The organism is Winogradskyella sp. A3E31 (genome assembly GCF_046720935.1).
GTDB lineage: Bacteria > Bacteroidota > Bacteroidia > Flavobacteriales > Flavobacteriaceae > Winogradskyella.
The window spans coordinates 1-115,343 of record NZ_JBHNWH010000004.1 but is presented as its reverse complement, the minus strand read 5'-3'; the positions used below and the strand labels follow the sequence as shown (position 1 = coordinate 115,343).

The 115,343-nt window shown below is 35.4% G+C and carries 114 protein-coding genes and 1 tRNA gene; 66 read left to right on the top strand and 49 right to left on the bottom strand.

Going from position 1 to position 115,343, the window contains the following annotated elements; all coding sequences use genetic code 11:
- Positions 1 to 226: 226 nt before the first annotated feature.
- Both ACFEMA_RS06515 and ACFEMA_RS06510 read left to right on the top strand, forming a co-directional pair.
- Complete coding sequence (locus ACFEMA_RS06515; RefSeq protein WP_411767260.1) at positions 227 to 949, top strand: hypothetical protein; 723 nt, start codon at positions 227 to 229, stop codon at positions 947 to 949.
- 278 nt (positions 950 to 1,227) lie between these two features.
- A complete protein-coding gene (locus tag ACFEMA_RS06510) occupies positions 1,228 to 1,461 on the top strand; it encodes a DUF2892 domain-containing protein (protein WP_411767259.1) in 234 nt (77 codons plus the stop codon).
- 207 nt (positions 1,462 to 1,668) lie between these two features.
- On the opposite strand, the gene ACFEMA_RS06505 is transcribed toward ACFEMA_RS06510, so the two are convergent.
- From ACFEMA_RS06505 to ACFEMA_RS06480, 6 genes are all read right to left on the bottom strand, one after another.
- A tRNA-Asp gene (locus tag ACFEMA_RS06505) sits at positions 1,669 to 1,742 on the bottom strand.
- A gap of 73 nt (positions 1,743 to 1,815) precedes the next feature.
- A complete protein-coding gene (locus ACFEMA_RS06500; protein ID WP_411767258.1) occupies positions 1,816 to 2,745 on the bottom strand; it encodes a DUF58 domain-containing protein in 930 nt (309 codons plus the stop codon).
- A 258-nt stretch (positions 2,746 to 3,003) separates the two neighbouring features.
- On the bottom strand, positions 3,004 to 3,321 hold the full coding sequence (gene trxA, locus ACFEMA_RS06495) for a thioredoxin (protein ID WP_411767257.1): 318 nt from the start codon (positions 3,319 to 3,321) through the stop codon (positions 3,004 to 3,006).
- Positions 3,322 to 3,449: 128 nt separating this feature from the next.
- Complete coding sequence (gene dnaE / locus ACFEMA_RS06490; protein ID WP_411767256.1) at positions 3,450 to 7,829, bottom strand: DNA polymerase III subunit alpha; 4,380 nt, start codon at positions 7,827 to 7,829, stop codon at positions 3,450 to 3,452.
- Positions 7,830 to 7,963: 134 nt separating this feature from the next.
- Entirely contained in the window at positions 7,964 to 8,419 is a 456-nt protein-coding gene (locus tag ACFEMA_RS06485; RefSeq protein ID WP_411767255.1) for a ferritin-like domain-containing protein, read from the bottom strand.
- Positions 8,420 to 8,642: 223 nt separating this feature from the next.
- A complete protein-coding gene (locus tag ACFEMA_RS06480) occupies positions 8,643 to 9,140 on the bottom strand; it encodes a DUF6252 family protein (protein WP_411767254.1) in 498 nt (165 codons plus the stop codon).
- Positions 9,141 to 9,347: 207 nt separating this feature from the next.
- Here ACFEMA_RS06480 and ACFEMA_RS06475 point away from each other — a divergent pair, with 207 nt between their 5' ends.
- The 6 genes from ACFEMA_RS06475 to ACFEMA_RS06450 all read left to right on the top strand — a co-directional run bounded on the left by ACFEMA_RS06475 (position 9,348) and on the right by ACFEMA_RS06450 (position 14,846).
- A complete protein-coding gene (locus tag ACFEMA_RS06475; RefSeq protein ID WP_411767253.1) occupies positions 9,348 to 9,872 on the top strand; it encodes a 30S ribosomal protein S16 in 525 nt (174 codons plus the stop codon).
- Positions 9,873 to 9,976: 104 nt separating this feature from the next.
- The gene (rimM, locus tag ACFEMA_RS06470) at positions 9,977 to 10,507 is read left to right on the top strand and encodes a ribosome maturation factor RimM (RefSeq protein WP_411767252.1); all 531 of its coding nucleotides are present in this window, start codon (positions 9,977 to 9,979) and stop codon (positions 10,505 to 10,507) included.
- 86 nt (positions 10,508 to 10,593) lie between these two features.
- Entirely contained in the window at positions 10,594 to 11,307 is a 714-nt protein-coding gene (locus ACFEMA_RS06465) for a tRNA1(Val) (adenine(37)-N6)-methyltransferase (protein ID WP_411767251.1), read from the top strand.
- Positions 11,308 to 11,406: 99 nt separating this feature from the next.
- Positions 11,407 to 12,495, top strand: a complete 1,089-nt coding sequence (locus ACFEMA_RS06460) for an aromatic ring-hydroxylating oxygenase subunit alpha (protein ID WP_411767250.1) — start codon at positions 11,407 to 11,409, stop codon at positions 12,493 to 12,495.
- 73 nt (positions 12,496 to 12,568) lie between these two features.
- Positions 12,569 to 13,747 carry an acyl-CoA dehydrogenase family protein gene (locus ACFEMA_RS06455; RefSeq protein WP_411767249.1) on the top strand — a complete coding sequence of 393 codons (1,179 nt, stop codon included), beginning with the start codon at positions 12,569 to 12,571 and terminating at the stop codon, positions 13,745 to 13,747.
- Positions 13,748 to 13,949: 202 nt separating this feature from the next.
- Positions 13,950 to 14,846, top strand: coding sequence for a serine/threonine protein phosphatase (locus tag ACFEMA_RS06450; protein ID WP_411767248.1), 897 nt, complete (start codon positions 13,950 to 13,952; stop codon positions 14,844 to 14,846).
- A 1-nt stretch (position 14,847) separates the two neighbouring features.
- Here ACFEMA_RS06450 and ACFEMA_RS06445 read toward each other — a convergent pair whose 3' ends face one another.
- The 8 genes from ACFEMA_RS06445 to trmB all read right to left on the bottom strand — a co-directional run bounded on the left by ACFEMA_RS06445 (position 14,848) and on the right by trmB (position 20,015).
- Positions 14,848 to 15,186 (bottom strand): hypothetical protein, encoded by a 339-nt coding sequence (locus ACFEMA_RS06445; protein WP_411767247.1) that lies wholly within the window; start codon positions 15,184 to 15,186, stop codon positions 14,848 to 14,850.
- 75 nt (positions 15,187 to 15,261) lie between these two features.
- Positions 15,262 to 15,594: a 2Fe-2S iron-sulfur cluster-binding protein gene (locus ACFEMA_RS06440; RefSeq protein WP_411767246.1), complete on the bottom strand. Its 333-nt coding sequence runs from the start codon at positions 15,592 to 15,594 to the stop codon at positions 15,262 to 15,264.
- A 6-nt stretch (positions 15,595 to 15,600) separates the two neighbouring features.
- Positions 15,601 to 16,662, bottom strand: a complete 1,062-nt coding sequence (locus ACFEMA_RS06435) for an NAD(P)/FAD-dependent oxidoreductase (RefSeq protein WP_411767245.1) — start codon at positions 16,660 to 16,662, stop codon at positions 15,601 to 15,603.
- A 180-nt stretch (positions 16,663 to 16,842) separates the two neighbouring features.
- Entirely contained in the window at positions 16,843 to 17,082 is a 240-nt protein-coding gene (locus tag ACFEMA_RS06430) for a NifU family protein (RefSeq protein WP_411767244.1), read from the bottom strand.
- Between the two features lie 3 nt (positions 17,083 to 17,085).
- Positions 17,086 to 18,222, bottom strand: a complete 1,137-nt coding sequence (locus ACFEMA_RS06425; protein WP_411767243.1) for a P-loop NTPase — start codon at positions 18,220 to 18,222, stop codon at positions 17,086 to 17,088.
- A gap of 152 nt (positions 18,223 to 18,374) precedes the next feature.
- Positions 18,375 to 18,707: an MGMT family protein gene (locus tag ACFEMA_RS06420; protein WP_411767242.1), complete on the bottom strand. Its 333-nt coding sequence runs from the start codon at positions 18,705 to 18,707 to the stop codon at positions 18,375 to 18,377.
- Between the two features lies 1 nt (position 18,708).
- A complete protein-coding gene (locus ACFEMA_RS06415) occupies positions 18,709 to 19,338 on the bottom strand; it encodes a LysE family transporter (RefSeq protein ID WP_411767241.1) in 630 nt (209 codons plus the stop codon).
- Positions 19,339 to 19,340: 2 nt separating this feature from the next.
- Positions 19,341 to 20,015: a tRNA (guanosine(46)-N7)-methyltransferase TrmB gene (trmB, locus tag ACFEMA_RS06410; RefSeq protein WP_411767239.1), complete on the bottom strand. Its 675-nt coding sequence runs from the start codon at positions 20,013 to 20,015 to the stop codon at positions 19,341 to 19,343.
- Between the two features lie 57 nt (positions 20,016 to 20,072).
- Here trmB and ACFEMA_RS06405 point away from each other — a divergent pair, with 57 nt between their 5' ends.
- Positions 20,073 to 21,116 carry a glycosyltransferase gene (locus tag ACFEMA_RS06405; RefSeq protein WP_411767238.1) on the top strand — a complete coding sequence of 348 codons (1,044 nt, stop codon included), beginning with the start codon at positions 20,073 to 20,075 and terminating at the stop codon, positions 21,114 to 21,116.
- Here ACFEMA_RS06405 and ACFEMA_RS06400 read toward each other — a convergent pair.
- Both ACFEMA_RS06400 and ACFEMA_RS06395 read right to left on the bottom strand, forming a co-directional pair.
- Positions 21,099 to 22,139, bottom strand: coding sequence for a sensor histidine kinase (locus ACFEMA_RS06400; protein WP_411767237.1), 1,041 nt, complete (start codon positions 22,137 to 22,139; stop codon positions 21,099 to 21,101). The genes ACFEMA_RS06405 and ACFEMA_RS06400 overlap by 18 nt on opposite strands.
- A complete protein-coding gene (locus tag ACFEMA_RS06395; protein ID WP_411767236.1) occupies positions 22,139 to 22,825 on the bottom strand; it encodes a response regulator transcription factor in 687 nt (228 codons plus the stop codon). Before ACFEMA_RS06395 ends, ACFEMA_RS06400 begins: the two co-directional genes overlap by 1 nt.
- A 228-nt stretch (positions 22,826 to 23,053) precedes the next feature.
- On the opposite strand from ACFEMA_RS06395, the gene ACFEMA_RS06390 reads away from it, so the two are divergent.
- From ACFEMA_RS06390 to ACFEMA_RS06380, 3 genes are all read left to right on the top strand, one after another.
- Positions 23,054 to 24,820, top strand: a complete 1,767-nt coding sequence (locus ACFEMA_RS06390) for a T9SS type A sorting domain-containing protein (protein ID WP_411767234.1) — start codon at positions 23,054 to 23,056, stop codon at positions 24,818 to 24,820.
- Positions 24,821 to 24,897: 77 nt separating this feature from the next.
- The gene (locus ACFEMA_RS06385; protein ID WP_411767233.1) at positions 24,898 to 25,878 is read left to right on the top strand and encodes an acyl transferase; all 981 of its coding nucleotides are present in this window, start codon (positions 24,898 to 24,900) and stop codon (positions 25,876 to 25,878) included.
- Positions 25,879 to 25,921: 43 nt separating this feature from the next.
- Positions 25,922 to 26,365, top strand: coding sequence for a YHS domain-containing (seleno)protein (locus ACFEMA_RS06380; RefSeq protein ID WP_411767232.1), 444 nt, complete (start codon positions 25,922 to 25,924; stop codon positions 26,363 to 26,365).
- 85 nt (positions 26,366 to 26,450) lie between these two features.
- On the opposite strand, the gene tyrS is transcribed toward ACFEMA_RS06380, so the two are convergent.
- Positions 26,451 to 27,746 carry a tyrosine--tRNA ligase gene (gene tyrS / locus ACFEMA_RS06375; protein ID WP_411767231.1) on the bottom strand — a complete coding sequence of 432 codons (1,296 nt, stop codon included), beginning with the start codon at positions 27,744 to 27,746 and terminating at the stop codon, positions 26,451 to 26,453.
- A 131-nt stretch (positions 27,747 to 27,877) separates the two neighbouring features.
- Between tyrS and ACFEMA_RS06370 the strand changes: the two genes are divergently transcribed.
- Positions 27,878 to 28,900, top strand: a complete 1,023-nt coding sequence (locus tag ACFEMA_RS06370; protein ID WP_411767230.1) for an NAD-dependent epimerase/dehydratase family protein — start codon at positions 27,878 to 27,880, stop codon at positions 28,898 to 28,900.
- Here ACFEMA_RS06370 and ACFEMA_RS06365 read toward each other — a convergent pair.
- The 3 genes from ACFEMA_RS06365 to ACFEMA_RS06355 are packed head-to-tail and all read right to left on the bottom strand — an operon-like array spanning position 28,897 to position 31,445.
- Complete coding sequence (locus ACFEMA_RS06365) at positions 28,897 to 29,364, bottom strand: DUF4296 domain-containing protein (RefSeq protein WP_411767229.1); 468 nt, start codon at positions 29,362 to 29,364, stop codon at positions 28,897 to 28,899. The genes ACFEMA_RS06370 and ACFEMA_RS06365 overlap by 4 nt on opposite strands.
- Before the next feature lie 6 nt (positions 29,365 to 29,370).
- Positions 29,371 to 30,714: a dihydroorotase gene (locus ACFEMA_RS06360; protein WP_411767228.1), complete on the bottom strand. Its 1,344-nt coding sequence runs from the start codon at positions 30,712 to 30,714 to the stop codon at positions 29,371 to 29,373.
- A 5-nt stretch (positions 30,715 to 30,719) separates the two neighbouring features.
- Positions 30,720 to 31,445, bottom strand: coding sequence for a polyprenol monophosphomannose synthase (locus tag ACFEMA_RS06355; protein ID WP_411767404.1), 726 nt, complete (start codon positions 31,443 to 31,445; stop codon positions 30,720 to 30,722).
- Between the two features lie 115 nt (positions 31,446 to 31,560).
- Between ACFEMA_RS06355 and ACFEMA_RS06350 the strand changes: the two genes are divergently transcribed.
- Positions 31,561 to 32,211 carry a DUF4271 domain-containing protein gene (locus tag ACFEMA_RS06350; RefSeq protein WP_411767227.1) on the top strand — a complete coding sequence of 217 codons (651 nt, stop codon included), beginning with the start codon at positions 31,561 to 31,563 and terminating at the stop codon, positions 32,209 to 32,211.
- A gap of 15 nt (positions 32,212 to 32,226) precedes the next feature.
- Entirely contained in the window at positions 32,227 to 32,976 is a 750-nt protein-coding gene (locus ACFEMA_RS06345; protein ID WP_411767226.1) for a uroporphyrinogen-III synthase, read from the top strand.
- Between the two features lie 70 nt (positions 32,977 to 33,046).
- Here ACFEMA_RS06345 and pckA read toward each other — a convergent pair whose 3' ends face one another.
- Positions 33,047 to 34,663, bottom strand: coding sequence for a phosphoenolpyruvate carboxykinase (ATP) (gene pckA / locus ACFEMA_RS06340; protein WP_411767225.1), 1,617 nt, complete (start codon positions 34,661 to 34,663; stop codon positions 33,047 to 33,049).
- A gap of 65 nt (positions 34,664 to 34,728) precedes the next feature.
- On the bottom strand, positions 34,729 to 35,118 hold the full coding sequence (locus ACFEMA_RS06335) for a DUF423 domain-containing protein (protein WP_411767224.1): 390 nt from the start codon (positions 35,116 to 35,118) through the stop codon (positions 34,729 to 34,731).
- 79 nt (positions 35,119 to 35,197) lie between these two features.
- Here ACFEMA_RS06335 and ACFEMA_RS06330 point away from each other — a divergent pair, with 79 nt between their 5' ends.
- The gene (locus ACFEMA_RS06330; RefSeq protein ID WP_411767223.1) at positions 35,198 to 36,562 is read left to right on the top strand and encodes a saccharopine dehydrogenase family protein; all 1,365 of its coding nucleotides are present in this window, start codon (positions 35,198 to 35,200) and stop codon (positions 36,560 to 36,562) included.
- Between the two features lie 58 nt (positions 36,563 to 36,620).
- Complete coding sequence (locus ACFEMA_RS06325) at positions 36,621 to 37,091, top strand: Lrp/AsnC ligand binding domain-containing protein (protein WP_411767222.1); 471 nt, start codon at positions 36,621 to 36,623, stop codon at positions 37,089 to 37,091.
- A 3-nt stretch (positions 37,092 to 37,094) separates the two neighbouring features.
- On the opposite strand, the gene ACFEMA_RS06320 is transcribed toward ACFEMA_RS06325, so the two are convergent.
- From ACFEMA_RS06320 to ACFEMA_RS06310, 3 genes are all read right to left on the bottom strand, one after another.
- Positions 37,095 to 37,925, bottom strand: coding sequence for a DMT family transporter (locus tag ACFEMA_RS06320; protein WP_411767221.1), 831 nt, complete (start codon positions 37,923 to 37,925; stop codon positions 37,095 to 37,097).
- A gap of 80 nt (positions 37,926 to 38,005) precedes the next feature.
- Complete coding sequence (locus ACFEMA_RS06315; protein ID WP_411767220.1) at positions 38,006 to 38,704, bottom strand: zinc metallopeptidase; 699 nt, start codon at positions 38,702 to 38,704, stop codon at positions 38,006 to 38,008.
- Between the two features lie 148 nt (positions 38,705 to 38,852).
- Entirely contained in the window at positions 38,853 to 41,831 is a 2,979-nt protein-coding gene (locus ACFEMA_RS06310; protein ID WP_411767219.1) for a leucine--tRNA ligase, read from the bottom strand.
- A 419-nt stretch (positions 41,832 to 42,250) separates the two neighbouring features.
- On the opposite strand from ACFEMA_RS06310, the gene ACFEMA_RS06305 reads away from it, so the two are divergent.
- From ACFEMA_RS06305 to ACFEMA_RS06280, 6 genes are all read left to right on the top strand, one after another.
- Positions 42,251 to 43,129 carry a cell division protein FtsX gene (locus ACFEMA_RS06305; protein WP_411767218.1) on the top strand — a complete coding sequence of 293 codons (879 nt, stop codon included), beginning with the start codon at positions 42,251 to 42,253 and terminating at the stop codon, positions 43,127 to 43,129.
- A 156-nt stretch (positions 43,130 to 43,285) separates the two neighbouring features.
- Complete coding sequence (locus ACFEMA_RS06300) at positions 43,286 to 43,420, top strand: hypothetical protein (protein ID WP_411767217.1); 135 nt, start codon at positions 43,286 to 43,288, stop codon at positions 43,418 to 43,420.
- Between the two features lie 143 nt (positions 43,421 to 43,563).
- The gene (locus ACFEMA_RS06295; protein ID WP_411767216.1) at positions 43,564 to 43,830 is read left to right on the top strand and encodes a DUF3098 domain-containing protein; all 267 of its coding nucleotides are present in this window, start codon (positions 43,564 to 43,566) and stop codon (positions 43,828 to 43,830) included.
- A 46-nt stretch (positions 43,831 to 43,876) separates the two neighbouring features.
- The gene (locus tag ACFEMA_RS06290) at positions 43,877 to 44,668 is read left to right on the top strand and encodes an undecaprenyl-diphosphate phosphatase (protein ID WP_411767215.1); all 792 of its coding nucleotides are present in this window, start codon (positions 43,877 to 43,879) and stop codon (positions 44,666 to 44,668) included.
- Positions 44,668 to 45,363 (top strand): tRNA pseudouridine(55) synthase TruB, encoded by a 696-nt coding sequence (gene truB, locus ACFEMA_RS06285; RefSeq protein ID WP_411767213.1) that lies wholly within the window; start codon positions 44,668 to 44,670, stop codon positions 45,361 to 45,363. Before ACFEMA_RS06290 ends, truB begins: the two co-directional genes overlap by 1 nt.
- 92 nt (positions 45,364 to 45,455) lie before the next feature.
- Positions 45,456 to 46,193, top strand: a complete 738-nt coding sequence (locus tag ACFEMA_RS06280) for an energy transducer TonB (protein WP_411767211.1) — start codon at positions 45,456 to 45,458, stop codon at positions 46,191 to 46,193.
- A gap of 54 nt (positions 46,194 to 46,247) precedes the next feature.
- On the opposite strand, the gene ACFEMA_RS06275 is transcribed toward ACFEMA_RS06280, so the two are convergent.
- On the bottom strand, positions 46,248 to 46,874 hold the full coding sequence (locus tag ACFEMA_RS06275; protein ID WP_411767210.1) for a thioredoxin family protein: 627 nt from the start codon (positions 46,872 to 46,874) through the stop codon (positions 46,248 to 46,250).
- Positions 46,875 to 46,953: 79 nt separating this feature from the next.
- Here ACFEMA_RS06275 and ACFEMA_RS06270 point away from each other — a divergent pair, with 79 nt between their 5' ends.
- Positions 46,954 to 47,202, top strand: coding sequence for a hypothetical protein (locus tag ACFEMA_RS06270; protein ID WP_411767209.1), 249 nt, complete (start codon positions 46,954 to 46,956; stop codon positions 47,200 to 47,202).
- Entirely contained in the window at positions 47,195 to 47,767 is a 573-nt protein-coding gene (locus ACFEMA_RS06265; protein WP_411767208.1) for a DNA-3-methyladenine glycosylase I, read from the top strand. Before ACFEMA_RS06270 ends, ACFEMA_RS06265 begins: the two co-directional genes overlap by 8 nt.
- Here ACFEMA_RS06265 and aat read toward each other — a convergent pair.
- The 3 genes from aat to ACFEMA_RS06250 form a co-directional block, all read right to left on the bottom strand.
- Complete coding sequence (gene aat / locus ACFEMA_RS06260) at positions 47,764 to 48,387, bottom strand: leucyl/phenylalanyl-tRNA--protein transferase (RefSeq protein WP_411767207.1); 624 nt, start codon at positions 48,385 to 48,387, stop codon at positions 47,764 to 47,766. The genes ACFEMA_RS06265 and aat overlap by 4 nt on opposite strands.
- Before the next feature lie 85 nt (positions 48,388 to 48,472).
- Positions 48,473 to 48,850, bottom strand: a complete 378-nt coding sequence (locus tag ACFEMA_RS06255; RefSeq protein WP_411767206.1) for a DUF3127 domain-containing protein — start codon at positions 48,848 to 48,850, stop codon at positions 48,473 to 48,475.
- A gap of 43 nt (positions 48,851 to 48,893) precedes the next feature.
- Positions 48,894 to 49,763: a flavin reductase family protein gene (locus ACFEMA_RS06250; RefSeq protein WP_411767205.1), complete on the bottom strand. Its 870-nt coding sequence runs from the start codon at positions 49,761 to 49,763 to the stop codon at positions 48,894 to 48,896.
- A 124-nt stretch (positions 49,764 to 49,887) separates the two neighbouring features.
- On the opposite strand from ACFEMA_RS06250, the gene ACFEMA_RS06245 reads away from it, so the two are divergent.
- Both ACFEMA_RS06245 and ACFEMA_RS06240 read left to right on the top strand, forming a co-directional pair.
- Positions 49,888 to 51,042, top strand: a complete 1,155-nt coding sequence (locus tag ACFEMA_RS06245) for a sensor histidine kinase (protein WP_411767204.1) — start codon at positions 49,888 to 49,890, stop codon at positions 51,040 to 51,042.
- 9 nt (positions 51,043 to 51,051) lie between these two features.
- Positions 51,052 to 51,402 (top strand): hypothetical protein, encoded by a 351-nt coding sequence (locus ACFEMA_RS06240; protein ID WP_411767203.1) that lies wholly within the window; start codon positions 51,052 to 51,054, stop codon positions 51,400 to 51,402.
- On the opposite strand, the gene ACFEMA_RS06235 is transcribed toward ACFEMA_RS06240, so the two are convergent.
- Together ACFEMA_RS06235 and greA are read right to left on the bottom strand one after the other, a co-directional pair.
- A complete protein-coding gene (locus tag ACFEMA_RS06235) occupies positions 51,403 to 51,792 on the bottom strand; it encodes an HIT family protein (protein WP_411767202.1) in 390 nt (129 codons plus the stop codon).
- 245 nt (positions 51,793 to 52,037) lie between these two features.
- Positions 52,038 to 52,511 (bottom strand): transcription elongation factor GreA, encoded by a 474-nt coding sequence (gene greA / locus ACFEMA_RS06230; protein WP_411767201.1) that lies wholly within the window; start codon positions 52,509 to 52,511, stop codon positions 52,038 to 52,040.
- Between the two features lie 167 nt (positions 52,512 to 52,678).
- On the opposite strand from greA, the gene ACFEMA_RS06225 reads away from it, so the two are divergent.
- Positions 52,679 to 53,110: a hypothetical protein gene (locus ACFEMA_RS06225; protein WP_411767200.1), complete on the top strand. Its 432-nt coding sequence runs from the start codon at positions 52,679 to 52,681 to the stop codon at positions 53,108 to 53,110.
- Here the strand turns inward: ACFEMA_RS06225 and ACFEMA_RS06220 are convergent.
- From ACFEMA_RS06220 to ACFEMA_RS06175, 10 genes are all read right to left on the bottom strand, one after another.
- Complete coding sequence (locus ACFEMA_RS06220; RefSeq protein ID WP_411767199.1) at positions 53,103 to 53,876, bottom strand: hypothetical protein; 774 nt, start codon at positions 53,874 to 53,876, stop codon at positions 53,103 to 53,105. The genes ACFEMA_RS06225 and ACFEMA_RS06220 overlap by 8 nt on opposite strands.
- Complete coding sequence (locus ACFEMA_RS06215; RefSeq protein ID WP_411767198.1) at positions 53,873 to 54,640, bottom strand: hypothetical protein; 768 nt, start codon at positions 54,638 to 54,640, stop codon at positions 53,873 to 53,875. Before ACFEMA_RS06215 ends, ACFEMA_RS06220 begins: the two co-directional genes overlap by 4 nt.
- 320 nt (positions 54,641 to 54,960) lie before the next feature.
- Positions 54,961 to 57,204 (bottom strand): TonB-dependent receptor, encoded by a 2,244-nt coding sequence (locus ACFEMA_RS06210; RefSeq protein ID WP_411767197.1) that lies wholly within the window; start codon positions 57,202 to 57,204, stop codon positions 54,961 to 54,963.
- A gap of 450 nt (positions 57,205 to 57,654) precedes the next feature.
- Positions 57,655 to 58,059, bottom strand: coding sequence for an alternative ribosome rescue aminoacyl-tRNA hydrolase ArfB (gene arfB / locus ACFEMA_RS06205; RefSeq protein WP_411767196.1), 405 nt, complete (start codon positions 58,057 to 58,059; stop codon positions 57,655 to 57,657).
- Between the two features lies 1 nt (position 58,060).
- Entirely contained in the window at positions 58,061 to 59,614 is a 1,554-nt protein-coding gene (locus ACFEMA_RS06200) for a DUF4301 family protein (RefSeq protein ID WP_411767195.1), read from the bottom strand.
- Positions 59,614 to 60,180 carry an AAA family ATPase gene (locus tag ACFEMA_RS06195; protein ID WP_411767194.1) on the bottom strand — a complete coding sequence of 189 codons (567 nt, stop codon included), beginning with the start codon at positions 60,178 to 60,180 and terminating at the stop codon, positions 59,614 to 59,616. Before ACFEMA_RS06195 ends, ACFEMA_RS06200 begins: the two co-directional genes overlap by 1 nt.
- A complete protein-coding gene (gene pnuC / locus ACFEMA_RS06190) occupies positions 60,141 to 60,773 on the bottom strand; it encodes a nicotinamide riboside transporter PnuC (protein WP_411767193.1) in 633 nt (210 codons plus the stop codon). Before pnuC ends, ACFEMA_RS06195 begins: the two co-directional genes overlap by 40 nt.
- Entirely contained in the window at positions 60,757 to 61,017 is a 261-nt protein-coding gene (locus ACFEMA_RS06185) for a thiamine-binding protein (RefSeq protein WP_411767192.1), read from the bottom strand. The genes pnuC and ACFEMA_RS06185 overlap by 17 nt, the downstream gene beginning before the upstream one ends.
- Before the next feature lie 3 nt (positions 61,018 to 61,020).
- On the bottom strand, positions 61,021 to 61,743 hold the full coding sequence (locus ACFEMA_RS06180; RefSeq protein WP_411767191.1) for a geranylgeranylglyceryl/heptaprenylglyceryl phosphate synthase: 723 nt from the start codon (positions 61,741 to 61,743) through the stop codon (positions 61,021 to 61,023).
- Entirely contained in the window at positions 61,740 to 62,369 is a 630-nt protein-coding gene (locus ACFEMA_RS06175; protein ID WP_411767189.1) for a 4'-phosphopantetheinyl transferase family protein, read from the bottom strand. Before ACFEMA_RS06175 ends, ACFEMA_RS06180 begins: the two co-directional genes overlap by 4 nt.
- Positions 62,370 to 62,504: 135 nt before the next feature.
- On the opposite strand from ACFEMA_RS06175, the gene ahcY reads away from it, so the two are divergent.
- The 4 genes from ahcY to ACFEMA_RS06155 all read left to right on the top strand — a co-directional run bounded on the left by ahcY (position 62,505) and on the right by ACFEMA_RS06155 (position 66,189).
- On the top strand, positions 62,505 to 63,821 hold the full coding sequence (ahcY, locus tag ACFEMA_RS06170; protein ID WP_411767403.1) for an adenosylhomocysteinase: 1,317 nt from the start codon (positions 62,505 to 62,507) through the stop codon (positions 63,819 to 63,821).
- Positions 63,822 to 63,966: 145 nt separating this feature from the next.
- Complete coding sequence (locus ACFEMA_RS06165) at positions 63,967 to 64,431, top strand: DUF1569 domain-containing protein (RefSeq protein ID WP_411767188.1); 465 nt, start codon at positions 63,967 to 63,969, stop codon at positions 64,429 to 64,431.
- Positions 64,432 to 64,469: 38 nt separating this feature from the next.
- A complete protein-coding gene (locus ACFEMA_RS06160) occupies positions 64,470 to 65,615 on the top strand; it encodes a methionine aminotransferase (protein WP_411767187.1) in 1,146 nt (381 codons plus the stop codon).
- Positions 65,616 to 65,676: 61 nt separating this feature from the next.
- Entirely contained in the window at positions 65,677 to 66,189 is a 513-nt protein-coding gene (locus tag ACFEMA_RS06155; RefSeq protein WP_411767186.1) for a hypothetical protein, read from the top strand.
- A gap of 41 nt (positions 66,190 to 66,230) precedes the next feature.
- Here ACFEMA_RS06155 and ACFEMA_RS06150 read toward each other — a convergent pair whose 3' ends face one another.
- Positions 66,231 to 67,379: a serine hydrolase domain-containing protein gene (locus ACFEMA_RS06150; RefSeq protein ID WP_411767185.1), complete on the bottom strand. Its 1,149-nt coding sequence runs from the start codon at positions 67,377 to 67,379 to the stop codon at positions 66,231 to 66,233.
- Positions 67,380 to 67,454: 75 nt separating this feature from the next.
- Between ACFEMA_RS06150 and ACFEMA_RS06145 the strand changes: the two genes are divergently transcribed.
- Positions 67,455 to 68,237 (top strand): amidohydrolase, encoded by a 783-nt coding sequence (locus tag ACFEMA_RS06145; RefSeq protein WP_411767184.1) that lies wholly within the window; start codon positions 67,455 to 67,457, stop codon positions 68,235 to 68,237.
- On the opposite strand, the gene ACFEMA_RS06140 is transcribed toward ACFEMA_RS06145, so the two are convergent.
- Positions 68,221 to 69,825, bottom strand: coding sequence for an Ig-like domain-containing protein (locus ACFEMA_RS06140; RefSeq protein WP_411767183.1), 1,605 nt, complete (start codon positions 69,823 to 69,825; stop codon positions 68,221 to 68,223). The genes ACFEMA_RS06145 and ACFEMA_RS06140 overlap by 17 nt on opposite strands.
- A 56-nt stretch (positions 69,826 to 69,881) precedes the next feature.
- Positions 69,882 to 70,547: a ComF family protein gene (locus ACFEMA_RS06135; protein WP_411767182.1), complete on the bottom strand. Its 666-nt coding sequence runs from the start codon at positions 70,545 to 70,547 to the stop codon at positions 69,882 to 69,884.
- Positions 70,548 to 70,625: 78 nt separating this feature from the next.
- Between ACFEMA_RS06135 and ACFEMA_RS06130 the strand changes: the two genes are divergently transcribed.
- From ACFEMA_RS06130 to ACFEMA_RS06120, 3 genes are all read left to right on the top strand, one after another.
- Complete coding sequence (locus tag ACFEMA_RS06130; RefSeq protein WP_411767181.1) at positions 70,626 to 71,513, top strand: hypothetical protein; 888 nt, start codon at positions 70,626 to 70,628, stop codon at positions 71,511 to 71,513.
- Positions 71,514 to 71,575: 62 nt separating this feature from the next.
- Positions 71,576 to 73,117: a glycine--tRNA ligase gene (locus tag ACFEMA_RS06125; RefSeq protein WP_411767180.1), complete on the top strand. Its 1,542-nt coding sequence runs from the start codon at positions 71,576 to 71,578 to the stop codon at positions 73,115 to 73,117.
- Positions 73,118 to 73,183: 66 nt separating this feature from the next.
- Positions 73,184 to 74,923, top strand: a complete 1,740-nt coding sequence (locus tag ACFEMA_RS06120) for an FG-GAP-like repeat-containing protein (RefSeq protein WP_411767179.1) — start codon at positions 73,184 to 73,186, stop codon at positions 74,921 to 74,923.
- A 31-nt stretch (positions 74,924 to 74,954) separates the two neighbouring features.
- Here ACFEMA_RS06120 and ACFEMA_RS06115 read toward each other — a convergent pair whose 3' ends face one another.
- Complete coding sequence (locus ACFEMA_RS06115; protein ID WP_411767178.1) at positions 74,955 to 78,374, bottom strand: hypothetical protein; 3,420 nt, start codon at positions 78,372 to 78,374, stop codon at positions 74,955 to 74,957.
- Positions 78,375 to 78,508: 134 nt separating this feature from the next.
- Here ACFEMA_RS06115 and ACFEMA_RS06110 point away from each other — a divergent pair, with 134 nt between their 5' ends.
- From ACFEMA_RS06110 to ACFEMA_RS06100, 3 genes are all read left to right on the top strand, one after another.
- The gene (locus ACFEMA_RS06110) at positions 78,509 to 79,291 is read left to right on the top strand and encodes an exodeoxyribonuclease III (RefSeq protein ID WP_411767177.1); all 783 of its coding nucleotides are present in this window, start codon (positions 78,509 to 78,511) and stop codon (positions 79,289 to 79,291) included.
- A gap of 13 nt (positions 79,292 to 79,304) precedes the next feature.
- Positions 79,305 to 80,264: an OmpA family protein gene (locus ACFEMA_RS06105; RefSeq protein WP_411767176.1), complete on the top strand. Its 960-nt coding sequence runs from the start codon at positions 79,305 to 79,307 to the stop codon at positions 80,262 to 80,264.
- A 161-nt stretch (positions 80,265 to 80,425) separates the two neighbouring features.
- Positions 80,426 to 81,463, top strand: coding sequence for an aldo/keto reductase (locus ACFEMA_RS06100; RefSeq protein WP_411767175.1), 1,038 nt, complete (start codon positions 80,426 to 80,428; stop codon positions 81,461 to 81,463).
- 22 nt (positions 81,464 to 81,485) lie between these two features.
- Here ACFEMA_RS06100 and cphA read toward each other — a convergent pair whose 3' ends face one another.
- On the bottom strand, positions 81,486 to 84,128 hold the full coding sequence (gene cphA, locus ACFEMA_RS06095) for a cyanophycin synthetase (protein WP_411767174.1): 2,643 nt from the start codon (positions 84,126 to 84,128) through the stop codon (positions 81,486 to 81,488).
- A gap of 98 nt (positions 84,129 to 84,226) precedes the next feature.
- On the opposite strand from cphA, the gene ACFEMA_RS06090 reads away from it, so the two are divergent.
- Positions 84,227 to 85,090: a cyanophycinase gene (locus ACFEMA_RS06090; protein WP_411767173.1), complete on the top strand. Its 864-nt coding sequence runs from the start codon at positions 84,227 to 84,229 to the stop codon at positions 85,088 to 85,090.
- 17 nt (positions 85,091 to 85,107) lie between these two features.
- On the opposite strand, the gene ACFEMA_RS06085 is transcribed toward ACFEMA_RS06090, so the two are convergent.
- Positions 85,108 to 86,040 carry an isoaspartyl peptidase/L-asparaginase family protein gene (locus ACFEMA_RS06085; protein ID WP_411767172.1) on the bottom strand — a complete coding sequence of 311 codons (933 nt, stop codon included), beginning with the start codon at positions 86,038 to 86,040 and terminating at the stop codon, positions 85,108 to 85,110.
- 89 nt (positions 86,041 to 86,129) lie between these two features.
- Between ACFEMA_RS06085 and polA the strand changes: the two genes are divergently transcribed.
- The 7 genes from polA to ACFEMA_RS06050 all read left to right on the top strand — a co-directional run bounded on the left by polA (position 86,130) and on the right by ACFEMA_RS06050 (position 96,278).
- On the top strand, positions 86,130 to 89,036 hold the full coding sequence (gene polA / locus ACFEMA_RS06080; protein ID WP_411767171.1) for a DNA polymerase I: 2,907 nt from the start codon (positions 86,130 to 86,132) through the stop codon (positions 89,034 to 89,036).
- 78 nt (positions 89,037 to 89,114) lie between these two features.
- Positions 89,115 to 90,020 carry a nucleotidyltransferase domain-containing protein gene (locus ACFEMA_RS06075; protein ID WP_411767170.1) on the top strand — a complete coding sequence of 302 codons (906 nt, stop codon included), beginning with the start codon at positions 89,115 to 89,117 and terminating at the stop codon, positions 90,018 to 90,020.
- Entirely contained in the window at positions 90,013 to 91,455 is a 1,443-nt protein-coding gene (locus ACFEMA_RS06070; RefSeq protein WP_411767169.1) for a B12-binding domain-containing radical SAM protein, read from the top strand. Before ACFEMA_RS06075 ends, ACFEMA_RS06070 begins: the two co-directional genes overlap by 8 nt.
- The gene (locus ACFEMA_RS06065; RefSeq protein ID WP_411767168.1) at positions 91,448 to 92,227 is read left to right on the top strand and encodes a class I SAM-dependent DNA methyltransferase; all 780 of its coding nucleotides are present in this window, start codon (positions 91,448 to 91,450) and stop codon (positions 92,225 to 92,227) included. Before ACFEMA_RS06070 ends, ACFEMA_RS06065 begins: the two co-directional genes overlap by 8 nt.
- A complete protein-coding gene (locus ACFEMA_RS06060; RefSeq protein WP_411767167.1) occupies positions 92,227 to 93,612 on the top strand; it encodes a B12-binding domain-containing radical SAM protein in 1,386 nt (461 codons plus the stop codon). Before ACFEMA_RS06065 ends, ACFEMA_RS06060 begins: the two co-directional genes overlap by 1 nt.
- Before the next feature lies 1 nt (position 93,613).
- Complete coding sequence (locus tag ACFEMA_RS06055; RefSeq protein ID WP_411767166.1) at positions 93,614 to 95,152, top strand: hypothetical protein; 1,539 nt, start codon at positions 93,614 to 93,616, stop codon at positions 95,150 to 95,152.
- Positions 95,133 to 96,278: a hypothetical protein gene (locus ACFEMA_RS06050; RefSeq protein WP_411767165.1), complete on the top strand. Its 1,146-nt coding sequence runs from the start codon at positions 95,133 to 95,135 to the stop codon at positions 96,276 to 96,278. Before ACFEMA_RS06055 ends, ACFEMA_RS06050 begins: the two co-directional genes overlap by 20 nt.
- Positions 96,279 to 96,302: 24 nt before the next feature.
- On the opposite strand, the gene ACFEMA_RS06045 is transcribed toward ACFEMA_RS06050, so the two are convergent.
- Positions 96,303 to 97,127 (bottom strand): putative capsular polysaccharide synthesis family protein, encoded by an 825-nt coding sequence (locus ACFEMA_RS06045; protein ID WP_411767164.1) that lies wholly within the window; start codon positions 97,125 to 97,127, stop codon positions 96,303 to 96,305.
- A 1-nt stretch (position 97,128) separates the two neighbouring features.
- Positions 97,129 to 98,730 (bottom strand): glycosyltransferase family 87 protein, encoded by a 1,602-nt coding sequence (locus tag ACFEMA_RS06040; protein WP_411767162.1) that lies wholly within the window; start codon positions 98,728 to 98,730, stop codon positions 97,129 to 97,131.
- Positions 98,731 to 98,851: 121 nt separating this feature from the next.
- Between ACFEMA_RS06040 and ACFEMA_RS06035 the strand changes: the two genes are divergently transcribed.
- From ACFEMA_RS06035 to ACFEMA_RS05945, 19 genes are all read left to right on the top strand, one after another.
- The gene (locus ACFEMA_RS06035; protein ID WP_411767161.1) at positions 98,852 to 99,601 is read left to right on the top strand and encodes a glycosyltransferase family 2 protein; all 750 of its coding nucleotides are present in this window, start codon (positions 98,852 to 98,854) and stop codon (positions 99,599 to 99,601) included.
- On the top strand, positions 99,601 to 100,797 hold the full coding sequence (locus tag ACFEMA_RS06030) for a lipopolysaccharide biosynthesis protein (RefSeq protein WP_411767160.1): 1,197 nt from the start codon (positions 99,601 to 99,603) through the stop codon (positions 100,795 to 100,797). The genes ACFEMA_RS06035 and ACFEMA_RS06030 overlap by 1 nt, the downstream gene beginning before the upstream one ends.
- A gap of 142 nt (positions 100,798 to 100,939) precedes the next feature.
- Positions 100,940 to 101,362 (top strand): hypothetical protein, encoded by a 423-nt coding sequence (locus tag ACFEMA_RS06025; RefSeq protein WP_411767159.1) that lies wholly within the window; start codon positions 100,940 to 100,942, stop codon positions 101,360 to 101,362.
- Between the two features lie 199 nt (positions 101,363 to 101,561).
- Entirely contained in the window at positions 101,562 to 103,085 is a 1,524-nt protein-coding gene (locus ACFEMA_RS06020; RefSeq protein ID WP_411767158.1) for a B12-binding domain-containing radical SAM protein, read from the top strand.
- Positions 103,082 to 103,747, top strand: coding sequence for a methyltransferase (locus tag ACFEMA_RS06015; RefSeq protein WP_411767157.1), 666 nt, complete (start codon positions 103,082 to 103,084; stop codon positions 103,745 to 103,747). The genes ACFEMA_RS06020 and ACFEMA_RS06015 overlap by 4 nt, the downstream gene beginning before the upstream one ends.
- A gap of 49 nt (positions 103,748 to 103,796) precedes the next feature.
- Complete coding sequence (gene xerA, locus ACFEMA_RS06010) at positions 103,797 to 104,981, top strand: site-specific tyrosine recombinase/integron integrase (protein WP_411767156.1); 1,185 nt, start codon at positions 103,797 to 103,799, stop codon at positions 104,979 to 104,981.
- 67 nt (positions 104,982 to 105,048) lie between these two features.
- Entirely contained in the window at positions 105,049 to 105,408 is a 360-nt protein-coding gene (locus tag ACFEMA_RS06005; RefSeq protein WP_411767155.1) for a hypothetical protein, read from the top strand.
- A gap of 37 nt (positions 105,409 to 105,445) precedes the next feature.
- Positions 105,446 to 106,297, top strand: coding sequence for a hypothetical protein (locus ACFEMA_RS06000; protein WP_411767154.1), 852 nt, complete (start codon positions 105,446 to 105,448; stop codon positions 106,295 to 106,297).
- 160 nt (positions 106,298 to 106,457) lie between these two features.
- Complete coding sequence (locus ACFEMA_RS05995) at positions 106,458 to 107,906, top strand: serine hydrolase domain-containing protein (protein WP_411767153.1); 1,449 nt, start codon at positions 106,458 to 106,460, stop codon at positions 107,904 to 107,906.
- Between the two features lie 161 nt (positions 107,907 to 108,067).
- On the top strand, positions 108,068 to 108,700 hold the full coding sequence (locus tag ACFEMA_RS05990; protein WP_411767152.1) for a hypothetical protein: 633 nt from the start codon (positions 108,068 to 108,070) through the stop codon (positions 108,698 to 108,700).
- A 162-nt stretch (positions 108,701 to 108,862) separates the two neighbouring features.
- The gene (locus ACFEMA_RS05985) at positions 108,863 to 109,873 is read left to right on the top strand and encodes a TlpA family protein disulfide reductase (protein WP_411767151.1); all 1,011 of its coding nucleotides are present in this window, start codon (positions 108,863 to 108,865) and stop codon (positions 109,871 to 109,873) included.
- Positions 109,874 to 110,026: 153 nt separating this feature from the next.
- Entirely contained in the window at positions 110,027 to 110,689 is a 663-nt protein-coding gene (locus ACFEMA_RS05980; RefSeq protein ID WP_411767150.1) for a hypothetical protein, read from the top strand.
- A 159-nt stretch (positions 110,690 to 110,848) separates the two neighbouring features.
- A complete protein-coding gene (locus tag ACFEMA_RS05975) occupies positions 110,849 to 111,355 on the top strand; it encodes a hypothetical protein (RefSeq protein ID WP_411767149.1) in 507 nt (168 codons plus the stop codon).
- Positions 111,356 to 111,512: 157 nt separating this feature from the next.
- Positions 111,513 to 112,052, top strand: coding sequence for a hypothetical protein (locus ACFEMA_RS05970; protein ID WP_411767148.1), 540 nt, complete (start codon positions 111,513 to 111,515; stop codon positions 112,050 to 112,052).
- A gap of 304 nt (positions 112,053 to 112,356) precedes the next feature.
- The gene (locus ACFEMA_RS05965) at positions 112,357 to 112,731 is read left to right on the top strand and encodes an ArsR/SmtB family transcription factor (RefSeq protein WP_267149558.1); all 375 of its coding nucleotides are present in this window, start codon (positions 112,357 to 112,359) and stop codon (positions 112,729 to 112,731) included.
- A complete protein-coding gene (gene merTP, locus ACFEMA_RS05960) occupies positions 112,728 to 113,327 on the top strand; it encodes a mercuric transport protein MerTP (RefSeq protein ID WP_085766192.1) in 600 nt (199 codons plus the stop codon). The genes ACFEMA_RS05965 and merTP overlap by 4 nt, the downstream gene beginning before the upstream one ends.
- On the top strand, positions 113,327 to 113,533 hold the full coding sequence (locus tag ACFEMA_RS05955) for a GDCCVxC domain-containing (seleno)protein (protein WP_085766191.1): 207 nt from the start codon (positions 113,327 to 113,329) through the stop codon (positions 113,531 to 113,533). The genes merTP and ACFEMA_RS05955 overlap by 1 nt, the downstream gene beginning before the upstream one ends.
- Positions 113,534 to 113,791: 258 nt before the next feature.
- Entirely contained in the window at positions 113,792 to 114,463 is a 672-nt protein-coding gene (locus ACFEMA_RS05950) for a hypothetical protein (RefSeq protein ID WP_411767147.1), read from the top strand.
- 145 nt (positions 114,464 to 114,608) lie between these two features.
- Positions 114,609 to 115,112: a hypothetical protein gene (locus ACFEMA_RS05945; RefSeq protein ID WP_411767146.1), complete on the top strand. Its 504-nt coding sequence runs from the start codon at positions 114,609 to 114,611 to the stop codon at positions 115,110 to 115,112.
- Positions 115,113 to 115,343 lie beyond the last annotated feature (231 nt).

Genomic DNA, 115,343 nt, shown 5'->3' with positions numbered 1-115,343 from the left:
ACGTTTGTGTAAGAGGAATAATATGAAAATATGGCGGAAAACTAGGGCTTTTTAGCTTAATTTAGTTATAAAATTGTATTAATCAGTGGCTTTGATTTTTTTTAGAACAATTTAATAGGTAGTTTTTTTTAATAGACTCCCAGAAGTATCTGCTTTTTTTTTGTATTTTACTAAATCTTTATCTTTTCTGCTTGCACTAGAACTAGACCTACTGAAATTTATAAATATGAAATCAGGTTTAGTTTATCCAAAAGCACATCTATGGCTTATTATACCGTTTATTCTAACTATAGCTGGGTTCTATATGTCTTATTGGAGTATTTTTACCGAAGCGCCTTGGCGTCAGCATATGCACGGGTTAACAGCTACTGTCTGGTATTTACTTCTTATCTTACAGCCTTGGTTAATCCACAATAAACCCCCTTTATATCATAAAAAATTTGGTGTTGTAGCCCTATTCATTGCTGGTGGTGTCGTGTTTTCTGCTTTTCAGGTAATGCCTCATCAAGTAGTAAACACCTTCCTCCCAGATATTTTAAAGTATGGGTTTTCTTTTGCTGATATTTGTGCTTTAACGGGGTTTAGTATTGCAGTTATTTTAGGCGTTTTAAATGCTCGTGATTATGATAAGCATCCTAGGTGGATGATTTCAACTGTATTTTGGGTTTTATTACCAGCTACAGCAAGACTACTTTATTTCCCACTATTAGCAGCATATGATGGTAATCCTCCTATTACATACATTCAGGCTGTATATATATGCTTTACAGCAGGACATATCCCGCTACTGTACTTAATGTATTTAGATTATAAAAAACAGAAAAAGATTTATACATCCTATGCATTCACCTTTATTGGTGTAGCATTTTACACTTTTGCTATTGCTCCAATGGGAAAATGGCAATGGTGGATAGATTTTTGCCACGCTGTTATTGGTAAAGGCATGTGACGCGTATTATGTTACAATGGTTATCCCTCGAAGAAAAGCACATCAATTTGAAAATTACAAATTAACCTAAAACAAAAAAACATCCCGATTTTTTTAAGTAGGACCCCTAACTTCCTTAAATAATAAGTCTTGTGTAGATTATTTAGATAAAATAAGGCTTCCCATTTTATACCTCGTACAACTATTTTAATGTATTAGCTTAGATATTATATATAGGACTCATTTAGCGTATATTATAAATTATTATCTTTATATGTAACTATTTTAATTCGTATATCATGGAATCAAATCGCACACACAAAAAAATTAGAATGCATGATGGCATTGTTGGAACACTCTATCTCATTAGTGTAGTACTTGGGTTTATGGTTAATATTCAATGGCTATATTTAGCTGGAGCAGTTGCATTTCTTCAAATTGTAAGTCCATTAACTAAGTTCTGCCCTGTCTATTTTATTCTAAACAAATTTATGCCAGATACAGAGCCTATTCAAGATGGTAAAAGATCTTAAATTGTTTATGCGTTTAATGAGTAGCGGTTTTTTTTAAAAAGGTGCTAGTTCTTTTTTGCTTTTAAATCAAATTATGTTCTAAAACAAAAAAGCATCCCGATTTTTACTACGTAAAAAAAGGAAAGCTTCTCATTGGATTGCCTATTTTACTAGGCTTTCACTACATCCCGAAGTTTTATTCGGGACAACACAACTTCTTTAAAGAAGCGGTCTGGACGGGACTCGAACCCGCGACCTTCGCCGTGACAGGGCGACATTCTAACCAACTGAACTACCAGACCGTTGCTTAATTGCGAGGGCAAATATACATTGCATTTTTAATATGGCAAATAAAAAAATGAAAAAATAAAACGTCTAAATAAATTTTTGACGCTCAATCATGTAGGTCGTTAAAATCTTATCAAACCCAGCGTTAATGTCAGCTTCTACGTATTTAATTCGGTATTGACCACATTTAAGGCGTAGGTTGTCGAAATACGATTTAACTGCAAATTCGTAATTGTCCTTAATATTTTCTGGATACAAATCAATACTAGATCCTGTTTCTACATCGACAAAACGCTTGGGTCGATTGTCAAAATCAAAAGTCAATTCTTTTTCCTTATCAAAAACATGAAATAATACCACTTCATGCTTATTGTGCTTTAAGTGACGTAGCGCTTCAAATAGTTTTTCATCATCCTCGGATGTTTGAAACATGTCCGTAAACAAAAAGATGAGCGAACGTCTATGGATTTTCTCTGCAATTTGGTGTAAATAGGTATAGGTTTCTGTTGTTTTTCCTTTTGGTTTAGAAACTACGGTTTCACTTAAGGTGTTCAACAATAAATGATGATGGCGATCACTTCCCTTTTCTGGCGCATAAAAATCGTAATTATCACTGTAAACACTTAGGCCAATAGCATCTCTTTGTTTTTTTAGAATATGCATCACAGATGCAGACGCCAATGCAGAAAAGGCAATCTTATTCAAATGTCCAATTGAAAAAGCTTTCATATCCGGATAATGCATGGAACTGCTATTATCGACTATAAGGTGACAACGGAGATTGGTTTCCTCATCATAGCGCTTGGTATATAAGCGATCTGTCTTGGCATAGAGTTTCCAATCGATGTGCTTTGTGCTTTCACCTTGGTTATAGATTTTGTGCTCAGCAAATTCTGCAGAAAACCCATGAAATGGACTTTTGTGCATCCCAGAGATAAATCCCTCAACCACCTGCTGTGCTAGCAATTCTAGGTTTTTAAATCCACCCGCTTTATTAAGTTCTTGTTGTAAATTCATAAAGGCCCATCCTAACCTTCCCATCCGTGTGCCGCTGAAGCTTTAGCGGAGGCGCAAGGGAAGGAATACATTCACGTAAAAAAAATTGCTTTTAACCTCATCTGTCAAACTGAGCGTAGCCGAAATGCTACGTTACGAAAAGGTAAGATTTCTCGACTACGCTCGAAATGACAGAAATCCTTAATTAAAATAATAGATGAAACTAAAAAAGGTTTACCATAGTGGCAAACCTTTTATCATATCTTTTAGATAATTCTTTTACAATAAAGCGTCTATAGCTTCTGCATATGCGTTCTTTGGCGCAACACCAACCTGACGGCCTACAACTTCACCATTCTGAAACACCAACACTGTCGGTATGTTTCTAACTCCGTATTTTGCTGCAAATTCTTGGTTAGCATCAACATCTACCTTACCAACAACGGCCTTACCATCATACTCTTTGCTTATTTCATCAATGATTGGTCCAACCATTCTACAAGGTCCACACCAAGCTGCCCAAAAGTCAACCATCACTGGTTTATCACTCTTTAATACTGTTTCTTCAAACGTTGCATCTGTTATTTCTAATGCCATAATATTTAGTTTTAATATATTCTTAATTGTTATTGTACAAAATTAGTCAAAAATCACTCCAAACCTTACAATGGCAGTATTTGATTTGGCTATCTATGCATTAGCTTAAATTATAATCACATAAACGACTAGTTCAGCTTATATTTAACATCAATCTCTTCTAGCTCGGCCAACAATTCTTGCGAAATTTTCACTTTCTGCTTTCGGCTCGGCATATTCAGTTTTATTTTATCGGCATGGTCGTACACCAAAAAGCTCAATGCATTATTACCACTATGTAATTTAAACATATCTTGTAGTCCTGAAATTGTATCTTTTTCTAAATCTTCAATATTCAACTGAATGGACAATTTTTTAGCATAGGTGTCCATAACATCGTGTAATAGTTGAAAATTATTAAACTGTATTCTCGGGTCACCTCGTTGACCAGTATCCCTGTTAATCCATCCTTCACGGATAAATGCACGAACATAAACAAATGAATTTTGAACCAAGAAATGCCTGAATTTTAAATATTCCTCTCCGAAAATTCTAAATTCAAAACTATCTGTATAATCTTCAATAGTAAACGTTGCCCAACCTTTACCTTGTTTGCTAACACGATGTTGTATATCGGTCACTACGCCGCCAAAAGTAATTTCACGGTTCACAATCTTTTCCAAATGATTAAAAGCCGATAACGTGCCATTACAGAAGGTCTTCATCTCTACCTTAAAGTCATCTAATGGGTGACCTGAAATATAGATTCCGACCACTTCTTTTTCCCGAGCCAATTTTTCCATTGTTCCCCACTCTTCGCATGGAGGCACTTGCGGCTCTGCAATTTGTACGTCACTGGCTTCACCGAACAAGCTGACTTGGGCAGAGTTTTCATTTTCTTGATGCTTGGCGCCATACTTCATGGCTTTTTCTAAGAATGTAATGCCGTCACCATCATCTGCGAAATACTGAGCGCGATGCGTGTCTTCAAAACAGTCAAATCCACCAGCGTTGGCCAGACCTTCAAATGATTTCTTGTTTGCAGCTCTAAGGTCCACGCGTTTTGCCAAGTCGAAAATCGATTTATAATTGCCATCTTCCTTACGATTACTCACTATGGTTTTAACCGCTCCATGACCAACACCTTTAATAGCACCCATCCCAAAACGCACGGCATTATCCTTATTTACTGAAAATTTATAGTAACTTTCATTAACGCTTGGTCCTAATACCGGCAAACGCATGCGCTTACATTCTTCCATAAAGAAGGTTACCGATTTAATGTCGTTCATGTTGTTGGACAGTACAGCCGCCATATATTCGGCAGGATAATGCGCTTTGAGATAGGCGGTTTGGTAGGCAATCCATGCATAACAGGTAGAATGCGATTTATTAAATGCGTAACTAGCGAAAGCCTCCCAATCCTTCCAGATTTTTTCGAGTTTTTCAGGATCCATACCTTTTGCCGCTGCCTGCTCAATGAATTTTGGTTTCATTTTATCCAAAACAGCTTTTTGCTTTTTACCCATGGCCTTTCGCAGTACATCGGCTTCACCTTTTGTGAAATCAGCCAATTTTTGGGACAACAACATCACCTGCTCTTGATAAACTGTAATCCCATAGGTTTCTTTGAGATATTCCTCCATTTCAGGGAGATCATAATTAATCTCTTCCTCACCGTGTTTACGGCGGATAAAACTCGGAATGTATTCCATCGGCCCAGGACGATAAAGCGCATTCATGGCAATAAGGTCATCAAAAACCGTAGGCTTTAAATGCTTCATGTGTTTCTGCATGCCAGGGGATTCATACTGAAATATCCCTACCGTTTCCCCACGTTGAAACAACTCATAGGTTTTTTCATCATCAAGCGGAAAACTATCTGGATCTAGATCAATATTGTGCTTTGCTTTTACAATTTTGACCGTATCCTTTATAAGTGTCAAGGTTTTTAAACCCAAGAAATCCATCTTCAACAAGCCAGCACTTTCAACAACAGAGTTATCAAATTGTGTGACATATAAATCGGAATCCTTTGCCACCGAAACTGGCACATAATTGGTAATATCCCCAGGTGTGATAATGACACCACAAGCATGAATACCCGTATTCCTCACTGAGCCTTCCAAGACTCTTGCTTGGTTTACTGTTTCTGCTTCAAGATCTGAACCTTCTGAAATATTAAGTAATTGGTTGACTTTTTCTAAATCTTCTGCCCTAAACTTTTTAGCTAAATCTTTCTCTGACAAGCCAAAAATCTTTCCGAGTTTAGACATCGTCGGAATCAACTTAGAAATACGATCTGCATCTCCTAAAGGTAAATCCAAGACCCTTGCAGTATCTCTAATTGAAGATTTCGCTGCCATTGTACCATAAGTGATAATTTGAGCGACTTGATTGGCTCCATACTTTTCAATAACATAATCCATAACACGACCACGACCTTCATCATCAAAGTCAATATCGATATCTGGCATACTCACACGATCTGGATTTAGGAACCGCTCAAAAAGTAAATCGTACTTAATCGGGTCTATATTTGTAATCCATAGACAATAGGCCACTACCGAACCTGCCGCCGAACCCCGTCCTGGCCCTACGGAAACATCCATGTTTCGTGCTTCGCGAATAAAGTCTTCAACTATTAAGAAATAACCAGGATAACCCGTGTTTTCAATAACGCTTAATTCAAAATCTAATCGTTGTTTTATGTCGGGAGTGATTTCCCCATAGCGCTTTTCTGCACCTTTGTAGGTTAAATGTTTTAGATAGGCATTTTCACCTCGCTTGCCCCCGTCCTGTTTATCTTCTTCATGCTTAAATTCATCTGGAATATCAAAAGCGGGCAAGAGCACGTCTCTAGCCAATTCAAAAGGTTCAACTTTATCAACAACCTCTTGAATATTGATAATTGCTTCAGGAATATCCCTAAACAAAGCTTTCATCTCTTCCGAAGACTTAAAGTAGTATTCTTGATTTGGCAAGCCATAACGATAACCACGACCACGACCTATTGGAGTCGCTTGTTTTTCTCCGTCCTTAACACATAATAAAATATCGTGCGCGTTGGCATTTTCTTGCTCAACATAATAGGTGTTATTTGTTGCTACTAATTTTACATCGTGCTTTTTGGCCAAAGGAATCAATACCTGGTTGACCCTATTCTCATCCTCTTGATTGTGGCGCATTAGCTCCATATACAAGTCGTCTCCAAAAGTGGCTTTCCACCATAATAAAGCCTCTTCCGCCTGGTTTTCACCTATATTCAAAACCTTACTAGGCACTTCTCCATAAAGGTTTCCTGTAAGACAAATTAAATCCTCTTTGTAGGTTTCAATAAGTTGTTTGTCGATTCGCGGCACATAATAAAAACCATCTGTAAAAGCTGCTGAGGACAATTTTGCTAAATTATGATAGCCCTTCTTGTTTTTTGCTAGTAATACAATTTGATAACCGTTGTCTTTACGGGTTTTGTCTTTATGATCCTCACAGACAAAAAACTCACAGCCTATGATTGGCTTCATTATACTTCCCTTCTGTTCTTCACCTTTCTCTATTGCTTCAGCATGTTGAGCCTTAACACCTTTATTATGGTTAGAGACTGCTTGCACAAAATGAAACGCTCCCATCATATTACCATGATCCGTAAGTGCAACGGCAGGCATGTTCTCTTTTGCTGCGGCATTCACTAAGTCGTTTATGCTAATAGTGGATTGCAAAATTGAAAACTGGGAATGGTTATGAAGATGGACAAAATCAACTTCAGCAAGCTGAGCTACTTCAGCTTTAGACACTGTTGTTGTATCGTCTAATTCCTTTTGAAGACGTTTATTTATTTTAGCACTTTCCTTTTTAAGGTTGACATGCTTTAAACCTATAAACTGAATTACTTCTGGGTTTTCCTCACCAAACTTTTGAAAATAATCTGGCTGAACATTTAACTGTTCTTTGGTGTATTCTCCTCTTCGGATGAGTTCTAAAAAACAACGTGTCGTAGCCTCAACATCGGCTGTAGCATTATGGGCTTCTGCAAAAGGTTGGTTAAACAAATATTGATGCAATTCTGTTAAGGTTGGTAATTTAAACTTACCGTAGCGTCCTCCCGGAATTTTACATAATTCTGCTGTATGTTCTGTACAGGTGTCTAAAACTGGCAGTTCTTGAAGTGGGTTTGCAACATCCTCTCGCACAAATTCAGCACCCATAATATTGAGGTCGAACTTTACATTTTGACCAACTACAAATTTTGTTTTGGATAATGCTATATTGAATTTCTCTAGTACTTCGGATAATGACGCACCTTGCTCCTGAGCTAACTCAGTTGAAATACCGTGAATTTTTTCAGCATCATAAGGAATATTGAAACCTTCGGGCTTAATAAGGTAATCCTGATGCTCAATACAGTTCCCCATAGCATCATGTAATTGCCAAGCAATTTGTATAGCCCTAGGCCAATTATCAGTATCTGTAATTGGCGCATCCCATCGTTTAGGTAGCCCTGTAGTTTCAGTATCAAAAATTAAGTACATAAAGGTGTTTCTTGACTTTAAAAAAGAACTTTAAATTTAAGAAAATACTACACTTTACAGGTTAAAAGTTATGAACAGTTGTAAACAAAAAAAGCCAGTCCAATGGACTGGCTTTTCTTAGTAACCAATTGGTATTATGAAGCTGCTAACTCTTCTTTTACCTTCACCATATTAATAGATGCTTGAATTGCATTTTTCTGCTTTTTCAACATTGTATCAATTGATGGTGGAAATACATTGTCTGAAGAGATAACATCATTGTAATCTTCTAAACTAGCTTCTTCACCTCTAAGTGCTTCTTCTAGTACAGCCTCTTCATTATTATTAGATAGGTTGGATTTTAAGGTCATCCAATTTCTGTGTAGAGTTCCTTTAAAACTTCCACTTTCTTTTGGTTCTTCCCCATATCTTTCAATTTCGGTTTTTATTTCATTGGCGAATTCTTTTCGCTCATTCGCTCTATTGGTGAAATAAATCTTCAAATTGTTATTATCTACGTTATCTATTGCTTTACGATACCCTTTTTCGGCATCATAATTTTTAGTCAATAATTCGTTTAGTTGGTTTGAAATTTTTTCTGAATACTTCATAATCTTACTAACATTTTAAATTTCAATAATTTCTTTATAGATGTGTATTGTTTCACATCTGCACTTATAGTATAACGAAAAGTATACGGTTACACAAATAAATTAACATATTTTGTAAGTTTTAGACTACAATTAACAAAACTTAACACATATACCTCAACATACTGTTATTATTGATAATAATGCAATGTACGAAAAACAAAAAAGGGAATTAACTGACTAATTAGTCTTCTATGGCAAGTAAACCACCAACCAAGGAGATTTTATAAAAAACACCGCTAATAAAATTAACAGATTGCAGTCCATCTTCCGAATAAGCTGTAAATCTAAAAGTGCCTTCTATACGCTTTGGATCTGCATTATCAATATCTTCTACTTCGATAATGCCTTCTGGTGGGTAAATTGTGATACTTGGATCTGGAAGATTAGTTGTAGAGTATACCGTTCCATCTGCGGCTTTAAAAATGGCTATAGATCCGCTTTCTGGGCCCAATTCATAAGTTCCTCTAGTGTCATCTGTGGTAATTAATTGCAACACTTCTCCACCTCTTCCACCTTCGACCAAGAATCCACCAAAGTCAATATCTGCTGCAAAATAATCCGCTTTCCATGTGCTACCTTCAAAATTTGCTTGCATTGCCGGATTATTAAATTCTACATTATCTGAGCAGCCTAAAAAAATAAGGGCCAACATTATTACAGAAAGTACAGATCTTTTCATTGCATTTTAACATTTAAAACTTAAACTAGTCCTTTAACGGAAAAGGAGACTCAAAAGTATGCTTTTTTTCAAACTATTTAAAGCCATTTAATATACTGAAAATTAAAAAAATATATTATCTTTGCGCCCGCCTGAATGACATATAGGCAATATGTCGGACTGGCTATTATTAATAACAGAGGTCGGGAACCTCACTAATTAATTACTATGCCTGTAAAAATCAGATTACAAAGACACGGTAAAAAGGGGAAACCTTATTACTGGATCGTAGCAGCAGATGCACGATCAAAAAGAGACGGTAAATACCTTGATAAAATAGGGTTTTACAATCCAAACACTAACCCTGCAACAATCGACTTAAATGTGGACGATGCAGTGCAATGGTTACAAAATGGTGCACAACCTACAGATACGGCGAAAGCCATTTTATCTTACAAAGGTGCATTATTAAAGCATCACTTAGCTGGAGGTGTTAGAAAAGGGGCACTTACTGAAGAGCAAGCACAAGCGAAGTTCGATGCTTGGTTAGAAGAAAAAGCTGCTAAAATTGAAGCTAAAACTGAAGGTTTATCAAAAGCTGAGGCTAAAGCTAAAGCAGATGCATTGGCCGCTGAAAAAGCAGTTAATGAAGCACGTATTGCTGCAGCAACCCCAGAAGTTGAAGAAGAGGAAGTTGCTGAAGAAACTGAAGCCACTGCAGAAGAAGCTAAAGCTACTAACGAAGAAGAGTAAAAAATTTATTTTTATACTTTTGAACCCAGGCAAATTGTCTGGGTTTTTTATTTATCAAAATTATAAGATCCTGAAACTAGTTCAGGATGACAAATAAATTTGTCATGAAAAAAGAAGATTGTTTTTATCTCGGTAAAATTGTAAAAAAATACAGCTTTAAAGGTGAGTTACTCGCAAAGCTCGATACTGACGAACCTGAACTTTACGATAATATCGACGCTGTTTTTATAGACTTAAGAGGGAATATGGTGCCTTTTTTTATAGAATCTTCACAGCTTCACAAGTCAGATTTACTTCGAATAAAATTTGAAGACGTCAACTCAGAACCCGATGCCGATGCGCTCATAAAATCTGAGTTGTATTTGCCGTTAGAGTTACTTCCAAAACTAGAAGGAGATAAATTTTATTTTCACGAAGTGATTGGTTTTACAATTAAAGACAAAAACTTTGGTGACATAGGTATTATAAAAGCTATAAATGATTCTACAGCACAAGCGTTATTTGAAATTGACAAGGACGGGACTGAAATTCTTATTCCCATGAACGATGAATTTATTACAAAAGTTGATAAAAAAAATAAGATTATTGAGGTTGAAACTCCCGAAGGCTTAATTGATCTATACTTAAATAATTAGTTGTCATTCCTGCGAAGGCAGGAATCCATTTTAAATGATTTTTTTAAATTAAAAGATTCCTGCCTTCGCAGGAATGACAATAACCTATGAATAAGCCCTTTAAGTTTAAACAATTTACAGTTAACCAAGACCTATGTACCATGAAAATTGGCACCGACTCTGTTTTGTTAGGCGCTTGGACATCCGTTAACCATCAACCAAATACCATTTTAGATATAGGTGCCGGAACAGGTGTCTTATCACTTATCTTAGCTCAAAGAAGTGATGCACAACTTATAGAAGCTATCGAAATTGATGATAATGCATTTGAACAATGTACAGAAAATTTTGAAAATTCTCCATGGAATGATCGTCTGTTCTGCTATCATGCATCTTTACTTGAATTTGTTGAAGAAGTAGATGATGCTTTCGATTTAATAATCTGTAATCCTCCATTCTATTCAGAAGACTATAAAACTAACAATGAAGCGAGAGATTTGGCACGTTTCAACGACGCTATGCCCTTTGAGCATTTAATTTACGCTGCAGCTAACTTACTCTCAGAAAATGGCATCTTTTCTGTTGTTCTTCCGTTTAAGGAAGAAAGTAGGCTTATAGATTTAGCTTCAAAAGTTGACTTGTACCCAAAACGAATTCTTCATGTAAAAGGAGATACCAATTCAGACATAAAGCGAAGTCTTATTGAGTTTCAATTCAAAAAATCAGAAACTCATATTGCTAAACTCACCATAGAAAATGGACGTCATAATTATACGCAGGACTATATTAATTTGACCAAAGCATTTTACTTAAAAATGTAATTAAGCAGGCAAGTCCTCCTTTTAGCCATTACGCTTTTAAAAAAATTATTATTAAATGAGTACATTAGGAGCAGTGATAAATGCAATTGAGCAACTCTTATGTCAAAAAAGTTTTATGTTGATCCAGATATAACTAAATCTGAAACTCTGCCGGCTTCATTTTACAAAGACCCTGATGTTTTTGAAGCTACAAAAGATTCCATTTTTTTAAAATCTTGGCAATGGATTGGAGATGAAGACTTGGTTAAACAACCGCAATCTGTATATCCTTTTGTCCTTTTGGATGGATTCTTAAATGAACCATTGATACTGACAAAAAATAAGGAAGAAGATATAAGCTGTTTGTTAAATGTGTGCACTCATAGAGGAAACCTTGTAGTGTCGCATCCAGGAAAACCTAAACAACTGATTTGTTCTTATCACGGGAGAAAGTTTAAACTAAATGGGAAGTTTGAGTTTATGCCTGAATTTGAGGAAACCAAAAAATTTCCCAGACCGTGTGATGATTTACATAGATTTCCACTAAAAGAATGGGGGCCTTTTTTATTTGTTGGATTAAGTCCAGCTTTTGATTTTCAAATAGTTATTGATAAGATGAATGAAAGAGTTGGCTTTTTACCTCTAAAGGACTTTCATTATAACGCCTCAATGTCTCAAGATTATTTAGTACATGCGAATTGGGCGTTGTACTGTGATAACTATTTAGAAGGATTTCACGTCCCATTTGTCCATCCAGAATTAAATTCAGTCTTGGATTACGGTAGTTACAAAACCGAAGTTTATGACTACTGCAACTTACAAATTGGGTATACCGATGAAGCCACAGAAGTGTTCGATTTGCCAAAAGATCATATTGATTATGGTAAAAATGTTGGGGCATATTATTACTGGGTCTTTCCTAATATGATGTTTAATTTCTATCCATGGGGCTTATCCGTAAATATTGTTAAACCTATTGGTATTAATAGAACCAAAGTCTCCTTTTTATCCTATGTGTTAGATCCAGCAAAACTAAACCAAGGAGCAAGCCAAGATATAGACAAAGTGCAACGAGAAGATGAACTTGTCGTAGAAAATGTACAAAAAGGAGTGACATCTTCCTTTTACAAGGCTGGCCGATTTTCACCCACAAGAGAACAAGGGGTTCATCATTTCCATACACTATTATCTAAATTTTTAAACGCATAAATTTTACTCCGAAGGCTCAATAGTTTCTTTTGCTTTCTTTAAATTTGAGACATAAAAATTTTAATCTAACGAGATGAAGCCAGATTTATTTGAAGCGCCTGACTATTATAATATAGACGATTTATTAACTGAAGAACACAAGCTTATAAGAGATTCTGCAAGGGATTGGGTAAAACGAGATGTTTCACCAATAATTGAAGAATATGCTCAAAAAGCAGAATTCCCCAAGCAAATTATCAATGGGTTAGCAGAAATTGGTGCTTTTGGGCCATACATTCCAGAAGAATATGGTGGAGCGGGCTTAGATCAAATTTCCTACGGCCTCATTATGCAAGAAATTGAACGTGGCGATTCTGGTGTAAGAAGTACGGCTTCTGTACAGTCCTCTCTGGTGATGTATCCTATATGGAAATACGGAACAGAAGAGCAGCGTAAAAAATACTTGCCAAAATTAGCAACAGGCGAATGGATGGGTTCTTTTGGGCTAACGGAACCTGATCACGGTTCTAATCCAGCAGGCATGGTTACAAACTTTAAAGATATGGGTGACCATTATTTGTTGAATGGCGCTAAACTATGGATCAGTAATTCACCCTTTTGTGATGTAGCTGTGGTTTGGGCCAAAAATGAAGAGGGTCGTATTCACGGACTTGTTGTTGAACGTGGCATGGAAGGTTTTTCTACTCCTGAAACACATAACAAATGGTCATTGAGAGCAAGTGCTACAGGGGAACTTATTTTTCAAGACGTAAAAGTGCCAAAAGAAAATCTATTACCTAATAAATCTGGCTTGGGCGCACCACTCGGTTGCTTGGATTCCGCTCGTTATGGCATTGCGTGGGGAGCTATTGGTGCTGCCATGGACTGTTATGATACGGCCTTAAGATACTCCAAAGAGCGCATTCAGTTTGGAAAACCTATCGCAGGCTTTCAGTTACAGCAAAAGAAGTTAGCCGAAATGATTACTGAAATCACAAAGGCGCAACTATTGGCTTTACGACTAGGACAGCTTAAAAATGAAGACAGAGCAACCTCAGCTCAAATTTCTATGGCGAAACGAAACAATGTTGACATGGCCATTAAAATTGCACGTGAAGCTCGCCAAATGCTAGGAGGTATGGGAATTACTGGAGAATACAGCATTATGAGACACATGATGAACCTTGAAAGTGTGATTACTTATGAAGGTACGCATGACATTCACCTACTCATTACAGGCTTGGATATCACAGGAATAAATGCTTTTAAGTAGCATAGTACAATCAACATCACTAAAAGCTGTCTGAGAATTATCTAGTATTGTCATTCAGAGCGAAGCTAAGAATCTACCCTTAAGGAATTAAAATGTTTTCTTATTGGGATTCCCTGCCTGCGGCAGGCAGGTTCATTTCATTCAGAATGACACTTTTCAGACAGCATTTTTTTTATTTACCTTAGTGCTGTAAATCAATTGTATGTCTTCAAAGTCCCGCTTAAATAATGCTTATAAAAACGCTAAGCGTATTGCCTTCAACGACAATTCAAAATTCATTTTGTTTAGTGATTGCCACCGTGGAGATAATAGTTTTGCCGATGATTTTGCTAATAACCGTAATATTTACTTTCATGCCTTAAAGTATTATTATAACGAAGGCTTTCAGTATTGTGAGTTGGGCGATGGGGATGAGCTATGGGAAAACCTAACCTTTGAATCTATCTTCCATGCACACAAGAATGTGTATATGCTCATGAAACAATTTCATGATGAAGGGCGCTTGCATATGGTTTGGGGTAACCATGATATGGTATATCGAAATCCAGACTATGTTAAAAAGCACCTTTATAGCTTTTTCGATCCAAAAACTGGGGAACAAGAAGATTTGTTTTGCGATATCACTTACAATGAAGCTCTTGTTTTAAAACATACAGAAACTGACCAAGAACTATTTTTAACCCATGGTCATCAAGCCGATTGGTGGAATTTTTTATTTTGGCGTTGGAGTCGCTTTTTAGTCCGTATTCTTTGGAAACCTTTAAATGTTATGGGGATTGCTGACCCTACAAGCCCTGCTAAAAACTACAAAGAGCTTATTAAAATTGAACGACGCACAAAAAAATGGATCATCAGTAAAAACAACTTAATAACCATTGTCGGTCATACACATAGGCCACGTTTCCCTGAACCCGGCGATATTGCCTACTTTAATGACGGTAGCTGTGTACATCCACGAAGTATTACTGGACTCGAAATAGAAGATGGTAAAATTTCTCTAATAAAATGGAATATTGAAACCTCTGAGAATGGGACATTACAAATTGTTAGGACATTATTGGAAGGGCCACAAAAATTACTGAATTATAAAACGGAGTGACCTAAATAGAATATTCTTCAAGATCAATTTTAGCCTTAATAACAAACTTTTGCATTGTCGCTATTTTATCTTTTAAAATCTCATTATTGACATACGAAATACTATCACCTAAAAATACTTCTTTTTTAATGTCCTTTAAGGAAAAATAAACACTCCCACAGTCTGAACTATTTTGAATGTAGGCCTTTTCAAACTTAGAGGCATTCTTAATTCTTTTAATCAATTCTAAACAAGCATGTCTAGATGTTCTTGATATGCTTATGAATTCTATACGATTGTTAAGCTTTATAAAGACCCTGAATTGACCAGACTTGTCCTTGAATATTTTGAATAGTGCCATTGTAATGGTTTGGGCACATATATACGTTTAAAGTGGGAGTTTAGACTACGGAATGGCGGCTACAGAGATATCTAATCAAGACTCCGGTGCAATCTCTACCTCAAGACCTTCTAAAACATGTGTTATTGGAATTTGACAACTTAAGCGGCTACTATCCTTAACATCAAATGCCTCCGACAACATAGCATCTTCATCATCTTGTTTTTCAGGCAGCTCCGTATTGCTCAAAACATAACATTGGCACGAGGCGCACATTGCCATACCGCCGCATATCCCAATAGTCCCTTCTGGAGCCAATTCATAGGACCTGATAACTTCCATTAAATTCATGGCCATATCTGTAGGTGCCTCAACCTGATGCTTAATGCCTTCTCGATCTATGATTGTTATGTTTATGTCTTTGTCCATTATTACTTAATCAATTCTTTTAACGACTGCTTTTGGAGCTTCTTTTCTAGATCCATCAAAACCATCAATCCCACTTACGGTAGTATATTTCATTATATATCGTTTCCCTGGATTAATTATTTTATATGCCGATTGGCACATTAAGGTAGCTTCATGAAAACCGCACAATATCAATTTTAGTTTACCAGGATAGGTGTTGACATCACCAATTGCAAAAATACCAGGGATATTAGTCTGGTAATCGAGTGTGTTATCTACTTTAATTGCATTCTTCTCTATCTCAAGACCCCAATTAGCAATAGGTCCAAGTTTTGGAGATAGGCCAAACAAGGGAATAAAGTGATCACACTCAATTTCAAATTCTTTTTGAATATGTTTTGCTTGTTCTACTACTACTCCAACAACTTTATCGTCACCCAAGATACCAATAACTTCGGCAGGAGTGATTAAGTTAACTTTGCCATTATCCTTTAATTCTTGTACTTTTTCTACAGAATCGAGATGCCCTCTAAATTCATTCCGTCTATGTATTAAAGTAACTTCATCTGCTACGTTGCTTAAGAAGATTGTCCAATCTAATGCTGAATCCCCTCCGCCGGCAATCACCACTTTCTTACCCTTATATTTTTCAGGGTCTTTAATAATGTATTCCACACCCGTATCTTCAAAATATGTGATGTTATGAATTTTAGGCTTTCGAGGCTCAAAGCTTCCCAAACCACCAGCAATAGCAACCACGGGTGCTTGATGCTTTGTGCCTTTGTTTGTGGTTACGATAAAACTGCCGTCATCTTGTTTTTCAATAGTCTCTGCACGTTCCCCCAAGGTAAATCCTGGTTGAAATTGTTTACACTGTTCTAATAATTTATTCGTTAGGTCCCCAGCTAAAATCTCAGGATACGCAGGAATGTCATAGATGGGCTTTTTAGGATATATTTCTGAACATTGGCCTCCTGGCTGAGGTAAAGCGTCTATGAGATGGCATTTTAATTTTAGTAAACCAGCTTCAAACACTGTGAAAAGTCCTGTTGGGCCGGCACCTATGATGAGAATATCTGTTTTAATCATACTTCTTGTTCACATTTAAGTGAAAAAATTCTTTGTCAATACTGGGAAGTTGCGTGAAGGATTGAGTGGCATTTTTTTATTTGTAGGTTGAGATTCTCGAAACCACTAAAACAAAAATAGTATCCTTCGACTAAACTTAGGACAAACTACAAGCCTGACCCTTTTGGACACGCCCAAATACTATTCTACATTTATGACTTGTTCAATTTGTGGCGCATGCTTTTTTATCGTCATTTCCACGCCAGATTTTAAGGTCATTTGATTTACACTACAAGATGTGCAAGCTCCCTCTAACTGTACCCGAACTAGTTTATCATCCTCAATGGACAACAAAGAGATATCACCTCCATCACTCTGAAGAAACGGACGGATTTCATCCAAGGCTTTCTCTACATTTAATTTAATTTCCTCTGAACTCATGTTCTATTTTTTAACAGCAGAACAGCCTGCCATTGTTGTAATTTTTATTGCTTCGGTAGCGGGTAAATCTTTATTTCTCCTTACCACCTGCTGAACCACTTCTTTTGTTATGGCTTCAAAAGCCTCTTCTATTGGTGTTGCAGTTTGTAATGCCGCAGGTCTACCTACATCACCAGCTTCTCTAATGCTTTGTACTATTGGCACTTCACCTAAAAAAGGAACTTCTAAATCCTCAGAAAGATGTTTAGCACCTTCTTTACCAAAAATATAATATTTGTTATATGGCAATTCTTCTGGTGTGAAGTATGCCATGTTTTCAATAATACCTAATACTGGAACATTGATACTGTCTTGCTGAAACATAGCTACTCCTTTTTTAGCATCAGCAAGTGCTACATTTTGTGGTGTACTCACTACAACAGCACCTGTAATTGGTAAAGCTTGCATGATACTTAAATGAATGTCGCCTGTTCCTGGAGGTAAGTCTAATAATAAGAAATCCAATTCACCCCAAGCGGCATCAAAAATCATTTGATTAAGTGCTTTTGAAGCCATTGGTCCTCTCCAAATCACAGCTTGATCTGGTTTGGTAAAAAACCCAATAGACAATACCTTAACTCCATAGTTTTCTATGGGTTTCATTTTAGATTTACCATCAATATTTACAGATAGTGGGCGTTCTGATGCTACATCGAACATCATCGGTATTGAGGGTCCATAAATGTCTGCATCTAATATACCAACATTAAAGCCCATTTTGGCAAGTGTTACTGCTAAATTAGCAGTCACTGTAGACTTACCGACTCCTCCTTTACCTGAGGCAACAGCAATTATATTATTAATCCCTGGGATAGGCTTTCCTTTTATTTCATTCTTTGGAGCAGCCTTGGGAGCATCAACCTTCATGTTCACCTTAATCTTTGCCTTTTCATAAACCTCTCTGTGAATGGTCTGTAAAATATCAACCTCTGTTTTCTTGCGAGCTTGAAGACTTGGGTTTTTAATCGTTATATCAACTATCACCTCATCTGCAAAGGTCACCACATTAGTTACTGATCCACTATCCACCATGTTTTCACCTTCACCCGGAACAGTAATTGATTTTAATGCATTGAGTATGTCTTTTTTGTTCAATTTCATAAGCTATGCCTTTTGAGCACGTGTTTTATTAAGACTAATTCTAAACTACAAATATACTGTGAAATGTTTAGATTTTGAAGCGCAAAGATTGAATTGATTTATCTTAGGATTACTTAGCTAAATAGCCTGTTGATTTGGAAGATGGGGAGGCTTCACAAAAGTTCTTTTGATGGGTCCCAAAACAACTCATTAAAGTTTTGAACTTGGTTTTCTTTAACAAGAATACCTTCACTTTCTAATAGTTGCTGCATTAGGTTTGTACCTTCGAAGTGATGCTTGCCAGACAGCAGCCCATTACGGTTAACCACTCTGTGTGCAGGCACATCTTTTCCAAAAGATCCGTTCATAGCATAGCCCACAATACGAGCACTTTTTGCAGCCCCAAGATATTTGGCAATTGCTCCATAACTGGTTACCCTGCCATAAGGAATTAACCTTGCTACTTCATAAACTTTATCAAAAAAACCAAGAGTTTCTGGTTTCATTTTACATCTCCATTAAAATGTTTATAAACGTGACCAATGCGACGATGCCTGTTATAGAACCAATAATGTAGTTCATGTTTTTTTGTGATGTAAATCCCTTATCCTTGATTTTATCAAAAAAGAAAATATAAAAATAGAGCATCACAAAAGTTCCCATAGATGCACCTGTAACATAGGTAATAATACTCAAGCGTTCAAAGTCCATAATACCAAAAGAGGCCAGAGTTATGGTCATATAAGCTTGGTACGGAATAGGAAAAACGTTTAACACGGATAATAACATGCCATGAAAAAAGCGTCCGTGCTTACTTTTAATTTCCGCTTCGATTTTTGGTTCTTTTTCTTTTGAAGCCAAGAGCAAAAAATATATGGTTATCAGTACAAATAAGACAAAAGCAACACGTTGCAGGATTTCTACAATGTCTGGTCTATTTGATAAATATCTTGCAAAGATGGCAGCAATATACGTTTGAATAAAAACGACCAAACTCACCCCCGAAGAAAACATAATGCCACGACCAGCACCTTCTTTTAGGCTAATTTTTGCAGCTGTCATATTTAATAATCCAGGTGGAATGACGCCAATTAAAGCCACAATTAACCCTAGGAAGAAGATTATAGTGATGCTCAAGTTTAGTTGATTTTAAATCGAATATACGTAATTGGTTTGTTTTCTTCTAAATATTGGCTTTCGTAAAACGTTTGGATCTCGGTGACCTCGGCTGGGCTCCCTTCTAATTTGTAGATATTATGATTAGCATACAATACCTCGTAACCCGTACCATGAAGCAACCCTAGTGTATAACCGTGCATAAATTCACTATCTGTTTTTAAGTGCATAATTCCATCGGGTTTCAGAATCTTTTTGTAGCGCTCCAAGAACTCAAGGTTGGTCATTCGATGTTTGGTCCGTTTGTATTTTATTTGAGGATCAGGGAACGTAATCCAAATCTCATCTACCTCATTTTCCGCAAAAACCTTATCGACCAATTCTATCTGTGTACGCAAAAAGAAGGCATTAGGTATCTCTTCTTCTATTGCCGTTTTGGCTCCTCTCCAAAAACGAGCTCCTTTTATATCAATGCCAATAAAATTTTTATTCGGGTATCGTTTGGCCAATTCAACGGTATATTCCCCTTTACCACAACCCAACTCTAATATAATCGGGTGATTATTTTTAAATACCTCTGAATTCCATTTACCCTTAAGGTGATATTCACTAGTTACCAGTTCGTCTCTTGATGGCTGAATGACGTTAGGAAAGGTTTCGTTTTCCTTAAAGCGTTTAAGTTTATTCTTACTACCCACAATAATTTAATATTTCGGCAAAATTAAGGAAACATTTTAGGATTATCTTTGTTTCCTATGAAGCGAATTTTAGTTGCACCATTACATTGGGGTTTAGGGCACGCCACACGTTGCATTCCAATTATAAACGCTTTGATGCAACATCAGTTTGAAGTTGTTTTAGCTTCAGACGGTGCAGCTTTGTCTTTATTACGGAAAGAGTTTCCAAAATTAGAAGCTTTTGAATTGCCATCATATAATATTAGCTATTCCAAAAAAGGAACTCAGTTTAAGTCTAAACTGATTCGATCGGCTCCTCATATTTTAAAAACCATTAAAAAAGAGAAGAAAGTTATTTCAGATTATCTTGAAAAAAATAGACTTGATGGCATTATTTCGGATAACAGGTTTGGTATAAGGCATTCCTCAATTCCATCGGTTTTTATAACCCATCAATTAAAGGTTTTAAGCGGTAGTACCACTTGGTTAAGCACTAAACTCAATCAAAAAATGATATCAAAATTTGACGAATGTTGGGTGCCTGATCATCCTAACGAACCTTCATTAAGTGGAATACTCGGACACTCTAAGAATGTTGATATTCCTATTAAATATGTTGGGCCATTAAGTCGCTTTCAAAAAAAAGCTTCTAAATCCAAATATAAGCTCATGGTTGTATTGTCGGGCCCAGAACCGCAACGGTCGATGCTCGAAAATATTCTAACCAAACAATTAATGGATTACAAGGATAAAATAGTGTTTATTAAAGGGGTTGTCGATGATAAACAAGACATTAAGACTTTGGAAAACATCACTTTTTACAATTACATGACAAGTGATGAGTTAGAATACACCATGAATGCTAGTGAACTCATCCTGTCAAGGTCTGGTTATACTACAGTAATGGATTTGGATAAACTACAAAAGAAAGCCTTCTTTATACCAACGCCTGGACAATTTGAGCAGGAGTATTTGGCTAAGCGACTATCGGAACAAAAGATAGCCCCGTTTTGTAAACAAGATGAATTTACATTGAAAAAGCTTAAGGAGATCGGAAGTTATACTGGCTTTAAGGCCTCAAATACTGAGATAAATTATAGGAAATTATTCAGCCTTTTCTAAGGTAAAGGAAAACTCACTACCAACCCCAAGTTCACTTTCAACGTAGAGTTTTTCTTCATGAGCTTCTATAATATGCTTAACAATAGACAACCCTAAACCTGAGCCTCCTTCTTTTCGGGATCCGCTTTTGTCAACACGGTAAAAACGCTCAAATAATCTTGGAATATTTTCCTTAGAAATACCTTCTCCATTATCGGTAATCCTGATAATAACTTTATCTTTAATGAGGTTTTCAATACTGACCTCAGTTGTTCCATTACTACGACCGTATTTAATAGAGTTTACTATTAAATTGGTGAGCACTTGTTGAATACGTTCCTTATCAGCATTCACGTAAATAGCGTCTTCATAATCCCTGTCGAAATCGAGAGTTATCTGTTTTTTACCAGCCCTCACTTCATAAAGATCAAAAACACTTTTTATCAGCTCTACAATATTAAATCTTTCTCTATGTAGGCTTAAATCCCCAACCTCTAATTTGGTAATCATATCTAAATCCTTAACGATATAAATCAACCGCTCTACACCTTTACCTGCACGATTTAGATATTTTTTTCGGAGTTTTTTATCCTTAATTGCACCATCTAATAGGGTTAAAATATACCCTTGCACGGTAAATAATGGTGTCTTTAACTCATGAGAAACATTGCCGATAAATTCTTTTCTATATTCCTCTCTAACTTTTAGGGTTTCTATTTCTAATTTTTTATCGCGGGCATACTTGTCTATCTGTCGCGTAAGTGTCCCCATATCTGTAGTTATTGGTTGTTGTCTAAGGTTTGCTGACTCCAATAAGGTTAATTCGTCATAAATAGTCTTAACACGTCGGTAGATAAATCGTTCCACTCTATATTGAATGGTGATGAAAGATAAAAGATAGCAAATCGGTGGAAAAAAAATGACTTGCCATTTTAAATTATGGAAATAGTAAAGAAATAACAAAACCACTATCGTCACAAATACTGTGAGATACAATGAAGTCATTGTGGCAAACTTATAGGCTTTTTTAAAGTTTTTTTGCATTAGTTTACAAACTTGTAACCAACACCTTTCACAGTTTTAAAAGATTTGTTTCCTATTTTTTCTCTGAGCTTTCTAATGTGTACGTCGATAGTTCTACCACCAACTACTACCTCATTACCCCAGACTTTATCTAGAATTTCCTCTCGCTTAAACACTTTACCAGGCTTGGTTGCCAACAAAGATAGCAATTCAAACTCCTTTCGTGGTAAAATGATTTCTTTCCCTTTTAGCGCTATTTTATATTCTTCACGATTAATAACAAGGTCGCCAATTTTTATAATGGCATCTGTCGAAGATTCTTCATCCTTAAGACGTCTCAATAAGGCTTTTACCTTACTGACCAATACTTTTGGCTTTATAGGTTTTGTGATATAATCGTCCGCACCTGCCTCAAACCCTGCAACCTGAGAGTAGTCCTCACCCCTTGCAGTTAAAAATGTGATTATGGCATTGTTTAAATCTGGAATTTCTCGAATTTTTTCACAGGCTTCAATACCATCCATTTCTGGCATCATCACATCTAAAATAATAAGGTGTGGCTTTGCTTTTTTAGCTTTAGCTATAGCTTCTATACCATTTTGAGCTGTGAATACCTGATAACCTTCTGAGGATAAATTATAGCTGACAATTTCTAAAATATCTTGTTCATCATCAACCAATAAAATCTTAATGTCTTTTTTTTTCACGACTTAAAACCGTTTTAATGATGTAAATATAAAACATATCTCTAGTTGAACATCAATTTAAAAAATTGATAACAATTCCCTAACATAAGAATGGTTTTGTAAGATATTTCAACAAGTACTTGTTTTTTTATGTTATGATATTGTAAAATGGTATTTTATACTTCTTCTTTCTTCTATAAAATTGGTTTTCTTGCTATATTTATGACTTAATTATTTTAATTCTTTATTATGAAAAAACTTTACTTTTTACTTTTTACAATTTTATTATCTGCTACTTCTTTCGGGCAGACAACTGTTTTCTCAGAGTCATTTGAAAGTGGAAATAGCGGAGTCCCTTCGATTACTTGTAATGACGGTTCAGGTGACTTTTTTACTAGGACAGATGGTAGTGACATAAGTTCTGCTTATGAAGTTAGTGGGCAAGACGGTAGTTTCTTTTTTGCTGCTCAAGATATTGATGCAACTGAATGCGGAAATGGTACAGACGTACAAACATTACTTTTTGATGATATTGATATTTCAACCTTTTCAAACTTAACATTAGCTTTGCTTCTTGCTGAAGATGCACCTTCTGATGGAAATTTCGACTGGGATGGTGGGGATTTATTTTATGTAGAAGTTGATTATGATAATTCAGGTTCTTTTACTAAAATATTACAATTTGCAACAACAGCAAGTAGTGGTTTTAATGTCTCTATACCTTCTCAAGATACTAATCTAGATGGCATAGGAGATGGTGTTGAGTTAAGTCCAGTATTTGGTGAGTTTACAGTTTCTCTAGGAACAGGGAGTGTAGTGGATATTAGACTAGTGTTTGATGGTCTAGGTGCTGGGGATGAAGATATTTCTGTTGATAACATCAGAGTTGTTGATGGATTCGTTGCATCACCAACAGTAACAGTTACTGCCCCGAGTGACTCAGAAGTCTTTGCCCCGGGCACAACAAATGTTAATCTTGAATTTAATACAGCAAATACTGGTCCAGGCGATAGTGTTACCGTAACTGTAAATGGAGATGTCACTAATAATGCGACGAGTCCTTTTTCAATTCCCACAACAGACGGATCAACCTATAACGTCACTGTAGATTTAGTTAATGGAGGTGTATTAGATTCTGACATGATTAGTTTTAGCGTAGGTTCCTTAATTAGTGTTGTAGATATTTCTGCTTTAAGAGCTGATGTTACAACAAATGGTCTTGGTAGGTTTTATGAAATTACTGGTGGGTCTCTTGTAACTCATACTGATAGTTTTAGAAATAGGCATTGGATTGAAGATTCAAACATAAGTGGCATTTTGATTTATGATGATTCCGATGTCATTAATCCAGCTTACTCTGTTGGTGATTTAGTGTCTGGATTAAGAGGGACTACAGTAGAGAGTAATGGGGTCTTACAATTTATTCCAACCTCAAATGCTGGAACAATTGATTCTTCTGGTAATACAGTTACACCACAAGTTGTAACAATCGCTAATATGAATGCTGCCCCAGACGATTATGAGTCTGAATTTGTACAGTTGCAAAATGTAACTTTCGTTGACGGAGATGGTATGGCTACATTCACTACTGGTCAAAATTATAATGTTACAGATGGTGTTAATACAATTGTAAAACGTACCGATTTTTTTAGTGCAGACTATATTGGAGAATTAATTCCTTCATCTGAATTGGCCACACTAAATGCCGTTGCAGGAGAATTCAATGGAACAGCTCAAATTTATGTGAGGTCATTAGCGGACTTTACCTTGTCAAATGGAGAATTTAACACCTCAAAATTTTCACTTTACCCAAACCCAACCTCAACAGGTCAAGTAAAAATCAATTCTGTGAATTCAGGAGCGATGGATGTTGAAGTTTATGACATCTTAGGAAAGCAAGTGAAGCGAGAAACTATTACTAATACTTTAGATGTGTCTAACTTAAGATCTGGAGTCTATATCTTAAAGATTACTCAAAATGAAGCTACTACTACTAAAAAATTAGTAATTAGATAATTCATTAAGAACATAAATTATAAAAGCGTTATTCTAGTTTAGGATAACGCTTTTTTTATTTTACATACTTTTGCATCATGTCACTAAAAGAACGGATTTTTAATATTTCTGATGCTACCGAATTTAAAGAACTCGCACTTGAAGTCTTTAAATTTCAGTTCGAAAATAATTCCGTTTATCGTTCATTTTGCGATTTGTTATACAAGCATCCTAGTGACATAAAAAAAGTCGAAGACATTCCTTTTTTACCCATTCAGTTTTTTAAAAGCCATAAGATTTTAAGCTCTAAAGCACCTATAGAATCAACATTTACGAGCTCCGGAACTACCGGGGGTGAGACAAGCAAACACTTTGTTACTGACCTTAATCTTTATGAAAAAAGCTTTAATTATGGGTTTCAACATTTCTACGGTGACATTGAAGATTATACCGTCTTAGCACTTTTACCGAGCTATCTTGAACGGCAAGGCTCTTCCTTAATCTATATGGTTGATGATCTGATAAAAAAATCGAAAAAAAAGGAAAGTGGTTTTTACCTCAACAACTTAAGTGCCCTGTATAAAAAACTACTCAAGCTTGAAGCAAAACAAGAAAAAATACTGCTCATAGGAGTGTCATTTGCACTCTTGGATTTAATTGAAAACTATTCTTTTAACCTAAAACATACCATAGTGATGGAAACTGGCGGGATGAAAGGGAGGCGCAAAGAGTTAACTCGAGAAGAATTGCATCTTAAATTACGTGAAGGATTCGGAATAAATAACATTCATAGCGAATACGGAATGACAGAATTGTTGAGTCAAGGCTATTCTAAAGGTGAAGGCATTTTTAAATGCCCTCCATGGATGAAAATATTAACACGCGAAACTGAGGATCCCTTGGCCATACAGATCGGATCTAAAACTGGAGGCATAAATGTGGTTGATTTGGCAAATATAAATTCTTGTTCTTTTATTGCCACACAAGATTTAGGCCGAGTACACCCTAATGGGACTTTTGAGGTTATTGGGCGTTTTGACCATTCCGACATTCGCGGTTGTAATCTTATGGCGCTGTAAGTTTCTGGCTTACTTAAAGACAAACGTATCAAAGCATTATTATATGAAATACCTATTCCTATTCGTTGTCGCCATTTTTAGTTCTAACACCTATGCACAAAGCATTGATTACAATCTAAAAAGAGGCTATGTTGCTGAAGGGTATGACGTGGTGGCTTATTTTAATGATAAAGCTGTCGAAGGCCACAAAGACTACTCGACAACGCATGATGGTGTGAATTATAAATTCAGCTCACAAGCTAATTTAGATACCTTTTTAAAGTCGCCTGAAGCATTTATCCCGCAATACGGAGGCTATTGCGCCTATGCTGTTGCAGAAAAATCTAAAAAAGTCGGCATTGATCCTGAAACCTTTGAAATTAGAGATGGAAAATTGTATTTGTTTTATAATTCGTGGGGTACAAACACCCTAGAATTATGGAAAAAAGAAGATGTGAAAGGTTTGCAGAAAAAAGCCGACAAAAATTGGGAAGCTATAAAGCATTAATATTGCTATGAAGAAGGAATATTAATTATAGTTTTAAGTTGATTGGTTGGTTAGAGTGCCTGGAAGTCTTTTCCAGGCACTTTTTTTATACCGCTTTTATGATATAGGTGTTTTTCTTACCTTTATTTAGGATGATGTAACGGTCATTTATAAGATCCTCAACAGTTAACATATAATCTTCCTTGACCTTTTCCTTATTAACAGATACAGAATTCTCTTTTAAGGCTCTGCGAGCTTCACCATTTGAATTTAAAAAGTTGGTCTTAGCCGCTAAAGCAGCAATCATATCAAGACCAGAAACTATATCTGCCATTGGCAATTCCGCTTGTGGCACTCCTTCAAAAACATCTAAAAACGTTTTCTCATTTAAGGTTTTAATGTCTTGCTTAAACGACCTACTGAACAGAATCGTTGAGGCACGCTCTGCATTTTCAAAATCCTCTTGAGAATGTACCATCGCCGTAATTTCTTCTGCCAATCGGCGTTGAAGTACTCTTAAATGTGGTGCCTCCTCATGCTCAGAGATTACAGCATCAATTTCTGATTCGGATAAAAATGTAAAGATTTTTATGTATTTCTCAGCATCTTCATCGCTACTGTTTAACCAGTATTGATAAAACTTGTAAGGCGAGGTTCTCTCTGGGTCTAACCATACATTTCCCCCTTCAGATTTACCAAATTTAGAGCCGTCACTTTTAGTAATCAAAGGACAGGTAATGGCAAACCCTTTTCCGTTTCCGATACGACGGATTAATTCCGTCCCAGTTGTTATATTTCCCCATTGATCGCTGCCACCCATTTGAATTGTACACTCATTCGATTTGTATAAGTGAAGAAAATCATAACCCTGTACAAGTTGGTAGGTAAACTCTGTAAAACTCATACCATCAGTAGATTCTGAAGATATTCTGTTTTTTACAGAATCTTTTGCCATCATATAATTGACCGTAATATGCTTACCGACATCTCTTATGAAATCCAAAAAGCTGAAGGATTTCATCCAGTCATAATTGTTTACCAGAACCGCTGCATTATCAGCATCGCTTTCAAAATCCAAAAAATGGGACAGTTGTTTTTTTATAGACTCTTGGTTATGCCTTAAGGTTTTTTCATCCAATAAATTCCGTTCATTGGATTTGCCCGAAGGATCACCAATCATTCCTGTAGCGCCACCAACCAAGGCAAAAGGTTTGTGCCCACAACGTTGATAATGCGCCAATAGCATAATTGGCACTAAATTACCAATATGTAAAGAATCTGCAGTTGGGTCAAAACCTATATAGGCACTTCGCATTGCTGCATTGAGATGTTCTTCAACTCCTGGCATACTATCGTGCAACATGCCTCTCCACTTTAACTCTTCAACAAAGTTCTTTTTCATTGGTATTGATCTATAATTGATTCAGCAAAGATATGTTTCCCCCTTTAAAGACAAAAGACAATTACAAAAAAGACTAACTTTACTTCACAAGAATAGTTTACAGCTATTTTTTGTTTTGAAAATTCAATTCAATGATATTAGTTACTGGTGGTACAGGTTTAGTAGGGTCGCATTTGTTGTTTCGTTTAGTTAGCGAAAATAAAACAGTAAGAGCCATCTATAGACGTGAACATAAGCTTGAAAAGGTAAGGCATGTCTTTTCCTATTTCTCCGATAAGGCCGAAGAATTATATCAAAAAATTGAATGGGTCGAAGCTGACTTAACTGATATTCCTAAACTTGAAGATGCTTTTAGAGACATCACCCATGTGTATCATTGTGCAGCTTTCGTCTCTTTTGAGCCCGATAAATACAGAACATTACGAAGAATAAATATCGGAGGAACTGCCAATATCGTTAATCTTTGTGTCCATCATAAAGTGGAAAAATTAGTGTATGTCAGTTCTGTTGCTGCAATAGGGCACACAGCTAACCCTGAAGATCTCATAAAAGAAACTACACCTTGGAACCCCGAAGAAGATAATAGTGTCTATGCCATTACAAAATACGGTGCAGAGCTCGAAGTTTGGCGAGGCTCTCAAGAAGGTTTATCCGTTATTATAGTTAATCCCGGAGTAGTTATCGGAGGAGGCTATTGGCGTGGTGGTAGTAGCGGAAGTTTGTTTACGCGTGTATTTCGTGGTAATAAATACTATACTTCAGGCTCAACTGGTTACGTTGATGTGTTTGATGTAGCAAACCCTATGATTCAATTGATGGAAAGTCCAATTGAGAACGAACGATTTATCTTGGTTTCAGAAAATTTATCATTTAGAGCTTTTAATGATAGTATTGCCGAACATTTAAACGTCCCAAAAACTACAAAAAGAGTAAAGCCATGGCAGCTTAGTATTGGTTGGAGATTGGATTGGCTCAATCATAAGCTATTTGGAAAACGAAGAAAACTGACCAAACAATTGGCTAAAACCCTAAATACCACAACAAAATACGATAACCACAAGGTGAAAGCTGCTCTTAACTATGAGTTTAAACCAGTCGAAGATGCGATTAGGGATACCTGTCAGCTATTTCTTGAAGACCTAAACGACGGTTAACTTTCTATCTCTTTTAATTTATCGAGTTTCCTTATTATTGAATCCTTATTTATTGTTGGGTTGGGTGTTTTCTTTTTTAATAAAGAGTCCCTCCGTTTTTTAGCAGCTTCTTTTTCTTTTTCCTCAAGATTTTGTAGGCTATCTCGTTGTTTTATAAGTTGGGATTTTACGTCTTCAATAATGGATTGGTAGGTTTCAATATCATGGGCATAGTAGTCGTTACTTTGCGCAAATTGTACGCTATCGATATTGAATTTATTAAGAATATACTCTTCTGGAACGATACCTTTATTTTCCATCAACTTTCTATTGACTCCTTTGGCTGAATTAACAATAAATAGTTCTTGGAGAATCGAGACCATTTTTTCCCTTGGGATAAGGTTATCTGGTTTCGGTGGCTTAATAGATTCGCCACATGCAAACAAACACAATAGCATTAAGCAAAAAATATATCCTCTATTCATGTCTTTCTATCTATCAAATGTTAGTCTTCGCCCAGCTTTTTCATCCATTATTTTAAAATTATGATGTGCTAATTGACCGTTTACGAAAGTATGGGTTATCCTGCTTTTAAATGTTCTGCCTTCAAAGGGAGACCAACCGCATTTGTATAAAATATTAGACGTATTCACTGTCCATGGGCTTTGTAAGTTTGCAATAATTAAATCCGCATAATAGCCCTTACGAATATACCCTCGCTTTTCAACATCAAATAATATAGCAGGGTTGTGACACATTTTTTCGACAATTTTTTCCAAGCTGATTTTCCCTTGATGATACATTTCGAGCATCGCTACCACAGCATGTTGTGCTAAGGGTCCACCCGATGGCGCTTTAGTATAAACGTTATTTTTTTCTTCTAAAGTATGTGGAGCGTGATCTGTAGCGATGACATCTATTCGGCCATCTAATAATGCTTTTAATAATTGATCTCTGTCTTTTGCGGTTTTTACCGCCGGATTCCATTTAATATGAGTGCCTTTAGTTGCGTAGTCTTCATCAGAAAACCACAGATGATGAATGCAAACCTCGGCCGTGATTTTTTTATCCTTTAATGGAATCTTATTAGTAAAAAGTTCTGTTTCCTTCCCTGTCGATAAGTGAAACACATGTAACCGTGCTCCTGTCTTCTTGGCCAATTCAATAGCTTTCGAAGATGACAAATAACAGGCTTCTTCACTACGAATTACTGGATGCAGTTCAATTGGAATGTCATCTCCGTATTCCGCTTTGTATTTTTCTAAATTCTTTCTAATAGTATCCTCATCTTCACAATGTACAGAAATGACCATATCCGTACTTTTAAAAATGGTTTCCAAAACGTCGGGGTCATCCACAAGCATATTACCAGTTGACGATCCCAAGAATAATTTTAAACCTGCAACTGCTTTTTTGTCCACCTTTAAAATTTCATCCAAATTATCGTTGGTTCCACCAAACATAAAAGAGTAATTGGCGTAAGACGTGTTCGCCGCGATTTCAAACTTTTCCTCTAATTTTTCGACAGTCGTTGTTTGTGGATTGGTATTTGGCATTTCAATAAAAGAGGTGATTCCACCTGCAATAGCGGCCTTAGATTCCGTTTCTATAGTTGCCTTGTGAGTTAGGCCTGGCTCTCTAAAATGCACTTGGTCATCAATAGCACCAGGTAAGATATAATTACCTTCGACATCGATAACTTTTACATCAGCAGATTTTACACTTATAGAACTATCGATATCTTTAATGATGTCATCCTCAATGAGGATATCTCCTTCAAAAATAGATCCCTCATTAACAATTTTAGCGTTCTTTAATAATATTTGGGTCTTCATTTAACTTAATACTTTTTGAATAAACTGTTTAATTTAAGGCTGATAACTCCAAAAATAGCTTCAGAGATAATACCTCCGCTCATTTTGGATTTTCCTCTGGTACGATCCGTAAAAACAACAGGAACCTCAACAATTTTAAAATTGCGTTTATAGGCATTGAATTTCATTTCTATTTGAAAAGCATAACCTAAAAATTTTATGGACTTAATATCTATAGCCTCCAATACCTTTCGCTTATAACACACAAACCCAGCAGTGGTGTCGTGTATTTTCATTCTGGTAATTAACCGTACATATTTTGAAGCTCCGTAAGACAATATGATCCTAGACATTGGCCAATTGACCACATTGACCCCCTTTACATAGCGAGAACCAATAGCCATATCGGCACCATTTTCTTTACAAGCTTTATATAACTTAATTAAATCCTTTGGATTATGCGAAAAATCCGCATCCATTTCAAAAATATAGTCATAGTCTTTCTCTAGGCACCATTCAAAACCAGCGATATAAGCACGTCCTAGGCCACTTTTTTTTATCCTTGAAAGAAGAAATAGTTGATCTTTATATTCCTGCTGAAGCTCTCTTACTGTATCCCCCGTACCATCGGGAGAATTATCATCAACGATTAAAATATGAAACTTTTGTGGTTGTCCAAACACCGCTCTTATAATAAGCTCTATGTTTTCAATTTCATTATACGTAGGTATAATTACAATGGCATCCGACATATATTTCATTTTAAGCAAAAGTAAAGTTTTTAATGGATATTTGAATTTAAAAGTCCATCTTCATCATTATAAAATGAGGCATTTTTAGTTAAATATTTCTTTATAAATTTACCCAATGCGAGAATTTATAACTTACGAATGGTTTACACTATGTTTTGTAGTGAGTATTATCATAATCACTCTGACTAAATATATTTACGCTACTCGTTTTAATGACTTTTTATTTGTTGTTGGCAATTCTAAATATTTAAAGATATACTCCAAGGATTTAAAGTTTATTGATCTATTTGATGGGCTTCTCTTTATTAATCTTGTTTTTGGACTCGCTATTTTTAGTCATATAGCAAGTAATGTTCTATTTCAGCCTGTTGAATTTATATTGGGAGATTTTTTAAAATTGTGCTTAGCAATTAGTGTTATTCTTTTGGTCAAAACCCTTTTAGAGCGATTGATAGGAAGCATTTTTGATATAGACGCCATAATGGATACTTATCTTTTTCAGAAAACGACCTATAAGAATTTTACTGGTGTACTTCTTCTTATTTTTAATCTCGTTCTACTTTACGGGATTACCCCTTCAAACTTTATCATTTATGCATTGATTGGTGTCATTATTATCATAAATGGTATTGGTTTTATGACTTCATTTAAAAACCATCAAAACTTACTTTATCGGAACTTTTTCTATTTTTTATTGTATCTTTGCGCTCTCGAAATTGGACCTTATGTCATTTTGTATAAGGTCATTACAGAGTATAACTCTTAAAACCTGCTTTTGTGTATGAAAGTAAAAACGATCTTAGTATCGCAGCCAGAGCCTAAAATAGAGAATTCGCCTTATTTTGATTTGCAAGAAAAACAAAAGGTGAAAGTCGATTTTAGACCTTTCATTCATGTTGAAGGCGTTCCTGCCAAAGACATTAGACATCAAAAAATAGATCTTACAAAATTCACTGCAATTATTTTAACAAGTAGAAATTCTGTAGATCACTTTTTTAGAGTTGCTGATGAAATGCGATTTAAAGTGCCAGATTCGATGAAGTATTTTTGTCAGTCTGAAGCTGTTGCCTATTACCTTCAAAAATATGTTGTTTACAGAAAACGTAAAATTTATGTAGGTAAGCGTAATTTTGAAGATCTGACTCCTTTGATTAAAAAGTATAAGGATGAGACCTTTTTATTACCGACTACAGATAAAGTAAAACCAATTATCCCTCAGACTTTAGATGGTCTTAATGTTAATTGGACACAAGCTACATTTTACAAAACTGTTATCAGTGACTTGTCAGATTTGGCTAATGTGTATTACGATATTTTAGTCTTCTTTAGTCCTTCGGGCATTGAATCTTTATTCCATAATTTTCCGGATTTTGAGCAAAAGGATACAAGAATTGCTGTCTTTGGAAACACAACAGTAAAAGCTGTTGAGTCTAAAGGACTGCGTGTAGATATCTCTGCACCAACACCAGAAACACCGTCCATGACGATGGCGTTAAAGAAATATATTGACAAAGTGAATAAGGGCAAATAAACCTTAACTTAAAACATAAAAAAAGCGATTCAAAAATTGAATCGCTTTTTTTATGTCATTATTTCTACTTTTAAAAGGCATAACGCTGAGGACCTCCTCTACGAATCTCTTCATTAGCATATTTTTCAAACTGCTTAAAGTTCTCTCTAAATGCATTGGTTAACTTAAAGGCCATTTTATAGTATGCCTCGTCGTCATTCCAAGTGGCTCTTGGACTCAACACTTCTGTTGGCACTCCAGGACATGTTCTTGGTTGTGCTACCCCAAAAACCGAATGGATGTGGTAATCATCGTAATTATACAATCCTAAATCACCATTTAAAACAGCATTTATCATCGCTCTTGTGTACTTTAGTTTTATACGCGATCCAACTCCATAAGGGCCACCAGTCCAGCCGGTGTTCACCAACCATACATTTACACCAGCATCTTTCATTTTCTTACTTAGCATTTCAGCGTATTTAGTAGGGTGTAACGGCATAAATGGTGCTCCAAAACATGCAGAGAATGATGGTACAGGCTCTTCAATACCCGCTTCTGTCCCAGCAACTTTAGCTGTGTAGCCAGAAATAAAATGGTATGCTGCCTGACTAGGAGTCAATTTGGAAATCGGAGGCAGAACACCAAAAGCATCTGCTGTTAAAAAGAATATGTTCTTTGGGTTTTCACCTCTTGATGGCTTTTGAATATTATCTATATGGTAAATCGGGTAACTTACCCTTGTATTTTGAGTAATTGATGTGTCCCCAAAATCTACGTGACCTTCCTTATCCATAATCACGTTTTCAAGAATAGCTCCTTTCTTTATCGCGTCAAAGATTTCTGGTTCATTCTCTCGGGAAAGATTAATCACTTTGGCATAGCAACCTCCTTCAAAATTAAATACGGTGTTTTCATTAGTCCAGCCATGCTCATCATCACCGATTAAACTACGCTTTGCATCTGTGGACAAAGTCGTTTTACCTGTTCCGGATAAACCGAAAAATATTGCCGTGTCACCATCCTTACCAACATTGGCACTACAATGCATTGGTAATGTGTTTTTAAATACTGGCAGAATAAAATTTAAGGCAGAAAAAATTCCTTTTTTAATTTCACCTGTATAACCAGTACCACCAATCAACGCAATCTTTCTCGTAAAGTCTAAAATTGCAAAATTATGCTGACGCGTACCATCCACTTCAGGATCTGCCATAAAGCCAGGAGCATTAACTACTGTCCATTCTGGTTTAAATCCTTCAAGCTCATCTTCAGCAGGGCGTAAAAACATGTTATGGGCAAACATATTGCTCCATGGATATTCATTAATCACCCTTATATTTAATCGGTAGTCATCATCCGCACAGGCATAACTGTCTCTGACATAGATTTCTTTACCAGAAAGATAATCTGTAACCTTATCATATAGTTTTTGAAATTTATCCGAATCAAAAGGAATATTAATGTTACCCCACCACACTTTATCCTCGGTAATGGCGTCCTTAACGATAAAACGATCCTTAGGGGATCGTCCAGTAAATTCTCCAGTATTTATAGCAAGTGCTCCCGAAGAAGCTTCTTTACCTTGCCCTTTTTTTAGAGTCTCTTCATGCAGTTCGTCAGAAGATAATTGGTAATTAATTTTAGCTTTTTTAATGCCATAGGCATCTAACGAAATCGATTTCGTAGCTTGTGTATGGTCTACCATAATTTTTGAGTTGTTTTAGACTGCAAAATTAAAACTTTATTTTAAACTGAAGGGTACAATTTTTATTAATACTTCTTCAATTTAAATGCAGAAATAAGGACCAGTAACCACGCAGATAATAATAAAAGCCCACCTATTGGTGTCACAAAGCCAATCATGCCAAAATCAAATGACGTCAATGCATTTGTGGCTAACCCATAAATAGAGCCCGAAAAAAACACCACTCCTATTAAGGTGAGGTAAACCACTCTAGAAAGCTGCTTTTTACTTAAAAAGTTTGTAACAGAAATACACAATAAAAATAAAGCATGGTACATCTGATAGCGCACACCTGTTTCAAAAGTCTGAAGAGATTCCACCCCAATTAACGGTTTTAAACCATGGGCAGCAAAAGCTCCTATTGCTATACCAGTGAGCCCCAAAAGTGTAGCTACTATTGATCCGAATTTGTTCATAGTAATGTGCGTATTTGGTTTTTAATGCCTATAGTATTTAGTACATTCGTGCTAACAAAATTAGTGATATACAACCATTATGCGAAAGATTTTAATCATTGGTGCCGGAAAATCCTCATCTTATCTAATAAAGTATCTTTTAGAAAAATCAGATACAGAGAATCTACATATTACCGTCGGGGATCTTAATGTTGAAAATGCTAGCTCACTAACAAAACAACACCCTAACTCTAATGTTATTCCGCTCGATATTTTTGATGCTGAAGCAAGGACCACTGCTGTTAAAACTGCTGATATCGTTGTTTCCATGCTCCCAGCGCGGTTTCATATTGAGGTAGCCAAGGACTGTATTGCACACAATAAGAATATGGTTACTGCCTCTTATGTCAGTACCGAAATGCAAGAGTTAAATGAACAAGTGACCTCTAAAAGTCTTGTTTTTATGAATGAAATTGGTGTGGATCCTGGGATTGACCACATGAGCGCCATGAAGGTCATCGACAGTATAAGAGACAAAGGTGGAAAAATGATTTTGTTCGAATCTTTTACTGGCGGACTTGTCGCTCCAGAGAGCGACAACAACCTTTGGAATTATAAATTTACCTGGAATCCCAGAAATGTGGTCGTTGCGGGTCAAGGGGGAGCTGCTAAGTTTTTACAGGAAGGTCAATATAAATACATTCCATATAATCGGTTATTTAGACGGACCGAATTCTTAGATGTGGAAGGTTATGGTCGTTTTGAAGCCTATGCCAATCGAGATTCCTTAAAATATCAAAGTGTTTATGGTTTTGAAGATATTAAAACTTTATATCGAGGCACTATGAGACGTGTCGGGTTCAGTAGGGCATGGAATGTGTTTGTACAATTGGGTATGACGGACGACAGTTATATTATTGAGGATAGTGAAAATATGAGCTATCGCGATTTTGTGAATTCTTTTTTGGCTTACAGTCCAACGGATTCTGTTGAACTTAAATTTAGACATGCCTTAAAAATAGATCAGGATGATATCATTTGGGATAAATTTATGGAACTAGATCTTTTTAACCCTAACAAACCTGTGGAGCTTAAACGAGCAACACCAGCTCAAATATTGCAAAAAATATTGATGGATAGCTGGACGCTAAATCCTGATGACAAGGACATGATTGTGATGTACCACAAATTTGGTTACGAGCTCAATGGCAAAAAACATCAAATAGACTCTACTATGGTTGCTTTGGGTGAAGACCAAACCTATACTGCCATGTCTAAAACTGTGGGCTTGCCGGTAGCCATTGCCACATTAGCTATTTTGAATGGAAAGATTACAACTCCAGGGGTTCAAATTCCGATTACAAAAGAGGTTTATGACCCAATTCTGAAAGAATTAGCGGTGAATGGTATTGTCTTTAACGAAAAAGAAACGACCTACTTAGGTTATAATCCTTTGCATTTATAAACTTATAGATTGAAATGCTTTTACTACTTTTAACTTTCAGATTTAAAAATTAGTATTCATGAAGGTTAACGATAAAGGTATTTATATTGATGGTATTGATAAAAAGATACTTAGAGCATTAATGGCAGATGCTCGTACTCCCATTTTAGAAATCGCTAGAAATGTCGGCATCTCAGGCGCAGCAATTCACCAACGCTTAAAGAAACTTGAAAAGTCTGGATTACTTGCTGGGTCTAAATTCATATTAAATCCTAAAGTCTTAGGGTATACTACTATGGCATTTGTAGGTATTTATCTAGATAAAGCGGTCAGTAACCCAGAAGCCGTTAAGCAGTTGCAAAAAATCCCAGAAGTCATAGAATGCCATTATACTACGGGACATTGGAGCATCTTTATCAAAATCCTTTCAAAAGACAATGAACATTTAATGCATGTACTTAATTCTGAAATTCAGAGTATTAAAGGTGTGTCCCGGACTGAGACATTTATTTCCTTACAGCAGCAAATAGACCGTCAGATTAAGGTTTAAGGATTAGTGTCGGCGTTTAATTATAATATTTAGTAGCATTCCGAACACCACCAATAGCATCCCAACTATAGGCCATAAACCATACATTTCATTAAATAAGAAAAAACCAAATAGTAAGGCATAGACTAACTCCATATATTTAATCGGAGCGACTGTACTCGCTTCAGCAAGTTGAAAAGATTTGGTTAAAAACACTTGTCCTACCAAACCTAAGGTACCTATTAAGCTTATCCATAACCATTCTTCGCCTACTGGCATTCGCCATTTACTGACAAAAAGCAGACTTCCTACTATAGAAAATACCATAAAATAATTAATGATAGTTAAATAGTGTTCTTTAGATCCCAAATATCGAATAATAACAAAAACCCCTCCTACAAATAAAGAAGACAACATAATGAATATAAAGCTTGCTGTATCTATTCTAAAGTCAACTCCTTTCATTATAAAAGCGCCACCCAAAGCAATAATTAAACTAATCCACTGCCAAAATTTTACCTTTTCTTTGAGAAAAAAGAAAGCCAATACCACACTAAAAATAGGTGCTGTATAGCGCAACGCGACAGCCGAGCCTAATGGAATATCTTGAACAACTTTAAAAAACAAAGCCAATGAGACAAAGCTTAAAAATCCTCTGGCGCTTAACCAAAACACATTCTTGCCAATTATCGGTATTTTTTTAACCACCATGTACGGAAAGATGAACACAAATGTTCCGAACGCCCTAAAAAATACAACTTGAATTGGATGAAAATCCTGTAAGTATTTTGCCATCAAATTCATCCACGCAAAAGCGAATGTAGCAATGAGCATATAAATTATACCTTTCGTCAAAGAGCTCCTAAATTCATGTTATAAAATTACAATAAAAAAGCCCTGATTTCTCAGAGCTTCTTCTATTTACTTTTTTAGACTTAATCTCTTCCAAAAATTTGAAGTGCCCAATATAAAAGTGATGCGAGTGCACCAATAGCTGCCACTAAATAGGTTCGTGCTGCCCACTTCAATGCATCTTCTGCTCCGTCATATTCTTGCTGCGACACCATATTTTTATTTTTTAACCAAGCCAAGGCTCTGTTACTAGCATCATACTCTACGGGTAATGTGATAAAGCTGAAAAGCGTCGCAAAGCCCATAAAAGCCAATCCTGCAACTGCTACATAAAAGCCTAACCCTGTCCCTGTGGTTGCTCCTGTCGCTGCCATTAAGACAATCCCACCAATCACTAACCACTGTGACATACCAGACGTCACACTTACCACTGGCACCAATGCAGATCTCATTTTTAAGGCAGAATACGCCTGAGCGTGTTGAACAGCATGACCACATTCGTGTGCCGCCACTGCAGCCGCAGCCGCATTACGCTGTTGATAAACGGATTCACTTAGATTCACCGTTTTATTCTTTGGGTTGTAATGGTCCGTTAATTGACCAGGCGTAGAAATGACCTCAACATCGTAAATCCCATTATCGGCCAACATCTTTTCAGCAATCTCCTTTCCACTCAAACCGTTACGCAGTTGTTGTTTAGAGTATTTGGCAAACTTTTGTTTCAACTTATTACTTACCAACCAACTTACTAAGGCAATGAGTCCTATTAATATAAAATACATAACTTTAAATTTTAAATAAATATACTAATTGCATAGCAAAAAATAAGCCAAATAAGGGTTAAGAAATTTTGTCAGTTTTTGTTGGTTTATGATAGTGGAGATATAGATACACCATGCTTTTAGCGTGGCGCTCAAACTGACACTACGCTTACCCTACAATATTTACAATCTTACCTGGCACCACAATCACCTTTTTAGGACTTCGTCCTTGTAATTGCTCCTGAGTTTTTTCATTAGCCATGACCGCAGCTTCAATCTCGTCTTTATTTAAATCTAAGGACAGCTCCATAGTAAAGCGCATTTTACCATTAAAGGAAATAGGATATTCCTTACTGCTTTCTACAACATACTTTTCCTCAAACTTAGGGAAAGGTGCTGTCGAAATCGATTCTGTATTCCCAAATTGAGCCCATAGTTCTTCTGCAATATGGGGAGCATAAGGTGAAATCAAAATCAACAACGGTTCTAAAATATCCTTGCTTGTACATTTTTGGGCCGTTAACTCATTAACGGCAATCATAAATGTGGATACAGAAGTGTTAAAGGAAAAGTTCTCAATATCATCCTCAACTTTTTTTATGGTTTTATGAAGTGTTTTTAAAGACTCAGCCCCATCCGACTTCCCCAGAGGGGAAGCGTCCACGTAAAACGTACCATTCTCTCCTTGATGGTATAATTTCCATAGTTTTTTAAGGAAACTATGAACCCCTGTAATACCAGCTGTATTCCAAGGTTTGTATTGCTCTAATGGCCCTAAAAACATTTCGTATAGTCTTAAACTGTCTGCTCCGTATTGCTCACAAATGGCGTCTGGATTGACGACATTGTATTTGGATTTTGACATTTTTTCAACGTCACGACCAACTTTATAAACGCCATCCTTAAGAACAAATTCTGCTTCTTTAAACTCTGGTCGCCAATTTTTAAATGCTTCAACATCTAATTCATCTGACGAATTTACGAAAGAAACATCTACATGTATAGGTGTAAAATGACTCCATTTAGTTATTGACCCAATTGTACCTTGTGTTCTAATTAGATCTTGCAATTTACTCGGTAATAAATTAAAAATTTTGGTTTCATTCTTAATTGACTCATCGATTAAATTCTTAGATAACATAATAGAATACCTTTTATGGCTTTTGTCTAATAGACCATATTCCCATCTATAAACAAAAGCACTCGTCCCCAAAATCATCCCTTGATTAATCAACTTTTTAGCAAACTCATCAACAGGCACTAAGCCTAAATCGAACATAAATTTTTGCCAAAAACGGGCGTATAATAAATGCCCTGTAGCGTGTTCGCTTCCTCCAATATATAAGTCCACTTGCTGCCAATAGTTAATCGCCTCTTGTGAGAAGATTTCATCTTCATTATGCGGGTCCATATACCTGTTAAAATACTGGCTACTTCCTGCCCAACCTGGCATGGTGTTCAGTTCTAAAGGAAAAACTGTTTTATGGTCAATCTTATCATTATCTACTACAGAGTTAGTGGTGGTGTCCCACGCCCAAACCTCAGCATTGCCTAATGGTGGATCTCCGTCTTCTGTCGGTAGATATTTTTCAACTTCAGGTAAGGTGATTGGCAAATGCGTTTTATCAATCATTTGCGGCATCCCATTGACATAATACACTGGGAACGGTTCACCCCAATAACGCTGACGACTAAACACAGCATCTCGCAAACGGTAGTTGATTTTTCCTTTGCCTTGACCTAGCTTTTCTAGTTCGTAAATAGCCGTTTTAACCGCCTTCTTATATTTTAATCCGTTTAAGAAGTCACTATTAGCAATGACTGTGTTTTCCTTATCTGCAAAAGCTTCTTCAGAAATGTCAACACCTTCAAATATATTTGGAATTGGAATATTAAAATGTTTGGCAAAATCATAATCACGCTGATCACCACAGGGTACAGACATCACTGCTCCAGTTCCATAACCTGCTAAGACGTAATCGCCTATCCAAATCGGAATGGGCTCTTTAGTAAATGGATGTTCTGCATAAGCACCAGTAAAAACTCCTGAAATGGTTTTGACATCAGCCATACGGTCACGTTCACTTCGCTTAGCCGTTGCTTCAACATAGGCGTCAACCTCTGCTTTTTGGTCTTCAGTTGTAATTTTAGACACCAAATCGTGCTCTGGTGCTAAAGTCATAAAGCTGACACCGAAAATCGTGTCAGGACGGGTGGTGAAGACTTCTATTTTGTGAGACTCTTCGACTGCGCTCAGAGTGACATTCGGTAAGACATTAAACGTTACACTAGCACCAACGGATTTTCCAATCCAATTGCGTTGACTTTCTTTTAATGAATCTGTCCAGTCAATAGTTTCCAATCCTTGAAGTAGGCGTTCCGCATAAGCCGAAATACGCATACTCCATTGGGTCATTTTTTTACGAACTACCGGATGTCCACCTCTTTCGGAAACACCATTGACGATTTCGTCATTTGCTAAAACCGTCCCTAGTGCCGGGCACCAGTTTACTTCTGACTCCGCTAAATAAGTCAATCTATATTTCAGTAGTAATTTCTGTTGCTGTTCAGAGGAATACGATTTCCAATCTTCAGCTGAAAAGCTTGGAGTGTCTTCGTCGCAAGCTGCGTTAATGTTTGAATTGCCTTCTGTTTCAAACACAGCGATTAATTCAGAAATCGGTCTCGCCTTATCCGAATCATTACAATAATAGGATTCGAACAACTGAATAAAAATCCACTGTGTCCACTTATAGTATTGCGGATCTGAAGTCCGTACTTCTCTTGACCAGTCGAATGAAAAGCCGATTTGATCTAATTGACGACGATAGGTTTTTATGTTTTCCTCGGTAGTAATACGAGGATGTTGCCCTGTCTGAATGGCATATTGTTCTGCCGGCAATCCAAAACTATCATACCCTTGAGGATGCAAAACATTGAACCCTTTGTGGCGTTTGTAACGCGCATAGATATCACTGGCAATATAACCTAAAGGATGACCAACGTGCAGTCCAGCACCACTCGGATAAGGAAACATATCAAGCACATAATATTTAGGCTTTTCAGAATTATTTACCGCCTTAAAGGTTTGGTGCTTGGCCCAATAGTCTTGCCACTTTTTTTCTATACTGTTGAAATCGTATGTCATCGCTGTCTTGTCGTACAAATAAGCTGCAAATTTAGTGGTATTACAACACATTTAAAAACTATACGTTGTAATTGTGTTCATTAAAGGAAAACCGATATTAGAAGATTAATTTTAATCGATGTACTTTCTGATAAAATTTGTCAATTCGAGTGAATTTCACGATTGAAAATGAGTGAAATTTGTATCGAGAATCAGAATTTTAACTTAAGAAAGTTCTCGATACGATTTTGATCCCGAAAGCTTTCGGAGTCAAAATCACTCGAACTGACGATTAATTACTATTCTATGCTCAAAATGCTCAACGAGTTAATGAGATTTTCTGTATAACGGGAAAGACATTTTTAATGACATCAAAAGACTTATATCTTTTGAAGTTTTGTTCGTATTCTTTTATATTTTTACAGCATTAATTACCATTTATGGCCTCATCATTTGATCAGTATCAAAAACGAAAATTAGTTTCCTCATACATTTCGGTGGTTATTAGTATTGCGCTCGTTTTATTTTTATTGGGATGCTTGGGTTTATTGGTTATTAATTCTAAAAAAGTGGCCGATCATTTTAAGGAGCAGGTGGTCATGACCATTTATTTAAATGACACCGCCAAGGAGGTTGAAGTCAATCAACTTCAAAAAAGTTTAGCTATGGCTGACTACTCCAAGGAAGCCGTTTATGTTTCAAAAGAAGAGGCAGCAGAATTTATGCAGGGGGAAACTGGCGAGGATTTTATGGATTTTGTGGGCTATAACCCACTTAAAAATTCTATTGATGTGTATTTGAGAGCAGATTATGTGACCACAGATCAGCTTTCAGAAATTTCGACTGAACTATCGACCAAAGACTTTATTGAAGAAATTCGGTACGACAATGACCTCGTTGAATTAATGAATGATAACGTTAAAAAAATCACCTTTTGGGTATTGATTATTAGTGGCTTATTTACGTTGATAGCTGTATTACTCATCAACAGTTCCATACGATTAGCGGTCTACTCTAAACGCTTTATCATTAAAACCATGCAAATGGTTGGGGCGACTAAGACTTTTATTCGTCGTCCTTTTGTTTGGCAAAGCGTAAAACTTGGAATTATTGGTGCCATTGTCGCCATGATTGGTATGGCAGTTGTCCTTTATTACGTAAATAAATCTTTCCCTGACTTATCTCTTATGGAAAATACAGCGCTTATCGGCATTCTCTTTTTAGGCATATTTTTTATGGGCATTATTATAACCTGGATAAGTACTTTTATTGCTACACAACGTTTTCTTAATCTGAAAACGGATCAATTGTACTATTGATTTAACAACCCATTTAGTCTTAATTAACGCTGTTTTAACTTGCAGCAAGCAATTTGCACCCTAAATTCGTGTTATATAATAATCTAAAACCTATTTTTTTGATATAACAATACCTAATCCAAACCAACTTTTTTGTTTAATTTAAATTTGGAAATTATGAGTCGTATATTGTTTGTCGGTATTTGTTTAATAGGTATGACCGTTGTATTATTTGCAGAGCAAACTAATAATGCATCAAAAAAAGAAGCGCAAAAAGTTGTAAAAACTGAAACTCAACACGTTTTTAAATAACCTAATTATATAATAAAAATACAATAAGCTTGGATAAAGTCTTGAGTAACTAAAGGACATCCAAGCTTATTTTTTTGTAATAATGAATAATTTCACTTGAAATTGATTTAATTTGTATCAAATTAGACAATCAACTAAGTCTTATGGGAGAACAAAAACGTAAAGAACAATCTAAACCTGAATTTATCTTCGGAAAGAAAAACTACAAATGGCTATTTATTGGCTTAGCTTTTATAGCTGTTGGTTTTATTCTTATGGCTGGCGGCGGCAGTGATGACCCTAACGTTTTTGACGAATCCATTTTTAGCTGGAGACGAATTCGATTAGCACCTACTTTAGTGTTGATTGGTTTCGGAATACAAGTCTATGCCATCTTAACAAACCAAAAAGATTCTGATTCTAAAAAATAAAATTAGCTTCTCAAAATCAAGCTGAGTATTTTGATACATTTGCCCCATGGAAATAATTGATGCTATTATTTTAGGTGTTGTTCAAGGTCTTACTGAATTTCTCCCAGTCTCATCTAGTGGTCATTTAGAACTTGGTAAAGCCATTTTAGGAGATAGTTCCGTTCCAAAAGAAAGTTTACTATTTACTGTAGTGCTTCATTTTGCTACCGCTTTAAGTACAATTGTGGTCTTTAGAAAGGACGTTTGGTCTATCTTGAAAGGCGTTTTAAAATTTGAATGGAATGAAGATCTTCAATTTATTTCTAAGATTGCTGTTTCTATGATTCCTGCTGTAATCGTCGGCTTATTCTTTGAAGAACAATTAGAATCGCTCTTTGGTGGCAATATATTATTAGTTGGCTGTATGCTCATTGTAACGGCCATACTTCTGTTCTTAGCCGACAAAGCCAAAGACACCCAAAAGAAAGTCAGCTTTGGTAATGCTTTTATTATTGGTGTTTCACAAGCTATTGCTATGTTACCAGGGATTTCAAGGTCGGGAGCTACTATTTCAACCTCCGTGCTATTGGGAAATGACAAAACAAAAGCAGCCCGTTTTTCATTTTTAATGGTTGTACCATTGATTTTTGGGAAAATTGCGAAAGACATTTTAGGAGGAGAATTAACCTATGATACTAGTAATTTTACATCCCTTAGTATTGGATTTATTGCTGCTTTTGTTGCTGGTCTCTTTGCCTGCACTTGGATGATAGCTCTGGTTAAAAAGAGTAAGCTTTCTTATTTTGCCATTTACTGTGTTATTGTTGGTATTACTGCAATCATTTGGTCTCTGCTCTAATGAAAACTGAAGAAGATTTTAAAAACGGCCAGGTCTTACTCATAGACAAACCCTTGCATTGGACGTCTTTTCAGGCGGTCAATAAATTACGTTGGTCCATTAGAAAAGCTTTTGGGATTAAAAAAATAAAGGTTGGTCATGCAGGTACATTAGATCCATTGGCTACAGGACTTTTAGTAATTTGCACAGGAAAAATGACCAAACAGATTAATACGTTTCAAGGTCAAGAAAAGGAATATACTGGCACTATTACTCTTGGAAGCACTACTCCGTCTTTTGATTTAGAAACTGAGATTGATAACACTTTTGAAACCAGCCATATTACCGAATCGTTAATTCACAAAACAACTGAACAGTTTACTGGAGTGATTCAGCAGTATCCTCCTGTTTTTTCTGCTATAAAAAAGGATGGCAAACGCTTATACGAATTTGCAAGGGCTGGGGAGGATGTTGAAATTAAGCCTCGAGAGGTTGAAATTTCGACCTTTGAAATTACCGAAATTAAAGAAAATAAGCTTCAATTTAGAGTCATTTGTAGCAAAGGCACTTACATTAGATCTTTGGCTCATGATTTTGGAAAAGCACTAAAATCAGGTGCTCACCTTTCAGAATTACGTCGTACTCGAATTGGAGAATTTAAGGTAGAAGATGCGAATACCCCAGAAGAATTTATTTCTCAATTACCTCGTTTTTAGCACGGTAATTGCAGCTTTTTTTGTGATTTAATCTTTTTGAATACTATATTCGTATATATTAGTGACGGAAAAGTTATAAAAATAATTAATTTTTGACCCTATTAGAAAAACATAAAGCCCTAATTATCACATTCTTGGTCACAGGAATTGTGGTCTTCGGATTGTTCAGCATTCATTTAACTAAAAAGAGTGAATTTATCGCTGAAAGTGTCTATGAGATTGAACCAAAAACTGAAGAAGAAATTCTAGAAGAACTTGAAGCTTTGGCCAATGCCAACCTTCCTTCAACAAACAAAGCCTTTAATGAAGATCAGGATTTTAAGGAAATGATGAAGAATTTTAAGACGGTTACGGAAGATGCAGGGGAAGAAAGCCGTGATGCTGACGAAGCAGCCAATGAAAGTGATGTTGAAGAAGAATTGACCACAAACTCTAGCTACACCAGTGGTAAGGCTTATGCATTAAAACAAAGCGAAACAGAATCTTATAATAAACTAAAGGATGTTCTTAAAAAGAAAAGCGACAATCTCAATAAAGCAGGAGAGCATTCTAACACCAAAAGTACACTAACCTACTCTTTAAAAGGGCGAGCTCTGGTTAATTATAAAACCCCGCGTTATCTGTGTGAGGATGGTGGAAGAGTTGTTGTTACCATACATGTGAATCGAAAAGGGCGAGTTACGGATGCTTCCATTAATGGAGCTTCCCAAACCAACAACCAATGCCTTACCGATCATGCCATTGAATATGCAAAAAATGTGCTCTTCAATCAGGGCACAAAATCATCTCAAATAGGTACCATAACCTTTGCCTTTAAAGGAAAAAATTAGGCTGCTCTTCTTTTTACGGAAAAACAGCCTTGCTATTAATCAAAATAAGGGTGATTAATTATGCTCCTTCAATATTTTTATAATATCATTTTGTGTCGTTAGACCTTTATCCTTATTATACCAACGTTGTAAATCTTCTTTAAACTCAGGGGTTAGCTTTCCATATTCTTCCTTGTAGGCTTCTACCATATCCGTCGCTTCCGAAGGCCGTGGGCCATAAGTATCAATGACATTCTTAGTTTCATTATCAATGATAAGCAACTTAGGGATAGATTTACTTCCATTGGTCAAAAACTGGTTCATCAGATCTTCATTCTCGTCTCTCAGCACCACCTTATACTCTATTTTAGAATTTAATGTTGCAAGCTTATTTAGTACAGGCATAATGTGGGCTGCATCCCCGCACCAGCTTTCTGTAATGACCAGCCAAGTCTGTCTGCTTTCAATATCTTTTAGAGCTATTTCATTCTCTTCAGAAATTTTTACTGTTTTATCCCAGCGCTTCATTCTGCGGTCGTTTAGCATCGTGTAATTAACTAAAGCTTCCGTTTTTTCATGCCCGGTTGTTTCGCCTTTTTTCGCTAGTTCAAAGACCAAAGCTCTATACTCATTATAGGTTAAGCTTGTTTTAAGACTTTCTGAGATAAGTTCTTGTATTGAAATAACATCTGTTATATTCATAGTGCAAAATTAAGTTTCAATTTGTAATTAATGTGTAACTGTTGTTACATTAGTAGAATTGAACTCAAAACCTTACAGCATGAATTGGTCTTCTTTTTTCGTTTGGGCAAAGTCTATTCTAATTATCTTATTTGCTTTTTCTGTATTTAGTTCAACCTATAATTTGGGTGAATCCCAAAATTTTATGAGCAAAGAGAATGCTAGACAGTTAAAATATCTTGTCATCCTCCTTTATGCTATAGTTTATATTATTGAGCTTAAAAGAAAAAATAAAATGCAAGAAAACCAGATTAAAGAACTTGAAGCAAAACTTAGCACAAATGACTAAAGAAGAAAAGCATAGATGTGGCTGGTGTGTGGGGGATTCATTATATGAAGCCTATCACGATACGGAATGGGGCGTCCCGGTTTATGACGATGACACCCTATTTGAATTTTTAATATTGGAAACCTTTCAGGCCGGGTTGAGCTGGATTACCATTTTAAGAAAACGAGAAAATTTTAGAAAAGCACTAGATGATTTCGATTACAAAAAAATAGCTAAGTATCAGCAAGAAAAAGTAGATGAGTTACTTCAAAACGAAGGTATTATTCGCAATAAATTAAAAGTCAATGCCACAGTAACCAATGCTCAGGCATTTATGAAAATTCAAGAGGAATTTGGGTCATTTTCAAAATATATCTGGGCATTTGTGGATGGAAAACCCATCAAAAACAGCTTTAAAAACTATAAGGATGCTCCTGCCAACACTCCTTTAAGTGACACCATTAGTAAAGACCTTAAAAAAAGAGGCTTTAAGTTTGTGGGTTCAACCGTGGTGTATGCACACATGCAAGCGACAGGTATGGTCAACGACCACGAGGTTAATTGTTTTAGATATAATGACGTTTAAAGGAAGGTTAGGAATTCTTTTCTGGGAATTTCTTTAGCCCCTAAACTCTCTAAATGCGGCGTAAAGATTTGGCAATCGATTATTTTAAAATTAGAGTTTTGAACAAAGTGAATAAACCCGTATTTACTGGCATTACTTTTTAAAGTGAACATACTTTCTCCGCAAAACATACCATTTTTAAGATCTATACCGTACAAGCCCCCAACCAATTCATTTTCATCCCAAACTTCAATTGAGGTGACATAACCAGACTCGTGCAGTTTTTGGTATGATTGTATCATATCCTCCGTTATCCATGTCCCTTGTTGACCTTCTCGTTTTACCTTAGCACAATTTTCGATAACCGCTTTAAAATTTTGATTTTTTGTGACCTTGAACCGTTGCTTTTTAAACAACTGTTTCATGCTTTTTGAAACCTTTACATCACTTGGGAACAAAACAAATCTAGGATCTGGAGACCACCAAAGGATTGGCTCCCCTTCTTCGAACCAAGGAAAGATGCCTTTTGAATAAGCATAAAGCACCCGTTCTGGACACAAATCACCTCCAATGGCCAATAGTCCATCTTTTGAGGCTTGGGACACCTCGGGGAACGTTATGCGTTCATTTAGAAAATACATGTTTACTTCATCTGCACTTTGTTGACACAACTCTCAATAAAAAAAGCCACGTAAAAACGTGGCTTCAATTTATATAATTTTTTGATTAAAAAGGCAAATCATCATGATCGTCATCATTTAAATCACCTGCTGGCTCAAACGCATCCGATGGTGGCACCGGCGGCATCTCTGGCGATCCCCCTTCTGTTTGTAAGGCTTCAATTCTCCAACCTTGGATAGAGTTAAAATACTTGGTTTCCCCTTGTGGGTTTACCCATTCTCTTCCTCGTAGGTTGATGTTTACTTTTACCTGCTGACCTTCGTTAAAATTGTTTAATAAGTCCGTCTTATCCTGAACAAACTCAATCATTAAGTGTTGAGGATATTGCTCTTCAGTAGTCACGACCACTTCTCTCTTTCTAAAACCATTGCTTCCAAAGGTTTGTGTTTCTCCTATCATTTTAATGCGTCCTTGTACTTTCATTTTCTAAATTTAATGTATTAATTATGTGTGCTAAAATTACTGGCTACGAAAGTAATAACTTCCAAGCACTTTCCACGTCTCCATAACTTAAATAATTTTGAGCCAGCTTATGTTTTTCTCTATGAGATTTGTTCCGAATGTCTGTATGGCGGTCTTTTATACCATTTATAAAATCTTCTATTTCTTTTTGGCTAGGCAATTTTTCTACATTAGCCAACATCCCTAAATCATTACCAGTTAAAATCATGCTGTTTTTAATCTCTTCTGGTAGCGCATCCACACCAATTCCCATTGTTTTAAGTGGTTTTGGGATTTCAAAAAATCCATTTTTAGCCCTACTGTAATAACTACCCCCTGCTCTCGACACCAAATCCAACGCCTCTTGATTAATACTTCCTGACTCATCCAAAACTTCCTTCGCTATATGAAATTTAACCACTTCGCAAACAATCAAATTACCAGCGCCACCTTCTGAACCTAATTTTACTATTTCATTGACCTTACATTCAAACTGAACAGGAGATTCTCCAACCCTAAATGGCTTTACAACATCCGATTTTACCATAGTCAACCCAGCTTTTTCAAATTCATTAACACCTTCAGGGTACTCCGTACTACTTAAAGACATTTGATGTACAATATCAAAATTTACAACATTTATAACGACCTCTTTAACCGATTCAGCATTCATTAGTGTATGTTTTACCGTATTATCCCTTACACGTCTGGCAGGGGAAAAAATCATCACGGGCGGATTAGCACTAAAAACATTAAAAAAACTAAATGGGGATAAATTGGGGTTGCCATCTTTATCAATAGTACTTGCAAAAGCAATAGGTCTTGGCGCTACGGCACTCAACAAATAACTATGTAACTTTGGTGTTTCTAATTCACTTGGGTTGTATGAAATCATAGGCACTTTTGATTTTTCCCAAAGATAACCATATTACAAGAGTCTTAAAATTAATTGGTTATAGTTTACAACAATATTTTTACAAGAATTGCATTATATTTAGAATTAGAAACTACAGCAGTCCATGGCATTAACGTCCAATAGAAATGCATTACGTTGGGTAATGATTATTTCTTCATTCATTATTATCTCTCTTATCCTTTGGAATACCTATTCGTTCTTTCAACATTTTAAGTCTGAAGAACGAAATAAAATGAAAAATTGGTCATTTGCTCAACAAGAAATTAGTTCAACGACCAATTTAGACTTAGAAATTGGGGATCTTCCATTGAAAATAATTTCAAGTAATACTACAACTCCTATGATAATGGTGAGTAAAGAAGGTAGTATGGACTATAATAATATTGATGAAGATAAAGCTCAAGATTCAACATACCTCTTAAACCTGATTGAGAAATTTAAGAACCAGAATCAGCCTATTGAAATTAGATATAAGAATGAAGTTTTATCAACATTATATTATGGCAATTCCCCGTTGCTGAATAAACTGAAATTCTACCCTCTTGCCCTTTTACTGATTATTTTTCTTTTTGCTGCTGTAGTGTATTTCTTTTATCGCAGTGCTAAAACTGCTGATCAGAACAAACTTTGGACAGGTATGGCTAAAGAAACGGCCCACCAAATTGGCACTCCACTGTCTTCATTAGTCGGTTGGACAGAAATTTTAAAATCTGAAAATGTCAACCCTGAGTACATTGCAGAAATGGAGAAAGATGTTGACAGGCTTCAAACTATTACAGAACGTTTTAGTAAAATTGGTTCATTACCAACTCTTAAGACCTATGATATTGTTGCTGTAACTGAAGATACCTTCAACTATTTAAAAGCACGGTCTTCAAAATTAGTGGATTTTGAAATTTCAATTCCCGATTCCATCATAGAAGTTGATTTGAATGAACAATTATACAGTTGGACCATTGAAAATTTAGTAAAGAATGCCATTGACGCGATGAAGGGTAAGGGTAAGCTTAAACTATTGATCCATCAAACCTCCAAAGAGGTTGTTATCGAAGTTGTCGATTCTGGTAAAGGCATTCCAAAGGGGCTATTTTCTAAAATATTTGAACCAGGATATACGACTAAAAAACGAGGTTGGGGCTTGGGACTTTCATTAGCAAAACGTATCATTGAAGATTACCATAACGGGAAAATAAAGGTGTCTCAATCGGAAATTGGGAAGGGCACAACCATTCAAATTACATTAAAAATAAAGTCTTAAATTTGAGATATGGGAACTTCAAAATATTTCACATTAAAGGAGGCTAGACTCAATAATAATTGCCCTGAGTGTTATTCTTCTGAGGGTTTACAGCTTGTTTTTAGACAAAAATTTGTTGAAAACGCCTTTTATAAGGCAGTGACTTTAGACACTATTAAAGAAATGCACTGCACTAATTGTAATATGGAAATATTCCCAGTACGATGGACCGATGATATAGAACAGGTTGTTGCATATCAAACTCGTGCGGTAAATCCAAAACCAAAATCGATTAAATTAAAGACGTTAACTTGGATACTTATTGTTGTTGATTTGATTTTGTTAGTAGGAATAATTCTTTATGCTACTGGTGTAATTTAATTAGACCTGCTTTGCTATTGAAGCAGCTATGTCCTTAAATTCTTCGTCACTTAACGTTGCCTTACTTAAAAAACGTGCATCTTCCATGGATTGCAATGGAATGAGATGAACATGAGCATGTGGCACTTCCAAGCCAATAACGGTCATCCCTACACGTTTACAGGGTATTGCTTTTTTAATGGCTTTAGCTACAGTTCTTGAAAAATTCATTAAGCCCTGATAATCTGCTTCATCCAAATCAAACAGTTTATCCACTTCTTTTTTTGGGATACATAGTGTATGGCCCTTGGCGTTTGGATTAATATCCAAAAACGCAAGATAATTTTCGGTTTCTGCTACTTTATAGGATGGAATTTCACCATTAATGATTTTTGTAAAGAGGGTGGGCATAAGATGAAATGTTATGTCTCCTTGAGCGCAGTCGAAAGGTTGTATTGTTCTAATATAATTAGGTTTCGACTGCGCTCAACCAGACAATTTCTATAAATATAAAAGATTCCTGTCAATTTCTTAAAGGCAATCAACAGGAATCTTTTTAAATAGGCACTTCGACCACTTTGAGCAGTTCGAGAGCCTCACTGTCCGCCTCAGTGAGCGAGGCTCAGCGTGACACCTAAGTGCCTAATACTATATAATTATCTAGAAATTTCTAATATATCAAATTTCATAATACCACTTGGCACTTGGATTTCAGCAGTATCGCCTACAGATTTACCAAGTAGTCCTTTACCGATTGGTGAGTTTACTGAAATCTTTCCAGATGCTAAATCCGCTTCACTTTCTGCCACCAAGGTATAGGTCATCTCCATACCATTAGTCTGATTTTTAATCTTCACTTTAGACAAGGCTAAAACTTTAGATGTATCCAACTGTGACTCATCAATTACCCTAGCATTCGATAAGGTTTCTTCCATTTTTGAAATTTTCATTTCAAGCATTCCTTGGGCTTCTTTGGCTGCGTCGTATTCAGCATTTTCACTCAAGTCACCTTTATCTCTTGCCTCAGCAATAGCCTGTGAAGCTTTAGGGCGTTCAATATCTTTTAATTGACGTAATTCTTCTCTTAATTTTTTTAATCCTTCCTCTGTATAGTATGATACTTTACTCATAATTCATTCGTTTTAATAGTCTAAAGATTGCATAGAAACAATTTATAACACTTTACTCGTTGTAGTAAATGCAAAAAATCCCGCTTTCACGAGATTGTTTAACAAATATACAAAATTTATGCTCTCAGAGAATTAATTGTAACTTGTGCAACGAAAAAAAACACTGAATGAAAAGAATCTATTGTGTCTTTGCAACCCTATTGTTACTGGGATGTAATAGTGATGACCGACCTAATAACTGTAACTTTTTGTTAGATGTAGGCATCAATTACAACGTTAACCTCAACTTGCCACAGTTTAATCAATTGCTATTTCCCGTAAGTGCTGTTAGAGTTGAAGGTCAAGGCAATAATGGTTTAATTATAGTTGCTGTTAGCAGTGGTCAGCTCCGTGCTTGGGATGGTGCAGATCCAAACCATGTGCCGTCTAGCTGTTCTGGTCTTAGCCTTGATGGACTATTTGCCACTTGTGGTTGCCCAGATGCTAACACTTACGAAGTTGTTACTGGACAAATCACTGGTGAAAATCCCCAACCCTGCACACTACAAGAATACAGAGTTGAGGCAGTGGGGAATAATCAGTTTATTGTTACTAATTAATCTTTTTTTTCTTCTTTAAATAAATAGAGAACTCAATCCCAAAAGAATCCCCTCTAAAACTAAAATTACCCGACGTATCTGGCGATTGCTCCAAATTACTAAACAAAAATGTACCATTATAGAGGTCTTGCAATGCAAAATTACAATAGACATTGGTACGCAACATCCACTTCTCAAAAGGAAAATACATACCAACACCAAATTGTATGTTAGCATACCATGGTGCGGTTTGTCTTTCATTGATAGATTTCAAAGAAGTAAACTCTTCATTTTGTGGTGCTTTTATATTATACTCACTAAATGTTGGGCCAAAATTTTGATGATATCCGATAATTAAACTCCCATTAAAACTTAACTTTCCAAGAGAGGTATTAAGAATATATTCAGATGTAATCGGTAAATTAAAGCGCCAACTGTTATCTGAAACTGTTTCAATAATAAATCCATAATCTCTATCAACATCAGGTATTTCTATTGCATCGATTCTGTATTCGTCAATCTCTCTTACTAAAAGCACAGATAGTCCTACCTTAAAGTTGAAATTTTTAGTTTGTAATATATCATAATAAAGTCCAAAATGTGGAGATGTATAGTTTATAAAATTCAATTCTAAAGTTGGAGGTAATGGGTTTGTATCTGAACCAAAGTATCTCGATACACCAAATTGAAATGAGAGTTTGTGGTAACTGTTAAAAAATTGGGTGTTCTGACCAGTCAAAAACAATGGCAGGGACAACATAACATAAAGCCAAAAGGGTTTTCTCACTTCTTTTTCTTTTTTAAATACACTGAGAACTCAATCCCAAAAGAATCCCCTCTAAAACTAAAATTACCCGAAGTATCTGGTGATTGCTCCAAATTACTAAACAAAAATGTACCATTATAGAGGTCTTGCAATGCAAAATTATAATAGACATTGGTACGCAACATCCACTTCTCAAAAGGAAAATACATACCGACACCAAATTGTACGTTAGCATACCATGGTGCGGTTTGTCTTCGATAAACCCTATCTATTGTTGTAAATTCTGATTCGTTTGGAGCTTTTATCCCATATTGAGCTACTGTGTTGCCATATTCTTTACTATAACCGATTATTAAACTACTACTTATAAAGAGTTTATTTTTGCCTAAATCGATTAGATACTCGGTAGTTAAAGGAAGATTAAAACGCCAACTACCAGCACCTTCAACGTAGAAATCCCTGCTACTATCAACACTTGGTATTTCTTCTGCCTTTATTCCGTATTCCTCCCAATCTCTAACTAATAAAGTAGAAAAGCCTAGCTTAAAATTAAAGTTGTCAGTTTGGAGTAAATCGTAATAAAATCCAAAATGAGGCGATGTAAAATCTCTAAATTTGTATTTTAAAGTTGAGGGTATAGTTGATGTCTCTGAGCCAGTATATCGCGATGCTCCAAATTGAAATGATAGTTTGTGGTAATCGTTAAATATTGAATTTGTTTGTGGAAATATTTTATTTGGTATAACCAAGAGCAACACTAAAACAATATAGAGTTTAAATTTCATATAAAAAGTTTTAAAAGCCGAAACAGTATGCTTCGGCTTTTAGTTTAAAATTTAGTTATAAAAAAAATCATCAATGTAAGCTACGCTACCCTTTTTATGGATAGTCTTTAACTTTTGTTGTTTTGTTTTATAGACATAACTCTTTATGAGTGAGTGAGTTATTTGCGAATCAAAACTAAATTAAAAAAGAACACAAAACACAAAAGTGTAAAATTATTTTTATGCAAGAAAATTCCTTGTATTTCCTGCTAAAACCAAAAAAATCACAGCAAAAAATTAAATTTTTTTACTGTGATTAAGAAAAAGACGTCAGATTTTACTTAAAATTTAAGCGTCGCACCAACTAAAAAGTTTGTAGTTGCTTGGGGATAAAATCCTGCTCCTTCAATAGTTGTCACCGCTCCTGGATTGCTAAAATCATCATCAAATGTGTAGTAGTAACCGTTAGAAACATAGGTTTCGTTAAATATGTTATTTACTAAGCCTGTTAAAACAATAGATTTGAACACAGACTTTGGATATAAAGTATAGCTGATATTAAAATCGTTAGTTAAGTAACTATCCAATTTAGAAAATTCAGATTCTGTGTTGCTTAAAAATTGCTCCCCAACGTATTTGGTTAATAAAGACATTTGTAAATTTTGGACCGGTCGGTACACCAAAGCATTTGCCGCAACCAGTTCTGGTGAAAATGAAATATCTGTTTTGCCCAAATTGACGATTTCTCCGTTAATAGACGCTATAGTTTCCACATTTTTATTAGAACTAATAGTAGCATTTGGCTGAATTGTGAATTGTGATGTTACAGGGATTATCGCCTCTAACTCTAATCCCAACCTATAACTCTCACCGCTATTGGTACGTATAGGGTTGCCCACGTTATCTAATTGTCCTGAAAGTACCAACTGCTCATTGTAGAGCATAAAATAGGCGTTTGCATTAAACGTGAAATTGTTTTTGTTATGTCTCCAGCCTAATTCAAAATCATTTAATTGTTCGGGCTTAACAGCATTGTCGTTTTCAAAATCGGTTCGGTTTGGTTCTCTGTTTGCTCTTGCATAAGAAAAGTACAAATCGTTATTTGAATTTACATCATAGGTAATCCCTGCCTTTGGATTAAAGAACGTAAAGTCTTTATCAACTTCAAACAACACCAAATCTGAAGAAATTCCTTCAGTCTCATAATTGATGTTTCGTAACTGTAAATCACCGTAAAGACTAATTTTTTCATTTAACCTATAATTGGCTTTGGCAAAAAATGAAAGATCTGTCTTTACAGAACTACCGTCGTAATAACGCTCTTCAAAATCAATTTGGTCTGCATACTCTGCCCAAATGACTTCGCCAAAATGATCCCCTTTGTAATTACTGTAAGACCCTCCAAAAATCATATCCAGATTATTTTCCTTGTAATTGGCATTAGCATTAATTACAAAAAAATCGTTATCTAACCAGCGTCTTCTTATGTAATCCATGGAATTTACTTCTTCTCCATTGACAGTAATTGGATCTATTCCAAGAAACTCGAAAGTGGCATCGCTAGAAAAATAGATGTTTGAATATAGATAATCATCAACGTATTCCTCAAAGAATCCACGGCCATAGGTATAATTTAAGCCTAAGTTTGTAGACCATTGATTATTGTATCGCTGATTCCAATGTAGCTGATAATGATCTTGACTGTAATCATCCACCTGGTTGTTGTGATAGCCTTCAAAATTACCTTCATCATCAAACTGAATACCTGCAATATTGAACCTTCTGTTTTCATCGATATTTGGGTTAAACCCAATAGCCCCAACCGTTGCAGCTTCAAATCCATACCAAGATTGGTAGGTCACTTCATTTCCCCCAAACGTAATGGCTTTTATTAGTGTATTATCGTCCACATAAGAACCCTGTAAAAAATAGGATTTTAAGTTCGACGATGCTCTGTCGATATATCCATCTGATTGAATATTTGATAGTCGACCAGCAATTTCAAAATGATTATTAAGTAAGCCCGTACTAAACTTTACGGTGTGCTTTCTGGTATTAAAACTTCCAAAAGAATTTGAGATTTCACCCGAAGCCTCATTTGAAACAGCATCTGTTAACACGTTGATACTAGCCCCAAAAGCCCCAGAACCATTTGTGGATGTCCCCACACCTCGCTGTAATTGCAAGCTCTCTACTGAAGATGCAAAATCCCCTAGGTTGACCCAAAATGTCCCTAAGGATTCTGCATCATTATACGGAATACCATTAATCGTCACATTTGTAGATTGTGAGCTCACGCCTCTTACTCTAATACCAGTATAGCCTATGCCGGCACCAGCGTCTGTAGTTGTGACCACAGAAGGTAAAAAGTTCAACAAGACAGGAATATCCTGGCCCAAATTGCGTTTTTCAATCTCCTTTTTGGTCACATTACTGTGTGTAATTGGAGATTTAGCGTCCACACGGACGGCTTTTACCAAAACTTCATCTAATTTTTCAACTTTGGTAGAATCGGTTTCTTTTTCTTGTGAAAATGCACTAAAAGTCAGTGCAAAAAGACATAAAAAAGCAAATACATTTTTCATTACGATTAAATTTATAATCGAATAAAAAGAGGTCATTATTCTATGTTAACTATTGATTTTTTGAGCTTTTGTGAGTTTGAAGAACCAATCAAATTTTTTCAATTCAAAAAAAAATAGATATTCTTATCGCACTCGCTAAAAATGTCCACTAGACATTTTATTAACGCTCGTTTCCTAAACAGCATTACCTGTTCTAGGTTCAATGGGTATGATCTCAGCCAAATGGATTTACGTTTTTGATTTTTGATTTTTGATTTCTGAACTTTTCAATTCATCAATCGTCAATCTCAAATCGTCATTCGCCAATCAATCGAGCACCCCTTTTTTGAGAACAGCGCAAAGATAAATATCAATTATGGAATGGCAATGAGGAAAATTTAATTTTTGGGATAGCACAATATATTAATCGTAATATTGCAATATTACGATACTATAAAACTAAAAAAATAATCAATCCACATTTGGAGGCTTTCTATTGGCCTTTTTCTCAGAATTGATTCGCTTGTTTTTAAGTCGCTTTCGTTTTGCCGCTTTTGGAGTTTTAGTTGGGATACGCTCTTTTTCTTCCCTTAAGCCTTCCTCCAGAAGTTCAAAAAAACGCTGGGTCACAATAGACTTATTTCTAAATTGACTTCGGCTTTCACCACAACTAAGCACCAAAACTCCGTCTTTACTTAAACGATTGTTGAAGAAGTTCTCAAGTTTTATTTTTTCATCATCAGAAAACTGCGACGTGTTTGCTAAATCAAAATAGAGTTCCACTTTTGTAGCAACCTTATTTACGTTTTGCCCACCTGAACCTGAACTCCTGACAGCTTTATAGGACACTTCATTAACAAGTTGATCTTTGTCCACTTTACTTAATTTGATGAGCTGGTTTTAGAAGATCGTTGACAGTTTTTACTGGATTAAAGGTAATGAGAGGCACCTCAACAAAAATACTATTCCAAAAGGCCATACTACCATTCCAAAGTCCTGGTAATTCTAATGCTTTTAACTCTTTTCCTGTCTTTGTTTTATTGGTAATGAATGCTGTCTTTTTATCGACAAATTTCATTAAGTCGAACTTATTTCCCTTATAGTCCTTAACACCACATACAAGATCGACGGGATTAAAATGTGTAGAATTATTAAATATTTCCTTCTGTTTTTTATTCTTTCGATTAATTTGAGCCGATTCTACGATTTGCAAAGATTGTTCACCATATTGGTTTTTTATCCAAAATGGTCCGCCACCAGGTTCCCCTTCATTTTTAACCATCCCGCAAACGCGGATAGGCCTGTTCAACATTATTCTTAAATATTGAATTTTATACTTTTTAGCATATTTATGGTAGTCTCTTGTTAACCTTACATTAAGCTCACTTTGTAAAAATGAACTAATTTCTTCAAGTGTTTCATCGCTAATATTTTGTTCGTCAAGTTGGTTTAGATACTGGAACGCTTTTTTCTGTACTTCTAATAGAATACCAGCTAATACCTTTTTATACTTGGCAACTTCATCCTTGTATTTGTAAACCACAACGTTATCAATATTCTTTATAAAAATAATATCCGCATCCACTTGGTTTAGGTTAGTTAAAAGAGCACCATGACCAGAAGGCCTAAACAACAATGACCCATCTTTATTTCTAAATGGTTTGTTTTTTAAATCTACCGCTATCGTGTCCGTTGACTCCTGTTGGTAGGAGAAATCTATCTCAAACTCAGACTCTGTTTTTTTCTCAACCTTATGCTCTATGCGTTCAAACTCCTGTACAAATTTATTCTTGTACCGCTCTGAAATTGTAAAATGTAATTTTGCGTCTTTATTATCAGGAGCATATAAGGCAGTTTCAAATAAGTGCTCTTCAAACGCAGTTGAAACAATGTTATTTTTATATTCATGGAAAGGCAAAAGCCCTTTCGGATAATTCCCAAAATTGAGTTGGTCTTCATCGAGCATTGCATGAGCAAAATGCCACACTTTTTGGTTGATATTTAAAGTATCGAAATCAATACCTCTTTTCTGAAGTACATCTAAAACCTCATTATAAAAAGGGAATTTATCCATCCCAAAAATGAATAATTTTAGCTCACTTTGTTTGCTTTTGTTAATGTAAGAATTTATGGATTGTTCTTCTGGATTATATTTTTTTATAAACTTAAACAAGAACTTAAACATACGTGTCGCAGCCCCTGAAGCTGGAACGAACTTCAGCGTCTCTAATTCATTTTTTTGAGATTCAAACTTTGAAATATAGTGCTCTATTACCTTTTTATTTAACGGTTTTATACCATTATCTAAAGTTGCAGCTTCTACTAAACTTGTAAATGGTATACCTTCTTCAAAAAGAGAAAGCTGTTCATTTACCTTTTCAACTGAAAGTCCTTTATCTAATATTTGTTTTTTGTCTTGTTCTGTAAACATTACTTGTCTTTTAGTAATCTATCTATATGCTCAACTGCTTTATTAAAACGCATGTTTTTAGAACCTTTTAAAATAACATACAGTTTATTTGCATTTTGTAATGCGTCCTCAAAAGCTCTAAACATTCGTGCGCGCTCATTAGGTTTATCCCTTAAATCATCAGCAATCCAAGGCACATCAATATAAGTTAAAAAATACAAATTGTACGAATTTTCGAGTGCCATTTTCTCCAATAATGGATTACAACTGCCTTGGTAATACGCTTCACTATACACTTTAGTTTCTAGTAAATCGGTATCGCAAATCAATACTCGGTTTGCTTTTTTTGCTAAGGTGTTTTCTAATTCCATTTGTCCTACAGCTATAGGCACAAGGTCTTTAGGCTCGCAGGCTTTCTGTTCATTGTTCCATTTTTCTTGAAGATACGTTCTCGCATATTCTGGCACCCAAACGGTATTGTAGTGGTCAGCGAGCTGTCTTGATAAGGTCGTTTTCCCTGTTGATTCAGGACCAAACACTACTACTTTTATGCAATCACTGGGTTGTTGTCTAAGTGCTTCTTCCATGCTATATATCCATAAATTGCAATTACAGTAAATCCTAAATATTGAAAGCTTGTAAACGTAAAGCCTTTATAAAAATATAAAGGAACTGAGATAATATCGCCAATAATCCAAAAAATCCAATTTTCAACTTTGCGCCTTGCCATCAACCACATCCCAACAAAAAATATAGCCGTGGTCACCGTATCCACATAAGCCACCCAACTAGTCCATTTTTCAAAAGTTTGATAAACGAGGTAAACAAACAATAGTGTCGCTATAAAAATACCAACACTCAATCTCTTCTCTGTAGCTGTTGTCATTGAAATCGGTGTCATATGTGTCGCATCAACCTTTCTAGTCCAGATATACCATCCATAAATACTCATAATGAAATAGTATCCATTAATCATCATATCACCCAATAGCTCCCATTTAAACAAGAGGTAAACAAAAATCGCCGTGCTTATCATCCCTGTTGGGAAAACCCAAATACTATTTTGTTTTGAAAACCAAACAGACAAAAACCCAAAAATGACAGCAGTAATTTCAAGTATAATATCAATAGTACTGTAATCTGAATATTGCCCGAAAAAAAACTCAAAAATGGGGTTCATAGTCGTGTCTGTCAGATTTTACAATTTTTAGATACAAAAGCCCTCTTTCCATTAACTCAAAAGCTTCTTTTATCTCTTTGGTGAGTAAATGCATTACCTCATCATACTCCCCATAAACTTGAGTACTCAACGGATTCTCTAATACTTTTAAATTTGAAGCACGTAGCTTTTTTATAAAGTGAATAATAGATGGTTCGTAGTCATCGTGTAAAGGGGTCAAAGTTAATTCTACTGATATTTTCATTTGTTAACTTAATTTATTCAAAAAGTTATTGTCATTCTCTAAAGCTGTCCCAACCACCACTATATCTGCACCAGTTTTGTAAGCATTATCTAATTGCTCTTTAGTCCTAATCCCTCCTCCTACAATTAAAGGGATATTTATCTCACTTTTAATATGTGAAATAATAGTGCTAGGTACAGGATGTGTTGCTCCGCTACCTGCTTCTAAATACATCAATTTCATCCCTAATAATTCGCCTGCTTTAGCTGTATCACCAATCGTCTGAATTGCTTCTCGTTTCATTGGTGTCGTTTGGCTTACACGCTCAACTGCCGTTTGCTTTCCATTTTCTATAAGAATATAACCTGTTGGAATTACCTCTAAATCCATTCCCTTTAATTTTGAAACAGCTTCGATGTGTTTCCCTATCAAATACTCTGGATTTCTCCCAGAAATTAATGAGAGAAAAAGTAATCCGTCCGCATTATTAGTGATTTGATCTATATCCCCAGGGAATAGTATCACCGGCAAAGACGTATGCTTTTTTATTTCCAAAACCACTTCAGTGATGCATTGTTCTTTATCAGTGCTCCCGCCTACAAAAATATGGGTTGCAATGGACGTGTTTACCCTTTCAAAAAAAATGGATGTGTTTTCAAGATCAAATTTTTCAGGATCAATAAGAACTGCCAACAATCTCTTCCCAACAGCTTTTGCTTCTACAATATCTTGATATAATGTCCTCATGAACCTAAAGCATAAGCACAAGTAAAACCCTCAAATTCAATATAATTGGAAGTGTATCGGTGTTTATAATCTTCGTAATCAATCCACGCCACGGTTTCTTCATCTTCAAGCATAAACGGAATCACCAAAAAATGCTCTCTAAACAACATTCCGGGTGTGGCAAACAACTTATATAAAGATTCTTTAACACACCATATTACTGTTAGTTTTCTGATGTAATCTTCTGCACTTTCATCCAAATAATCGAACTCATAATCCACAAACTTATCTGCAATGACGGTTATTTTTTCACGTTGTTTTTCAATATCAATCCCAACTTCAGTATCACTTATAATAACCCCTGAAAATGTAAAAGAGTGTGTTATAGATATATATTTTCCGTCCTTTAAGTGTGGTTTCCCATGCTCATCATAAAACAAATCCTGATCTGTATATCCAAATTCTCGTAACAAATGCCTAACGCTTAAAAAACCGCGTTGGTGCAATTCACTTTTCATACCCTCAACGCGTGTTTTGCTTTCGGGTTTTAAATCCAAAATCTTAAGCAAATCTGAATAAGATTCCTCAATCTTCCAGATTTTAACAGTAGTTTGTGAATTTGGACTAATGGATTTGTACAGTGGCATTTAGTAATGTGAAAGCTAATGGTTATCTTTGCACTGCCTTAGGCAGAAATGGTATTTATTTGTTGGACGAATTTAACCAATTCAATGCTAAACCCAAAGGCAAAAGCAGTATTAAAAACAAGAGAAAATAAAACTATGGAAACTAAAACAGTAGCATACGTCCCTAACAAAGTAAAAGATATTTCGTTGGCGGCATGGGGACGAAAAGAGATTGAATTAGCCGAAGCTGAAATGCCAGGCTTAATGAGTTTGCGTGAAGAATATAAAAACGAACAACCTCTTAAGGGAGCTCGAATTGCAGGATGTTTGCACATGACCATCCAAACCGCAGTCTTAATTGAAACTTTACAAGCTTTAGGTGCTGAAGTAACTTGGAGTTCTTGTAATATATTTTCAACACAAGATCAAGCAGCAGCAGCTATTGCAGATGCAGGCACCGCTGTTTATGCTTGGAAAGACATGACCGAAGAGGAATTCGATTGGTGTATTGAACAAACTTTATTTTTTGGTGAAGAGCGTAAGCCATTAAACATGATTTTAGATGATGGTGGTGACTTAACCAATATGGTTTTGGATAAATATCCTGAGCTAGCTTCTGGTATCAAAGGTCTTTCTGAAGAAACCACAACTGGTGTTCACCGATTATACGAGCGTGTTAAAAACGGCACATTACCGATGCCTGCGATTAACGTGAATGATTCTGTGACCAAGTCAAAATTCGACAATAAATACGGTTGTAGAGAGTCTGCTGTAGATGCTATTCGTCGTGCAACAGATGTGATGCTTGCAGGTAAGCGTGTTACCGTTTGTGGTTATGGTGATGTTGGTAAAGGTACGGCTGCTTCTTTTAAAGGTGCTGGCAGTATTGTAACAGTCACTGAAATTGACCCAATCTGTGCACTACAAGCTGCAATGGACGGCTTTGAAGTGAAGAAATTAGAAACTGTTGTCGGTAATTCTGATATTGTGATTACAACAACTGGAAATAAAGACATCGTTAGAGCTGAGCATTTTAAAGCGATGAAGGATAAAACTATCGTTTGTAACATTGGCCATTTTGATAACGAAATACAAATGTCTTGGTTAAACGAGAATTATGGAAATACTAAAAACACCATAAAGCCTCAGGTTGATAAATATACGGTTGACGGTAACGATATTATTGTGTTGGCAGAAGGTCGATTAGTGAACTTAGGGTGTGCTACCGGTCACCCAAGTTTTGTAATGAGTAACTCTTTTACGAACCAAACTTTAGCACAAATTGAACTTTGGAAAAATAGTGAAGCATACGAAAACAACGTGTATATGCTTCCAAAGCACTTGGATGAAAAAGTCGCTAAACTGCATCTAGAAAAAATTGGTGTAGAGTTAACGGAACTTAAAAAAGACCAAGCAGATTATATTGGTGTTGACGTTGAAGGCCCTTTTAAGCCTGAGCATTACCGTTATTAATTGTCATTCCTGCGTGTCACACTGAGCTTGTCGAAGTGCAAGCAGGAATCTCAAATTCCAAAAATAAAATACCAAATCCCAAGTACCGACATTTCGGTATTTGGGATTTTTTGTTTTCGTACCTTGCTTGAATAATTAAAATTGAATGAGATATATTGAAAAAATTGAAGTGCAATTAAACCAAATTGAAAAATTTTTAGACCGTTCAAAATCTGAAAACACCTCTGTTTCAAAAGCTAATGTCGGTTGGCACATAGACCATAGTTTAAAAGTACTAAATGGAGTTTCAGGAGCATTACAAAAATCTGATGTCAATGCTTATGAGTACAAGTTCAACAAATGGCGTTTTATCTGTCTTACCTTTAGTTTTTTTCCGAGAGGCCGAGCTAAAGCACCAAAGGCAGTTCTTCCCCCAGAAATAATCAATGATGCCGATTTAAAAAATCAACTTAAAAGTGTTAGGACTCATATACCCAACTTAAACCAGCTTTCTAAAGATGCCAATTTTAAACACCCATATTTCGGAATCCTAAATAAAAAGCAAACGCTAAAGTTTATGTCTTTACATACCGAGCATCATTTAAAGATTATTAGGGATATTTTAAGATAGATAGAAAATCGCAATATAGATTTAGTATCTTTCATTTTATGGAACATACTTCAAAACTCCCAAATGTCGGCACTACTATTTTTACAATAATGAGTGCTTTAGCTAAGCAACATAAAGCTATAAACCTCTCTCAAGGGTTTCCTAATTATCCTAGCGATAAAAATTTGCATGACTTAGTGACAAAAGCCATGGATAATGGTTATAACCAATACTCACCAATGGCAGGTCATTTAGATTTACTATTAACTATAGCCAATAAGTACAATACACTTTACAACAGCAGCTATCATCCTGAAGCCGAAATCACAATCACTGCTGGTGCTACCCAAGCGATCTTTACTATTATTTCTGCATTTATTGGCAAAGAGGATGAAGTCATCATCTTTAAACCCGCTTACGACTGTTATGAACCAGCTGTTGAACTACACGGAGGAAAAGCAATTCCTGTTCAATTATCTGCACCAGATTATACAGTTGATTGGAACGAAGTTGCTTCAAAAATTTCAAGTAAGACCAAAATGATTATTATTAATACACCACACAATCCGAGTGGCATAATTTGGTCTAAAGAAGATATGCTTCAACTTCAAAAATTAACAGAGAATACCAATATTATTGTTTTAAGCGATGAAGTGTATGAGCACATCATTTTTGACAATGAACAACACCAAAGTGTATGCTTGTTCGATGACTTAAAAGAACGTTCATTTATTACAGCATCTTTTGGAAAAACATTTCATATTACAGGTTGGAAAATCGGCTATTGTTGTGCCCCTAAACATTTAATGGATGAATTTAGAAAAGTACATCAGTTTAATGTTTTCTCGGTGCATCATCCATCACAAAAAGGTATTGCAGATTATATGGAAGATGCTTCAACGTATTTAAATCTACCTTCCTTCTTTCAGAAAAAGCGAGACTTGTTTTTGAGTTTACTTTCAAAATCGAAATTTAAATTCAAGCCTTCAAAAGGCACCTATTTTCAGGTTTTAGATTATTCTGAAATTACAGATGAATACGACGTTGATTTCGCTAAGCGATTAACAAAAGAGGTCGGCATTGCCTCTATCCCACTTTCAGTCTTCAATGAAAATAATCAGGATGATAAGGTGTTACGCTTTTGCTTTGCTAAAACAGACGAGACTTTAGTTAAAGCTGCAGAGATTTTATGTCAAATAAAGTAGCAAATAAGCACCTAAATAAATCATTTCGGTTGTATCTTATACAACTTAAAATCGAGTAATTATGAAAAATCTAAAATATATTATTATCCTCATCAGTCTTGCGCTTTTTTCGTGTGGCGGAGGTGAAAAAGTCATTATGGACTCTGGAGAAGTTTATACCGTAAAAGGGAATTCATTTTATGCTAATGGAAATGAGGTTACTGACGATTTGAGCAACAACGAAAAACAACGAATTAAGAATACGCTTGAAGAACGTTTAAAAGCGGAAAAATTAGCAGAAGAAAGACAAGATCAACTTGCAAAAGAACGTAAAGCAGCTGAACAAAAAGCCAAAGAACTCAAAGAAAAACAAGAAGCCATAGAGAAACGTCAAAAGGCACTAGAAGATGCCAGACAAGATTACTTAAAGGCTAAAGAGCGCCTTAAAGAGAAAGAACAAAAGTTTGAAAAACTAAAAGAAGACAATAAGCTTTCGGAAGTTGAAATTGAAGAATATGAAACTGATATTGCAAAACTTAAGGTTAAGGTCTCAGAAGCAAAAGCGAAACTAGATAAGCTTGAAAGCTCTAAATAATTGGCGTGACTTAGTTTAGATTTATGTACTTAAGCTAAATACTAATGTAATGCCTTATTTACTTTCTGCATAAACTCTCCGATTTTAGAGGGCTCTAACCAACGTGTTACTACAACTACATTGTTAGCCTTGTCAATAACTATAAAATTTCCTCCAAAGCCAGCAGCATAGTAAATATCTTCTGAAAGGTTTTCCCAATGACGAGACCCTTTTTGGTTTAACCACCACATGTACCCATAATTGGCATTAGGAGTAGATGGTTCTATAGCCCGCTTTATCCAATCTTCACTGATGAGTTGCTCGTTTCGCCATTTGCCATTATTAAGAAACAACAATCCAAATCGTGCCATGTCTTGTGTTGAAATAAACAATCCTGCTCCAGAATGTCCTCCACCAGTTACAGATTTCATTTGTAATCCGTCAACAGTCACCCATGCATTATCGTAACCAAACCATCTCCAAGTTGTGGAAGCCCCGATTTTATCCATGAGTTCTTCTTTTAAAACTTGTGGAAGCGGTTTTCTCCAAACCTGCAATAAAGAATATGCTAACACATTTACTCGGACATCGTTATATTCCATAACCGTTCCTGGCTCATTATAGTCTCTATTTTTCCAATCGTCTAAACCTCCTTGTCTTGGTGGTCTGTCGGCCCAATCCTTTCCACCCCAAAGTTCACCAGACCAATCCGAATTTTGTTGTAGTAAATGTTCCCAAGTAATTTTTGAATTGTGTTCCCCATCAAAAGTGCCGTCCCAAACATAATTTTTAACCTCATCACTTTCACTATTTATCAGTCCTTTATCTACCGCTAAGCCTGCAACTGTTGACAAAAAGCTTTTGGTGACACTAAAGGTCATATCTACCCGTTTTGTATCTCCCCATGTTGCAATAAGGTAACCATCTTTCAATATCATCCCCGCTGGTCCGCCACGCTTCTTGGTGGGTCCTAAAATTTCATGGAATGGCTCTCTTTCAAAACCCTTTAAAATTGCTATTCTCAAATCTCTTGACCCTGAATATTCATTATCTTTTGCAAATTCAATGGCATCAGTCAGCAGCCCTGAATCAACACTTAAGTCTGTAGGTGAAACTTCTTTCCATTCTACATTCCGCTCCGGGAAATATACATCTTGAGCAACTAAGTGGATGCTAAAAAGGACAAGAAAACAAAAAAAGATATTCTTCATAAGTCGATAGTTTTTTTGAATCTTAAAATTACGTGATTAATTTTACTTGCGTAATAAATTGTTTAATTTTAGAAGATGGCAACACAACTCAAAGTAGCACTTATACAAGCGGACTTGGTCTGGGAAAATCCTGCTGAAAATCGTGAGAATTTTTCAAAGACAATAGATCAAATATCAGAAGACGTTGACCTTATTGTGTTACCTGAAATGTTTACTTCAGGATTCACAATGCATCCAGAATCAGTATCTGAAACTATGGATGGAGAAACGATGCAGTGGCTTAAAAAATTAGCCAAAGAAAAGAACTCAGCCATTACTGGGAGTTTGGTCATTAGAGAGAATGACAACTTTTTTAATCGTTCTGTTTTTGTTGAACCAAGCGGTACTATTATCTCTTACGACAAAAAACACACCTTTACTTTAGCTGGGGAACACAAAATCTATAAAGCAGGGACTAAAAAAGTAATCATTGATTATAAAGGTTGGAAAATCTGCCCAATGGTTTGCTATGATCTGCGTTTCCCTGTCTGGGCAAGAAATACCCAAGATTATGACCTACTGCTTTATGTCGCCAATTGGCCAAAACCTAGAATTAATGCTTGGGATGCACTTTTAAAAGCAAGAGCCATTGAAAACATGAGTTATTGTATTGGGGTGAATCGTGTTGGTCTAGATGGCAACGATCACGAATATTCAGGACATTCTGCCTGTTACAATGTTTTAGGGAATAGAATAGATGCCACACCTTTTGAAAAAGAAGGAGTAGATATTGTTACTTTAGAAAAATCTCATATCAACAAGTACCGAGAAAAATTGCAGTTTCTAAATGATAGAGATGACTTTAGTCTAAAAGTGTAAACTCTTCTACATAATCAAAGTTAGCTCTTACCTCAATTACTTTTGGATAATAACTCACCCGTTCTGGAAAGGTCCCTTTTAGGAAATTACCTGAGTCGAATTTTTTGTTGCTATTGGTATCGTAAATAACCCTAATGTAATAACTCTTTGGAGTAAGGTTATTAAAATCAATCACTGGGCTCGATTCGGTATATTTTTCATACTGCACCTTATCTTGCTCATCGACTAGTTGAACAATCAAAGGAAAAGAGGCATTTCTTAGATTAACTCTAATGTTTCCATATTCAGACTTCAATCTCGTTCTAAAATTATAACTCAATGTATCATTTTCAGTATCGTAAAAATCCGTTAATGCTCCTGGCAAAAAAGTCGCATTATATCGTTGGTCTTCTTCCAATGCTATGGGGAACTTATATCGATTAAAAACAGAATCGTAAACAACTTCAAAAGGAACATCAAGAGAATCTTTATTGATGATTTTTATTTTCTCTTTTGAAAGACTCTTAAATGGAACAGATCCCTCTAAGGTAAAATCTTCATTATAAGAAATAGTCCCTGTTGTTAAACTTGTTACCACCAACGAGTCTTTATCGGCTGCTCTAAACATGTGCTTTAAAGTATCTTGATATACACTGTTTTTTATTTTGAAAAACGTAGAGTCTAATTCTAATTTCGGTTTATGCCAATAGTATAAGGTATCTGTTTTAGTGTCTTTTGTAATGATACTTTCAAAACCTTCAGGTGCTCCATCCAAGATGTCGATGGTTGTCCCTTCAGAATTGCCTTCAAACGGAAAACCAATCCGTGTTTCCCCGGCTTGATACGTCCTTCCGGCTTTAAAATCTGGGGTTTGTTTAAATAGCTTTATTAAATAGGTGGTATCCTTCGGCACATCAATAAAGCCTTCTACAAAACCGATCTTATCCGTTTTTGGCTCATAGGTGTAATTGCCGTTTTCGTCTTTTAGTGCGACCAACTTATAACGTCCTTCCTTAATATTATCAATGCTAAATGTGGTAAGACTATCTAAAGTATTGGTGATATATTTTGGTTTCTCTTTATATACAATCGAATCTGTATAGGTAGAGTCGGCTTCATACAACATCACAGAAATAAAAGCATCTGGCTGTCGGTTTTGAGCATCCATAACTACTCCTTGAACGGATAAGGAATCAATCTCAGGCCCTGTGGAGAATACGTAGCGGTAATACGAAAATGGGTTTTCCTCGTTATTATCTACTATGCTTTGTCCAAAATTAAAGGCGTAGGTGGTGTTCTCTTTTAATGTGTCTAGAATTTTAATTGAAATATAACGACTCGCCGATAAAGGGGTAATAATCGGAGCGTTATCCATCGGAGGCGATACAATAAGTTGCTTCTGAATATTTTTTAGTTTGATGTACTCATCAAAATAAATTCGGATTTCATCGCCTTCAAAATTCGTGGAGTAATTTTCCGGGTCAGATCTAACTATAACTGGTGGCTCTGTATCTTTTTCGCCACCAGTAGGCCTTCCTCTACTTGCACAGGCTGCAATTAAAAGACCAATAGATATTATAATAAATGATTTAAAAAATAACGAGCGCATGCGCAGATTTGAAATTTTAGGCAAATTAACGACATAAAACCATACTAACGAAAAAATCAATCGGCAATTGCCATAGTGGCAACGCTAATTTTTACACCATTAATCTCTTGAAGCACATTGCAGCAAGCTTCAATAGTAGCCCCTGTGGTAATAATATCGTCAACCAAAAGAATGTGCATCCCTATTAGTCTCTGTTTTTCTGAAATCTGAAAACGTGGTTTGGCGTCATCGCTTCGCATCAATCGACTTTTAAAAACTTGGGTTTTAGTCGCAAACTGTCGCACTAATGTTTTGTCGTTATAATCAACCTCTAAAGCTTTTGCAATTTCTTGTCCAAATTTTGCCACCTGATTATACCCTCTTTTCCTTAACTTACTCCTGTGAAGTGGTACAGGGACAACAACATCAATCGATTTGTAATCTTTTAAGCCACTAAGCTCGGCACCTAACCATTTTCCAAAAAACACTCCAATCTGTTCGTGCCCTCTATACTTTAAGTTGTGTAATAGCTCTTGTACAATTCCTTTTTTAGAAAAATGCAGAAGTGCAGTAGCATGTTGTAAATCCACTCTGCCATAGAGCACCTTTTTTACAGCTTCATTATCATCAAAATGAAAATTGGTTACTGGCAAATCGTGTCTGCACGCACCACAAATAAGTAACTCATTATCGGATAAAAGAGACTTACATCCCTCACAAACAGGAGGGAAAAACAAATTCAACAATTTTTTTACCACTTACATCGATTAAAAGAAGCTTAGAGCTTAATATTACATACTTTCGAGCCAAATACAAAATTAATGATAGTTAACCCTCAACTATTTAACTACAGATTAATTATAGGTTCACTGATTACTGCAATCACCATATTATCCATTTTTGGTGTTTCAAATTATAACTCTTTAAAATCTTATGAGCACTTCCTCGAACAGGAAAAGGGCTTAATACAGACAGAACTCTCCAGTTTAATAGATCAGTATGATACGCTATCTGCACAAAATGCGGAGCTCTCTATTGAAGTTAAAAAGGCAAAGTCTGAAACTGAAGCAACATTAAAACAACTTTTAGTTGCTGAGACCAATCTTGAAGCTATTTCAGAAATAAAGTACCAACTGAATGCTATCAGGCTTAAAAACAAAGAGCTTTATGCAACTATTGACTCTCTTAAAGAATCAAACAAAATCTTAAAATCCGACAATCTGTTGGCCTTAAATACTCTTAAGAAAAAAGAAAGTGAACTATTAGGGTTGCGCAAAAATAATGAAGCTTTAAATTCAAAAATTAATGCGGCTTCCGTATTGTCCTTAGCGACAATCACTGCCAATGCATATAAAACGACCATTTTAGGAAAGACCAAAGAAACCACTAAAGCAAGAAGCGTAAATTCTATAGATGTTTGCATGGTTTTAGCACATAATCCATTTGTTTTGCCTGGAAAGAAAGAGATTTATATTCAGATTGTAAACCCAAAAAATAATGTTATTGCTGACAAAGGGTCTGTGACATTTGGTAATTCCACCCTTATTTATAGTGATAAACAAATCATTAATTACACTAATGAAAATCTAGATATGTGTACCAAAGTAGAGGGTTCTGAAAATGATAAGCCCTTTTTAAAAGGTCTCTATTATATCAATGTGTTCTATAAGGATCAGAAATTAGGAAGCACCACTTTTACACTCAACTAACTAACAATTATATTTTTTAATGAACCGCACTATTTGTTAGTGCGGTTTTTTATTTTTGCAGCATGGCGAATAACGACAATCAATTTAAAAAGGTAATATCTCATGCCAAGGAATACGGTTATGTATTTCAGAGTAGTGAAATTTACGATGGTTTAAGCGCAGTCTATGACTATGCTCAAAACGGTGCAGAATTAAAGAAAAACATAAGAGACTATTGGTGGAAAGCCATGGTACAGCTCAATGATAATATTGTTGGTATTGATGCCGCAATTTTTATGCATCCTACAACCTGGAAAGCATCAGGGCACGTGGATGCCTTTAACGACCCGTTGATTGACAATAAAGACTCTAAAAAACGTTATCGCGCTGATGTGTTAATTGAAGACTATTGTGCTAAACTAGAAGGCAAAATTGAAAAGGAAGTCAAAAAAGCTGAAAAGCGCTTTGGGGATGCTTTTAATAAGTCTGAATTTGTTTCCACAAACCCACGTGTTTTAGGCTATCAAGAAAAGATAAACACAACCTTATCTAGAATGGCAAAATCTTTAGAAAATGAAGATTTAGCTGATGTAAAAGCATTGATTGAAGAGTTGGAGATTGCAGACCCTTTATCTGGCAGTAAAAATTGGACTGAGGTTAAACAATTTAATTTAATGTTTGGCACCAAATTAGGAGCGTCTGCCGAGCATGCTACGGATTTATTTTTACGCCCAGAAACCGCTCAAGGTATCTTTGTCAACTTTTTGAATGTTCAAAAAACAGGGCGAATGAAGATTCCTTTCGGGATTGCGCAAACTGGGAAAGCCTTTAGAAATGAAATCGTAGCCAGACAGTTTATTTTCAGAATGCGTGAATTTGAGCAAATGGAAATGCAATTTTTTATTAAACCAGGTACACAATCCGAATGGTACGAGCATTGGAAAGAAGCGCGCATGAAATGGCATTTGTCGCTAGGTATGGGAGAAGAAAACTATCGTTTTCACGACCACGAAAAATTAGCACATTATGCAGATGCAGCTTCGGATATTGAGTTTAAATTTCCTTTTGGTTTTAAAGAATTAGAAGGTATACACTCACGTACAGATTTCGATTTAAAAGCACATGAAGAATACTCAGGAAAGAAGCTTCAATACTTCGATCATGAGGAAAATGCTAGTTACACTCCTTATGTTTTAGAAACATCGATTGGACTGGACAGAATGTTCCTAGCTGTGTTTTCTAACGCTTTAGTAGAAGAAGAATTAGAAAATAACACAACTAGAACGGTATTAAAGCTCCCTGCTGTTTTAGCACCAACAAAAGCAGCAGTTCTTCCCCTAGTTAAAAAAGATGGGCTACCAGAAATCGCACAAAAAATTGTGGATGACTTAAAGTGGGATTTTAATGTTACTTATGATGAAAAAGATGCTGTTGGCAGACGTTATAGACGACAAGATGCCAATGGCACACCATTTTGTATCACAGTAGATCATGACACTTTAGAAGATAGCACGGTAACCATTCGCCATAGAGACTCTATGGAGCAATCTCGTGTTAAGATAGAAGACTTAAAAACCCTCATTAAGAAAGAAGTGGATGTGAAGGAATGGTTGAAGAAGATGTAGTACATTTCATATAGATTTGCTTATGTACTTATTATTGAATAATTTGTACAAAAATGCTTACTTAATATGAAAAAGATTATACTGTTGGGGCAACTTTGCGCCCTAATGTCAACATCATTCGCTCAACTAAGTTTTGAAAATACAGCAATTTCTAGAGGTATTGATTTTACTTGCGGTACAACTTATAATGGCAATGGAGTATCCTTTTATGATTTTGACGGTGATGGCTGGGATGACATTTCTTTTGCATCAGAAGATGGAAGTGAATTAGCATTTTATAAAAATATTGATGGCTTAGGCTTCGTACCTATAAATCTTAATTTAAGAGACTCTGCTAACAACTTGATAAACTACCAATCTAAACAAATTAATTGGGTAGATTTTGACAATGATGGTGATAAAGATCTTTTTGTCACTAGTAATGATACAGGAAATAAACTATTCAGGAATAATGGCAATCTGATTTTCGAGGATATTACTTCAAGTGCTGGGTTTCCTTCAACAGATTTAAATACTTATGGAGCCTCTTGGGGGGATTATAACAATGACGGTTTTTTGGACGTGTTTATTTCTAATAGGGACCCTATTGTTTCTTCAGTTACTCCAAACTATTTATATAAAAATAATGGGGATGGTACTTTTACAGATGTTTCTGTAGAAGCTGGTATTGATAGGTCAAAACATGCCTCTTTTTGTTCAGCTTGGATTGATATTAATAATGATGGGTGGCAAGATCTTTATATCTCAAATGACAAAAGAAATTTTGACCATAATAAAAATTTAATGTATAAGAATAATGGTGATGGTACTTTTACAGATATCAGTGCCTCATCAAATACAGATATTTTAATAGACGCCATGACTGTCACTGTAGGCGACTATAACCGAGATGGTTATTTTGACATCTATGTCACCAATGCTGGCGAATGTGTTTTGCTAAAAAATAATGGAGATGAAACCTTTACTGATGTTGCAGAAAGTACAGGTACTGATTGGCTAAGTTTTTCATGGGGTGCCATTTGGTTAGATGGCGAAAATGATATGGACTTAGATCTTTTTGTTAGCAGTACTGATAATGTTATGCCTATGTCAACGGTATATTATGAAAACGATGGAAATGGTAGTTTTACAGCTCCAGGCGGAATAGGGTTTGATAGTGATGAAGGCTATAGTCACTCAAACGCTATTGGTGATATTAACAATGATGGCTTAGTTGATTTTGTGGTAACAAATACAGAAGATCAGAATATCTATTTATGGGAAAATAAAAGTACTACAACAAATAACTGGCTAAAAGTAAAATTACAAGGCACTTTAAGTAATAAAGATGGTATTGGTTCTGTCATAGAAATTTCAGTGAATGGCGAAAAACAGTATCATTATACTAATTGCGGCGAAGGTTATTTGTCTCAAAATTCTTCTTCAGAATTTTTTGGAATAGGAACAAATACAGTCATTGATTATATTAAAGTCACTTGGTTAAGCGGAATAGTGGATGTAATTAACAACGTCAGTGCAAACCAATTAATTACAGTTGTAGAAGGTAATAATGCATTAAATTTGAACGATAAAGAGATTTTAAAAGTAGAGCTATCGCCTAACCCTGCAGCATCTTCTATAAAAATTAAATCACCCGTTCAAATCAGTAAGTTAAGTATTTATAACGTGCTTAATCAAAACATATTAAATCAATCCCCTAGAGGACAATCATTCGATATAAACATAGAAAATCTTAAGTCAGGATTATACTTAATAATATTAGAAAGTAATGAGGGTCTAACAACCAAAAAATTTATTAAGAAATAAAATATCCACTTTTCGGAACATATAACTTGCTTTAAAAATAAGCCTTCAATTGCACAGTACCTGTGTGAATCGTCTTTGAAGTTTCTGTTTTACGACCCAAATAATTAAGATTTAAATCTAAAAACTTAGTCAATTTTTTCTGAACTAATAGACTCCACGTAAAGTTTGTTCCTGGCTGTAATCCTTCTAATATCTGATACGCAACTGGTGTATTGGCATTACCTTCATAATCATTCTTAAACACATTAAACTCACCAATCAATCCTAACTTTTGAGCATTATTAAAATTGAAAGACAACCCATAATTATTCTGATTGAGCTGTTCAAAATTACCTATTTGGTTTTGCTTTTGAGTGTATTGATAAAAAATATCAAACTGTGCATTTTCACTAAAGAGGTAGGATAATTTAGGCTGGAATTGCTCTGAATTCAGTTCAAAATTTCGTGAGATAAAATTTTCATTCAAGCTTTCATTGTCTTCAAAATTTGTAGTCACATTTAGCAGCCAACTCTCACCAAACTTGTGGTTAAAATTCACTTGATGGCTTCGAAGGTTATTCTGCTGTGACCCTGTAGCCAAAAGATTCTGTGTTCGGTTAGTTAAAAACGTATATGAAGTGGTGTATTTCTGCTTTCCTCTATTGAAAAAGACAACATTTCTCAGACTCACATTCAACCCTAATCGATCACGTTCACTATCTTCTGAATCGCTCAAAGCTTTAAACGGATTTAAATTAAAGTCATTTCCGTTTCGCCTCACTTTATTATCTACTAAAAACGCTGTCTGATTATAAAAATGAGACCAGAACTTTTGAGTCTTGTTTTCAGAAACTGCCCAAGGTTGTGGGTTAAATGTTAAGGTGTGGCTATATCTGTTTTGGTGTGTCCTCACAAAAACACGATTTGGCAATAATATCCTGATGTATTGTCCTTGATCCTGAAATTGAGCAATTTCAAATTCATCCAATTCTTGAATACCGTTATTATTATAATCATTCCAGGTATAGGCTCCCTGGCCAGGTTCTACAGCAACGTAAGTAAAATCTTGTTGTGGTAACGTTCCAGAATTAGTTTCAAAATTCATGTTCGATATAAGAACCCCTTTAAATAGTTTCTGATTGTAACTCAACCTACTATTAAGCGACGATTCATCTTCAATGGATTCATCAGTAAATTTTAAGGTTCTGTAGTTAGCAAACAACTGTAAGGTTGTGTTGTCTGTTTGAATGAATCTGGACTTTAAATAATAGGTGTTTGAAGTATTCACCCGTTCCAGATTATTATTTCTTAAACTATCATTGACACGATACTTGTAACCCACTTCCGCAAAAACTGCCGTAGAATCCCCAACACCTACAAAACCCTCGTAAGTAAAGAAGTTTTGGCTTAGAGCAGTTAAGTTTTGGGTTTCTGTTTCTCGCTGTTCATTAGCTTCTAAAGCTAATTTTGCCCCAATCCATTTTTTGTTTTTCCCATATACCACTCGGTTAAAAGACCTTAAAAAATCAGAAGTATTGATAGAACTCTCTGCTTTTAGGTAACTAGATTTTGAAAATAGATTCAGGTTTTTAAAGCGTAAATCCCCAATAAGATTATGACGATTACCGTTAAAATTCTCTGAGAAATTAAGGTGTTCAAAAGTATAGGAAGCAACACCTTTATTTTGATGTGACAATTGTAATCCTGAATTTAATAATATTTGGTCACCTTCTGGTAGTTCCAAATTCCAATCCCGATTAAATTCGGGCCTATAAAGTCTTTGAATGTTTACAAAATTAGACTGAATATAATCCACATCACCAATTGCATTTAAGTTCCAAGAACTGTCAGTTTTCACAAGGGTTTGTTCCATCTTCAATTTTCCTGCAAAGCCATCGTTATTGCCATCGTCTAAACCTGAAAATAAATTAAGATCATTTTTACTTCCCGATAATTCAAAATTGATATTCGTTTTTTCTGAAGGTTGATAATGACCATTCAACGTTGCCAATTGCAATCTCACTGGAGCAATTAACTGAACTACGGGCTCATAGTTTCCTTGAGGAATCCCGGCAATCGGAGCAACATACTCATAAATAGTATTGACAGCATTTGTAGAACTGACCACATAATTACCCATGTTGTCACCAATCAATGAAAACGTAACATTAAATAATTCATCTTCAGGATTATTGGAAAACACGAAAATCTCTTCAGTCCCAGACAGTTCTTTTCGGTATAAAATCCTGTTTTCAGAAAAGTCGGTTTCGGATGCTGATGGAGCTACCATCTGCGTTCTATCATCACCTGCATCCGCTAAAATTTGTACTTGTTCCGTCGATAAATTTTGTTGCAAAGGTTGATTTTTTGCATCACTCTCAGAATACACAGACACATTTAGTTTTAGTTTTTCTGAATTGTAACTACCCCCACCATAAACTATAAATCTTGAATAGTTTCTGTCTGTAAATTGGTAATCGACCGTAATTCTCATTTCAGAAGTAATCGGGAATGTTGAATTAAAAAGAATTTCACCAGCATTGTAATCTATAATGTAATCCTCATTTTCACCACGTTGAATAGGCACACCATTAACATACACGGTTTCGCTACCAGAAACAACCAAAACAAACAATTCGTTATTGGGGCCTCTCAATTTATAAGGCCCTTGGTTTCCTTCTTGAGCCGTAAACTGACTTGTAGTAAACTGCCCACGCACCAATGCTCCTGAAGCAAACACATTAGTCTTATCACTTAAATTGGCATTGACAAATAGCCCTTGCACACGTTTACTAAAACTATTAAAATAGCTGTCCGTATTGACTAAGTCGATATCCCCTGCTCTAATTCGCCAGTCTTGACTTTCTAATTCTATAAACACTTGGTCGAATTCATCCAATCGTTGGGAATAACCACTTTCTTGTAGCGGAATATTAGCATCTTGTATGGACGCCCTAAGTGTTACTTTGTCATTTAGCTTACCTGAAATTTGAAGATCCAATTCGCTATTTAACACAGAGTTTTGATTATTGCCTATGGTCACGCCTCGAGAAATACTTCCCGAGGTTGTTAAGCCATCAAAAGGAGTAAAGCTATTTTGACGAGTGTCCTGCCTTAAACTATACAAGCGCTGCAACCCTTCGGTATCTTCTAAAATAACAGACTCATCAAGCTGTTTGTAGGTTTTTGTCACAAACTTAGGATAACGCAAGTATTCAATAATGACGGTATCTATTTGAGTGGATTCTTTAAAATAAAGGGTGGCTTTAGAAAAATCGATGGTGTATAAGGAAGAGTCAAGCTCAGTATTCAGCTTAGTTTTTAGTTTAAAAAATTTCGGATTGATACTGAAACTATCAATAACAATAGAATCTTTTACAGCTACTTTCTTTGAGCGATACGTGTCGTTTTTCTCTTGGGAAAATCCCAAAACCGAAAACAGTATAAAAAGCAGCTTAAAAGTAAACTTCATCTAAATGAATAACTTCGCAATTGGTGAAATATTTTATGGTTAATTCCACCTTAAAATAGTCGTATAAAAGTACTGCATTATTTATTTTAGCTGAAATTGATTTATCCTGTTTACAAATAATAAAAACAACATACATGAAAATTGCTTCTTATAACGTCAATGGTATTAGAGCTGCCTTAAGAAAAGGATTTATAGATTGGTTAAAAGCTGCTGATCCCGACGTTATTTGCTTACAAGAAATTAAAGCTCAAGAAGATCAACTCGATTTAGAGATCTTTAAAGATGCCGGTTATCACTATAATTACTGGTTTAGTGCTCAAAAGAAAGGCTACAGCGGTGTTGCCATTTTAAGCAAAACCGAACCTAATAACGTCTCTTTTGGAACAGGAATTACGTCTATGGATATGGAGGGACGCAACCTTAGAGCTGATTTTCCTGCCCGAACTGCAGGCGGGAACGGTGTGTCTATTATGAGTCTGTACTTACCATCAGGCACCAATGATGCCAGATTACAGCATAAGTTTGATTATATGGCGATGTTTCAAGATTATGTCAATGAACTAAAAAAGGAGCATCCTAACCTCATTATTTTGGGCGATTATAATATTTGTCATGAAGAAATTGACATTCACAATCCAAAAATGAAAGGGGTGTCAGGTTTTTTACCCGAAGAGCGTGAATGGTTAGGTAATTTTATTGACAGCGGATTTATTGATTCGTTTAGACATTTAAATCCTGAGTCACAACAATATACATGGTGGAGTTACCGTGCCAATGCTAGAGCCAATAACAAAGGTTGGCGTTTGGATTATGCCATGGCCTCAAAACCATTACAAGAAAAATTAAAACGATGCGTTATCCTTTCGGAAGCAATGCATAGTGATCATTGCCCAATACTAGTTGAAATTGATAATTAATTAAAATTTAAACATGATTAAAAAACTCTCATTAATAGCACTTACAGTAGGGTTATGTACATCCTGCGTTTCAAAAAAATTATATACAGATCTCGAAGAACGATATGCTGATTTAAAAAAAGAACAGCGAAGTTTAGCTGATGAAAATGAATCGCTTTCAAAAGTAAAAAATCAGCTCGAAAATGATTTGGACAAACTTCAAACAGCCTACGATAAAGCGGTTTCAGAACGAGACCAATTAAAATCTGAGTTAGCCGCAACAAAGACCAATCTCGAAAATTTAAAGGCATCATACCAGGCGCTTGAAGAAAATAGCTCTGCTGCCATTGCTGAAAACTCAAAGAAAAACAGAGAGCTTTTAGCCCAACTCGAAGCAAAAGAGCAAGCCTTAGCCGCCGAGAGTGAACGGCTTAATAAACTTCAGAAAGAATTAGAAAATAGATCTAAGCGTGTTGCTGAATTAGAAAGTGTTATTGCCAGCAAAGATGCAGCGATGACCAAACTTAAAGATGCCATTTCTAAAGCCTTGACCAACTTTGAAGGTAAAGGACTTACTGTAGAGCAACGCGATGGAAAAGTTTATGTCTCTATGGAAAATAAGCTTTTATTCCAATCAGGCAGTTGGTCTGTTGGTTCAGAAGGACGACAAGCTGTACAACAGTTGGGGGCTGTTTTAGCTGAAAATCCTGAAATTGCAATTCTAATAGAAGGACACACAGATAATGTGCCTTACAAAGGAAACGCTCAGTTAAGCGGCAACTGGGACTTATCAACCAAACGTGCCACGGCTATTGTGAATATTCTAAGAGAGAACAATGCAATTAATCCTGAAAACCTAACTGCTGCTGGTCGTGGAGAATATGCCCCAATCGCAACAAATGACACCGCAGAAGGCAGAGCAAAAAACAGAAGAATTGAAGTGATTTTGACGCCTAAGTTAGATGAGATTTCTAAACTTTTGAATGAAATTTAAAACATAAACTCCCTAGAAGAGATTTAGACCTTTCAGCTTCGATAAACTGAAAGGTCTTCTTATTTTTGTGTCTATTCGATTGATGGTGACTTAGGCTCTCGAAGTCACCAAAACTAAAAACAGTCATTTCGAGAGCCTCAATGACCAACTTAAAATTTACAATGAAATACACCAACTTACCACATACAGATATTAAAGTCAGTAAAATTTGTCTCGGCACCATGACTTGGGGAAATCAGAACACCCAAGAGGAAGGCTTTGAGCAGATGGATTTGGCTCTTGATAAAGGCGTTAATTTTTTTGACTGTGCAGAATTGTATCCTGTCCCTGCAAATGCTGAAACCTATGCCGATACAGAACGTATTATTGGTAATTGGTTTAAAAAAACAGGCAAGAGAAGCAATGTTATTTTAGCGACTAAAATTGCTGGCCCTGGTGACTACACAGCCCATATTAGAACCACAGGTTTTAGCAAACAAGCCTTGAATGAAGCTGTAGAAGAAAGTTTAAAACGTTTAAAAACAGATTACATTGACCTCTATCAATTACACTGGCCAGAGCGGGAGACAAACACTTTTGGCCAAAGAGATTATAAACATAACCCCAACGATAGCTGGGAGGATAATTTTAATGAAATTCTTCATAATCTTGATGAATTAATCAAAAGTGGTAAGATACGTCATGTAGGTCTTTCTAACGAAAAAGCTTGGGGAACGATGCGCTATTTGGAAGAAACTAAAAAGCATCAACTCCCTAGAATGATTACCATACAAAATTCATACTCTCTTTTAAATAGAACCTTTGAAGGAGATTTGGCAGAAGTTGCTCATCGTGAGGATATAGGACTTTTGGCCTATTCACCCATGGCATGTGGAGTTCTTTCAGGGAAATACATAAAAGGTACTGCAAGAGAAAATGCTAGGCTAAATCTGTTCCCTCGTTTTTCAAGATATAGTAGTGAGCAATGTACCGAAGCAACAAAACACTATTTAAAAATTGCCGAAGATAATGGCATGACCCTCGCCCAAATGTCGTTAGCCTTTGTAAACCAACGTCCTTTTGTAACAAGTAATATTATAGGCGCAACATCGATTGAACAGCTTAAGGAAAATATAGATTCTATTAATGTGGAACTTTCCCCTGAAGTTATGAGTGCTATTGAAAATGTACATTCTACAATTCCTAATCCAGCGACTTAATTAAAATAAGCAATAAAAGAGGTTAGTCAGCATAATTTAACTCGCCTTTTGCCTCTTTTTCTTTAAATTCCTTTACTAATTCTAATGCATCCGGTATAACATCGCTGCATAATATGATTAGTGAGCCTTCAACTGCATTTTTCACAGCATATTTAATGGCTTCTTTTTCAGACGGAATGATGGTTGTCTTTTTATTAGGGTCCTTCATCTTAATACCATCATCGAGCATTTTAATAAGTTCTTCTTCCGTTTTTCCTCGTAAGCGCTTGTCTTGTCTAATGATAATTTCATCAAACATTTCTGCTGCAATTGCACCCATTTCGTTATTATCTTCTACTCGTCGATCCCCGATGCCTGCAATAATTCCGACTTTAACAGTGCATTCCAATTCATTTGTAAATTTTTGAAGTGCTCGCATTCCCGCAGGATTATGAGCATAATCTAACAAGATGGAGAATTTATTGAACTTAAAGAGATTTAATCGCCCTGGTGTCTGTGTTGCTGAAGGTATAAATGTTTCGAGAGCTGCCTTCATGTCTTCAATTCTTATGCCTTGTACGTGGGCTGCTAAAACTGCTGCTAATACATTTTGAATCATGAATTTTGCTTTTCCGCCATAAGTCAATGGAATATTCTCAGCTTCCATGATTCGCATTTTCCATTCACCTCTACAAATGGTTACAAATCCATTTTCGTAAACTGCCGTAATACCATTTAGACGCTGTAGTGCCTTTATTCTTGGATTGTCTTCATCCATAGAAAATAAAGCAACATTGCAATTTACAGAACGACGCATGTCGTAAACCAAATCGTCATCTGCATTTAAAATGGCATAACCATCTGGCAAAACAGTTTCTGGCACAACACCTTTAACACGTGCTAATTGTTCAACAGTATGAATTCCCTTAAGCCCTAAATGATCCGCAGCGACATTAGTAACAACAGCAACATCACATTTTTTAAAGCCAAGACCTGCTCTTAAAAGACCTCCTCTTGCACATTCTAAAACCGCAAAATTTACAGTTGGATCTTTGAGCACAAACTCTGTACTGGCTGGACCTGTACAATCGCCTGTCATCAGTAATCTATTTTGGATATAAACGCCGTCACTCGTTGTATAACCTACGCGATAGCCTTTCATTTTAGCAATATGTGCCATTAAGCGGGACGTTGTAGTTTTTCCGTTTGTCCCTGTAATCGCTACAATCGGAATACGACCAGTATCTCCTTGCTTTGGAAATAATTTATCAATGACTGGGGCAGCCACATTACGAGGTAAACCAGACGTTGGTGCTAAGTGCATTCTAAACCCTGGCCCCGCATTTACCTCCAAAACAGCTCCACCTGTTTCAGATAAAGGTTTAGAAATATCAGTTGTCATGATATCTATACCACAAATATCTAAATCAATGATTTTAGAAATACGTTCCGCCATACTTACATTAGCTGGATGAACAATATCAGTAACATCCTCAGCTGTTCCGCCAGTACTTAAATTTGCGGTATCCTTTAAAATTAATTTTTCTCCTTTTGGAAGAACACTATCTAGAGTATAACCAGCATCTTTTATAATAGTTTTAGTTAAATCGTTGACCGTAATCTGCGTTAGCACTTTTTCGTGACCGTAACCACGCCTTGGATCTTTATTTGTAATGTCTATTAAACGTTCAACAGAGGATTCTCCATCTCCAATAACATGTGCTGGTGTACGCACTGCTGCCGCAACCAACTGGTTGTTTATAACTAAAAGCCTATAATCTTGTCCAACAATATGCTTTTCTACAATAATTGCACCACTCCGCGAACTGTTTTTGGCTTGTCTAAACGCCTCAAGTGCGTCATCATAATTATTAATATCTACTGTAATTCCGCGTCCGTGGTTACCATCTATCGGTTTAATCACCAATGGGTAACCAACGTAACGACAAGCGTCTTCCAAACTCCCTTCTCTTCTGATAATATCTCCTCGTGGCACTTCAACTTCAGCTTGTTCGAGTAAGTATTTTGTATCCTCTTTATCACAAGCCAACTCTACGCCAATGCTACTTGTTTCGCTAGTTACAGTCGCTTGTATACGCTTTTGGTTCGCCCCATAACCTAATTGGCAAAGCGAATATTTATTCAGTCTAATCCATGGAATGCCTCTAGATTCTGCTTCCTCAACAATAGAACCTGTACTTGGTCCCAAACGATCCCTTTCACGAAGTTCTCTCATTCGCTGAATGTCGTCTTCCAAATTATAATCTTCGGCGGCAATTAAAGCGTTACAAATATTAACAGCAGCTTCTGCGGCATAGCGTCCTACGGATTCCTCCATATATGAAAACACTACATTATAAACTCCTACCTCACCATAGCCTCTGGTTCGCCCAAAGCCTGTGTCCATTCCTGCTAAAGTCTGTATTTCTAAAGCAATATGCTCAATGACGTGACCCATCCAAGTACCTTCGTCAACACGCATAAAAAAGCCACCTTCACAACCTTCAGAACACCGATGCGAATACATACTTGGAAACATTGCCTTTAATCGCTCCGAGAATCCTGAAATTTTGTTTGTCGGATACTCTTCCATTTTTTCGAGATCAAGCACCATCACGATTAATTTATGACGTCTAACAGACCAATAATTAGGGCCTCGCATAGCATTTATTTCACGTATTTTCATTTAATTTGGTTTGATTTCGGTTAGCGAAAGATTATAAATATAGGGTATTTCAATAAAAAAAATGGCTTATTTTTGCCCAATATTTTTAGACCGTAATTATGCAGAAGATAAAGGGAACATTAATACCTATTGGAGGAAATGAAGATAAAGGTATTGAAGATGACGAAATGTACACCCAAGACTTTATTGAAGATGGTATTTTATACCATGTCGTCAATGAAGCTGGTGGTACTGATGCCAATATTGTTATCATTCCCACAGCATCTAGTATCCCTGTTGAGGTTGGCGAAAGCTACATAAAAGCTTTTGCTACTCTAGGTTGTGAGAATATTACCGTTCTAGATATTAGGTCTAAAGAGGATTCTGAATCAGAACGCTCTATAGAGCTTATTAAAAATGCAAATTGTATAATGTTCTCTGGAGGTAACCAGTCTAAGATTACCAACAAAATTGGTGGATCAACCATTCATAAAATTCTAGTTGACCGCTATAAAAATGAAAAAGGTTTTGTCATTGCTGGCACAAGTGCTGGAGCAATGGCTATGGCAAGCGAAATGATTGCTGGTGGTAGTGCTTCCGAATCTTTTGTAAAAGGTGCAGTAAAAATGTATAAAGGCTTAGGGTTGATTCCTGAGCTAGTAATTGACACTCATTTTATACGTCGAGGTCGATTTGGAAGACAATCTGAAGCTATCGCAAAATTCCCTAATCTTTTAGGCATTGGTCTTGCGGAAGACACAGGGATGATAATTAAAAATGGAAATGACTTTACAGTTATAGGCTCTGGGATGGTTATTGTTTTTGATGGCCAATCATTTACTCATAACAATGAAAAGGTTTTAGAGGAAGGCACACCAATGACGATTGCCAATATGACCGTTCATGTACTTTCCAATGGTGATCAGTACAATATTAAGGAAAGAAAAGTTTCGGTATTGCCAATAGAAGCACCTTTTATTTAGTTGTGCTAATACAAGGATTAGTCTTTGTAAATAGAAATTTCTTCTTTCTCTTTTGAAGATTTACTGGCTCTATACATGCCTTCTGTATTAAAAGGCATGGCGATATTTCCATCAGAATCTACAGCAATTAAGCCCCCATCACCATTTATCTCTAGTATGCGGTGGTGAATCACCTCTTCTGTAGCTGCTTCTAAACTCAACCCTTTATGCTCCATTAAACAGGATACATCATAAGCTACAACACCTCTAATGAAGAACTCTCCACTGCCCGTACAACTCACAGCACACGTTTTATTGTTTGCATAATTACCAACACCAATCATTGGTGAATCTCCAACTCGTCCCCATTTTTTATTCGTCATACCGCCAGTGGAAGTGGCAGCCGCAATGTTGCCGTTTTGGTCACATGCCACTGCGCCAACAGTACCGAATTTTCCTTCTTTCTTTACACTATGGTCTAGCTGAAAAGTATCACTATCCTTTATACCTTGCCATTGTTGATAGCGTACTTCATCATAAAAATAATCGGGAGATTCCAATTCATATCCTAAATCATTAGCAAATTTCATGGCTCCTTCACCCGCTAAAAACACATGATAACTTTTATCCATGACGTCTCTTGCCAGAGAAACGGGGTTTTTAATTCCTGTGATTAAAGATACTGCTCCAGCATTCAATGTTTCTCCATCCATTATGGCAGCATCCATTTCATGAGTACCTTCTGCTGTAAAAACTGAACCTTTTCCTGCATTAAATAATGGTGAATCTTCTAATAATTTTACGGCTACTTCAACAGCATCTGTTGCCGACCCTCCATTTTTCAAAACTTCAAATCCAGTATCCCTGGCTACTTTTAAAGCATTTCTATATTCAGCCTCTAATGCTTCTGTCATTAGCCCTTTAACAAGTGTGCCAGCACCTCCGTGTATTGCTATGGAATACGTTTTCATATCTAAAATTTGATTGCGGAAAATTACAAATTGCATTTTAATTAAACGCTTTAGTTTTTGTAGTTTTATAGACTTCAAAATTAAATTTCATGTCCGATCAAAAACGTCTTTTTCTAGTTGATGCTTATGCCTTAATTTTTAGAGGGTATTACGCTTTCATTAAAAATCCTCGAATCAATTCAAAAGGTGAAGACACCTCTGCCATTATGGGCTTTATGAACTCCCTTTTAGACGTCATAAAACGAGAAAGGCCTGATCATTTAGCGGTATGTTTTGATAAAGGTGGTAGTGTGGACAGAGTTGAAATGTTTGAAGCCTATAAGGCTAACAGAGATGAAACCCCCGAGGGTATAAGAACGGCCATTCCTCATATATGTAATATTCTTGAAGCCATGCATATTCCTATTATGGTCAAAGAAGGTTTTGAAGCTGATGATGTCATAGGAACCCTATCCAGACAAGCCGAAAAGGAAGGCTATAAAACCTTTATGGTGACTCCAGATAAGGATTTTGCACAACTCGTTACTGATAATATTTTTATGTATCGCCCTGTTTTTGGTGGCGGTTATGAAACATGGGGCATCCCAGAAGTACAAAAGAAATTTGAAGTTGTTGATCCTCTACAGGTTATTGATTTTTTAGGGATGATGGGAGACTCTTCGGATAATATCCCTGGGCTTCCTGGTGTTGGGGAAAAGACTGCAAAAAAATTCATCAAGCAGTTTGGTAATATGGAAGGGCTTTTAGCCAATACAGACCAGCTTAAAGGTAAGATGAAAGAAAAAGTTGAAGCGAATGCAGAACTCGGTCTTCTTTCCAAGAAATTAGCGACCATAATGCTGGATGTCCCTGTGACGTTTAATGCTAAAGATTTTGAATTAGACCATCCCGACGTAGAAAAAGTTAAAGAGATATTTCAAGAACTTGAGTTCAGAAGACTTACGGATAATTTTTTAAAGACTTTTGCTCCTCAAGAAGAGAGTGCAAAGGTGGCCTCGAGTGACCTCAGCCAACAAAGTTCAAATAAAAAAAGTACACTGGCGGCTGAGGTCTCTCGAAGCCAGAAATCTGCTGGTGCTGGTCAATTTTCATTGTTTGGGGGTGAAGACACAAATGATGCAGATACTGAAACAAGTTCAGCATTAAAAAGAAAGACCTCCGAAACAACCTCTCACTTCTACCAAAGCGTTGCTCCTGGTATGGCGATGAAATTATTTTTAAAAAATTTAATGAACCAAAGCTCTGTTTGTTTCGATACAGAAACAACAAGTTTAAATCCTTTAGAGGCAGAGTTAGTTGGCATCGCATTTTCTTGGGAAGCGGGTAAAGGGTTTTATGTACCTTTTCCTGCCCGCGTGTCGCCTGAAGCTTCAGCGGAGGCACAAGATAAAAAAGAAGCACAGGCTCTTATTGAAGAACTTCGACCATTTTTTGAGAGTGAAACCATAGAAAAGATTGGTCAGAATTTAAAGTACGATATAAAAGTATTAGCCAAATACAATATTGAGGTTAAAGGCAAACTATTCGATACCATGTTAGCGCATTATTTGATTAATCCAGACATGCGACATAATATGGATGTGTTAGCAGAAACCTATCTCAACTACACACCAATTTCAATCTCTGAGCTGATAGGTAAAAAAGGGAAGAATCAACTTTCTATGCGAGAGGTTCCTCTTGAAAAACAAACGGAATATGCTGTTGAAGATGCTGATATTACACTGCAGCTTAAAGAACATTTTCAAAAAGAATTAGGCGAAGCCAACACGCAAAAACTGTTCGATGATATTGAAATACCCCTACTGCGTGTATTGGCCGCTATGGAATTAGAAGGCATCAATCTCGATAAAGACTTTCTAAACTCTCTATCAGAAGCTCTCAATAACGATATTGCAGAACTGGAGAAAAAGATATATGATGCTGCTGGCGAAGAATTTAATATTGCATCCCCAAAGCAATTGGGTGTGATTTTATTTGAAAAAATGAAGTTGGTCGATAAGCCTAAAAAAACAAAAACTGGTCAATATAAAACGAGTGAAGATATTTTATCTTATCTAGCTAAAGACCATGAAATTATTCAGAATATTTTGGACTTTAGAGGCTTAAGTAAATTAAAGAGCACTTATGTCGATGCGCTTCCGCTTCAAGTTGAAGAGTCTACAGGACGTGTCCATACGGATTATATGCAAACCGTTGCAGCAACAGGTAGATTGAGCAGTAATAACCCTAACCTTCAAAATATCCCAATTAGAACGGAACGTGGTCGTCAAGTGAGAAAGGCTTTTGTGCCACGGAATGAAGATTATACATTATTAGCGGCAGATTACAGTCAGATAGAATTACGAATCATCGCTGCGTTGAGCGAAGAAGAAACGATGATTGAGGCTTTTAAGAATGGGGAGGACATTCATGCATCAACGGCCTCAAAAGTGTTTAATGTTCCTATTGATGACGTTACACGAGAACAGCGAAGTAATGCTAAAACAGTAAATTTCGGGATTATCTATGGTGTTTCTGCATTTGGTCTAAGTAATCAAACGGATCTATCTCGTAGTGAGTCTAAAGAACTCATTGACACCTACTATGCGACCTATCCAAAGCTGAGAAATTATATCCAAGATCAGGTGGATTTTGCCCGTGATAATGGTTACGTCCAAACTGTATTGGGTCGTCGCCGTTATTTAAAAGATATTAACTCTAGGAACGCTGTTGTGCGAGGAGCTGCAGAGCGTAACGCTGTTAATGCTCCAATCCAAGGAAGCGCTGCTGATATCATTAAGATTGCGATGATAAATATTTTTGAAAAACTAAAAGCGGGTAATTACAAATCTAAAATGTTGCTTCAAGTACATGATGAATTAGTGTTTGATATTTACAAGCCAGAATTGGAAGAATTAAAAACACTCATCAAATCTAAAATGGAAAATGCTTTTGAACTGGCAGTGCCTCTAGATGTGGAATTGGATATTGGGGATAACTGGCTGGAGGCGCATTAAAGTAATTACAAGCCTTAATTATTTAAGGAGTGGTAAAAATTTCCCTATTTTTATAGTTCACTTTTGCCTCAAAGGTTTATGAATGTTCTAAAGGTTATTATCTATTTCTCAATTTTCAAATACCCATTGAAAAAAGAGGAGATATTTGCCTTTTCCTCAAAGCAACATATCGAAGATGTTGAAAAGGAACTTCAATCACTTTTAGAAAAAAAGATAATTTACAAATTAGGTGATTTCTATTCTGATAAAAACGATTCGTCTCTGGTTGAACGAAGATTGAAAGGCAATAAGATGGCACTTGAAGTGATGCCAAAAGCCTTAAAAAGTGCAAAGTTAATTGCTGCTTTTCCGTTTGTAGAATCCGTAGCTATATCTGGCGCATTATCCAAAATGTATTTTGACGAAGAAGGTGATGTTGATTTTTTTATCATTACAAAACCAAATCATTTATGGCTGTCAAGAACCTTGTTGGTACTTTATAAAAAAGTCTTTCTTCTCAACTCTAAAAAATATTTTTGCGTTAATTATTTTGTAGGATCCAGCCACCTTAAAATTCAAGAACAGAATAAATTTACAGCTACAGAATTGGTGACTTTACTTCCAATTTACGGCAAATCTATATTTTCTGACTTTATTAAGACCAATCAATGGGCGTTTGACTTTTACCCCAACAAAACAATAGATTTTAGTTTTATTAAGGAAGCAAGGTCAAAACCGATTTGGAGTAAATCAATAGAACTAATTTTTGGTAATACACTTGGAGAGCGTTTTGATAAGTCCTTAAAAGCCCTCACCATAAAAAAATGGAAGTCTAAATTTAAACACTTGGATAAAGACGTCTTTGAAATTGCTATGAAATCGACTAACGATGTTTCTAAACATCATCCTCAAGATTTTCAATCGCAAGTTATTGTTCGCCTCAACAAGCAATATGATGATAAGAATAAAGCCTATAATCTAAATTTATCGAAAGAAAATGCTTGATGTTGTATTTTCACATTCGTACTACTATAAATTTGACACCAAACAGTGGAACAATAAAACTCCTTATCCACCATTAGGTACCATTTATGCAGCTTCGTATCTAAGGGAAAATTGTTTAAGCGTTGGACTTTTCGACACCAACCTTTTAGATGATCCTAAGCATGTAAAATTATATTTAGAAACCCATCAACCACGATTTTTTGTACTCTACGATGATGGCTTCAATTATCTCACAAAAATGTGTTTAACGACTATGCGCAATGCTGCTTTTGAGATGATAAAAATTGCTAAAAAGCAAAATTGCTGTGTAATTGTTTGTAGCTCTGACTCTACAGATCACTATGAAAAATACTTAAATGGAGGTGCTGATTTTATCATTCAAGGCGAAGGAGAAGTCACGCTAAAGGAACTTCTAGAATGCATCGATAACAATGGCGATACAACTCAACTAAAAGGGATTATTTATAAAAATGAAAAAGAGATAATTAAAAATCCGAAACGACCTGTTCTCAAAGACCTTGATATGCTTCCACTACCTGCCTGGGACTTGGTAGATATTCAGTCTTATAAAGACGTTTGGGCAAGTGGTGGGAATGAATTTACGTTAAATATCGCTACAACAAGAGGCTGCCCCTTTAAATGCAATTGGTGTGCAAAACCTATATACGGTAATCGGTATAATTCGCATTCGCCGGAATATATTGTAAAACATCTTAAATTTTTATCAGACACTTATGGAGTCAATCGGTTTTGGATGTGCGATGACATCTTTGGGTTAAAGCCCAATTGGGTTCAAAACTTTAATATAGAGTTGCAAAAAGAGCAGCTATCCATTTCATATTACATCCAAAGTCGTGTTGATTTATTATTGAAAGAAGATACCATCGATGCGTTAGCTGAAAGTGGATTAGAAGAGGTTTGGGTCGGTGCAGAAAGTGGCTCTCAGTCTATTTTAGATGCTATGGACAAAGGCACTACCGTTGAACAAATTTATGAAGCTACACGTTTGCTGAAAGAAAAAAACATTAGTGTCGCTTTCTTTATTCAATTTGGATACTTAGGCGAAACCAAAGAGGACATTGAAATGACCATTGCTATGATAAAGGAGTTAGTCCCCGACAATATTGGCGTCTCAGTGTCTTATCCATTACCAGGCACTAAATTCTATGATAAAGTAAAAGATGACTTAAAACTGAAAGCTAATTGGACAGATTCTGACGATTTAGACATGATGTTTTCTGGGACTTATAGTTCAGAATATTATCGGAAACTTCAACGGTATGTTCATAAAGAGTTTCGAAAAAGTCAAGGCTTTGACAACCTCAAACACTTGAGATTTAAAAAGCTGAACTCAATCCTAAAATTGGGCTATTATGTACCTTCCTCTTTTTTAGACAAAATTCAACTTAAAACCATGGTCACTAATAATGCCTAATGCTTTTGACATCACCGCTTCCCGATATGACGATGTTTTTACATTTTCAAATATTGGTAAGGCGCAACGCCGTATGGTTTTTAAATACCTGAATCCAATTATCTATCAAGACAAGAAACTCTCCATATTAGAGCTCAATTGTGGGACTGGTGAGGATGGTATTCGCTTTTCTAAATTAGGTCATCATGTTATAGCTACAGATATTTCTGAAGGTATGATTACCATTGCTAAATCAAAAACCAATACTGTCGCTTTTAAGGTTCAAGACATCAACGCTATAACTAAGGAGACATTTAATACAACTTATGATTTTATATTTTCAAACTTTGGAGGCTTTAACTGTTTAGACAAGAATGAGATTCAATCCTTTTTTAAAACTGCCAAGGACTTACTTAATCCAAATGGCAAGATTGTTTTGGTCATCATGCCAAAACACTGTCTCTGGGAAAGACTGTATTTTACATTAAAAGGAAACTTCAAAGAATCTAAACGCCGTCATACCGCCCAAAGTGTTCTTGTAGATATTGGAGGTGTAAATGTAAAGACGTGGTACCATAACCCTAAGGACATTGAATCTATTGCTAAAGGAGAATACCACATTAATACTGTAAAACCAATTGGCTTCACTATACCTCCTTCATATCTTGAAAATTCCATAGTTTCCAAACCCCCTTTTTTACCTATATTTAGATGGTTTGATTCTGTGTTTACACATCCATTTTTGGCAAAATATGCAGACCATTTTTTAATTGAATTGACAAAACATAAGTGATGAGCCTATTGCTAACACATGCGTATTACCTCTATGAGGATGCTAAGGAGCAGGCCATCATGAAACCATATCCGCCGCTGGGCTTATTATACATTTCTGCATATTTAAATGAAAGGAATATTGACAATCATGTGTTTGATTCGACATTCTATTCTCAAGAAGAACAATTAGATTTTATTTATGAAAATCAGCCAAAAATAGTAGCTATCTATACCAATTTAATGACCAAGATCAACGTTATTAAACTTGTTAAGTTTCTTAAAACTGATACAAAATATGGCTTTCCAAAAATTATTTTAGGCGGACCAGACATCACCTACAATTGCGAAAATTATCTAAAAACTGGTGCTGACTTTTTGGTCATTGGCGAAGGAGAACAAACCACATTAGAACTCTATAACACCCTAATCAACAAAGAAGACTATAGTTCTGTTAATGGGATTGCTTATTTAGAAAACGAAAAGGTAGTGAAGACACCTCCTAGTCAAAAAATTAAAGACCTATCGGAACTTCCATTTCCAAATAGAGCTGCAATTCCTGTAGAAAAGTATTTAGATACATGGAAAACCAATCATGGGATGAGTTCTATGACGGTGAGTACACAACGCGGTTGCCCTTATACTTGCAAATGGTGTAGTACGGCTGTTTATGGACAGAGTTACAGAAGACGACCAGCAGATTTAGTAGCCAAAGAGTTAGGTCTATTGAAAGAGAATTATAATCCAGATAGCGTTTGGTTTGTAGATGATGTATTTACGGTGAGCCACAAATGGATTAAAAGCTTTTATGAAGAAGTTACAAAACAAGATGCCATTATCCCTTTTGAATGTATTACCAGAGCAGAGCGATTAAATGACGAGATTCTTCAACTATTAAAAGAAGCAGGATGTTATCGCATTTGGATAGGTGCCGAAAGTGGATCTCAAAAAATCCTTGATGCTATGGACAGACGCGTAGAGGTTGATGTTGTTAAAGAGGCCATACAAAAGACAACTAATTTAGGTATAGAAACGGGCACATTCATCATGGTTGGTTATCCCGGTGAAGACGAAAAAGATATTGAAGAAACGATTACCTATCTAAAAGAGGCTAATCCAACACATTTTACAATTACAGTAGCATACCCAATAAAAGGCACATCGCTGTATAATGAGATTGAAGATAAAATTACTGTACAGCCTAATTGGGAAACCTCAACAGACCGAGATATTGATTTTAAAAGAAGGTATTCTAGGAGGTTTTATGATTATGCTGTACGGAGGATTGTGAATGAGGTCAATTATCATAGAGAAATTACAAAAACAAAAGACCTCAACCTAAAAAAAGCCATTAGCTATAAAATCAAATCTATTGTAGCAAATGGATATATGACCTTCATTAAATGATATGATTCACCTCGGCACACGACAAAATTACAATCTAACTGTCTATGGTATAACCATATTATTTTTTGTACTGAGCTTGTGGGGCATAATGAATCATGAGTTGTGGCTAGACGAAGCACATCATTATCTGCTTGCTCGAGATAGTAGTTCCTTTAGTGACCTTTTAATTAATACACGATATGAAGGTCATCCTATTCTATGGAATTTAATACTCCATTGGATAACAAGATTGACTACAAACCCCATCTGGATGCAACTATTGCATATCAGTATTATGACACTTACCGTAGGTGTGTTCTTAAAAAAAGCACCGTTTTCTTGGATCTTTAAGCTCCTCTTTATTTTCGGTTACTTTATGTTTTATGAGTATAACATAATAAGTAGAAACTATAATCTTGGAGTTCTTTTTATATTCTTAGCCTGTAGTTTGTATAATAAAAGAACTACAAGGTTTATACTCATATCTGCATTACTTGGGTTTGCAAGTAATAGCCATGCGGTCTTCTTAATCCTTGCTAGCTCTATTATGCTTTTGATTGTATTTGAACGTTTTCAAACAGAAAAATTAAACCTTTCAAAAAATACTTGGATAGGAATAGGGGTATTTGGATCATTAGCACTATTAAGTTTATATCAAATTATCCCTCCTTCCGATACGTCTTTTTTTGATCGTGGAGAGCAGCTTTCTTTATTTCAAAAAGCAGGAAAAAGCATTACCCCCTTTTTTAAAAGTCTATTTCTACTTCCAGATGTAACCCTAGATCATTTTTGGAATAGTCATATTCTCGTCAATCACAGTAAATCAATAGCTGCAATAGTAGCAATGGGAAGTTTAAGCATTCCTTATCTCCTTTTTTATAAGAATCGAAGTCTCTTGCTCTATATGTACTTCGGTATTTTTGCAACAGCTGGTTTTTTCTTTATTACTATGATGAATGCCACAAGGTATTATGGCGTTCTATATCTATTTTTAATAACCGCACTTTGGTTTGAGCACTATAGAGCTTCATCAGGCTCAGAATTAAGAACCAAAAAAAGCTTTTCATTTTTAAAAAAAATACGTTTTCCAATCATTTACACAATATTAGGCTTACACTTTATTTCAGGGATATACGCCTTTACTATGGATATCTCAAGACCATTTACAACTGCTGAACAGACTTTTGAATACTTAAAGGAAAATCATCTCCTTGAAAAAACAATTGCTACAAAAGCATGTAATGGCACGCCTTTAAGTGCATATATAGACAAGCCTATTTATTTTACTACTTCTAATAGTTTTGAAAGTTTTTGCCATTTTAACAGACCGTCTTTGCAGTATGAAGAAGGAAATACATCGTCATTAAAATCCATTAAACAGTTGTTAAAGGATGAAGCTGATTCCATTATATTTATAACCTATGAGCCTTTTTTTGATAGCGCTCAAAACAAGGTTTGGTTATTAGAAGACAAGGAACTTAAAGTAACGTATTTAACACAATTTACAGGCAGTATTATTAAAAAAGGAAACCATTATCTCTATGAAATTTCGAGTCATTAATTTCTTTTTTAAAAGCACATTTAAAGTAATGGTTTTTGTGCTATTTGTTTCGTGCAACACTATGGACGACTCTAATATTATCCATTTAAAATGGAATACGTCTTATGAAGAAGATAGTCTTGAAAAAAATAAAGCAGGGCTTACCTGGGCACTTTCATTCTTGGGCTCTGATATTGCAATAGATAGTACTTTAACTGGTGTAACAGATACTTTAAATGTTATTCGATTAGATGTTTCTAAAGTGGGCTTCTCTAAAAAAGCCATTGGGCATTTACAATCGCTTAATACTGCTATTCAACAATCTGAAGAATACAAAAAGAAAGGCAATATAGATTTAGGGAGATATATAGCACTTACGATTGGTAGCCCAAATCATTATTACAAAATTGCTGAGCTTCCGTCACGGTTATCTGATTTTCAATCTAACTATACCTTCGATACGCTTACTGCCTATATAAATAATAGCAGTATTTCTAAAGTAGATAGGGAAATTCAATATTCTATTAAGAATGACCGTTATCAGCGTGCATTTATCTCTGCTGAAAAAGATTCAACCACTGGTGAAATATATGAGTATGAAACCGTAGAAATAATGGCAAATGGGTTGTCTAAATTTGCTTTATACGATGTAGATGGCAATTTAAAAACTGTTGGTGATGAAAATGTCACTAGAGCAGGTAAGCCTGGTAAATGCATGTGGTGCCATGAATCTGCTATACAACCTCTTTTTAGAAAACAAATAGATCTTAAAAACCATCTCTCTTCAAGAGATTTTTTGGACTCCTTAAAAAGGTATGATCGAGAGCTTAAAGTCTATCAAGATACTGTGTGGCAAGATTCATTTATAAAAAATAGAAGGTTACACACAGAGATGGAACTCGCCTATATTACATTTATGGAACCTTCTGTAGAACAATTGGCTAATGAATGGGAGATTTCGCAAGAAGAAGTGCAGAAAAAACTAGCACATCTTAAACCACACCAACATGAAGAATTTGATTTTTTAGGCAAAGACTTATACCATAGAAAAGATGTCGACTCTCTTGCTCCTTTTCAAGTTATTGAAGTCCCAGAAAGTGTTAGAGAGGCTTCTAAAAATGAAGATATCATAGATTATATAAAGTAAATTCACTTCTTGAAAATGCCAAACTTAGGCAGGTAACCACTTTTTATAAAGGACCTTTTTCTCTTCTTCAGTAAAAAAATGATTCATATACTTAGACTCTAATTGTTCTTCTAAATACGCTTTTGAAAAACGAATGTGCGATTTAAAATCAGCATAGAGTTTGGCTCCTTTTTTAGTACTGGTAATATTGACATTATTTAGCTTAAAATTCTCAATACTGCAGAAATTTCCAATTAATTTTGATTTTAAGGTGTCGTCTAAATCATTTTTAAGTAACATGACATCTGTTTGATTACTGCTTAATGTTTTATAACCTTTCTGGCTATCGAAATCGAAATCATACACATCAATTCCTGTCCCATTTTTAAATTGAGAATCAAACCAATCTTTACAATACGAATGATCCAAATTTTTATGGAAAGCTCTTTCTAAATCTTGAAAACTTCCTTTAAAACGATGCGGAGGCATTCCCATATAAAGCTCAAATGCGTCAAAAAACGCCGACAGATTTCGTTCTATTGGATTTCGGAATAATGAAATCACTTTATATTTCCGTTGCTTCTCAAAAACATAGGTATGTAAGATAGGCACAGGGCTTCTGCTATTTGGGTACACTCCCTTTTCTTTACACAATGCTTTTGCTTGCATCTCTTCTGCTACACTTAGGGTGTGTACATGAAAGCTCGGTATGTTTGACTGCTTCTTTAAAGAATTGTACACACTAGAAGACCCTACTTTTGCCATCGTAAAAACCAATACAGGCTCTTCTTTACTTTGCCTTAATTGTTGCGTTTGTTGCCAAAGCACCCAACGATCTTTAATATGGTATTTTAAAAATGGTTTTATCACATTAATGGTCTAAGCTACTAATATCAATATACTTTAATGTAAACGCTCCCCTTCTAGAGTGATGGTCTGTTAAGAAGTATACTCTTGAGTTATTAACCAATACAGGTTTTTTCTTTAACGAGATTGTTTTTGTGATCATACGATTATCGATGTATAGTTGATGATCTTTTATGGTTACCGCTTCGGTATCAAAGCTTGTAACAGAGAAATCTGTCGCAATTGTTTCTTCACCATTTCGCCCAAGAGCTTTATAGGCAAGCTTTCCTTCTTCATTATAAAAATCATAGATCATAAAATGCTTTTTTTCTGATAACGCATACTGAGATATCTCGGGTGTTTTGCTCTTTAAAGAATTATAATAAAGTGGTGACATCAGTAAAAAAACAATTAAAACGTGTTTAATATAGAGCTTACCGCCAATCGAAACATACAAACTTATACTTAACAAAATAACCAACCATAATCTAGAAAACTGAATCACTAGAGGCATTCCACCTAATTTATGAAAAGGAAAATTGCAGATAAGTAGAGTTACACCTAAAAGCATCAATTTATATTTCGTTTTAATAGCTGAAGAGAAAGCTACAAAAAGTGGAATGACCAATAATATTAAAGTATATGTTACTGTTCTACTTTGTATTAAAAACAGTGCCATTACCCAAATTGCTAGTAATGTGCTTATATTATTCTTTTTACGGAATGATATCCCAACGGCACTTCCTATTACTAAAGCTTTTACAATCCACATGAAAATATGGTGTACACGTTCGTTATCTATCCATACATTTGGATTATAATAAGCATCTTCTACAAAAAGTAGTTTAGAAAACACCTCAAGAGATTGATAGTTATACCTGTAGTCTATGGTTGTTTTACTTAAAAACGTATGTGGTAGTATATCCGTAAAATAAGATGCCCATAAAGTATATCCTGTAATGGAAATCCCCAAAAGCACTAACAAAAGTGTCGCACCAATACACAAAAGTATAGTCTTCCATCGTTTTTGAAATGCTAGAGGAATGCCATAAAAAGCAGGGAAGAATTTCAACAAGGCTGCAAACCCCAATAATAATGCTGTACCATATCGTTTTTGTCTTTCGAGGAAATAATATCCAGCTACTACTAAAAATAGAATCATAAAATACGATTGCCCGAATACTATATTATTTCTAATAGGCACATAAAAAAGTATAGGAATGATCAATAATAACCATTGTGAATTCTTTACTGTTTTCTTGGCTAATAGATAAAGCCCTATCAAAAAAAGTAAAATGCTAATACCATTAAAAATCAACTTTGCAACGTATGGATTTTCTATATATGCTAAAGGATAAAAAGCAGCTAAGGTAAAAGGGCTGTTGACATAAAAATCCACTAATTCATCTGTGTAACCTAACTCCCAGATATAAGTATTAAACGCATGGATATCAAAAATAACCGTCTCGGGCGCAATACCGTCGTGTAATAACCTTGCTGAAAAATAACTGTTTGAAAAATCATGCAAAGGAGCAGAAAAAGATACTACCAAAAAATAAAGACATAGAACAACTGTAGGTAACAGGTATATTAAAAGTGTTTTATTGCCTTTTGTAAATGTATTCATCGCTCACAAAAATAATCTTATTTACTTCAAGTTTTGTTAAAGAAAACTACTGCTATTAAATATGTAACTTTGTTTATCTTCATACACTTTAAAAGCGCTATAAAGAGTAGTATATCAATACATGATTAACAATAAAAAAGTAGTGGTTGTTTTACCTGCATACAATGCAGCATACACGCTTCAGCAAACCTATAATGAAATTCCTTTTGATATTGTAGATGATGTCATCTTAACGGATGATTATAGTACAGACAATACTGTTGAAATAGGGAAGTCTTTGGGCATAAAACACATTATTGTCCATCAGAAAAACAGAGGATACGGCGGAAATCAAAAAACATGTTACGATGAAGCGCTTAAACTCAAAGCTGATATTGTGATAATGCTACACCCAGATTATCAATACACACCAAAGCTCATTCCGTCTATGGTCTATCTTATTGCCAACGATGTGTATGATGTTGTACTAGGATCACGAATCTTAAACAAAGGTGCTCTTAAAGGTGGTATGCCGTTATACAAGTATATTGCGAATAGAATACTAACGCTTTTTCAAAATATATTGATGGGACAAAAATTGTCTGAGTACCATACCGGATATAGAGCATATAGCAAAGAAGCACTACGTTCTATTCCCTATAAAGACAACTCCGAAGATTTTGTTTTTGACAATCAGATTCTAGGGCAAGTATGTTATGCGGGTCTGCGAATAGGGGAAGTATCTTGCCCCACAAAGTATTTCCCAGAAGCCTCCTCTATCAATTTTTCTCGGAGTATAACCTATGGCTTAGGCGTTTTGGGAGTCTCAATAAGCTATTTTTTACATAAGAACACGTTTATAAAATCTAAGCTCTTTAAAGCCATACCATAATGCAATTGCACCATTACAAATTGCTGAATCGTGCTAAAACTGTGTCTCTATATGGTCTAGGTCAAGCCATTCCTATGGTAGCTCAACTTATAATTTCATTATTGATTATTAAAAAGTACTCAACGGCACTTTGGGGAGAATATGTTACTCTGTTATTGTGGGTTAATTTCATCATTATATTCTCTTATTTCGGTAACAAAAGTTATCTCTTAAAAGAGTTTAGCGAGCAACCTGGGAAAATCTATACAACGTGGTTATCTAATTTTTGTACGCGCTTTTTAGTGTTGCTTTTTATTGGACTGCTCGTCTTTTTTATTCCATTGTTTCACCCTTTTCTCATCCCAATCCTCATTTGGATGTTTCTTCTGTTTTACAACCAATCTTTTGAAGTGCTTATCCTCTATCAAAAAGATTTCAAATTCAATTTTTTTACAGAGCTTGTTCGTAATAGTGCTATTATAGGAATTGTCCTTTTTCTTCCAGAAGTTATTCAGTTAGAACTATTTCTATATGTTATCCTTGGAGGACTTTTCATTAAAACATTATGTTATACCGTGTATTACAGGAAGGTTCTTTTACACACCAAGGCTTCGTTAGATAAACAAAGCCTTTTGGCATCTTTACCTTTTCTAATCCCGATGGTTTTGGGAACATTAAGAACAAAAGTTGATAGTTACTACGGCACCATTTACTTTACCAAAGAAGATTTAAGCGAGTATCAAATCTTCATCAGTCTTATCTCCGTAGTACAATTAGGAGTTGCCTATATGATCAATCCTTTTATCAAGAATTTTTATAGGATTTCTAAGAAAACACGAATTATCTTAGAAAAACAGTTTTTTTATTTAGGTATTGGCTTGGGATCTATTGCTATAATTGCTATTTATTGTGTTATTAGTTATTTGTATCAATTTACCTTTAGTACAACAAGTTATATTTTAGGATATCTTTTTATGAGTACGTTATTTATACATGTTCTATTGATTAATGAATTCTATAAAAACAACAAACAAACTCAAGTTGCTTATATTACAGGTACTATTCTGCTCCTACAAATAATTTTTGGATATTTTATTATAGACACGTATCAATCCACAGGGGCATTGATTATAAAAGTAGCCGGACAATGTGTCGCTGTCTTTGCCTTATTAGCCATTAGAGAAAAGTTTATACGTTCATCCAATATAAGAACGTGATTATTGAAGTTATGCTTCATTTAACAAAATTTCTAGATTTTTTGTCATAAGGATTTAAATTAACTTTTTGATAATCATTTAAAAACAATAAATATTAAACTCTAATATCGATTTAAATTAAATTAGATGAAAAATTAGAATTGTGAAATACTTAAGGTTTTTAGTTTTAGTGCCTATATTAATGGCTTTTCAATGTGAAAGTGATGACCCACTTTCTTTTGACAGCCTCGAAGCAACTGGATTATTGGGTCGATGGGAAATCCAAGATGAAATCATTAATGGTGCTATTTCAGATATGATTCCAAAGTGTTGCGAATTTTTAGAATTCAATCCAGACGATAACATCAGAGATAATATAGGATTTTTGACCTATACAGATTCACAGGGTATAGTAAATGCTGGTGTTTTTGAAGTTGACTTTAACAACCAATCTATCTTATTTACTGATGATGAATCTGATGAATTTACATTTGAATTCGAAGTAGATGGTTCTCATCAAAATCTTACAATTGACTTTACTGAAGATGGAACAAATTATACACAGACCTGGGCTAAAATAGAATAAAAATAAAGCACAATAATGTGTGTAATTGCTTCGCCAGTTCACTTCGCTCGTGCTATTGCGAGTTAAAGCCTACTTACGAAAGTCTTCTCAGACTTTCTAACTTCCTGCCGGCAGGTAGGTCTGTGATTTATTTGCTAAATTTAGTGCTTAAACACGCAACGAAATCATACATTAGACCGTTTGAAATGATAAGGCATATATGTCAAAAAACAAAATCATCATATTTAACCCAAGAAGTGCCAATGCTAAGCATCGCATACCCAATTCTATCCTACAAGTTGGGGCTTCTATACATGGGATGTTTGATTATGTTTTTGTAGATGGCAATTTAGAAAAAGACCCATGGCAAAAAATTGTGTCTTATTTTAAAACTGGTGAGTTTAAGTATTTCTGTAGTACAGTGATGCCCGGTCCACAATTAAAACAAGCTATTCCCTTTACAAAACAAATAAAAGAAGAGTTCCCAGATACTATAACAATCTGGGGAGGTTATTTTGCATCAAACCAATACAAAGTTTCCATAGAAGCACCTTATGTTGATTATATTGTTAACGGGCCAGGAGATGTTACATTTCCTGAATTATTAAAGACCTTGGAAACAGGGAATTTGGATGCACTTCCTAACATTATGAATCTCATCTATCAAGAAGCAGATGGTACAATTATTCGCACTAAAAAAGAGAAGCTTCTCGATCAAGATACGTTGCCGCAATTACCATACATGCACCTCAACTCGTTTTATAATCTTGAGAATTATTTGAGTCGTACGTTTTTGGGGAGTAAAACATTCTCATACCATTCAAGCTTAGGTTGTCCTTTTACCTGTTCTTTCTGCGCTGTGGTTCCTATTTATAGTGGACGTTGGAAAGCGAAGTCTGCACAAACGGTTTATAATGATGTGAAGTACTTTAAGGATAATTATGGCATTGATGCTATAGAATTTCATGACAATAACTTCTTTACCTCTAGAAAACGTGTGGTTGAATTTTCAGAACTTATTAAAGATGATGGCATTACTTGGTGGGGAGAAGGCCGTATTGATACCATTAATAAATATTCGGACGAAGATCTGAAGCTTATGAAAGAAGCGGGTTGCAAGATGATTTTTTTAGGTGCTGAAACTGGCAATGATGAGATTCTGAAACAAATGAATAAAGGGGGGACGCAAACAGGTCAAGGCATCAAAGACTTTGCAGCACGGCTGCATGGTATAGGCATTATTCCTGAATTCTCTTTTGTGCTCGGTATGCCAGCTGATACTCCAGAGCAAGTGATGGAGCAGATAGAACAAGACATCAATTTTATTAAGGAGATAAAGGAAATAAATCCAGATGCCGAGATTATTATTTATCTATATAGTCCTGTAGCTACCGAAGGTTCAGAATTGTATGAGCAAATACAAAATGCGGGTTTTAGTTTTCCAAAACAATTAGAAGATTGGTTAGATCCTGCTTGGGAGAATTTCGATCTGCGAAAAAACCCATTAACTCCCTGGCTTACTCCAAAAATGGTGGATCGTATCATGAATTTTGAAACCGTACTCAATGGTTACTACCCTACGGCTTCAGATTTCAGAATTAAAGGAGTAAAGAAAAAATTACTCCGTGCCGTTTCAAAGCTTCGCTATACCTCTGGGATTTATAAGTACCCTTATGAAATCAAAGCTTTACATAAGATTTGGAAATACAGACAACCAGAAATTCAAGGGTTTTATTCAGAATGATTAGAAAACTACTTAAGAAATTAACACATCCCTTTTTAAAATACGGAACACAAAAGTATTTCTCAAAAGCTAGAAAGTATAAGTATGAAGGTATAGAAGTTATGGTGATGCCCGGTGTCTTTCCGCCGCATTATACATTGAGTACCAAGATTCTATTAGACTATTTAAAACAGCTCGATTTAAAAAACAAAACCGTTTTAGAATTGGGTTGCGGCTCTGGGATTATTTCACTCTTTGCAGCATCAAAAGAAGCTATTGTTACAGCTTCAGACATTAATACAGTGGCGTTGGAGGCGTTAGATGAAGCTAGTGAAAAGAACAGGTTACAATTAGAGATTATTAATTCTGATTTCTTCAATAACATAGCCAATCAAAGTTTCGACTATGTTATGATTAATCCACCATACTATCCTAAAAAGCCTAAAAACATAAAAGAGCAAGCTTGGTTTTGTGGAGAGGATTTTGAATATTTTAAAACCCTTTTCAAACAACTCTCACAACGACAAGATAAAACAGTACTTATGATTTTATCTCAAGATTGCGATATCGACACTATTAAAAACATCGCTTCCAAACATCAGTTTCAATTAGAGATAGAGTACGAACATTCAACTCTAGGTGAACGGAATTTTATTTTTAGACTAGTTGCCACAAGAAGTTAAATCTAACTTAATTTTTTAGCGTTTTGTTTAGTATATTGTGTGTTATAATATGAAAAACAACACTTTACCAATAGTAACCTTAAATCGTGGTCGGCACAGAAATGACCAACAGATTTTTTTAAGCTTTATTTATAATGAAGAGCTTATTAATAGAATTAGGGGTAATCTACCGGCAAGATGGAGCACCACTTTAAAAAAATGGTATGTAAAAAACACACCGTATAACTTAAAAGCTATTTATAAGGTATTGGGTACTCATACCACTCTAGATAACCAGCTAAACGGAGAGAGAATTATTGGCAAAAATACGGAAAGAGAAAACCGTAAACGCCAGCTTAATAACAATCAAAAGGAATTATTAAATGGGTTTTACAAATATCTGAAAGGCAAACGTTATAGTGAAAATACAGTAAAAGTTTACACCTTTTTTATAGCTGACTTTATAGAATTTCATAATAAAAAAACTGTAGATGCGCTTACCAATAGAGATGTAGAATTGTTTATCGAAGCTGTTTTTATAAAACGAAACTATAGTATAAGTACGCAGCGACAGTTTATTAGTGCACTTAAATTGTTTGTTGTATTTGAGCCGTTAACACTGATTGATAGTCTTGAATTGCAACGTCCTAAAAAAGACAAAAAACTGCCAACAGTTTTATCTCAAGTTGAAGTTATTGAATTGATTCGCGCTGCTAAAAATCTAAAGCACCGCGCTATTATTGCATTGTTATACTCTTCGGGGTTAAGAATAAGTGAGCTTCTTCAATTAAAAATTTCGGACATTAAAATAGAGCGCCGACAGATCATAGTAAAAAACAGCAAAGGGAGAAAAGACAGATATGTGACCCTTGCCGATAGTTTTCTACCGTTACTACAAAATTATCTTGTATCGTATAAACCCACCTACTATTTTATTGAAGGTGCTAATGGCAAAACCTATTCCGCAAGCAGTGTCCGTAAGTTTATTTATAAATACACCAAAGCTTGTGGCATATCGGTTAAAGTAACCCCTCATACGTTAAGGCATAGCTATGCCACACATCTATTGGAGCATGGAGTAGGTTTGAGACATATACAAGAACTTTTGGGGCATAGTAGACCCGAAACTACCATGATTTACACACATGTGACCCGAAAGGATTTATTAGAGATAAAGAGTCCATTAGATAATGCTATAGCGCAATTACAAAAAACCGATAAACAAGAACAAAAGTTCCTGTTATCCCGAAAATAGATTTGAATAAGTGGTATATTTATCCACATATAACTAGTTGTGTGTAAGTTAAAAATCAGAACGCTAAATGACAAAAACAGTTGAATTGAGAAACAAACCGGAATTAAAATTTATTCTGAATTCGGACGAATTTGATATCGTTGACAGTTCAGAACCGAAAAATAACGGAACTTACTCATACGCTGAAATAAAAAGTGCGGAACTGAATTCGGAACGGACTAATTGGCTGATTTCGACTTTAAGCATAATAGTCGACTTTTTAACTGGAAGTGGAAATGGAGGGAAATTCAAAACCAAAGCAAACTTAATTCTGAAAACGGAAAAGCGGAATTTCAAAATATGGCTGAACGATGCGGATTATGGAAAAGCGGAAAAAATAACTGAATTGTTAAATAATAAAAAAACCTACACACAACAACGGCTATAGTTCATTACGGCGGAATTTCCTATCGGAAATTCCCTGTGTGCTTGCTATCTTTGGTTTACGGCGGAATAGTTCTGCCGAACCATTCCGCAACGAAACCATAGCCAAGACCGTTGCCAGTAATTTGAGAAAAACAGCATATTTAGACAATAATATTTTCGTTGACATTGAACAAAATTCATTGTCGATTAACAACTTATTGGAAAATATTGACCAAAATTTAACTGACTTTTTTTATTCAGCATCGCATCTTCAAGAGGCGAATGAAATGACTGCCGAAACAAAAGACGAACTGAATAATAGACTTATAAAACGTTTTCAAACAATATCTTCAGTAACAAATAATAACTATTTATTTCAAGAACTTCCATCAAATAAAGTCCATAAATTAAAAGAAAAACCTAGCGTAGTTTATAATACAATTAACGACGTTCCTTTCGCAAGAAATATGATGAAAGGAATGATGAGCACAGTAAGCGAAAAACAAAAAGCGGAATTTAGAAAACAACTGAACATAGACCCAATCCGAATTAATAATTATTCACCTAAAGAAGTTATTGAGCAAATTAACTCGAAAAGTGATTTAATGGGAGGATTTTCACTTGTTGGAATGATTGAAAAAGCGGTTGAACTTCATCCTCAAGGAAAAGAAATGGGACTACATAATCGGTTCGCTGGAATTTTTGAAATGTTAGATATGGTTGGATATTGGAAAGATAAATTCAATGACAAATCTAATTACGCTCGACTTTGGGATTCAAGCCACAGTCATTTCTCTAGTTACTGTGATTATTTTATATGTAATGACAAACGAACAAGAAATAAAGCAAAAGTAGTTTTTGAAATATATGGAATTGAAACTAAAGTATTAGATTCAAACGGAAAGGAATAAAAACTACTGGCAACAACGTGTATAATTAATGGCTAGTTCTCGCCTACTTACGAAAATCCTCGCGGATTTTCTATCTGGTTTTTATTTGCTAAATTAGGTGCACAAACACGCCACTAATCATACACAAAACCGTTATATGCAATTTGAAAATTCGATATAGATGAAAAGCTTTCTAACTACAATTTCACTATTTATCTTTTTCATAGGGAAAGCACAAACGTCAATCTCTGATGAAAAATCGACTGAAATTGATTATTACATAGAAAACATAATGTCGGAACAAAAAATTCCGGGATTAGCTTTAGCTATTACATATAATGGGAAAGTACTTAAAAAGGAAACTTATGGTTTATCAAGCATCGAGTATCAAGTCCCTGTAACTGACTCTTCCACTTTCTGGTTGGCATCCGTTTCCAAGCATTTCACCGCCACAGCCATCATGCAACTTTTTGAAAAAGGAATTCTCGATATAGATGACGACATTCACAAACATTTACCAGATGCACCTGATTATTGGAAAGGGGTTACTATTAAACATCTAATGACCCATACTTCAGGTCTTCCTGCTACAAGTAACGCTTCAGCTTGGAGAGACAGGTCTGCAAAAGGAACTTATAGCGCTGAACAAATTTATAAAAATGCGAAAAAAGATACTTTGGTATTCAATCCTGGAGAGGATTTTCTTTACAGTGATGAAGGCATATATTTATTAGGATATATAATCCATAAGGTTAGCGGAATGTCATTTAATGATTATATGGATAAAATGATTTTTAATCCATCAAGTATGCAATCTGCTTATATGATGGACCATTACAAAATTCATCCTAACCAAGTTGCTGGATATTCAATAAAAAATGGTGAGATTATTCCAGACAGAAATTCCTATCGCTTAATTGACACAGAACTTAATGCAGCAGGTGGAATCTATGCCACAATTGACGATATGATAAATTGGGAATATGCAATGACAAATAATTTACTACTTAAACAAAGCAGTAAGGATTTGATGTGGAGTTCTTATGAACTTAATAATGGTAATCCTTCTCATTATGGCTTTTGTTGGAACACTCAAGTAATTCAAAACAACAGAATCATTTATCATCCAGGAGTAGCTGGAACAGAATATTTACGTTTTGTAGACGATAAGGTTAGTATTATTATTTTAACAAATCAAGCAAAATACGAAAGAGCAATCTCTCAAAGAATTGCTGAAATTATAAATGTTTCGCCCAATATTTCTGAAAAAGATATCAAAACAGGAACCGTTATTAGTTCAGTGCCAGAAGAGAAAGATATAGAAATGTTCGTCGGAAAATTTGAGTTTTTACCCAACGAAAACTTTTATTCAGAAGATAATTTTATTGTAGATATTGTGCTAAACAAAAAAGAGCTTTGGATTGAGTATCCTACTAAAAACAATTATAGAGAACGATTTAAACTAGCCAAATTGGAAAATGGTAGGTGGATTCAACTATCGTGGTACCCTGCTTTTATAGAAATGAGTTTTGAAATTGCCCACAATAACGATGAGATTACATTTAAAGTCTATGAAGATTATGACAATGGTTATGATATACACGTCGGGGAATTGAAAAAAGTCAACTGATTTTAAACCTAAATGAAAACTGCATATAACAATTTATAACCGCAATTACGGCGGATTCGACTACGTCCGAATCCACTCGGAATTGCTAAAGTCTGTGCCAAACCGAAAATTAACTTATATTAACCCGTAACTGACGGTTATACGAGACCGTTGTGCATAATATGAAAAAAACACTTCTGCTAACAGTATCAATTCTAATTTTGCAGATTTTCTTCTCTTGCAAATCGCAATATTCTACTGCAGAATTGAATACAAACTTCACGCAAACAGAGATAGCGGATTTGAAACTGATATCCGAATTTTTCAAAGACGAAATGTGTTTGCATATGGATTCTGATTTTAGAACCTGCTACGAAAGAACACCGCACGAGTATTTGTTGGCAACTGGAAATGGATTTTGGACAAACATAGATTTTGAAGAACAAAAAGAACTTTACAAAAGAATTTCCAAATCAACATTTGATGCAATCTGGATGTTTTGTGAATCGACATTTTATCCAAGCAAAACAAAAGCTGATGAACTTTGCGCAGTCGCCAACGGTCGATATCAAGAATATTTAACTGATTTGGGAAAAACTAATCCAAGAATTGCCGAATATGCCGAACGCATCCAAGCGTCAGGCGATTTTAGTGGTTTGGACATTCAATATTGGCAGGTACTTAAAGAGAAAAAATCATTTGATTTAGATGACCCGAACATCCAACTGATTTTGGCAATTCATTATTTATCTATGAATGACCAAGCTAAAAGAAACGCTGAATTAATTGAGAAACGCACAGTAAAATTCGAATAAATACTATGCACAACAAAGGCTATACGCAATTGCTGGGTCGTCGCCCATCCAAAAATTCCTCGCGAAATTTTCTACGGTTTGAGTATATTTGGAAAAACAGGCTGAAACCACGCAACTGCGCATAGCCGAAACCGTTAGGCACAATTAAAACCCAAAACCGAAATGAAAATCACAATAAAATTATTGGCATTAATTTTTGCAAACTTTCTGTTCAGTCAAGAAAAATCTTTAAATATATCAATCGAAATCGTAACAGATGAAAAAATTGAATCAATCAATTTTCAAAATTTCAGAGGAAATATATCATACGATTTTACTAAAGACAGTGAATTGAAGTTTAATAATGAACTAACTGAAGAATATTTTTTTAATATTAAAACCAAAGATTCTTTGTACAAAGAAAGAGTCTGGTTAGACAAAGGGAATTTAAAAGTAGATTTGTCTCTTAAATCTCAAGAAGTAATAATTAATGTAAAGGGTTCTGAAATTTTTAATAAAATTCACGAATACAAAAAAGAATTTGAAAATCTTAATTCAGCAAATGCAACTGATGCAGAAATAAGTAAGTTTTTATTTGAGCAACTTAATAAAAACATTGATAATCCTTTCTCATATATGATTGGATTAAATATTATGTTCAAAAATCAAAACAATCGAGAGATACTTTCACAACTGATGAATATAATAAATTCACAACCTGAAAGCTTAAAAAGCCATTACACTTCTGGATTGCTAATTAAAACACTAAAATCAAAATTAAATAGCGGGAATATCAAACTATCAGATTTTACATTTTTAGACCAAAAAAATAATGAGCAAAACATTTCTATTGAGGAAAATGAATATTTATTGCTTGACTTTTGGCATACAGCTTGCCCACCGTGTATTAAAGACCATATAGAAATTAAAGCATTGACAGAAGATTTTAAAAAAAGTGAAACTAAAATAGTTAGTTTGTCAAGCGACCAAACAAATAGAATTGAAACGTGGAAAAAATATCTAGACGCAAAAAAACTTCCTTGGACGAATTACATTGAAAAAGAGAATAATAGTTTAACAGATAATTTAGCAATCCGAATTTTTCCAACGTATATATTGCTTGATAAGAAAAATAATATTGTTACTTACACAAATTCCTTGTCAGATATAAAAACTAAACTAGGAATTAAATAACTGTGCCTAACAACGGCTATAATTCATTGCGGTTGAATTCCTAATCGGAATTCAACGCTAATTCGCTATCTTTGGGCTACGGCGGAAAGAATCCTACAGATTTTTCCGCAACGAAATCATAGCCCAAACCGTTGTAACCAATGAGAGAAACGAATGAGTAAAGAAGATTGGTATAGAAATATTGAATGGAATGACCAAATTGAATCTGAATTTGAATCTCGCCTAAAACGGTCGCGTGGGAATTACCACAAAGCTCAATATTTGAGAATTCAAGCGAGTTATTTACTCGATTCCAAAAAAAGTAAACTTCAAGAAAAAGGAGTCGAATATATGGAACGTCTTATAAAGGATTATCCTGAAGAAAAATTTAGCACAATACACGGAATTGAACAATTGGGAGATTTTTACTTAAAAAACAAATCATTTGACAAAGCCGAAAAACACTTTAGAAAAGTGACTGAATATTATTATGCCGAAACTCGAAGTGGAACTTCTGGATTAGCCGATTTAAAACTCTGTGAAACTATTTTAAAATCTGAACAAACCGAAAAGTTTGAGGAAGCTTACGAAATGGCAACTGAAAAATTTGACGCAACTGATGGAAGTCTAATGATGAACAGTGACAAATATTATTACGCTGACTTAATGGCTAACCTCTGTTATAAAATGAATCGGAAAAATGAAGCGACTGAATTTGCTCAATCTGCAATGGAATTGTCTAAAATAACGGAACCTCAATTCAATAGACATAAAACAGTTGGAATAGTAAAAGTCGTAAAAGAAAAAATAGAACGACTGAAAAAAATAATGGAATAAATCACTGGTTACAACAATGTATAAAAATAATGCTAAATTAGTTGCTTAATCAAAGGTTAGTGCTCTTTTGTTACGTTTGAATTTCCTGCGGAAATTCCTCGCACACAAAACCGCACTATTCTTATACGAGACCGTTGTAACACATTTAAAAAAACAATATTGCCTAAAATAAACAGACTGAAAGGATTGCCGAATACTATAACTCAACAGTTTTTCAGTACGACTTTTTATTATAGTAAAGGATATATGGCTGATTGGGTTTTCAACGCTGCATCTGAAAAAAATGTAAGTGAATTAACAATTGACTTTTGGAATAATACAATTACACCGAATGAACTCGAAATAAAACCAATCTTAAAACAATTACCAAGATTAAAAGAGACTGTACATAAAACATTAAAGAGTCAAAATTTCGAACCTGATTTTATAACAAAAGGTTTTATGAAAATCAGAATGGGTAAAACTGGATATCGATATTTGGATTGTAAAACGATATTAATTGACAAGAATGGAATTGAACACATTGGAAAAGAATATACTGAATCTGTTTATGAAGAAAATTTTAAAGTTTTTAGGACTAAAAAAGAATATTCTGAATTCAATAAAGACAATTTAAAAACACGTAATGAAAGTATACTTGAACGAATTAAAAATATATTCAGATAAAAAACGTGTTACAACAACGTATATAATTAATTGTTCGGTTCGAGTGTACTCGGAAAATTCCTGCGGAATTTTCCTATGGTTCGTTTCCTTTTACTAACTTAGACCTAGCCAACACAACTAATCATATACAATACCGTTACCCAACATTTGACACCAATTGAAAACTAGAACAAAATACATACTTCTGATTTCATCAATTATCGGATTTGCTTTACTGATTTTTAATTCAGTGAAAATGCAATATTGGAACAATGTGAAACTGGAAATGGACATTTCAAAAATCTTATTTCTTTTAGGGTTAACAAGTTTAGGTCTCTACTTTGTTATAAAAAATTGGAGAAAGGCACTGACTAAAATAATGATTTTAACATTCGGAATTTGTTTAGTGCTTAATCTATACGCAGTTTCTGAATATTATAAAATTAACAAAATTCAAAACACAATAGCAGAATATTACGAATTGAAAACTTGTGAAAAAATGGAAAATCGATTCGCAACCGACCTTAAAAACAATGAAATAAAATATTTTCAGTTCGGAATAGGAACGGATTTGGAATTACAACAAACTCTAAAAACTAAATACGGAATTGAAAGTTATGGAATGGGTTGTTTAGTGACATCCGAATTTGATTGCTATAATGAATTGGTCAATAATTATCTAAAAGAAAAATACGACGACGGAATAATTGACTATTAAAAAAAATAAAAACATTGGGTAACACCGTGTATAATTCATTGCTAGTTATAGCCTACTTACGAAAGTCCTCGCGGACTTTCTATTTGTGATTTATTTGCTAACTTTAGTGCTGAAACACGCAACGAAATCATACACTAGACCGTTACCCACAAGCTGAAAACCAGCCGCACATTTTAGCACTTTCGGTTTTTTCCGACACACAAATCCAACACTATAAAAACCAAAAGAGCTAAAATTTTCCCAACGCTTGAGAATTATGTATTTAAGTATTTGCTTAAATAAGAAATAATCATAACTTTGTTTTATGGAAAATAATTCTTGCATAAGACAACAAGCCGATATTGAACAAATAAACCGTTGTAAAGACACAGTTTCGGCATTAAACGAATCGTTCGACTATTTGGCAAATGGACTTTCATTAGTCGGAAATAGCGTTCGACTGAAAATACTTTACCTACTCTTTGAGGAAAAAAGACTTTGCGTTTGTGATTTGAGTGATATTCTTGGAATGAACATTTCTGCTATTTCCCAACACTTAAGGAAAATGAAAGACCGAAATCTATTAGAAACCGATAGAGAAGCTCAAACGATTTTTTACTCACTCACGGCTGAATACGAAAAATTACTAAATCCATTCTTTGAGATACTTGATAAAAACAAAATTTTAGAAACAATATGAAAAGTGAAAACAAATTAATTGGTGCAGGTTTGTTAACTGCAATTACAGCTTCCTTGTGTTGTATTACACCAGTTTTGGCTCTAATCGCAGGAACAAGCGGAATTGCTTCTGCATTTTCTTGGATTGAACCTTTTAGACCTTATTTAATCGGACTGACAATTTTAGTTCTTGGTTTTGCTTGGTATCAAAAACTAAAACCTCAAAAAGAAATTGACTGCGAATGTGAGACGGACGAAAAACCAAAATTTATTCAATCAAAAAAGTTTTTAGGAATCGTAACTGTATTTGCAATTGTAATGTTGGCTTTTCCATACTATTCAGGAATATTTTACCCAAATACAGACAAACAAATAATCGTAGTTGACAAATCGGACATTAAAACGACTGAATTTAAAATAAGTGGAATGACTTGTGCGAGTTGCGAAGAACACGTAAATCACGAAGTAAATAAGCTCAACGGAATTGTGAACTCAAAAGCGTCTTACGAAAATGGAAATGCAATCGTTGAATTTGACAAAACCAAAACCAACGAAACAGAAATCGAGAATGCAATAAACTCAACAGGTTATAAAGTAACCGATAAAAAAGAAAACTAATGGAAGTCAAATTAAAATCAGAAATCACTTGTCCTAATTGCGGACATAAAAAAGTAGAAGATATGCCAACAAACGCTTGTCAATTTTTCTACGAATGCGAGAACTGTAAAACGGTTTTGAAACCAAAAGAAGGAGATTGCTGTGTTTATTGCTCATACGGAACAGTTGCTTGTCCACCAATTCAAGAAAATAAAAGTTGTTGTTAAAAAGCCAACGCTAAAAGCCATACACATTTGCAATTCGCACCAACCAACACTCAAGCCCAAAATTGCAAAAGAGTATGTCTTTGCCAACGCTGAAAACCAAGCTGAACGGAATAAAGCCAGTGGGTAACAACGTATATAAAAAATAGCGGTTTAAGTGCTTAATCTAAAGTGATTTTTATAAATTTAACGTCAGTACCAAACCGAAAAGTTAGTGTGTAAAATCTGCTACTTTTCATATACAAGACCGTTACCCACAATATGAAAAAAACACTTTTGCTAATATTGACAATTTGTACAATCGGATTTTTAAAAGCCGAAACAACTCTGACTGCTCAATATCCAGACAAAATTAAATTCAAAGGAATAGAGTACAATCTAAATTCTAATCCTCTTGAAACCTATTTTGAAAAATATCCTGACAAAAGACCTCAAGGCGGAATAATGTCGACAGCTTTGTGGCGTGGATATGTGGCTCACTTTGAAATTATAGATGAACAATTATATGTGACAGATATCAAAATTGAAGTACCTGATAAAGACTCAAAAGAAAGTTATCCCTACAAATGGATTTCTGCTATTAAACAAGTTTTTCCAGGTGTAGAAAAAGTTAAAATCGATTGGTACACGGGAATTCTAATTTTACCACACGGAAAAATGGTTGAATATGTTCATATGGGATATGCTTCAACTTATAGCAAATATTGGCTTCTCGAAATCGAAAACGGAGATTTTAACGAAGCAAGAAAATACAAAAACAAAGAGTTCGTCCGATTTAAAAAGCGCCAATTCGAGGAATTTAAAAAGACGGAAGAATATAAAAAACTGCACAAAGAATTAAAGGAAAATGACGAATATGGAGATGAAAATTTTATAAAAACATTCATTGCTGATTTCGTCATTAATTATACATCCAAATTTCTGACAGATTAAAATACTGTGGGTAACAATGTGTATAATTCATTGTTAGTTAAAGCCTACTTACGAAAGTCCTCGCGGACTTTCTATCCGTGATTTATTTGCTAACTTTAGTGCTTAAACACGCAACGAAATCATACACTATACCGTTGTACACCATATGAAGAACGCATTCGTAATCATATTGACCTTAATCGGATTTTTAGCATTTGGACAAGAAAATAACGTTGACCGAATTGATAACGAAGTGAAATTCATAGAATCGGATTCCACGCTTAAGGAAACTGAATTTGATTGGGTTGAATTAACTGGAATCTCAACAGATGGTGGCGGAATTTTAAAAGTTTGGCAGAATGAAAAGCAGATTTGTAAAATAGTTGAGGAAATCGGACTTTCTTACGGTCGAATAAGGACAATTATTTATCTGAATGATGGAATCCCAATTAAGATAGTAGAAACGGAAGAAAATTTTGGTCACGAAAATGGAGAATTGAATTACAAAAAATTGAACAAGGTTTTTAGAGCAACTATTCACATATTTGATTGGGAAAATGACGAGAGCAAAATAGTTCAGACTGGAAAAAGAGTTTTAAGCGAAGGTTCGTGCTCAACTTTTGATTATGAACCCACAATTGAACGCGCGAAAAAAGCAATAACGGAATGAAAAAATACGGTGTACAACAATGTATAACCGCAATTACGGCGGATTCGACTACGTCCGAATCCACTCGGAATTGCTAAAGTCTGTCCTAAACCGAAAATTAACGCTTATAAACTCGTAACTGACGGTTATACGAGACCGTTGTGGTGCATATGAAAAAAACAGCATTTCTAATATTAATGACAATGACTTTTAATTCAGTTTCTGGTCAAAATTTAAATGGAAAATGGTTAC

What these genes read in the sequence shown, in the direction of transcription:
- ACFEMA_RS06105 (WP_411767176.1), top strand. Translation starts at nt 79,305, where the DNA reads ATGATTAAAAAACTCTCATTAATAGCACTTACAGTAGGGTTATGTACA.
- ACFEMA_RS06430 (WP_411767244.1), bottom strand. Translation starts at nt 17,082, where the DNA reads ATGAGTTCAGAGGAAATTAAATTAAATGTAGAGAAAGCCTTGGATGAA.
- rimM (WP_411767252.1), top strand. Translation starts at nt 9,977, where the DNA reads ATGAAAAAAGAAGATTGTTTTTATCTCGGTAAAATTGTAAAAAAATAC.
- cphA (WP_411767174.1), bottom strand. Translation starts at nt 84,128, where the DNA reads ATGAAAATACGTGAAATAAATGCTATGCGAGGCCCTAATTATTGGTCT.
- ACFEMA_RS06020 (WP_411767158.1), top strand. Translation starts at nt 101,562, where the DNA reads ATGTCAAAAAACAAAATCATCATATTTAACCCAAGAAGTGCCAATGCT.
- ACFEMA_RS06305 (WP_411767218.1), top strand. Translation starts at nt 42,251, where the DNA reads ATGGCCTCATCATTTGATCAGTATCAAAAACGAAAATTAGTTTCCTCA.
- ACFEMA_RS06175 (WP_411767189.1), bottom strand. Translation starts at nt 62,369, where the DNA reads ATGCCACTGTACAAATCCATTAGTCCAAATTCACAAACTACTGTTAAA.
- ACFEMA_RS06195 (WP_411767194.1), bottom strand. Translation starts at nt 60,180, where the DNA reads ATGGAAGAAGCACTTAGACAACAACCCAGTGATTGCATAAAAGTAGTA.
- ACFEMA_RS06030 (WP_411767160.1), top strand. Translation starts at nt 99,601, where the DNA reads ATGCAATTGCACCATTACAAATTGCTGAATCGTGCTAAAACTGTGTCT.
- ACFEMA_RS06005 (WP_411767155.1), top strand. Translation starts at nt 105,049, where the DNA reads ATGACAAAAACAGTTGAATTGAGAAACAAACCGGAATTAAAATTTATT.
- ahcY (WP_411767403.1), top strand. Translation starts at nt 62,505, where the DNA reads ATGGAAACTAAAACAGTAGCATACGTCCCTAACAAAGTAAAAGATATT.
- ACFEMA_RS06370 (WP_411767230.1), top strand. Translation starts at nt 27,878, where the DNA reads ATGATATTAGTTACTGGTGGTACAGGTTTAGTAGGGTCGCATTTGTTG.
- ACFEMA_RS06435 (WP_411767245.1), bottom strand. Translation starts at nt 16,662, where the DNA reads ATGATTAAAACAGATATTCTCATCATAGGTGCCGGCCCAACAGGACTT.
- ACFEMA_RS06075 (WP_411767170.1), top strand. Translation starts at nt 89,115, where the DNA reads ATGAATGTTCTAAAGGTTATTATCTATTTCTCAATTTTCAAATACCCA.
- ACFEMA_RS06325 (WP_411767222.1), top strand. Translation starts at nt 36,621, where the DNA reads ATGAAGGTTAACGATAAAGGTATTTATATTGATGGTATTGATAAAAAG.
- ACFEMA_RS06425 (WP_411767243.1), bottom strand. Translation starts at nt 18,222, where the DNA reads ATGAAATTGAACAAAAAAGACATACTCAATGCATTAAAATCAATTACT.
- ACFEMA_RS06270 (WP_411767209.1), top strand. Translation starts at nt 46,954, where the DNA reads ATGAATTGGTCTTCTTTTTTCGTTTGGGCAAAGTCTATTCTAATTATC.
- ACFEMA_RS06515 (WP_411767260.1), top strand. Translation starts at nt 227, where the DNA reads ATGAAATCAGGTTTAGTTTATCCAAAAGCACATCTATGGCTTATTATA.
- ACFEMA_RS06060 (WP_411767167.1), top strand. Translation starts at nt 92,227, where the DNA reads ATGAGCCTATTGCTAACACATGCGTATTACCTCTATGAGGATGCTAAG.
- ACFEMA_RS06120 (WP_411767179.1), top strand. Translation starts at nt 73,184, where the DNA reads ATGAAAAAGATTATACTGTTGGGGCAACTTTGCGCCCTAATGTCAACA.
- ACFEMA_RS06235 (WP_411767202.1), bottom strand. Translation starts at nt 51,792, where the DNA reads ATGCCCACCCTCTTTACAAAAATCATTAATGGTGAAATTCCATCCTAT.
- ACFEMA_RS05945 (WP_411767146.1), top strand. Translation starts at nt 114,609, where the DNA reads ATGAAGAACGCATTCGTAATCATATTGACCTTAATCGGATTTTTAGCA.
- ACFEMA_RS06015 (WP_411767157.1), top strand. Translation starts at nt 103,082, where the DNA reads ATGATTAGAAAACTACTTAAGAAATTAACACATCCCTTTTTAAAATAC.
- ACFEMA_RS06145 (WP_411767184.1), top strand. Translation starts at nt 67,455, where the DNA reads ATGGCAACACAACTCAAAGTAGCACTTATACAAGCGGACTTGGTCTGG.
- ACFEMA_RS06155 (WP_411767186.1), top strand. Translation starts at nt 65,677, where the DNA reads ATGAAAAATCTAAAATATATTATTATCCTCATCAGTCTTGCGCTTTTT.
- ACFEMA_RS06055 (WP_411767166.1), top strand. Translation starts at nt 93,614, where the DNA reads ATGATTCACCTCGGCACACGACAAAATTACAATCTAACTGTCTATGGT.
- ACFEMA_RS06510 (WP_411767259.1), top strand. Translation starts at nt 1,228, where the DNA reads ATGGAATCAAATCGCACACACAAAAAAATTAGAATGCATGATGGCATT.
- trxA (WP_411767257.1), bottom strand. Translation starts at nt 3,321, where the DNA reads ATGGCATTAGAAATAACAGATGCAACGTTTGAAGAAACAGTATTAAAG.
- ACFEMA_RS06380 (WP_411767232.1), top strand. Translation starts at nt 25,922, where the DNA reads ATGAAATACCTATTCCTATTCGTTGTCGCCATTTTTAGTTCTAACACC.
- ACFEMA_RS06130 (WP_411767181.1), top strand. Translation starts at nt 70,626, where the DNA reads ATGATAGTTAACCCTCAACTATTTAACTACAGATTAATTATAGGTTCA.
- dnaE (WP_411767256.1), bottom strand. Translation starts at nt 7,829, where the DNA reads ATGTACTTAATTTTTGATACTGAAACTACAGGGCTACCTAAACGATGG.
- ACFEMA_RS06330 (WP_411767223.1), top strand. Translation starts at nt 35,198, where the DNA reads ATGCGAAAGATTTTAATCATTGGTGCCGGAAAATCCTCATCTTATCTA.
- ACFEMA_RS06400 (WP_411767237.1), bottom strand. Translation starts at nt 22,139, where the DNA reads ATGCAAAAAAACTTTAAAAAAGCCTATAAGTTTGCCACAATGACTTCA.
- ACFEMA_RS06465 (WP_411767251.1), top strand. Translation starts at nt 10,594, where the DNA reads ATGAATAAGCCCTTTAAGTTTAAACAATTTACAGTTAACCAAGACCTA.
- ACFEMA_RS06475 (WP_411767253.1), top strand. Translation starts at nt 9,348, where the DNA reads ATGCCTGTAAAAATCAGATTACAAAGACACGGTAAAAAGGGGAAACCT.
- merTP (WP_085766192.1), top strand. Translation starts at nt 112,728, where the DNA reads ATGAAAAGTGAAAACAAATTAATTGGTGCAGGTTTGTTAACTGCAATT.
- ACFEMA_RS05950 (WP_411767147.1), top strand. Translation starts at nt 113,792, where the DNA reads ATGAAAAAAACACTTTTGCTAATATTGACAATTTGTACAATCGGATTT.
- ACFEMA_RS06315 (WP_411767220.1), bottom strand. Translation starts at nt 38,704, where the DNA reads ATGTATTTTATATTAATAGGACTCATTGCCTTAGTAAGTTGGTTGGTA.
- ACFEMA_RS06290 (WP_411767215.1), top strand. Translation starts at nt 43,877, where the DNA reads ATGGAAATAATTGATGCTATTATTTTAGGTGTTGTTCAAGGTCTTACT.
- truB (WP_411767213.1), top strand. Translation starts at nt 44,668, where the DNA reads ATGAAAACTGAAGAAGATTTTAAAAACGGCCAGGTCTTACTCATAGAC.
- ACFEMA_RS06050 (WP_411767165.1), top strand. Translation starts at nt 95,133, where the DNA reads ATGAAATTTCGAGTCATTAATTTCTTTTTTAAAAGCACATTTAAAGTA.
- ACFEMA_RS06480 (WP_411767254.1), bottom strand. Translation starts at nt 9,140, where the DNA reads ATGAAAAGATCTGTACTTTCTGTAATAATGTTGGCCCTTATTTTTTTA.
- ACFEMA_RS06350 (WP_411767227.1), top strand. Translation starts at nt 31,561, where the DNA reads ATGCGAGAATTTATAACTTACGAATGGTTTACACTATGTTTTGTAGTG.
- ACFEMA_RS06035 (WP_411767161.1), top strand. Translation starts at nt 98,852, where the DNA reads ATGATTAACAATAAAAAAGTAGTGGTTGTTTTACCTGCATACAATGCA.
- ACFEMA_RS06455 (WP_411767249.1), top strand. Translation starts at nt 12,569, where the DNA reads ATGAAGCCAGATTTATTTGAAGCGCCTGACTATTATAATATAGACGAT.
- ACFEMA_RS06405 (WP_411767238.1), top strand. Translation starts at nt 20,073, where the DNA reads ATGAAGCGAATTTTAGTTGCACCATTACATTGGGGTTTAGGGCACGCC.
- ACFEMA_RS05965 (WP_267149558.1), top strand. Translation starts at nt 112,357, where the DNA reads ATGGAAAATAATTCTTGCATAAGACAACAAGCCGATATTGAACAAATA.
- ACFEMA_RS06240 (WP_411767203.1), top strand. Translation starts at nt 51,052, where the DNA reads ATGGGAACTTCAAAATATTTCACATTAAAGGAGGCTAGACTCAATAAT.
- ACFEMA_RS05990 (WP_411767152.1), top strand. Translation starts at nt 108,068, where the DNA reads ATGAAAAAAACACTTCTGCTAACAGTATCAATTCTAATTTTGCAGATT.
- ACFEMA_RS06165 (WP_411767188.1), top strand. Translation starts at nt 63,967, where the DNA reads ATGAGATATATTGAAAAAATTGAAGTGCAATTAAACCAAATTGAAAAA.
- xerA (WP_411767156.1), top strand. Translation starts at nt 103,797, where the DNA reads ATGAAAAACAACACTTTACCAATAGTAACCTTAAATCGTGGTCGGCAC.
- ACFEMA_RS06215 (WP_411767198.1), bottom strand. Translation starts at nt 54,640, where the DNA reads ATGAAATTTAAACTCTATATTGTTTTAGTGTTGCTCTTGGTTATACCA.
- ACFEMA_RS06440 (WP_411767246.1), bottom strand. Translation starts at nt 15,594, where the DNA reads ATGGACAAAGACATAAACATAACAATCATAGATCGAGAAGGCATTAAG.
- ACFEMA_RS06200 (WP_411767195.1), bottom strand. Translation starts at nt 59,614, where the DNA reads ATGTTTACAGAACAAGACAAAAAACAAATATTAGATAAAGGACTTTCA.
- ACFEMA_RS06310 (WP_411767219.1), bottom strand. Translation starts at nt 41,831, where the DNA reads ATGACATACGATTTCAACAGTATAGAAAAAAAGTGGCAAGACTATTGG.
- ACFEMA_RS05995 (WP_411767153.1), top strand. Translation starts at nt 106,458, where the DNA reads ATGAAAAGCTTTCTAACTACAATTTCACTATTTATCTTTTTCATAGGG.
- ACFEMA_RS05955 (WP_085766191.1), top strand. Translation starts at nt 113,327, where the DNA reads ATGGAAGTCAAATTAAAATCAGAAATCACTTGTCCTAATTGCGGACAT.
- ACFEMA_RS06295 (WP_411767216.1), top strand. Translation starts at nt 43,564, where the DNA reads ATGGGAGAACAAAAACGTAAAGAACAATCTAAACCTGAATTTATCTTC.
- ACFEMA_RS06210 (WP_411767197.1), bottom strand. Translation starts at nt 57,204, where the DNA reads ATGAAAAATGTATTTGCTTTTTTATGTCTTTTTGCACTGACTTTTAGT.
- ACFEMA_RS06225 (WP_411767200.1), top strand. Translation starts at nt 52,679, where the DNA reads ATGAAAAGAATCTATTGTGTCTTTGCAACCCTATTGTTACTGGGATGT.
- tyrS (WP_411767231.1), bottom strand. Translation starts at nt 27,746, where the DNA reads ATGAAAAAGAACTTTGTTGAAGAGTTAAAGTGGAGAGGCATGTTGCAC.
- ACFEMA_RS06420 (WP_411767242.1), bottom strand. Translation starts at nt 18,707, where the DNA reads ATGAAACCAGAAACTCTTGGTTTTTTTGATAAAGTTTATGAAGTAGCA.
- ACFEMA_RS06090 (WP_411767173.1), top strand. Translation starts at nt 84,227, where the DNA reads ATGCAGAAGATAAAGGGAACATTAATACCTATTGGAGGAAATGAAGAT.
- ACFEMA_RS06365 (WP_411767229.1), bottom strand. Translation starts at nt 29,364, where the DNA reads ATGAATAGAGGATATATTTTTTGCTTAATGCTATTGTGTTTGTTTGCA.
- ACFEMA_RS06150 (WP_411767185.1), bottom strand. Translation starts at nt 67,379, where the DNA reads ATGAAGAATATCTTTTTTTGTTTTCTTGTCCTTTTTAGCATCCACTTA.
- ACFEMA_RS06070 (WP_411767169.1), top strand. Translation starts at nt 90,013, where the DNA reads ATGCTTGATGTTGTATTTTCACATTCGTACTACTATAAATTTGACACC.
- ACFEMA_RS06335 (WP_411767224.1), bottom strand. Translation starts at nt 35,118, where the DNA reads ATGAACAAATTCGGATCAATAGTAGCTACACTTTTGGGGCTCACTGGT.
- ACFEMA_RS06485 (WP_411767255.1), bottom strand. Translation starts at nt 8,419, where the DNA reads ATGAAGTATTCAGAAAAAATTTCAAACCAACTAAACGAATTATTGACT.
- ACFEMA_RS06300 (WP_411767217.1), top strand. Translation starts at nt 43,286, where the DNA reads ATGAGTCGTATATTGTTTGTCGGTATTTGTTTAATAGGTATGACCGTT.
- ACFEMA_RS06065 (WP_411767168.1), top strand. Translation starts at nt 91,448, where the DNA reads ATGCCTAATGCTTTTGACATCACCGCTTCCCGATATGACGATGTTTTT.
- greA (WP_411767201.1), bottom strand. Translation starts at nt 52,511, where the DNA reads ATGAGTAAAGTATCATACTATACAGAGGAAGGATTAAAAAAATTAAGA.
- ACFEMA_RS05980 (WP_411767150.1), top strand. Translation starts at nt 110,027, where the DNA reads ATGAGTAAAGAAGATTGGTATAGAAATATTGAATGGAATGACCAAATT.
- ACFEMA_RS06180 (WP_411767191.1), bottom strand. Translation starts at nt 61,743, where the DNA reads ATGAGGACATTATATCAAGATATTGTAGAAGCAAAAGCTGTTGGGAAG.
- ACFEMA_RS06390 (WP_411767234.1), top strand. Translation starts at nt 23,054, where the DNA reads ATGAAAAAACTTTACTTTTTACTTTTTACAATTTTATTATCTGCTACT.
- polA (WP_411767171.1), top strand. Translation starts at nt 86,130, where the DNA reads ATGTCCGATCAAAAACGTCTTTTTCTAGTTGATGCTTATGCCTTAATT.
- ACFEMA_RS06115 (WP_411767178.1), bottom strand. Translation starts at nt 78,374, where the DNA reads ATGAAGTTTACTTTTAAGCTGCTTTTTATACTGTTTTCGGTTTTGGGA.
- ACFEMA_RS06255 (WP_411767206.1), bottom strand. Translation starts at nt 48,850, where the DNA reads ATGAAAGTACAAGGACGCATTAAAATGATAGGAGAAACACAAACCTTT.
- ACFEMA_RS06110 (WP_411767177.1), top strand. Translation starts at nt 78,509, where the DNA reads ATGAAAATTGCTTCTTATAACGTCAATGGTATTAGAGCTGCCTTAAGA.
- ACFEMA_RS06250 (WP_411767205.1), bottom strand. Translation starts at nt 49,763, where the DNA reads ATGATTTCATACAACCCAAGTGAATTAGAAACACCAAAGTTACATAGT.
- pckA (WP_411767225.1), bottom strand. Translation starts at nt 34,663, where the DNA reads ATGGTAGACCATACACAAGCTACGAAATCGATTTCGTTAGATGCCTAT.
- ACFEMA_RS06445 (WP_411767247.1), bottom strand. Translation starts at nt 15,186, where the DNA reads ATGGCACTATTCAAAATATTCAAGGACAAGTCTGGTCAATTCAGGGTC.
- ACFEMA_RS06355 (WP_411767404.1), bottom strand. Translation starts at nt 31,445, where the DNA reads ATGTCGGATGCCATTGTAATTATACCTACGTATAATGAAATTGAAAAC.
- ACFEMA_RS06140 (WP_411767183.1), bottom strand. Translation starts at nt 69,825, where the DNA reads ATGCGCTCGTTATTTTTTAAATCATTTATTATAATATCTATTGGTCTT.
- ACFEMA_RS06100 (WP_411767175.1), top strand. Translation starts at nt 80,426, where the DNA reads ATGAAATACACCAACTTACCACATACAGATATTAAAGTCAGTAAAATT.
- ACFEMA_RS06450 (WP_411767248.1), top strand. Translation starts at nt 13,950, where the DNA reads ATGTCTTCAAAGTCCCGCTTAAATAATGCTTATAAAAACGCTAAGCGT.
- ACFEMA_RS06040 (WP_411767162.1), bottom strand. Translation starts at nt 98,730, where the DNA reads ATGAATACATTTACAAAAGGCAATAAAACACTTTTAATATACCTGTTA.
- aat (WP_411767207.1), bottom strand. Translation starts at nt 48,387, where the DNA reads ATGTATTTTCTAAATGAACGCATAACGTTCCCCGAGGTGTCCCAAGCC.
- ACFEMA_RS06500 (WP_411767258.1), bottom strand. Translation starts at nt 2,745, where the DNA reads ATGAATTTACAACAAGAACTTAATAAAGCGGGTGGATTTAAAAACCTA.
- ACFEMA_RS06245 (WP_411767204.1), top strand. Translation starts at nt 49,888, where the DNA reads ATGGCATTAACGTCCAATAGAAATGCATTACGTTGGGTAATGATTATT.
- ACFEMA_RS06360 (WP_411767228.1), bottom strand. Translation starts at nt 30,714, where the DNA reads ATGAAGACCCAAATATTATTAAAGAACGCTAAAATTGTTAATGAGGGA.
- pnuC (WP_411767193.1), bottom strand. Translation starts at nt 60,773, where the DNA reads ATGAACCCCATTTTTGAGTTTTTTTTCGGGCAATATTCAGATTACAGT.
- ACFEMA_RS05985 (WP_411767151.1), top strand. Translation starts at nt 108,863, where the DNA reads ATGAAAATCACAATAAAATTATTGGCATTAATTTTTGCAAACTTTCTG.
- ACFEMA_RS06265 (WP_411767208.1), top strand. Translation starts at nt 47,195, where the DNA reads ATGACTAAAGAAGAAAAGCATAGATGTGGCTGGTGTGTGGGGGATTCA.
- ACFEMA_RS06345 (WP_411767226.1), top strand. Translation starts at nt 32,227, where the DNA reads ATGAAAGTAAAAACGATCTTAGTATCGCAGCCAGAGCCTAAAATAGAG.
- ACFEMA_RS06460 (WP_411767250.1), top strand. Translation starts at nt 11,407, where the DNA reads ATGTCAAAAAAGTTTTATGTTGATCCAGATATAACTAAATCTGAAACT.
- ACFEMA_RS06125 (WP_411767180.1), top strand. Translation starts at nt 71,576, where the DNA reads ATGGCGAATAACGACAATCAATTTAAAAAGGTAATATCTCATGCCAAG.
- ACFEMA_RS06385 (WP_411767233.1), top strand. Translation starts at nt 24,898, where the DNA reads ATGTCACTAAAAGAACGGATTTTTAATATTTCTGATGCTACCGAATTT.
- ACFEMA_RS06275 (WP_411767210.1), bottom strand. Translation starts at nt 46,874, where the DNA reads ATGAATATAACAGATGTTATTTCAATACAAGAACTTATCTCAGAAAGT.
- ACFEMA_RS06160 (WP_411767187.1), top strand. Translation starts at nt 64,470, where the DNA reads ATGGAACATACTTCAAAACTCCCAAATGTCGGCACTACTATTTTTACA.
- ACFEMA_RS06185 (WP_411767192.1), bottom strand. Translation starts at nt 61,017, where the DNA reads ATGAAAATATCAGTAGAATTAACTTTGACCCCTTTACACGATGACTAC.
- ACFEMA_RS06085 (WP_411767172.1), bottom strand. Translation starts at nt 86,040, where the DNA reads ATGAAAACGTATTCCATAGCAATACACGGAGGTGCTGGCACACTTGTT.